At 68.5% G+C, this 108673-nt stretch carries 98 protein-coding genes and 1 tRNA gene (1 of these 99 only partly in view); 76 read left to right on the forward strand and 23 right to left on the reverse strand.

The genetic code is table 11. The annotated features are described in order from the left end of the window. Positions 1 to 293 carry the 3' portion of an Rv2175c family DNA-binding protein gene (locus LQ566_RS12520; protein WP_231092141.1) on the forward strand. 13 nt of this gene lie to the left of the window's left edge, so 293 of the gene's 306 nt are visible here — the last part of the coding sequence; its start codon lies beyond the left edge, outside the window; it ends in the stop codon at positions 291 to 293. 21 nt (positions 294 to 314) lie between these two features. Here LQ566_RS12520 and LQ566_RS12525 read toward each other — a convergent pair whose 3' ends face one another. Beyond that, positions 315 to 1388 carry a polyprenyl synthetase family protein gene (locus LQ566_RS12525; RefSeq protein WP_231092042.1) on the reverse strand — a complete coding sequence of 358 codons (1074 nt, stop codon included), beginning with the start codon at positions 1386 to 1388 and terminating at the stop codon, positions 315 to 317. A gap of 93 nt (positions 1389 to 1481) precedes the next feature. Here LQ566_RS12525 and LQ566_RS12530 point away from each other — a divergent pair, with 93 nt between their 5' ends. The 10 genes from LQ566_RS12530 (at position 1482) to LQ566_RS12575 (ending at position 12725) form a co-directional block, all read left to right on the forward strand. Next, positions 1482 to 1892: a DUF3040 domain-containing protein gene (locus LQ566_RS12530; RefSeq protein WP_231092043.1), complete on the forward strand. Its 411-nt coding sequence runs from the start codon at positions 1482 to 1484 to the stop codon at positions 1890 to 1892. Between the two features lie 400 nt (positions 1893 to 2292). Then, on the forward strand, positions 2293 to 2724 hold the full coding sequence (mraZ, locus tag LQ566_RS12535) for a division/cell wall cluster transcriptional repressor MraZ (protein ID WP_231092044.1): 432 nt from the start codon (positions 2293 to 2295) through the stop codon (positions 2722 to 2724). A 100-nt stretch (positions 2725 to 2824) separates the two neighbouring features. After that, positions 2825 to 3778: a 16S rRNA (cytosine(1402)-N(4))-methyltransferase RsmH gene (gene rsmH, locus LQ566_RS12540; protein ID WP_231092045.1), complete on the forward strand. Its 954-nt coding sequence runs from the start codon at positions 2825 to 2827 to the stop codon at positions 3776 to 3778. Continuing rightward, positions 3775 to 4434, forward strand: a complete 660-nt coding sequence (gene ftsL, locus LQ566_RS12545) for a cell division protein FtsL (protein ID WP_231092046.1) — start codon at positions 3775 to 3777, stop codon at positions 4432 to 4434. The genes rsmH and ftsL overlap by 4 nt, the downstream gene beginning before the upstream one ends. A gap of 39 nt (positions 4435 to 4473) precedes the next feature. Further along, positions 4474 to 6282: a peptidoglycan D,D-transpeptidase FtsI family protein gene (locus tag LQ566_RS12550; protein WP_231092047.1), complete on the forward strand. Its 1809-nt coding sequence runs from the start codon at positions 4474 to 4476 to the stop codon at positions 6280 to 6282. Positions 6283 to 6312: 30 nt separating this feature from the next. After that, positions 6313 to 7725 carry a UDP-N-acetylmuramoyl-tripeptide--D-alanyl-D-alanine ligase gene (locus tag LQ566_RS12555; RefSeq protein ID WP_231092048.1) on the forward strand — a complete coding sequence of 471 codons (1413 nt, stop codon included), beginning with the start codon at positions 6313 to 6315 and terminating at the stop codon, positions 7723 to 7725. Then, positions 7722 to 8855 (forward strand): phospho-N-acetylmuramoyl-pentapeptide-transferase, encoded by a 1134-nt coding sequence (locus tag LQ566_RS12560; protein WP_231092049.1) that lies wholly within the window; start codon positions 7722 to 7724, stop codon positions 8853 to 8855. The genes LQ566_RS12555 and LQ566_RS12560 overlap by 4 nt, the downstream gene beginning before the upstream one ends. Then, the gene (murD, locus tag LQ566_RS12565; protein WP_231092050.1) at positions 8852 to 10354 is read left to right on the forward strand and encodes a UDP-N-acetylmuramoyl-L-alanine--D-glutamate ligase; all 1503 of its coding nucleotides are present in this window, start codon (positions 8852 to 8854) and stop codon (positions 10352 to 10354) included. The genes LQ566_RS12560 and murD overlap by 4 nt, the downstream gene beginning before the upstream one ends. Positions 10355 to 10374: 20 nt before the next feature. Beyond that, positions 10375 to 11610, forward strand: coding sequence for a peptidoglycan glycosyltransferase FtsW (locus LQ566_RS12570; protein ID WP_231092051.1), 1236 nt, complete (start codon positions 10375 to 10377; stop codon positions 11608 to 11610). A gap of 41 nt (positions 11611 to 11651) precedes the next feature. Then, the gene (locus LQ566_RS12575; RefSeq protein ID WP_231092052.1) at positions 11652 to 12725 is read left to right on the forward strand and encodes a UDP-N-acetylglucosamine--N-acetylmuramyl-(pentapeptide) pyrophosphoryl-undecaprenol N-acetylglucosamine transferase; all 1074 of its coding nucleotides are present in this window, start codon (positions 11652 to 11654) and stop codon (positions 12723 to 12725) included. 1 nt (position 12726) lies between these two features. Here LQ566_RS12575 and LQ566_RS12580 read toward each other — a convergent pair whose 3' ends face one another. Together LQ566_RS12580 and LQ566_RS12585 are read right to left on the reverse strand one after the other, a co-directional pair. Next, positions 12727 to 13080: a GntR family transcriptional regulator gene (locus LQ566_RS12580; RefSeq protein ID WP_231092053.1), complete on the reverse strand. Its 354-nt coding sequence runs from the start codon at positions 13078 to 13080 to the stop codon at positions 12727 to 12729. Beyond that, positions 13077 to 13928, reverse strand: a complete 852-nt coding sequence (locus tag LQ566_RS12585) for a hypothetical protein (protein ID WP_231092054.1) — start codon at positions 13926 to 13928, stop codon at positions 13077 to 13079. The genes LQ566_RS12580 and LQ566_RS12585 overlap by 4 nt, the downstream gene beginning before the upstream one ends. Positions 13929 to 14046: 118 nt before the next feature. Between LQ566_RS12585 and murC the strand changes: the two genes are divergently transcribed. From murC to LQ566_RS12665, 16 genes are all read left to right on the forward strand, one after another. Continuing rightward, positions 14047 to 15447 (forward strand): UDP-N-acetylmuramate--L-alanine ligase, encoded by a 1401-nt coding sequence (gene murC / locus LQ566_RS12590; protein ID WP_231092055.1) that lies wholly within the window; start codon positions 14047 to 14049, stop codon positions 15445 to 15447. Positions 15448 to 15449: 2 nt separating this feature from the next. After that, positions 15450 to 16676: an FtsQ-type POTRA domain-containing protein gene (locus LQ566_RS17690; protein WP_231092056.1), complete on the forward strand. Its 1227-nt coding sequence runs from the start codon at positions 15450 to 15452 to the stop codon at positions 16674 to 16676. Positions 16677 to 16848: 172 nt separating this feature from the next. Beyond that, positions 16849 to 18009 (forward strand): cell division protein FtsZ, encoded by a 1161-nt coding sequence (gene ftsZ, locus LQ566_RS12600; protein WP_231092057.1) that lies wholly within the window; start codon positions 16849 to 16851, stop codon positions 18007 to 18009. Then, a complete protein-coding gene (locus LQ566_RS12605) occupies positions 18006 to 18692 on the forward strand; it encodes a YggS family pyridoxal phosphate-dependent enzyme (protein WP_231092058.1) in 687 nt (228 codons plus the stop codon). Before ftsZ ends, LQ566_RS12605 begins: the two co-directional genes overlap by 4 nt. 35 nt (positions 18693 to 18727) lie before the next feature. After that, positions 18728 to 19210: a cell division protein SepF gene (locus LQ566_RS12610; RefSeq protein ID WP_231092059.1), complete on the forward strand. Its 483-nt coding sequence runs from the start codon at positions 18728 to 18730 to the stop codon at positions 19208 to 19210. A 7-nt stretch (positions 19211 to 19217) separates the two neighbouring features. Continuing rightward, positions 19218 to 19532, forward strand: coding sequence for a YggT family protein (locus LQ566_RS12615; protein WP_231092060.1), 315 nt, complete (start codon positions 19218 to 19220; stop codon positions 19530 to 19532). Positions 19533 to 19623: 91 nt separating this feature from the next. Next, on the forward strand, positions 19624 to 20256 hold the full coding sequence (locus LQ566_RS12620; protein ID WP_231092061.1) for a DivIVA domain-containing protein: 633 nt from the start codon (positions 19624 to 19626) through the stop codon (positions 20254 to 20256). A gap of 10 nt (positions 20257 to 20266) precedes the next feature. Next, the gene (gene lspA / locus LQ566_RS17695) at positions 20267 to 21094 is read left to right on the forward strand and encodes a signal peptidase II (RefSeq protein WP_308070943.1); all 828 of its coding nucleotides are present in this window, start codon (positions 20267 to 20269) and stop codon (positions 21092 to 21094) included. Between the two features lie 2 nt (positions 21095 to 21096). After that, on the forward strand, positions 21097 to 22017 hold the full coding sequence (locus LQ566_RS12630) for an RluA family pseudouridine synthase (protein WP_231092142.1): 921 nt from the start codon (positions 21097 to 21099) through the stop codon (positions 22015 to 22017). Between the two features lie 65 nt (positions 22018 to 22082). Further along, a complete protein-coding gene (locus LQ566_RS12635; RefSeq protein WP_231092062.1) occupies positions 22083 to 22661 on the forward strand; it encodes an RNA polymerase sigma factor in 579 nt (192 codons plus the stop codon). Further along, complete coding sequence (locus LQ566_RS12640) at positions 22658 to 23761, forward strand: hypothetical protein (RefSeq protein WP_231092063.1); 1104 nt, start codon at positions 22658 to 22660, stop codon at positions 23759 to 23761. Before LQ566_RS12635 ends, LQ566_RS12640 begins: the two co-directional genes overlap by 4 nt. 107 nt (positions 23762 to 23868) lie before the next feature. Continuing rightward, positions 23869 to 27339, forward strand: a complete 3471-nt coding sequence (gene dnaE, locus LQ566_RS12645) for a DNA polymerase III subunit alpha (RefSeq protein WP_231092143.1) — start codon at positions 23869 to 23871, stop codon at positions 27337 to 27339. A 7-nt stretch (positions 27340 to 27346) separates the two neighbouring features. Then, entirely contained in the window at positions 27347 to 28717 is a 1371-nt protein-coding gene (locus LQ566_RS12650) for a hypothetical protein (protein ID WP_231092064.1), read from the forward strand. Next, complete coding sequence (gene hisD, locus LQ566_RS12655; RefSeq protein WP_231092144.1) at positions 28714 to 30018, forward strand: histidinol dehydrogenase; 1305 nt, start codon at positions 28714 to 28716, stop codon at positions 30016 to 30018. The genes LQ566_RS12650 and hisD overlap by 4 nt, the downstream gene beginning before the upstream one ends. Positions 30019 to 30098: 80 nt before the next feature. Further along, entirely contained in the window at positions 30099 to 30569 is a 471-nt protein-coding gene (gene nrdR / locus LQ566_RS12660; RefSeq protein WP_231092065.1) for a transcriptional regulator NrdR, read from the forward strand. A gap of 50 nt (positions 30570 to 30619) precedes the next feature. After that, positions 30620 to 31642: a quinone-dependent dihydroorotate dehydrogenase gene (locus LQ566_RS12665; RefSeq protein ID WP_231092066.1), complete on the forward strand. Its 1023-nt coding sequence runs from the start codon at positions 30620 to 30622 to the stop codon at positions 31640 to 31642. Between the two features lie 53 nt (positions 31643 to 31695). Here the strand turns inward: LQ566_RS12665 and LQ566_RS12670 are convergent, their stop codons facing one another. Then, the gene (locus LQ566_RS12670; protein WP_231092067.1) at positions 31696 to 32259 is read right to left on the reverse strand and encodes a DUF3043 domain-containing protein; all 564 of its coding nucleotides are present in this window, start codon (positions 32257 to 32259) and stop codon (positions 31696 to 31698) included. A gap of 45 nt (positions 32260 to 32304) precedes the next feature. Here LQ566_RS12670 and LQ566_RS12675 point away from each other — a divergent pair, with 45 nt between their 5' ends. From LQ566_RS12675 to LQ566_RS12695, 5 genes are all read left to right on the forward strand, one after another. Further along, entirely contained in the window at positions 32305 to 33723 is a 1419-nt protein-coding gene (locus LQ566_RS12675) for a dipeptidase (protein ID WP_231092068.1), read from the forward strand. 72 nt (positions 33724 to 33795) lie between these two features. Then, a complete protein-coding gene (erpA, locus tag LQ566_RS12680; RefSeq protein ID WP_231092069.1) occupies positions 33796 to 34155 on the forward strand; it encodes an iron-sulfur cluster insertion protein ErpA in 360 nt (119 codons plus the stop codon). 276 nt (positions 34156 to 34431) lie between these two features. Further along, a complete protein-coding gene (ctaC, locus tag LQ566_RS12685; protein WP_231092070.1) occupies positions 34432 to 35343 on the forward strand; it encodes an aa3-type cytochrome oxidase subunit II in 912 nt (303 codons plus the stop codon). 52 nt (positions 35344 to 35395) lie between these two features. Further along, positions 35396 to 37084, forward strand: a complete 1689-nt coding sequence (gene ctaD / locus LQ566_RS12690; protein ID WP_231092145.1) for an aa3-type cytochrome oxidase subunit I — start codon at positions 35396 to 35398, stop codon at positions 37082 to 37084. A gap of 1 nt (position 37085) precedes the next feature. Then, on the forward strand, positions 37086 to 37502 hold the full coding sequence (locus LQ566_RS12695) for a cytochrome c oxidase subunit 4 (RefSeq protein ID WP_231092071.1): 417 nt from the start codon (positions 37086 to 37088) through the stop codon (positions 37500 to 37502). A 62-nt stretch (positions 37503 to 37564) separates the two neighbouring features. On the opposite strand, the gene LQ566_RS12700 is transcribed toward LQ566_RS12695, so the two are convergent. From LQ566_RS12700 to LQ566_RS12710, 3 genes are read right to left on the reverse strand one after another with little or no spacing between them, the layout of a single operon-like run. Then, entirely contained in the window at positions 37565 to 38278 is a 714-nt protein-coding gene (locus tag LQ566_RS12700) for an SOS response-associated peptidase (RefSeq protein WP_231092072.1), read from the reverse strand. 48 nt (positions 38279 to 38326) lie between these two features. Continuing rightward, positions 38327 to 39352: an App1 family protein phosphatidate phosphatase gene (locus LQ566_RS12705; RefSeq protein WP_231092073.1), complete on the reverse strand. Its 1026-nt coding sequence runs from the start codon at positions 39350 to 39352 to the stop codon at positions 38327 to 38329. 50 nt (positions 39353 to 39402) lie between these two features. Then, positions 39403 to 40068 (reverse strand): DedA family protein, encoded by a 666-nt coding sequence (locus LQ566_RS12710; protein ID WP_231092074.1) that lies wholly within the window; start codon positions 40066 to 40068, stop codon positions 39403 to 39405. Between the two features lie 68 nt (positions 40069 to 40136). On the opposite strand from LQ566_RS12710, the gene LQ566_RS12715 reads away from it, so the two are divergent. Together LQ566_RS12715 and leuS are read left to right on the forward strand one after the other, a co-directional pair. Further along, a complete protein-coding gene (locus LQ566_RS12715) occupies positions 40137 to 41375 on the forward strand; it encodes an anthranilate synthase component I family protein (RefSeq protein WP_231092075.1) in 1239 nt (412 codons plus the stop codon). Between the two features lie 82 nt (positions 41376 to 41457). Then, entirely contained in the window at positions 41458 to 44013 is a 2556-nt protein-coding gene (gene leuS / locus LQ566_RS12720) for a leucine--tRNA ligase (protein WP_231092076.1), read from the forward strand. 60 nt (positions 44014 to 44073) lie between these two features. On the opposite strand, the gene LQ566_RS12725 is transcribed toward leuS, so the two are convergent. Both LQ566_RS12725 and LQ566_RS12730 read right to left on the reverse strand, forming a co-directional pair. After that, the gene (locus LQ566_RS12725; RefSeq protein ID WP_231092077.1) at positions 44074 to 44772 is read right to left on the reverse strand and encodes a response regulator; all 699 of its coding nucleotides are present in this window, start codon (positions 44770 to 44772) and stop codon (positions 44074 to 44076) included. Next, on the reverse strand, positions 44772 to 47102 hold the full coding sequence (locus LQ566_RS12730) for a sensor histidine kinase (protein WP_231092078.1): 2331 nt from the start codon (positions 47100 to 47102) through the stop codon (positions 44772 to 44774). Before LQ566_RS12730 ends, LQ566_RS12725 begins: the two co-directional genes overlap by 1 nt. Positions 47103 to 47823: 721 nt before the next feature. Between LQ566_RS12730 and LQ566_RS12735 the strand changes: the two genes are divergently transcribed. The 7 genes from LQ566_RS12735 to araA all read left to right on the forward strand — a co-directional run bounded on the left by LQ566_RS12735 (position 47824) and on the right by araA (position 56933). Further along, positions 47824 to 48441, forward strand: coding sequence for a ComEA family DNA-binding protein (locus tag LQ566_RS12735; protein WP_231092079.1), 618 nt, complete (start codon positions 47824 to 47826; stop codon positions 48439 to 48441). Continuing rightward, entirely contained in the window at positions 48438 to 50753 is a 2316-nt protein-coding gene (locus LQ566_RS12740; RefSeq protein ID WP_231092080.1) for a ComEC/Rec2 family competence protein, read from the forward strand. Before LQ566_RS12735 ends, LQ566_RS12740 begins: the two co-directional genes overlap by 4 nt. A gap of 62 nt (positions 50754 to 50815) precedes the next feature. Further along, positions 50816 to 51862, forward strand: coding sequence for a DNA polymerase III subunit delta (holA, locus tag LQ566_RS12745; RefSeq protein WP_231092081.1), 1047 nt, complete (start codon positions 50816 to 50818; stop codon positions 51860 to 51862). 113 nt (positions 51863 to 51975) lie between these two features. Continuing rightward, a complete protein-coding gene (locus LQ566_RS12750) occupies positions 51976 to 52983 on the forward strand; it encodes a LacI family DNA-binding transcriptional regulator (protein ID WP_231092082.1) in 1008 nt (335 codons plus the stop codon). 93 nt (positions 52984 to 53076) lie between these two features. Beyond that, positions 53077 to 53796: an L-ribulose-5-phosphate 4-epimerase gene (locus LQ566_RS12755; protein WP_231092083.1), complete on the forward strand. Its 720-nt coding sequence runs from the start codon at positions 53077 to 53079 to the stop codon at positions 53794 to 53796. A gap of 10 nt (positions 53797 to 53806) precedes the next feature. Further along, positions 53807 to 55393, forward strand: coding sequence for a xylulokinase (locus LQ566_RS12760; protein ID WP_231092084.1), 1587 nt, complete (start codon positions 53807 to 53809; stop codon positions 55391 to 55393). 16 nt (positions 55394 to 55409) lie between these two features. Then, positions 55410 to 56933: an L-arabinose isomerase gene (araA, locus tag LQ566_RS12765; RefSeq protein WP_231092085.1), complete on the forward strand. Its 1524-nt coding sequence runs from the start codon at positions 55410 to 55412 to the stop codon at positions 56931 to 56933. 122 nt (positions 56934 to 57055) lie between these two features. Here araA and rpsT read toward each other — a convergent pair whose 3' ends face one another. Then, the gene (gene rpsT / locus LQ566_RS12770; protein WP_231092086.1) at positions 57056 to 57316 is read right to left on the reverse strand and encodes a 30S ribosomal protein S20; all 261 of its coding nucleotides are present in this window, start codon (positions 57314 to 57316) and stop codon (positions 57056 to 57058) included. A 231-nt stretch (positions 57317 to 57547) separates the two neighbouring features. Between rpsT and LQ566_RS12775 the strand changes: the two genes are divergently transcribed. Both LQ566_RS12775 and LQ566_RS12780 read left to right on the forward strand, forming a co-directional pair. Continuing rightward, on the forward strand, positions 57548 to 58900 hold the full coding sequence (locus tag LQ566_RS12775) for a GH1 family beta-glucosidase (protein ID WP_231092087.1): 1353 nt from the start codon (positions 57548 to 57550) through the stop codon (positions 58898 to 58900). Then, a complete protein-coding gene (locus tag LQ566_RS12780) occupies positions 58897 to 60141 on the forward strand; it encodes an MFS transporter (protein WP_231092088.1) in 1245 nt (414 codons plus the stop codon). The genes LQ566_RS12775 and LQ566_RS12780 overlap by 4 nt, the downstream gene beginning before the upstream one ends. Here the strand turns inward: LQ566_RS12780 and LQ566_RS12785 are convergent. Beyond that, complete coding sequence (locus LQ566_RS12785; protein ID WP_231092089.1) at positions 60120 to 60851, reverse strand: alpha/beta fold hydrolase; 732 nt, start codon at positions 60849 to 60851, stop codon at positions 60120 to 60122. The genes LQ566_RS12780 and LQ566_RS12785 overlap by 22 nt on opposite strands. Positions 60852 to 61080: 229 nt before the next feature. Here LQ566_RS12785 and LQ566_RS12790 point away from each other — a divergent pair, with 229 nt between their 5' ends. The 6 genes from LQ566_RS12790 (at position 61081) to LQ566_RS12815 (ending at position 73982) form a co-directional block, all read left to right on the forward strand. Further along, on the forward strand, positions 61081 to 68730 hold the full coding sequence (locus LQ566_RS12790) for an SdrD B-like domain-containing protein (protein ID WP_231092090.1): 7650 nt from the start codon (positions 61081 to 61083) through the stop codon (positions 68728 to 68730). Between the two features lie 55 nt (positions 68731 to 68785). Next, complete coding sequence (locus LQ566_RS12795; RefSeq protein WP_231092091.1) at positions 68786 to 69529, forward strand: hypothetical protein; 744 nt, start codon at positions 68786 to 68788, stop codon at positions 69527 to 69529. A 32-nt stretch (positions 69530 to 69561) separates the two neighbouring features. Next, positions 69562 to 71409 carry a translation elongation factor 4 gene (gene lepA, locus LQ566_RS12800; protein WP_231092092.1) on the forward strand — a complete coding sequence of 616 codons (1848 nt, stop codon included), beginning with the start codon at positions 69562 to 69564 and terminating at the stop codon, positions 71407 to 71409. 135 nt (positions 71410 to 71544) lie between these two features. Next, a complete protein-coding gene (locus LQ566_RS12805) occupies positions 71545 to 72198 on the forward strand; it encodes a DUF1990 domain-containing protein (RefSeq protein ID WP_231092093.1) in 654 nt (217 codons plus the stop codon). After that, positions 72198 to 73418, forward strand: coding sequence for a radical SAM family heme chaperone HemW (hemW, locus tag LQ566_RS12810; RefSeq protein ID WP_231092094.1), 1221 nt, complete (start codon positions 72198 to 72200; stop codon positions 73416 to 73418). The genes LQ566_RS12805 and hemW overlap by 1 nt, the downstream gene beginning before the upstream one ends. A gap of 156 nt (positions 73419 to 73574) precedes the next feature. Continuing rightward, positions 73575 to 73982, forward strand: coding sequence for an ankyrin repeat domain-containing protein (locus LQ566_RS12815; protein WP_231092095.1), 408 nt, complete (start codon positions 73575 to 73577; stop codon positions 73980 to 73982). Between the two features lie 13 nt (positions 73983 to 73995). On the opposite strand, the gene LQ566_RS12820 is transcribed toward LQ566_RS12815, so the two are convergent. Then, a complete protein-coding gene (locus LQ566_RS12820) occupies positions 73996 to 75414 on the reverse strand; it encodes a carboxylesterase/lipase family protein (protein WP_231092096.1) in 1419 nt (472 codons plus the stop codon). Between the two features lie 127 nt (positions 75415 to 75541). Here LQ566_RS12820 and hrcA point away from each other — a divergent pair, with 127 nt between their 5' ends. The 9 genes from hrcA (at position 75542) to leuA (ending at position 84748) form a co-directional block, all read left to right on the forward strand. Beyond that, positions 75542 to 76570 carry a heat-inducible transcriptional repressor HrcA gene (hrcA, locus tag LQ566_RS12825; protein WP_231092097.1) on the forward strand — a complete coding sequence of 343 codons (1029 nt, stop codon included), beginning with the start codon at positions 75542 to 75544 and terminating at the stop codon, positions 76568 to 76570. 34 nt (positions 76571 to 76604) lie between these two features. Beyond that, a complete protein-coding gene (dnaJ, locus tag LQ566_RS12830; protein ID WP_231092098.1) occupies positions 76605 to 77717 on the forward strand; it encodes a molecular chaperone DnaJ in 1113 nt (370 codons plus the stop codon). After that, on the forward strand, positions 77717 to 78445 hold the full coding sequence (locus LQ566_RS12835) for a 16S rRNA (uracil(1498)-N(3))-methyltransferase (protein WP_231092099.1): 729 nt from the start codon (positions 77717 to 77719) through the stop codon (positions 78443 to 78445). Before dnaJ ends, LQ566_RS12835 begins: the two co-directional genes overlap by 1 nt. A 22-nt stretch (positions 78446 to 78467) precedes the next feature. Continuing rightward, positions 78468 to 78815, forward strand: coding sequence for an HIT domain-containing protein (locus LQ566_RS12840; protein ID WP_231092100.1), 348 nt, complete (start codon positions 78468 to 78470; stop codon positions 78813 to 78815). Between the two features lie 43 nt (positions 78816 to 78858). Beyond that, positions 78859 to 79881: a PhoH family protein gene (locus tag LQ566_RS12845; RefSeq protein WP_231092146.1), complete on the forward strand. Its 1023-nt coding sequence runs from the start codon at positions 78859 to 78861 to the stop codon at positions 79879 to 79881. A 1-nt stretch (position 79882) separates the two neighbouring features. Further along, a complete protein-coding gene (gene ybeY / locus LQ566_RS12850; protein WP_231092101.1) occupies positions 79883 to 80344 on the forward strand; it encodes an rRNA maturation RNase YbeY in 462 nt (153 codons plus the stop codon). After that, positions 80341 to 81651, forward strand: a complete 1311-nt coding sequence (locus tag LQ566_RS12855) for a hemolysin family protein (protein WP_231092102.1) — start codon at positions 80341 to 80343, stop codon at positions 81649 to 81651. The genes ybeY and LQ566_RS12855 overlap by 4 nt, the downstream gene beginning before the upstream one ends. Further along, complete coding sequence (gene era / locus LQ566_RS12860) at positions 81651 to 82535, forward strand: GTPase Era (protein WP_231092147.1); 885 nt, start codon at positions 81651 to 81653, stop codon at positions 82533 to 82535. Before LQ566_RS12855 ends, era begins: the two co-directional genes overlap by 1 nt. A 458-nt stretch (positions 82536 to 82993) precedes the next feature. Then, positions 82994 to 84748 carry a 2-isopropylmalate synthase gene (gene leuA / locus LQ566_RS12865; protein ID WP_231092103.1) on the forward strand — a complete coding sequence of 585 codons (1755 nt, stop codon included), beginning with the start codon at positions 82994 to 82996 and terminating at the stop codon, positions 84746 to 84748. Between the two features lie 50 nt (positions 84749 to 84798). Here the strand turns inward: leuA and LQ566_RS12870 are convergent, their stop codons facing one another. Beyond that, positions 84799 to 85485 (reverse strand): trimeric intracellular cation channel family protein, encoded by a 687-nt coding sequence (locus LQ566_RS12870; protein ID WP_231092104.1) that lies wholly within the window; start codon positions 85483 to 85485, stop codon positions 84799 to 84801. A gap of 79 nt (positions 85486 to 85564) precedes the next feature. Between LQ566_RS12870 and LQ566_RS12875 the strand changes: the two genes are divergently transcribed. The 3 genes from LQ566_RS12875 to LQ566_RS12885 are packed head-to-tail and all read left to right on the forward strand — an operon-like array spanning position 85565 to position 88575. Continuing rightward, positions 85565 to 86986: an RNB domain-containing ribonuclease gene (locus LQ566_RS12875; protein WP_231092105.1), complete on the forward strand. Its 1422-nt coding sequence runs from the start codon at positions 85565 to 85567 to the stop codon at positions 86984 to 86986. Positions 86987 to 87043: 57 nt separating this feature from the next. Continuing rightward, complete coding sequence (gene recO / locus LQ566_RS12880) at positions 87044 to 87769, forward strand: DNA repair protein RecO (RefSeq protein ID WP_231092106.1); 726 nt, start codon at positions 87044 to 87046, stop codon at positions 87767 to 87769. Beyond that, the gene (locus LQ566_RS12885) at positions 87766 to 88575 is read left to right on the forward strand and encodes an isoprenyl transferase (RefSeq protein WP_231092107.1); all 810 of its coding nucleotides are present in this window, start codon (positions 87766 to 87768) and stop codon (positions 88573 to 88575) included. The genes recO and LQ566_RS12885 overlap by 4 nt, the downstream gene beginning before the upstream one ends. 25 nt (positions 88576 to 88600) lie before the next feature. Here LQ566_RS12885 and LQ566_RS12890 read toward each other — a convergent pair whose 3' ends face one another. From LQ566_RS12890 to LQ566_RS12905, 4 genes are all read right to left on the reverse strand, one after another. Then, the gene (locus tag LQ566_RS12890; protein ID WP_231092108.1) at positions 88601 to 89545 is read right to left on the reverse strand and encodes a PIG-L deacetylase family protein; all 945 of its coding nucleotides are present in this window, start codon (positions 89543 to 89545) and stop codon (positions 88601 to 88603) included. A gap of 198 nt (positions 89546 to 89743) precedes the next feature. Continuing rightward, positions 89744 to 90649 carry a DMT family transporter gene (locus LQ566_RS12895; protein ID WP_231092109.1) on the reverse strand — a complete coding sequence of 302 codons (906 nt, stop codon included), beginning with the start codon at positions 90647 to 90649 and terminating at the stop codon, positions 89744 to 89746. Between the two features lie 82 nt (positions 90650 to 90731). Further along, entirely contained in the window at positions 90732 to 91310 is a 579-nt protein-coding gene (locus LQ566_RS12900) for a P-loop NTPase family protein (protein WP_231092110.1), read from the reverse strand. Beyond that, positions 91307 to 91807, reverse strand: a complete 501-nt coding sequence (locus LQ566_RS12905) for a glutathione peroxidase (protein ID WP_269143144.1) — start codon at positions 91805 to 91807, stop codon at positions 91307 to 91309. Before LQ566_RS12905 ends, LQ566_RS12900 begins: the two co-directional genes overlap by 4 nt. 77 nt (positions 91808 to 91884) lie before the next feature. On the opposite strand from LQ566_RS12905, the gene dusB reads away from it, so the two are divergent. The 6 genes from dusB to LQ566_RS12935 all read left to right on the forward strand — a co-directional run bounded on the left by dusB (position 91885) and on the right by LQ566_RS12935 (position 97828). After that, the gene (dusB, locus tag LQ566_RS12910) at positions 91885 to 93057 is read left to right on the forward strand and encodes a tRNA dihydrouridine synthase DusB (protein WP_231092149.1); all 1173 of its coding nucleotides are present in this window, start codon (positions 91885 to 91887) and stop codon (positions 93055 to 93057) included. Beyond that, positions 93047 to 94387 (forward strand): deoxyguanosinetriphosphate triphosphohydrolase, encoded by a 1341-nt coding sequence (locus LQ566_RS12915; RefSeq protein ID WP_231092111.1) that lies wholly within the window; start codon positions 93047 to 93049, stop codon positions 94385 to 94387. The genes dusB and LQ566_RS12915 overlap by 11 nt, the downstream gene beginning before the upstream one ends. Then, positions 94387 to 96255 carry a DNA primase gene (gene dnaG, locus LQ566_RS12920; RefSeq protein ID WP_231092112.1) on the forward strand — a complete coding sequence of 623 codons (1869 nt, stop codon included), beginning with the start codon at positions 94387 to 94389 and terminating at the stop codon, positions 96253 to 96255. Before LQ566_RS12915 ends, dnaG begins: the two co-directional genes overlap by 1 nt. A 32-nt stretch (positions 96256 to 96287) precedes the next feature. Beyond that, the gene (locus LQ566_RS12925) at positions 96288 to 97064 is read left to right on the forward strand and encodes an ATP-binding cassette domain-containing protein (protein WP_231092113.1); all 777 of its coding nucleotides are present in this window, start codon (positions 96288 to 96290) and stop codon (positions 97062 to 97064) included. 88 nt (positions 97065 to 97152) lie between these two features. Further along, positions 97153 to 97225 (forward strand) — tRNA-Asn (locus LQ566_RS12930). Between the two features lie 90 nt (positions 97226 to 97315). Further along, on the forward strand, positions 97316 to 97828 hold the full coding sequence (locus LQ566_RS12935; protein ID WP_231092114.1) for a GNAT family N-acetyltransferase: 513 nt from the start codon (positions 97316 to 97318) through the stop codon (positions 97826 to 97828). A gap of 10 nt (positions 97829 to 97838) precedes the next feature. Here the strand turns inward: LQ566_RS12935 and LQ566_RS12940 are convergent, their stop codons facing one another. Then, positions 97839 to 99059, reverse strand: coding sequence for an MFS transporter (locus LQ566_RS12940; RefSeq protein WP_231092115.1), 1221 nt, complete (start codon positions 99057 to 99059; stop codon positions 97839 to 97841). A gap of 52 nt (positions 99060 to 99111) precedes the next feature. Between LQ566_RS12940 and LQ566_RS12945 the strand changes: the two genes are divergently transcribed. Then, a complete protein-coding gene (locus LQ566_RS12945; RefSeq protein ID WP_231092116.1) occupies positions 99112 to 99795 on the forward strand; it encodes a FadR/GntR family transcriptional regulator in 684 nt (227 codons plus the stop codon). A 46-nt stretch (positions 99796 to 99841) separates the two neighbouring features. On the opposite strand, the gene LQ566_RS12950 is transcribed toward LQ566_RS12945, so the two are convergent. Then, positions 99842 to 100585, reverse strand: coding sequence for a siderophore-interacting protein (locus LQ566_RS12950; RefSeq protein WP_231092117.1), 744 nt, complete (start codon positions 100583 to 100585; stop codon positions 99842 to 99844). A 177-nt stretch (positions 100586 to 100762) separates the two neighbouring features. After that, a complete protein-coding gene (locus LQ566_RS12955) occupies positions 100763 to 101170 on the reverse strand; it encodes an Imm70 family immunity protein (protein WP_231092118.1) in 408 nt (135 codons plus the stop codon). A gap of 92 nt (positions 101171 to 101262) precedes the next feature. Here LQ566_RS12955 and LQ566_RS12960 point away from each other — a divergent pair, with 92 nt between their 5' ends. Both LQ566_RS12960 and LQ566_RS12965 read left to right on the forward strand, forming a co-directional pair. After that, a complete protein-coding gene (locus LQ566_RS12960) occupies positions 101263 to 101559 on the forward strand; it encodes a DUF1905 domain-containing protein (RefSeq protein ID WP_231092119.1) in 297 nt (98 codons plus the stop codon). Between the two features lie 71 nt (positions 101560 to 101630). Next, positions 101631 to 102680, forward strand: a complete 1050-nt coding sequence (locus LQ566_RS12965; RefSeq protein WP_231092120.1) for an endonuclease/exonuclease/phosphatase family protein — start codon at positions 101631 to 101633, stop codon at positions 102678 to 102680. Between the two features lie 57 nt (positions 102681 to 102737). Here the strand turns inward: LQ566_RS12965 and LQ566_RS12970 are convergent, their stop codons facing one another. Continuing rightward, positions 102738 to 103040 (reverse strand): MerR family transcriptional regulator, encoded by a 303-nt coding sequence (locus LQ566_RS12970; RefSeq protein ID WP_231092121.1) that lies wholly within the window; start codon positions 103038 to 103040, stop codon positions 102738 to 102740. 116 nt (positions 103041 to 103156) lie between these two features. Between LQ566_RS12970 and LQ566_RS12975 the strand changes: the two genes are divergently transcribed. Together LQ566_RS12975 and LQ566_RS12980 are read left to right on the forward strand one after the other, a co-directional pair. Then, positions 103157 to 103603, forward strand: a complete 447-nt coding sequence (locus LQ566_RS12975) for an Hsp20/alpha crystallin family protein (RefSeq protein WP_231092122.1) — start codon at positions 103157 to 103159, stop codon at positions 103601 to 103603. Between the two features lie 2 nt (positions 103604 to 103605). After that, positions 103606 to 103821, forward strand: a complete 216-nt coding sequence (locus LQ566_RS12980) for a DUF2795 domain-containing protein (protein WP_231092123.1) — start codon at positions 103606 to 103608, stop codon at positions 103819 to 103821. A 57-nt stretch (positions 103822 to 103878) separates the two neighbouring features. Here LQ566_RS12980 and LQ566_RS12985 read toward each other — a convergent pair whose 3' ends face one another. After that, on the reverse strand, positions 103879 to 104391 hold the full coding sequence (locus LQ566_RS12985; RefSeq protein ID WP_231092124.1) for a DUF2231 domain-containing protein: 513 nt from the start codon (positions 104389 to 104391) through the stop codon (positions 103879 to 103881). Between the two features lie 261 nt (positions 104392 to 104652). Here LQ566_RS12985 and LQ566_RS12990 point away from each other — a divergent pair, with 261 nt between their 5' ends. Continuing rightward, a complete protein-coding gene (locus LQ566_RS12990; RefSeq protein WP_231092125.1) occupies positions 104653 to 105984 on the forward strand; it encodes a cytochrome P450 in 1332 nt (443 codons plus the stop codon). Beyond that, positions 105981 to 107156: an alcohol dehydrogenase catalytic domain-containing protein gene (locus tag LQ566_RS12995; protein ID WP_231092126.1), complete on the forward strand. Its 1176-nt coding sequence runs from the start codon at positions 105981 to 105983 to the stop codon at positions 107154 to 107156. Before LQ566_RS12990 ends, LQ566_RS12995 begins: the two co-directional genes overlap by 4 nt. A gap of 9 nt (positions 107157 to 107165) precedes the next feature. Here LQ566_RS12995 and LQ566_RS13000 read toward each other — a convergent pair whose 3' ends face one another. Continuing rightward, entirely contained in the window at positions 107166 to 107609 is a 444-nt protein-coding gene (locus LQ566_RS13000; protein WP_231092127.1) for a rhodanese-like domain-containing protein, read from the reverse strand. A 92-nt stretch (positions 107610 to 107701) separates the two neighbouring features. Here LQ566_RS13000 and LQ566_RS13005 point away from each other — a divergent pair, with 92 nt between their 5' ends. Then, positions 107702 to 108163: an Lrp/AsnC family transcriptional regulator gene (locus LQ566_RS13005; RefSeq protein WP_231092128.1), complete on the forward strand. Its 462-nt coding sequence runs from the start codon at positions 107702 to 107704 to the stop codon at positions 108161 to 108163. 64 nt (positions 108164 to 108227) lie between these two features. Beyond that, positions 108228 to 108673: hypothetical protein (locus tag LQ566_RS13010; protein ID WP_372459803.1), on the forward strand; the 446-nt coding region annotated here is incomplete at its 3' end.

Consider the following 108673-nt stretch of genomic DNA (forward strand, 5'->3'; position numbering starts at 1 on the left):
TGGAGGCGCTCGACGAACCCCTGGGCCGCGTCCGCCGCCTCATCGACGAGCACTCGCTCGTGGGCAGCAAGCGCAACGGAGTGTTCCAGGTCCCGTCGATCTTCCTCGTCGAGGGCCGTCCCCTCTCCTCGCTGCGCGGGACGATCATCGTGCTGAGCGACGCGGGCTTCTCCGACGACGAGATCATCGATTGGCTCCTCGCCGAGGAGCCCACCATCGGCGACGCCCCGATCAACTCCCTGCTCGCCGGCCGCAAGAGCGAGGTGCGCCGGGTCGCGGCCGCCCTCGCCTGACCCGCTGACGCGGCCGCCGTCTCAGGATGTGCGAGCGGTGGCCGCCAGCGCGAGCGCGCGCAGATCCGCCACCGCGTCCGCCGCCAGCACGCCGGAATCCAGAGCCGAATCCGCTTGCGTGGTGAAGGCCGTGATGCGCTCCTCGACACGATCCAGCGCACCGGTGGCGATGATCGCGCCCTGGAGGCGGGCGACATCGCCCTCATCGAGATCGACGCGGCCGAGATCTGCGTCGAGCGAGGCGCGAGCGGCCGGGTCCATCTGCTCGCGCGCGTAGGCGATCAGCAGCGTGCGCTTGCCCTCCCGGAGGTCGTCGCCGCTCGGCTTGCCGGTGAGCTCGGTGTCGCCGAACACGCCCAGCACGTCATCGCGCAACTGGAAGGCCAGCCCGATCGGCATCCCGTAAGCCCGCAACGCCGCGAGCTGATCGTCGCGTGCGCCGCCGATGCAGGCGCCGATCACGAGCGGCTGTAGGACGCTGTAGCGCGCCGACTTCAGTGAGGCGACCTCCAGAGCGCGCTGCGCATGTTCGTCGTCCGGCTGGACGATCCATGCGGATTCCTGTGCGATGTCCAGGAACTGGCCGAGGGTCACGTCCCGCCGCATCCGCGCGTACTCTTCGCGAGCGGGTCGAGGTGAGGGATGAACGTCCAGCGCGTGCTCGAACAGGTCGTTGCTCCACGCCACCAGCAGGTCACCGAGCAGCAGAGCGGCCGAGCGTCCGAAGGCGGCTGCGTCGCCGGTCCATCCGCGACCGAGGTGCATCGCCTGCAGGGCCCGGTGGGCGGCCGGGCGACCCCGGCGCGTGTCGGAGTTGTCGATGATGTCGTCGTGCACGAGCGCGGCCGCTTGGAAGATCTCGAGCGATGCTGCCGCGTCGATGATGCTCTCGGCGCCGATGGCGGGGGAGACGGCCCGCCACCCGGTCTCGCAGAAGCGTGCTCGCAACCGCTTTCCACCGGCCAGGGAAGAGGAGGCGGCGTCGATGACGAGGGCCGCCTCGGGGCTGTCCGCCAGCGCGTCTTCGCGCCGCTCCTCGAGGAAGCTCAGCAGACGCTGGGAAACGGCCTCGGGAACGGAGTGCGAAGAGGTCACCCACCTAGCCTAGTTCCGGCGGACGGGCTTAGACTGGGGAGTCAGGCGAAGCAAACATCCGGCCCGCCTTCAGGACGACGCAAGGGGGGCACCATGCCACTCTCCGAACAGGAGCAACGACTGCTCGACGAGATGGAGCGCAATCTGCTCCACAACGACGCTGACGTGGTCAGCGCCGACTCCGCTGGTCGTCCGTTCACGTACCGCAATCTGGTCTTCGGCGCACTGCTCGTCGTTGCCGGACTGGGTGCGCTGATCGCGGGCGTCTCGCTGTTTCGCGACCTCGCCGTCATCGGCATCATCATCGGCGTCGTCGGTGTCGCCCTGATGTTCGTGGGGATCATGGTGGCAGGACGACGCGGCGAGGCGACGCTGGAGTTCGACGAGGAGGAGCTTCGTCGAGAGCCCTCCCGCCCCGCCGGACCGCGCTCGTCCGGGGGCAACGCCGGGTTCATGGACCGTATGAACGAGCGCTGGGATCGTCGTCAGGATCCCGACGACTAAACACGCCGCACATCTTCGGGCGCCGACCTTCGGGTCGGCGCCCTTTTTCGTGCCCCGCGCCGGCGCTCCACTTCGCTCCCCGGTGGTCCTCCACTTCGCTCCCCGGTGGTCCTCCACTTCGCTCCCCACGTCTCCTGGCGGGATGAACAGCGCGTAGTCTCGCGGCCCTGACCCTGCCGCGCGCTCGCAGCGCAGGCTCGTCGTTGCGGGACGACACGACTTCTCTCCCATTCCGCCACCGCACCCCTCCCCATCCCTCCACCGCGTCAGGCCGCGGAATTCCGGGGATCTCTCAGGAGAAATCCGGCGTGATCCGTCGAAACTTCTAGGGAAGTGGAGGGAAGTGGAGTATTGTGGAGCCAACTTCTGACGGGCCGGACGACAGAGGGGGTGACGGCCGATGTTGCTGGGTACGCACACACCAAAGCTCGACGACAAAGGGCGCATCATCCTGCCCGCCAAGTTCCGCGAGGATCTGGCGGGCGGCGTCGTCATCACCCGCGGTCAGGAGCGATGCCTCTACGTGTTCTCCACCGCGGAGTTCGAGTCGGTGCACGAGCGGATCCGGCAAGCCCCGCTCAGTAACAAGCAGGCTCGCGACTTCATGCGCATGTTCCTCTCCGGGGCCAGCGCGGAGATGCCCGACAGCCAGAACCGCATCACGATTCCGCAGAGTCTGCGCACCTACGCGGGACTGGAGAAGGAACTCGTGGTCACCGGAGTCGGCGCGCACGCCGAGATCTGGAACGCCCAGGCCTGGAACGACTTCGTCGAGGCCAACGAAGAGAGCTACGCCGACATGGAGCAGGAGGTGATTCCGGGATTGTTCTGAGCCTGAGTTCCGACTCCCAGCTGACTCGCCCTGACGCCACTTCCCCGGTGGCAGGTCGGGTCGGAGGGGAATCAGAGCCCAGGCCCCACCCGAAGAGATCATGAGCATCGAAGACATCCACATCCCCGTCCTCCTCGAACGCTGTGTCGAGCTGCTGGCTCCCGCGCTCGCGCACCCCGGCGCCGTCCTCGTCGATGCCACCACCGGCATGGGGGGCCACTCGTCTGCGCTGCTCGGGCGTTTCCCGGAGGTGGAGCTGGTGGGCCTGGACCGGGACACCGACGCCCTGCGGATCGCGGGGGAGCGGCTGGCACCGCACGCCTCTCGCGTCCACCTCGTTCACACCGTCTACGACGGCATCACGGACGCCGTGCACGACAGCGGGTTCGACCACGCCGACGGCATCCTCTTCGACCTCGGCGTCTCCTCCCTGCAGCTCGACGAGGCCGAGCGAGGGTTCGCATACTCCAAGGACGCTCCGCTGGACATGCGGATGGATCAGACCGCGGGGCGCACGGCCGCCGACATCATCGCGACCTACAGCGAGGGGGAGCTGCGGCGGATCTTCGAGGTCTACGGCGAGGAGAAGCTGGCCGGCCGATACGCGCGGTTCATCATCGCCGCGCGGCAGGAGGCTCCGATCGAGACGTCCGGCCGGCTGGTGGAGATCCTCACTGCCGCGACCCCGGCGGCCGCGCAGCGAGCCGGGCACCCCGCCAAGCGCGTCTTCCAGGCCCTGCGAGTCGAGGTCAACAGCGAGCTGTCCGTCCTGAGCGCGGCCATCCCGGCTGCGCTGGAGCTGCTGCCGGTGGGCGGCCGGCTCGTCGTCATGTCCTACCAGTCGCTGGAGGACCGCATCATCAAGCGCGCGTTCGCCACCGCCACGGCGTCGACGGCCCCGCGGGGGCTGCCGGTCGAACTGGAAGAGCACGCTCCGCGTTTTCGCACTCTCACGAAGGGCGCCGAGATGGCCTCGGACGACGAGCGCGAGCGCAATCCTCGAGCCACACCGGTGCGCCTGCGTGCCGTCGAACGAATTCGGGAGTCCGCATGAGCGCCTCGTCCGCCCTGCCCGAAGAACCACACATCCAGCCCCGCCCGGGGCGGGGGACCGGCTCCCCTCGCAGGCACCTCCGTCCGGTCGATGCACCCGCACGTCGCCGTCGCCCGCAGACCGTCTACGGCCTCACCGCCATCATCGGGGTGGTCCTGATCGTCGCCGCACAGCTGTTCTTCTCCATCGCGTCGACGCAGACCACGCACCACATCGTCGACCTCACCGAGCAGCAGCGCTCGCTGACCGTTGAGGCGCAGGCTCTGTTCGACCAGGTGGCGGGCCTGAGCTCTCCGCAGTACCTGGCGGCGAACGCGACGTCGGCCGGCATGATCAGCGCCGGCTCGCCCATCTTTCTGCGCCTGAGCGATGCCGCCGTGCTCGGAACGGCGTCCGCCGAGACGGCATCGACGATCGATGCGAAGGGGCGGGCAGCGGTGGGTAACGACCTCATCAAGGACACGCCGCTGGTCATGGACCCCTCCGCGACCCTCACCGGGAAGACTGCCCCTGTGACGGCACCGGAAGCATCCACCGAGGGCGCCGGCGGCGCCGCCGCCGACACGACGTCCACCGAATCCGTCGCTGCGGAGACGGAGCTGCCGCAGCAGCCGCCCGCCATCAGCGAGGGACTCCCCACGCCCGAGACCCACTGACGCCACCCATACGTCATCGACGCGAACAGACGAGGCAGCATGACTCCCAAGGACACCCGAATCCGTCGGCGACGCACGGTGGCGGTGTTCGGCACCGTGGGCGTGCTCATGGTGGCCTTCTCCGTGCGACTGGTCGACATCCAGGTGGTGAACGCTTCGGAGTACGTCGCGGAGTCGAAGCTGAAGACGCAGCAGTCGAAGCCGATCGCCGGCACGCGTGGTGAGATCGTGGATGCGAACGGCGCCGTCCTCGCGGTGAGTAACGTCACGTACGACGCGGTGATCGATCCGCTCAACCTCAACACCGTGTTCCGGCTGGCCAAGGACGGCACCAAGATCCCGCTGAAGGAGGAGTGGCCGGCGGTCTCCGAGAAGATCGCCGCCATCATCGGTCGCACGGGTGACGAGGTTCGCACCACTGTGGCGAACAACTTCGCGGACAATCCGAACAGCCGGTACGCCCTGCTGACCACGGGCTTGTCGACCGCTCAGATGGAGCAGCTCAAGGCGCTCGCGATTCCCTATCTGGCTATGCCGTCCCATGAATCCCGCACATACCCCGACGGAGCCGTGGCGGGGAGCGTCATCGGCTTCACGGGAACGGATCCGGAGAAGGGCACCGTCTTCCCGCAGGCCGGTGTCGAGTCCATGGAGAACGCCTGCCTGACCCCGACGGCGGGATCCCAGACGTTCCAGATGGGCGGCAACGGGGAGATCATCCCGGGATCGATGACCGAGACGCCCGCGGTCAACGGCGGCACCGTGCAGCTCACGATCGACCGGGATCTGAACTGGTACTTGCAGCAGATGATCGCCGAAGAGGCGCAGAACAAGGGCGCGAAGAGCGGCACGGTGACCGTGGTGGAAGTCGCCACGGGCAAGATCCGTGCCGCAGCGGAGTGGCCCACCGTCGATCCGAACAACATCGACGGCTCCGACCCCAACGACTGGTACGGCCACATCTTCAAGGACCTGTTCGAGCCCGGCTCCACTTTCAAGGCCGCCACGGCCGCGATGCTGCTGGAGTCCGGCGCCGCCACCCCGATGTCGACGGTTTCCGCGTCTGGGTGGGAGGAATTCCCGAATGGCGCGCGCGTGGGTGACTCCTTCTCCCACGACACCTACAACTACACGCTCGCGGGCGCACTCATCGATTCCTCGAACGTGGCGCTGTCCAAGTTCGGCGATCTCATGACCCCCGAGGCGCGCCACGATTTCCTCGCGAAGTTCGGCGTCGGATCCAAGACCGCCGTCAATTTCGACGGAGAGCAGGCCGGTGTGCTCCACCCGGCCGATCAGTGGGACAACCAGACGCACTACGCCACGACATTCGGTCAGGCGTTCCAGGTGACCGCGCCCCAGGTGGCGAGCTTCTACCAGATGATCGCCAACGACGGCGTGAAGAAGCCCCTGCAGCTGGTCGAGAGCTGCACGGCGGCCGACGGCACCGTCACCACGCCGAAGGTTCCGGCGGATGAGCGCCTGCTCAGCGAGCAGAACGCCGCGCAGCTCAGCACGATGATCGAGAACGTCGCCGAGCAGGGCGGCGTGGCCGATCTCATCAAGATCCCCGGCTACCGCATCGCTGCCAAGACGGGAACCGCCCAGACGTACGACGAGGCGACCCAGGCCTACAAGTCCGACCTCTACGACGTGTCGGTGGTCGGCTATGCCCCCGCCGATGACCCGAAGTATGTGGTCATCGTCACGCTCAAGGAGCCCACGACGGTAAGATCGTCTACGGCCGCTGCGCCCGCATTCCAGAAGGCGATGACCCAGGTTCTCAAGCACTACCGGGTCATGCCGTCTCAGACGCCGTTCACCGATCTTCTCCCCAAGTTCGGCTGAGCCGCTCCGCCACTCGGAGACCTCTTTCACATGATCGCACTCACGCTCGCGGAGATCGGCCACGCCATCGGCGCCGTCCTCCACCTTCACGGTGAGCACACCGCAGCCACCGTCGTCTCGGGAGCGGTAGACACCGACTCCCGGCTCATCACGGCGGGCGGCATCTTCGTCGCGAAGCCCGGTGAGCAGACCGACGGACACCACTTCGTGGGTGCCGCACTCGACAACGGGGCCGCCGTCGCCATCGTCGACCACGTCGTGGATGTCGAGATCACCCAGCTGGTCGTGGCGGACGTGGTCGCCGCGCTCGCCGACCTGGCGCGCGAGGTGGTCTCCCGTGTGCGCGCACACGGCGATCTGCGCATTGTCGGGATCACCGGATCCAACGGGAAGACCACCACGAAGAACCTCCTGGCGCGCATCCTCGAGGAGGAGGGCGAGACGGTGGCGCCGGTCGCCTCCTTCAACAACGAGGTGGGCGCGCCGCTCACGATGCTCCGCGTCCGAGAGAGCACCCGATTTCTGGTGAGCGAGTTCGGCGCGTCCGGTCCGGGGGAGATCGCCCGCCTGGCAGGTCTGGTCAACCCGGACGTCGGTGTCGTGCTGATGGTCGGCATGGCGCACGCCGGTGGCTTCGGCGGTATCGAGCGCACCGTCTACGAGAAGGGCCGTCTCATCGCTGCCGTGCGCGCGGGCGGCACCGCGGTGCTGAACATCGATGATGCTCGCGTCGCCACGATGGCCGAGATCGCCGCAGAGAACGACGAGCGCGTCGTGTGGTTCGGACACGGGGCCGGAGCAGACCTTCGCGCCTCCGACGTGGAGGTCACTGCGAACGGCACGGGCTTCACCGTCACTGTGGACGGCGAATCGCACCGCGCTCACCTCCAGGTACTCGGCGCTCATCACGTCATGAACGCGATCGCCGCGATCGCCGCAGCACGCGAGCTCGGCGTCACGGTCCCCGACGCCATCGCGCGGCTGGAGACGGTCAGTATCGCGGAGAGATGGCGTATGCAGCCGCTGGGCAGTGATCGCGTGCGCATCATCAACGACGCGTACAACGCGAGCCCTGATTCGATGGCGGCGGCGCTGCGCACCCTCGCGCAGATCACCGAGCCCGGACAGCGCAAGGTCGCGGTGCTCGGCGCGATGAGCGAGCTGGGCGAGTTCGCCGGCGACGCCCATGACGAGGTGGCACTGCTGGCCGTCCGGTTGCGTTTCGAGCGCATCGTCGTGGTGGGCCGTGATGCCCGTCGCCTCTACCTCTCCGCGATCGCGGAGGGATCCTGGGACGGCGAAGCGGTGTTCTTCGAGACTGCCGACGAAGCGTACGACTACCTCATGGGCGAGTTGCGCGACGGGGACCGTGTCCTGGTGAAGTCCTCCAACTCCGCGGGACTGCGTTTCCTGGGCGACCGCATGGGAGAATCGTTCTCGTGAGGTCACTGCTCTCTGCCGCCGCCATTTCCATGGCGTTCACGCTGCTGCTGACACCGGTGTTCCTCAAGTGGTACGAGCGCTGGGGCTGGGGCCAGGTCATCCGCACGCCGGAGGCCATGAACAACCCGCAGCACGCCGCGAAGCGCGGAACGATGTCGATGGGCGGGCTCATCTTCATCCTCGGTACCTTGGTGGGTTACTTCGTCGGCAGCTACGCGGGTGACTTCCCGCCCACGCCGTCGAGTCTGCTGGTGCTCTGGATGATGGTGGGCTTCGGAGCGGTCGGCTTCATCGACGACTACCTGAAGGTGAAGCGCCAGAACAGTCTCGGACTGTCCGGATGGCGAAAGATCGCGGCGCAGCTGCTCGTCGCGGTGGTCTTCGCCGTCGGCGCCTTGAACTTCCCGAACGATCGCGGTGTCACGCCCGGATCCAGTGCGGTCTCGCTGTTTCGTGATCTGCCGCTGCTGGATCCTTTCTCGCTCGGCTCCTGGCTTCCCGTGCTCGGGATCGGCGTGGCGCTCGGCTGGATCATCTACCTGCTGTGGATCTCCGTCATCGGCATCGCGATGTCGAACTCCGCCAACCTCGCCGACGGCCTCGACGGGCTCGCCGCGGGGTCGGGGATCTTCGTGGTGGGCGCGTACAGCCTGATCGCGTTCTGGCAGGCCCGTCAGAGCTGCATCGCCGAACTGGATCCCGCGTCGTACGGTGGCTGCTACAACACCCGTGATCCGATGGAACTGGCGATCGTCTCGGCCGCCTTCATCGGCGCGCTGGCCGGCTTCCTGTGGTGGAACGCCCCCAAGGCGAAGGTTTTCATGGGCGACACCGGCTCGATGGCGATCGGCGGCGTCGTCGCCGCGATGGCCGTCCTCACGCACACCGAGCTGCTGTCGATCCTGATCGCGGGCGTCTACGTGCTCGCGTCCGGCTCGGTGATCCTGCAGCGCGTGTACTTCAAGCTCACCCGGGGTAAGCGCCTCTTCCTCAACAGCCCCTTCCATCACCATCTCGAGTTCCGCGGGTGGCCGGAGGCCACCATCGTGGTGCGGATGTGGATCATCGCGGGCGTGCTCGCGGTCTCGGGCATCGGTCTCTTCTACGTCGAATGGTTGTCTCGCACATGAGTCGTCTGGATTCCCTCACCAGCTGGTACGCGGACTGGAAGGGACTCCGGGTGGCGGTGCTGGGCCTGTCCGACACCGGCTTCTCCGTCGCCGACACCCTCACCGAACTCGGCGCCGAGGTCCTGGTCGTCACTGAGGCGGCCGCCGAGGAATACGCGCGCCTGGTCCCGGTGATCGGCGCCCGTCTGCACGTCGGCCCTCTCGACGCCCCGCCGGCGGAGCTCCTCGACTTCGCGCCCGAGGTCGTGATCGCCTCGCCGGGCTTCCCCCCGCACCACCCCGTGATCCGCTGGACGCAGGAGAGGGGTGTCGCGCTGTGGGGCGACATCGAGCTGGCCTGGCGGGTACGCGACAAGGTCACACGCGAGGGCGGCGTGCCCGCCGACTGGGTGTTCATCACCGGCACCAACGGCAAGACCACGACGACGCGGATGACGGCGACGATGCTCGTTGCCGGCGGTCTGCGTGCAGCGCCCTGCGGCAATATCGGCACCCCCATCCTGGACGCCGTCCGCGACCCCGCCGGCTTCGACGTCCTGGTCGTGGAGCTCTCCAGTCACCAGCTCTGGTACCTGGGCCTCACGGAGGGGGTCGGTGCCCCGGTGCCGCACGCCTCCGTCTGCCTCAACCTCGCCGATGACCACCTGCAGTGGCACGGTTCGTTCGAGGCGTATCGCGAGGCCAAGGCGGTCGTGTATCGCAACACGCGCGTGGCGTGCGTCTACAACAAGGCCGATGTCGTCACCCGCGAGATGGTCGAGGATGCGGACGTCGTCGAGGGCGCACGCGCGATCGGCTTCGATCTCGGCGTTCCCGGTCTCAGCGACCTCGGTGTCGTCGACGGTCTTCTGGTCGATCGTGCCTTCACGGATGACCGCCGCCACGCGGCGCTCGAGCTCGCGACCGTGGCCGAGCTGGCGGACCACGACCTCGGAGCCCCGCACATCGTCGCCAATGCGCTCGCTGCAGCGGCACTGGCACGCTCGCTGGGGGTAACGCCGGAGCAGGTGCACGACGCCCTGCTGTCATTCCGGCTGGACCCCCATCGCATCGAGGTGGTCGCGCGCGTCGCCGGAGTGACCTGGGTCGACGATTCCAAGGCCACCAACCCCCATGCGGCGTCCTCCTCCCTCGCGGCATACCCGGGCGCGGTGTGGGTGCTGGGCGGGCTGCTCAAGGGTGTGGACATCAGCGAGCTGGTCGCGCTCCGGGGCCCCGCCGCGGCCGCTGCCGTGGTGATCGGTGCGGATCGGTCGGAGATCATGGCGGCGTTCGCACGACACGCGCCCGACGTGCCGGTTTTCGAAGTGGACGAGACCGACACTGAGATGGTCATGCCGCGCGCGGTGGAACTGGCTGCGGGGGTGGTCGAGGAGGGCGGGACCGTTCTGCTCGCTCCCGCAGCGGCCAGCTTCGATCAGTTCCGCGGCTACGACGATCGCGGCGCGAAGTTCGCCGAGGCGGTCCGCAACCGCTTCGGGATCACCGACGGCCAGTAGACAAAGACCAGGAGGAGCGCATGGCGACCACACGGCTGCCGCAGTCGCCCTCCCCGGACGGGCCGCGCGGTCTCGCCGCGCGAGTGAGGCTCGGACGGATCTTCCAGCCGGTGGCCACCGAGTTCGTGCTCATCGCCGCCGTGTCGCTGTTCCTGGCGGTGTTCGGCTGGGTGATGGTGCTGTCGGCCACCAGCGCCGGCAGTGGTGAGTCGCCGTTCGACACCGCGTTCAAGCAGGGGCTGTTCGCTGCGGTCGGCATCCCGCTGATGTTCGTGCTCAGTCGCTTTCCCGTGGTCTTCTGGAAGCGCATGGCCTGGCCCATCATCATCGCGGCCGTCGCATTCCAGATGCTGATCTTCACGCCGCTCGGCATCCATCAGGACGGGAACACGAACTGGGTCGACCTGAAGTTCGTGCAGGCACAGCCCTCGGAGTTCCTGAAGCTCGCGACGGCACTCTGGCTCGGCTTCATCCTGGAACGCAAGCAGGCGCTGCTGAACCGCTGGACCCATTTCGCCATTCCGCTGGTCCCGGTGGTCGTACTCGTGCTGGCCAGCGTGCTCGGCGGCGAGGACCTGGGCACCGCCATGATCATCATGATGGTGGTGCTCGGCGCGCTCTACTTCGCCGGCGTGAAGCTGCGGATCCTGATCGTTCCGGTGCTCCTCGCCGTGGCAGGCATCGTTGCGCTGTCCATCATCAAGCCGGACCGCATCGACCGCATCACCGCCTTCCTCGACCCGACCTGCGGCGTGGACAATCCCCGCTGCTACCAGCAAGAGCATGGCCTGTGGGCACTGGCAAACGGCGGTTTCTTCGGCGTGGGACTCGGAAACTCGACCGAGAAGTACGGCTGGCTGCCGGCCAAGGCGAACGACTTCATCTTCGCGATCGTGGGGGAGGAGCTCGGGCTGCTCGGCTGTGTGGTGGTGCTCCTGTTGTTCGGCATCCTGACCTTCGCGGTGATCAGCATGATCCGCCGCACCGAGGACATGTTCATCCGCATCGTCTCGGGCGGGATCATCGTCTGGATCACCGGACAGGCGCTTGTGAACATCGCCGTTGTCCTGCGCCTCGCCCCCGCTCTGGGCGTACCGCTGCCGTTCCTCTCACAGGGCGGCACCTCGCTGCTGTCCGTGCTGATCGCGTGCGGTGTGCTGCTGAGCTTCGCTCGCACCCTGCCGGTGCGAGGAGCGGCCTCGGGCGCGGCGAAGCGCGCACGCGCATCCCGCACCCCTGTCCAGCGTCTGGACTGACGGCGCACGCGACGATCAGCCGGTCGTGGGAGGATCGGAGTATGACGACGTACCTCCTGGCCGGCGGCGGAACCGCCGGACACGTGAACCCGCTGCTCGCCGTTGCCGATGGCCTGCGCGCACGCGACCCGGAGGCTCACGTGCTGGTTCTCGGGACCAGAGAGGGGCTGGAATCCCGGCTCGTCCCGGAGCGCGGCTACGAGCTGCTGTTCGTCGACAAGGTCCCGTTCCCACGTCGTCCGAACGGTGCCGCCGTGAAGTTCCCCGCCCGTTTCCGTCGCGCGGTGGCCCAGGTTCGCACCCACATCCGTGAGCACGGTGTCGATGTCGTCGTGGGTTTCGGCGGATACGCGGCGGCGCCGGCATATGTGGCGGCCCGGCGCGCCGGCGTGCCTTTCATCGTTCACGAGGCGAACGCCAAGCCGGGACTGGCGAACGTGCTGGGCGCGCGCCGCGCGTCCGGCGTCGGCGTGGCGTTCGAGGGAACGCCGTTGAAGAGGGGTGCGCTGGTCGGCATGCCGCTGCGCCGCGAGGTGGTGGAGCTGGATCGGGCCGCCGCCCGCGCTCAGGCCGCGGAGTACTTCGGTCTCGATGCCGCCAAGCCGACGCTTCTGGTATTCGGCGGGTCCCTCGGCGCGCTCCAGCTCAACACCGCGATCGAGGGCGCGTGGCAGGCGGTCCTGGATGCCGGATGGCAGTTGCTGCACGCGACCGGCGAGGGGAAGGCAGTCACGGACCCTCAGGCGCCGGGGTACGTCGTGTTTCCCTACCTCGATCGCATGGACCTCGCCTTCGCGCTGGCCGACTTCATCGTCTCGCGCTCCGGCGCGGCGACGGTGAGTGAAGTAAGTGCCCTCGGAATTCCTGCTGCGTACGTGCCGTACGCCGTCGGAAACGGTGAACAGCGGCTGAACGCAGCATCGGCCGTCTCCGCGGGCGCGGCCATCCTGATCGAGAACGCCGAGTTCACCGCGGAGGCGGTCCGCTCGCGCATCGTGCCGCTGCTTCAGGATGATGCTGCGCGCGCTCGCATGGTGGCGGCCGCGGAGATGGTCGGCACGCGAACAGGCACCGAGAACGTGATCGAGTTGATCGACGCCGCCCTGGCTCCCTGATTCAGACGTGCAGAGCGCGCTTGACCAGCTCGAGCGCCTCCGCCGGGTCCAGACGCAACGCCCGAATCTGCGATGCGAACCCCGCGGCCGCATCCTGGGCCCGCTGCATCCGGACATCCCCCTGAGCCCGCACGAACGTGCCGTTGCGGCCGCGGGTCTCGATCAGTCCCGCTGCTTCGAGCTCGCGGTATGCGCGCGCGACGGTGCCGGGTGCGATCTCCAGGTCAGCGGCCAGCCGGCGAACCGTGGGCAGCTTGTCTCCCGCGGGAAGCTCACCGGTGGCGATGGCGTCGATGATCTGCACGCGCAGCTGCTCGAACGGCGGTGTACCCGCGGCGGGGTCGATGGTGATCATGCGGATGACTCTCCTCTTGCGGCTGGGGCGGGGGTGGACTGATCGATGCGCATGGCATAGGCGGCGATGACGAAGTTCACGCCGGCCGCGCTGAAGGCCAGGCATACGGGCACGGCTTCCGGGCCGAGGGCGCCGGCCAGCGGCACGGCGACGACGGCCCCGATGGCCGTGATGACGACTCCGGCCTGCACCTGGCGCAGCATGAACAGGGTCTGGGTGCGAAGCGCGCGGTCCCAGGCGAGCTCGCTCCGGTCCTGAAGTGGCTGAGGCCGCGAGAGTACGGCGCGCTCCAGCAGCCGGAAGCCGAACAAGATGGCTGCCAGCGCTGCCAAGATCACTCCGACGGCCCAGATCAGCGCGGACGCGGAGGTCAGGCTCACCGCGATCGTGGCGGCGACGGCCGCGACGACCACCACCCACAGCAGACGGTCGGGGAAAGCGGCGTAGGGGGCCGGTACCGCGTCTTCGATGCCGAGCGATCGCGTGGGCGCCACCCGACTTCCGCCCGGGGCCGGGCGAAAAGTCCGGTGGAGGGCGGAGTGGATCGCCGTGGCGATGGCGACCGCAGGATAGATGAGCAGCAACAGCGCCCAGCCCGCGAACACGTCTGTCCCCAGATGCCAGGCGATGCTCACCGCGCTGACGAGGCAGACGGCGATGGCGGCCATCGCCCAGAGAGTGCTTGTGCGGAGCTGGCGGACCACCGCTGCGAAGGCTGCGGGAGCCAGTCGCGGCAGGTCACGTCGGTCCCCGAAGCGCTGTACCGAGCGCGGAGCTGCGCCCAGCGTCACAAGCAATGCGACCAGCGCTGCGGCACCGCAGGTGACGACGAATCCTGTCAGCTCCATCGGACCTCCTTGTGTCAATACAAAGCTAAACGGATCCGGCGCTCTGTGTCAACACAAACTGTTGGTGGGTGTGCCGTTCGGCCCCGGTGGGGAGGGCCGAATCTAGACTGGAGCGGAAATGATTCGACCCGACTTGAGCCTTCCCATCCCGGATGACATCCGTGCCGCGCACTTCATCGGCATCGGCGGATCCGGCATGAGTGGATTGGCACGCATGTTCCTCGCCCGTGGTATCCGTGTCTCGGGCTCCGACCGCGCCGACAGCCCCGGCCTTCGTGCCCTGGAGGACGCGGGAGCCACGGTCTACGTCGGGCACGACGCCGCGAACCTCGCCGAGGATGTCGACACCGTGGTGCACACCGGGGCGATCTGGCCGGAGAACCCGGAGTTCCTGCTGGGCAAGGAGCGCGGGCTCCACGTGATCCACCGCTCCCAGGCCCTGCACTGGCTCATCGGGGGGCGCCGGCTGGTGTCGATCGCCGGCGCACACGGGAAGACCACCTCGACCGGCATGGTGGTGACGGCGCTGCAGGCACTGGGGGAGGATCCCGCGTTCGTAAACGGCGGCGTGATCGCGCAGCTGGGCGTCTCCAGCGGGAGCGGCGCGGACGAGCTCTTCGTGATCGAGGCCGACGAATCCGACGGCACCTTCCTGCTCTACGACACCTCTGTTGCGCTCATCACCAATGTCGACCCCGATCACCTGGACCACTACGGCTCCCGGGCGGCGTTCGACGACGCCTTCGTGCGATTCGCCGACGAGGCCCGCGAGGCCGTGGTGATCTCCTCCGACGATCCGGGCGCCGTCGCCGTCCGCGCGCGCGTGCGTCATCCCCGGGTGCTGAGCTTCGGGTTCGCCGACGACGCGGACTTCCGCATCACCGACGTGGACACCACGCGGGGCGTGGCCTTCTCGATCACCCACTGTGAGGAGACGGTGTCGATCCGCCTCGCCGTCACCGGCGCGCACAACGCCGTCAACGCCACGGGAGCCGTGGCGGTGCTCGTCGCTCTCGGCCATGACTTCACCGCCGCCGCGCGCGCGATGGAGGGCTTCCAGGGCACGGCGCGACGCTTCGAGCTTCACGACACCGTCCGCGGCGTCCGCGTCTTCGACGACTACGCCCACCATCCGACCGAGGTCGATGCAGCGCTGACGGGTGCCCGCACGGTCGTCGGCTCAGGACGTGTCATCGCGCTGCACCAGCCGCACACGTACAGCCGGACGCAGCTCATGTTCGCGGAGTTCGCCGAGGTGCTCGAGAACCGCGCCGACCTGACCGTGGTGCTGGACGTCTACGGCGCGCGTGAGGACCCGGTCCCCGGGGTCACCGGTGAGCTTGTGAGCGGCGCCTTCGCCGACCCCGCACGCGTGCACTACGAACCGGACTGGCAGGGCGCTGCGGACTACATCGGCGAGATCGCCCGCGAGGGCGACATCGTCGTGACCCTCGGCTGCGGAAACGTCAATCTGATCATTCCGCAGGTGCTGAACGCGCTCGGACGGAACGCGGACTAAGCGTGCGCCGACCGCAGCAGCCGCCGAGACCGCCGCGTCGCGAGCCGGAGCGTCCCGCGACGCCGGACATCGACGAGGTTTCCCCGGCGGCTGCGCGGTCGCGGGCCGACGCGTCCGTGAGCCCGGACGAGGTGGACACCGCCGTCGACTACGAGGACGTGCGCGCGTGGGTGAGTCTGGACGATGCTGCCCCCATTCCCGTGGGCGCGCCGTCGACGGCGGCGGATGAGCATCAGACGCAGGAGCTCGACGACCTGCGCGACCCTGCGGGCGACGACGAGTTCGCCGGATTCGGCACCGGTGCTGCGCGGCGCTTCGGCCATGCGCCCGTGATCGATCTCGACGCCGCTCGCCCAGAGCCGGTGGAGAACGAGGGAGCAGACGCTGCGGATCGGCCTCGTAGCCGGTTCGGACGCGGTCGCGCACAGCGGGAAGCCGCGGACGACTCGCCCGATGAGCAGGCGATCGGGCGCTGGCGGGACGTCTGGCGTGCCACGCGTGCCCGTCGCCGTGCGCTGCGCACCGAGATGCGTCGTTTCACGGTGCGCAGCAGGCGCCGCCGACTGGCCTGGATCGTCTCGATCGCGACGCTCGTGGTCGTGGCGGGCGGCTCCTATGCCGCTGCATACAGTCCGTTGTTCGCCATCGAGAAGGTGACCGTCGTCGGGGCCAGCGCGCTCGATCCCACGGCGCTCGAGCAGTCGCTGCAGTCCCAGCTCGGCCGCCCGCTGGCTGCGATCGACGCCAGCGAGGTGAAGGCGGCGCTGGTGGGGTTCCCGATGGTGGAGACCTATTCCATCGAAGCCCGCCCCCCGCACGAGATGGTGCTGCGCATCGTGGAGCGCACACCGGTGGGCGTCATCGCCTCCGACGCGGGATTCACCCTGGTGGACGCTGCAGGCGTCGCGCTGTCGACCACCCCGGAGGTGCCGCCGGGACAGCCCGTGATCTCCGCAGCCGGCGGGGCTGGCTCGGAGGCCTTCGTCGCGGCGGGTCTCATCATCCGTTCACTTCCCGAGACCATCCGCCCGGCGGTCACGGCGGTCTCCGCGACCACCGCGCAGGATGTCACTCTCACTCTCGCCGGCTCCGGGGTGACCGTGATCTGGGGTGGCAGCGACCGCTCGGCAGAGAAGGCGCGCGTGCTGACGGCCACGATGACGGCGAGCCCTCCCGGTCAGGTGTCGACGTACGACGTCTCGTCGCCGAGCGCCGTCGTCGTCCGCTGACGTCCGAACCCCGCGTGTCGCGGCCGTTCTGGCCGACACGCGGCGTGGCATGAGGGCAACAGCGGTTCCAGGCGCATACCGTCAGGACTGGTAAATGTATACCCAGCAATACTTTAACCTTCTACCTGAGGGTGAAGGTTTACCAGAGGGTTCACACGACACGGAGGCCGGCATGAGCCAGAACCAGAACTACCTCGCCGTGATCAAGGTCGTCGGCGTCGGCGGTGGTGGCGTCAACGCCGTCAACCGCATGATCGACCTCGGCCTGCGCGGCGTGGAGTTCATCGCGGTCAACACGGACGCCCAGGCGCTGCTGATGAGCGACGCGGACGTCAAGCTGGACGTGGGGCGCGAGCTCACCCGCGGCCTCGGCGCGGGAGCGGACCCCGAGGTGGGCCGTCGTGCCGCCGAAGACCACTCGGACGAGATCGAGGAGGCGCTGCGCGGCGCCGACATGGTGTTCGTCACGGCCGGTGAGGGTGGCGGTACCGGTACCGGTGGCGCCCCCGTCGTCGCGAAGATCGCGAAGTCGATCGGCGCCCTGACCGTCGGTGTCGTCACGAAGCCGTTCTCCTTCGAGGGCCGACGTCGTCAGCAGCAGGCCGAGCAGGGTGTCGCGCGGCTGAAGGAGGAGGTGGACACCCTCATCGTGGTGCCCAATGACCGCCTCCTGGAGATCAGCGATCGCGGCATCTCGATGATCGAGGCTTTCGCTACGGCTGACCAGGCGCTCCTGGCCGGTGTGCAGGGCATCACCGACCTCATCACCACGCCCGGTCTCATCAACGTCGACTTCGCCGACGTCAAGAGCGTCATGCAGGGCGCTGGTTCCGCCCTCATGGGAATCGGATCCGCGCGCGGTGCCGACCGTGCGATCAAGGCTGCGGAGCTCGCCGTCGAGTCGCCCCTGCTGGAGGCGTCGATCGAGGGTGCCCACGGCGTGCTGCTGTCGATCCAGGGTGGTTCCAACCTCGGCATCTTCGAAATCAACGATGCCGCTCAGCTGGTGAAGGAAGCCGCGCACCCCGAGGCCAACATCATCTTCGGAACGGTCATCGACGACACCCTCGGCGACGAGGTGCGCGTCACGGTGATCGCCGCCGGTTTCGATGCCGGTGAGCCCACGCCTCGCCTCGAGCTGCCCACGGTCGCCCAGCGTCCCGCCGCAGAGGAGGAGAAGGCCCCCGCCGAGGAGGAGAAGAAGGCTCCGGCCGAGTCGGCGGCACCCGCGGGCGCCACCCCGGCACCCGCCACTCCCGTGCTGCCGGACCTCGGCGGATTCGACTCCGCGTTCGATGACAACGACATCGACATTCCCGACTTCCTCAAGTGAGTACGCTGCAGTCACGCCTCGCGGACGTCGATCGCCAGATCGACGCCGCGATCCGTGACGCCGGGCGACAGCCCTCTGAGGTCACACGGATCGTCGTGACGAAGTTCCATCCGGCCTCGCTCGTGCGCGAGCTGGCCGAGCTGGGCGTCCGCGACGTCGGTGAGAACCGGCAGCAGGAGCTCACCGCGAAGCGGGCCGAGCTGGCGGACCTCGGTGATCTGCGATGGCATTTCATCGGGCAGGCGCAGACCAACAAGGCGCGACAGGTCCGCGCGGCGTCGTCCGTCGTCCACTCGGTCGATCGCATCCGCCTCGCTGATGCACTGCATGCCGCCGCTCCCGCGGACGGAGACGTCCTGGACGTCCTGGTGCAGGTGAACCTCACCGACGACGCGGGCCGTGGCGGGGTGGCCCCGCAAGAGCTGGACGCCCTGGCGGAGCATGTGCTGGGGCTGGACTCGTTGCGCCTGCGCGGCATCATGGCGGTTGCCCCGCTGGATGAGCCGCCCGCGTCGGCGTTCCGTCGCCTCGCTGGATACGCCGAGCGCGTCCGGGCTCTCGCGCCGGAGGCACGTTGGATCTCCGCCGGGATGAGTCACGACTTCGCCGAGGCGATCGCCTGCGGCGCGACACACCTGCGGATCGGTTCCGCAATCACGGGCGAGCGACCCGCCCGGGGATAACCTGCAACAAGACGAGCACAATCACGGAGGACGCGATGTCGAACCCGCTCAAGAAGACGATGGTCTACCTCGGTCTTGCCGACGAGGAAGAAGTCTACGAGGAGCCCGCAGCGGAGGCGCCCGTGCGCCAGCGTCCGCGTGAGGTGGCCCGGGAGGAAATCGTGGAAGAGTCAGGCGTCACCGCACCCGTCACTCCGCTGCGCCGTCCGGCCGTGGTGCGTCAGCCCGCGGCGGGTCCGGTCAGTGAGATCCTGACCGTGCACCCCAAGGCCTACAAGGATGTCCAGGGCATCGCCGAGAGCTTCCGTGACGGCGTGCCGGTCATCATGAACCTCTCGCAGATGTCGGACGCGGAGGCGCGTCGCCTCATCGACTTCGCCAGCGGCCTCGCCAGTGGTCTGTACGGTCGCATCGAGCGGGTGACCAACAAGGTCTTCCTGCTCTCGCCGGAGAACATCGCGATCTCGGGCGACGGCGGCATCGCACACGCCGACGCCGACGCCTTCTCGCAGTCCTGAGCTCGTAGTGGGTTTCGCGGTCTCTCTCATCGCGAAGATCATCGTCTTCGCGCTGAATCTGTACCTGCTGGCGTTGCTCGCGCGCATGGTGCTGGATCTCATTCCGGCCTTCAACAGGGAATGGCGTCCGCAGGGCTTCGGCCTCGTGCTGGCGGAGATCGTCTACACCATCACCGATCCGCCGCTGAAGTTCTTCCGGCGTTTCATCCCACCCCTGCGTCTCGGACCGGTCGCGATCGACCTGTCTTTCACCGTGACCTTCATCCTCTGCCTGGTGCTGATCACCTTCGTCGGCGTGCTCGGGGATGTCTTGGCCGGTTGACGGGTGGGGGAGCTATGCTGAAATCTCGGAGCGAGCGTCCCATGGAATCGCACCTGGACCTTGACCTTCCTGAAGTGAAAGAGGAGCCATCATGGCATTGACCCCGGATGACGTCGTCACCAAGCAGTTCCAGCACGTCCGGTTCAAGGAGGGCTTCGACCCGGACGAGGTCGACGACTTCCTCGACGAGATCGTCGTCGAGTGGCGCAAGACCATCGAGGAGAACACCGAGCTGAAGGCGAAGCTCGCCAAGTACGAGTCCGGTGAACTCGCTGCTGCCGCTCCGGCCGAGGCCGCTCCTGTCGCCGCTGCTCCCGCTGCCGAGGAGCCTGCACCTGTCGTCGAGCCCGCTCCCGAGCCGGAGCCCGTCGAGGCACCTGCTGCCGCCGGCCAGCCCGCTGCTGCCAGCGCAGGCATCATCGAACTTGCACAGCGCCTGCACGACGAGCACGTCGCCGAGGGCAAGGCCCAGCGCGACCAGCTCATCTCCGACGCTCAGGCTCAGGCTGCGAAGATCATTGCGGACGCCGAGGAGAAGAGCCGTCAGGAGATTGCACGCCTCAACGAGGAGAGCAAGACCCTCGAGGGCCGTATCACGGAGCTCCGCGGCTTCGAGCGCGACTACCGTTCGAACCTGCGCAAGTACATCGAAGGCCAGCTGAAGGACCTCGACACCTCCGGCAGCGCATCCGGCACCACGCCGGTGTCCGCCGTCGGCCTCTGATCCTGAACGGATGACCGTCAGGAAGCCACTTCCTCGGGCGGCGGCCAGTGCGATCATCGCGATCATCGCGGTGGTGGCGCTGGCCGCCGACCAGTTCACCAAGCACCTCGTCCTGCAGAACCTGCAGGAAGGGGTGTGGGTCAACGTCATCGGCGAGTTCCTCCGCTTCACGCTGACCTTCAACCCCGGTGCCGCGTTCTCGATGGGCGAGGGCGTCACCTGGATCTTCTCGCTGGCCCTGGCCGGCGTCGCCATCGCGATCATCGTGCTGATGTTCACGCGCGTGAAGTCCCGGCTCTGGGCCGTGGTTCTCGGCGCTCTGCTGGGCGGCGTGCTCGGCAATCTCACCGACCGCCTGTTCCGCGCACCCGGATTCCTCGTCGGACACGTGGTCGACTTCATCAACACGCCATGGATGATGCCCGCCATCTACAACGTGGCGGACATGTTCATCGTGACCAGCATGATCTCGATCGCGATCATCGTGCTCGTCGGCGTTCGCATGGACGGCACGCGCGAAGCGAAGCCCGATGCCGCTGAAGCGAGCGTGCAGGCCACGGGGAGCGGACTGGTGCTCGGGGCGATCGACGACGAGGATCGCTATGAGAGTCGACGCGAGCGCCGTGACCGCTTGGCCGCGCAGTCGACGTCGGAAGGGACCACGAAGATGACCGAGAACCGTCGCGAAGAGGCTGAGGCCGAAGCCCTCGCCGAAGAGCAGGCCGCCGTCGCCGAGGAGCTGTCGGACGTCGACGCCCAGGACGCCGACGCCGCGGACACCGCTACCGAGAGCGCCCCCGGGAACCCGGACACCCTTCCGGCGCGTCACGACGCGTGAGCGTGGAGTCACGCTCGTTCGTCATCGACGGCGACGCGGACGGATCGCGCGTCGACGCCGTGCTGGCGCGACTCATCGACGTGTCCCGCACATTCGCTGCGGAGATCGCGGAGTCCGGTGGCGTGTTCGTGGACGGCCGCCCCGTAGGCAAGTCCGACCGCGTGGGGGCGGGTGCCCGTCTCGATGTGGCGTGGGAGCCCAAGCGCGACCTGGAGGTCGTGCCCACAGCGGTCCCCGAGCTGGGGATCATCCACGACGATGACGACATCGTCGTCGTGGACAAGCCCGCGGGCGTGGCCGCCCATCCCTCGTTGGGGTGGGACGGCCCCACGGTCGTGGGCGCGCTCGCCGCCGCCGGCTTCCGCATCGCGACCTCCGGAGCACCGGAGCGCCAGGGGGTCGTGCATCGCCTCGATGCCGGAACCAGCGGGCTCATGGTGGTCGCGAAGTCCGAACGTGCGTACACCCTGCTCAAACGCGCGTTCAAGGATCGCACCGTCGAGAAGGTCTACCACGCCATCGCGCAGGGCTACCTCGATCCGCTGGCAGGAACCATCGATGCTCCGATCGGACGGCATCCCGCACACTCGTGGAAGTTCGCCGTGCGTCCCGAGGGGAAAGACTCCGTCACGCACTACGAGACCCTCGAGGCCTTCGTCGGCGCTTCGCTGCTGGAGATCCACCTGGAGACCGGGCGCACGCACCAGATCCGGGTTCACATGGCGGCGATGAAGCACCCCCTGGTCGGCGATCCGCTCTACGGCGGGGATCCGAAGCTCGCCGCGCGGCTCGGCCTCGGCCGGCAGTGGCTGCATGCACATCGCCTGGCGTTCGAGCATCCGGGAACCGGTGACTGGGTCACCTTCGAGTCGCCCTATCCCGCCGATTTGCAGCACGCGCTGGACATTCTCGCCTCGACGTAGTTGGTGTGCGACACGCCCGGGAATCTGTGTATGAACCATCGCGGTCCTGCGAGTGAAGCACTGGTGTGAGCACAGACAGTGACATCATCCGGAGATCCCGCGACGACGCGCGGGCCTTCGCCGAGCTGTACGACCGGCATGCACGGCCGATCACGGGTTTCGCGATCCGGCGGGTGGGCGAACATGCGGCGGACGACATCGTCAATGAGACGTTCCTCACCGCCTTTCGCCGGCTGAGCGCCTATGACCTGCGTCAGGAGAGCGCCCTGCCGTGGCTGTTCGGCATCGCGTCCAACATGGTGCGCCGGCATCGTGCCCAAGAGGCGCGCCATTGGCGTGTGCTGGCGCAGCTTCCCGCCTGGCGAGAGGAGCCGGGCGACGACACCGAGGGATCGGATAGGGCGCTGGACGCTCGCCGGGAACTCGCTCGGCTGGCGCCCGCGATCGGGTCGTTGTCGAGGCGTGATCGCGAAGCACTTCTGCTGTACGCGACCGGCGAGCTGACGTACGACGAGATCGCTCGGGCACTCGGTGTGCCCCTCGGCACGATCCGCTCCCGGCTGAACCGGGTCAGACGTCACATCGCCGCACATGGCGTTCCGCGCGCCGCGTTGGTCAGCACAGAATCGGAGGGCACGGAATGAACGACATCCTGGACGACCTGCGGCGGATCCTGCCGTCGGATGAAGCCGACGAGCAGCGTCTTCGGCGCAACAGAGCGGTGCTCCTTCAGGAGCTCACCCGGCGCCCGGCGCCGCGCGGGCGGTTGGCGCTACGCGTGGGTCTGGTTGCCACCGCCACGGCCGCCGTCGCCGGAACGGTGACCGTGCTCGCGCTGAACCCGGCACCCGCTCCCGCGCCGATGGCTGTGACCGAATCGGCGCCTGTGCCGATATCGTCTCCGACGCCGACCGATCCGCCGGCACAGCCGACGGCGACGCCCGCGCCGACGACGCAGCCCGCACCCGCACCGCCCACGGTGACGGGCGTGCTGGCGCAGGCCGCGCAGGCCGCTGCGTCGTCGGCAGTGCCGACTTCGGGATTTCGCCGTGTCGAGGTCACCGAGACCGCGCTGACGCAGGAGGGTCACACCGAAGACGGCACGAGTCTCGGTGATCTGGCGGATCCGGAGTACGTCGATGTCGCGACTCTCGACACGATGAGATGGAATCTGTATCTGCCGATGGAAGGCGATGGCACCTGGATCAGGCAGGTGGCGGGCACACCGACACGAGAGGCCCTGTGGGGGCGTGAAGATCGCGCGACCCCGGTGCCCGACTTCTCGAACTCTATCGGGCAGGCGTCCAGCTACCTGCCCAACTGGGCGTACTACGTGCTGCGGCCCTCGCGCTTCGCGGATCTTCCGCGCGACCCGCAGGCGCTGCTGGACCTAATCACCCAGGAACGCGGCGACGATGCGGGGTGGGTGATCCTGCACACGCTCTGCATGGGGTACGCGCCGGCTGATCTCCAGGCGGCGTTGTTCGAAGCTGCACGGCTCTTGCCGGATGCCGAACTGCTGGAATCCTCCGCAGGGACGGCCGTCATCGAGTGGCGCGAGCCGACCCCTGAGCCGGGCAAGCGGTTCCGGCTGACCATCGACACCGAGACAGGGCAAGTCGTCGCCTCCGACTGGTGGTGGGGGCGGGCGTCGTTGCTGCTCGGCACGCCTGACGACATTCCCGACCTCCATCGTGAGCTGAGCGGGACGTTCGTGGACTCGGCGCCCGATACCGCCTACTGACGCGCGGTGAGCCGCCCGCCGCCGGCTCGCATGTCCGCGGCGGCCGGTAGGCTCGGAGGGTGACAAGCGACTCCTTCGTGCACCTCCACGTCCACAGCGAATACTCCATGCTGGACGGGGCGGCGCGCCTCGGGGCGATGGTCGCGGAGGCCGAGAAACAGGGCATGCCGGCCATCGCCGTGACCGATCACGGCAACACCTTCGGAGCCTTCGAGTTCTACAAGACCGCGAAGGCCGGCGGCGTGAAGCCGATCATCGGCATCGAGGCGTACGTCACCCCCGGCACCCACCGCAGCGACAAGACGCGAATCCGGTGGGGTACGGCCGAGCAGCAGTCCGATGATGTCTCCGGATCCGGTGCCTATACGCACATGACGATCTGGGCCGAGAACAACACCGGTATGCACAACCTGTTCCGGTTGAGCTCGCTCTCCAGCATCGAGGGCTACTACTTCAAGCCCCGCATGGACCGTGAGCTGCTGAACACCTACCATGAGGGCCTCATCGCCACGACCGGCTGTCCGTCGGGGGAGATCCAGACGCGTCTGCGACTGGGGCAGTACAACGAGGCGCGGGCGGCCGCCGCGGAGTTCCAGGACATCTTCGGCAAGGAGAACTACTTCGCCGAGATCATGGATCACGGCCTGGACATCGAGCGCCGGATCATGGGCGATCTGCTGAAGATCGCGAAGGACCTCAACATCCCGCTCGTCGGCACCAACGACCTTCACTACACGCACCGGCACGATGCGGATGCTCACGCCGCTCTGCTGTGCGTGCAGTCCGGCTCCACTCTGGACGATCCGAAGCGGTTCAAGTTCGACGGAGACGGCTACTACCTGAAGTCCGCGGCCGAGATGCGCGATCTGTTCCGCGATCACCCGGAGGCCGTCGAAAGCACGCTGCTGATCGCGGAGCGCTGCAACGTGGAGTTCGACACCGAGGCGAACTACATGCCTCGATTCCCGGTTCCCGAAGGGGAGACGGAGGAGAGCTGGTTCATCAAGGAGGTCGAGAAGGGACTGCACTACCGCTACCCGGACGGCATCCCGGATGACGTGCGCAAGCAGGCCGACTACGAGGTGGGCATCATCACCCAGATGAAGTTCCCCGGCTACTTCCTTGTGGTCGCCGACTTCATCAACTGGGCCAAGGACAACGGCATCCGGGTGGGTCCCGGTCGTGGCTCCGGTGCAGGCTCCATGGCTGCCTATGCGATGCGGATCACAGACCTCGACCCGCTGCCGCACGGCCTCATCTTCGAGCGCTTCCTGAACCCCGATCGCGTGTCGATGCCCGACTTCGACGTCGACTTCGACGACCGTCGCCGCACCGAGGTGATCAACTACGTCACCGAGAAGTACGGCGATGCGCGCGTCGCGCAGATCGTCACCTACGGCACGATCAAGGCCAAGCAGGCCCTCAAGGACGCCGGCCGCGTGCTCGGCTTCCCCTTCAGCATGGGGGAGAAGCTCACCAAGGCGATGCCCCCGGCGGTGATGGGAAAGGACATGCCGCTGACCGGCATGTACGACCCGGAGCACCCGCGCTACAAGGAGGCGAGCGAGTTCCGCGCGGTCGTGGACAGCGACCCCGAGGCCAAGACGGTGTTCGACACCGCACTGGGCATCGAGAACCTCAAGCGACAGTGGGGTGTGCACGCTGCCGGTGTGATCATGTCCTCGGACCCCCTGATCGACATCATCCCCATCATGAAGCGCGAGCAGGATGGCCAGATCGTCACCCAGTTCGACTACCCGGCGTGCGAATCGCTCGGCTTGATCAAGATGGACTTCCTGGGGCTGCGAAACCTCACGATCATCTCCGATGCGCTGGACAACATCACCGCGAACCGGGGGGAGACGCTCGATCTCGAACACCTCCCGCTCGACGACAAGGCGTCCTACGACCTGCTGGCCCGCGGTGACACACTCGGTGTCTTCCAGCTCGATGGCGGGCCCATGCGCTCACTGCTCCGGCTCATGAAGCCGGACAACTTCGAAGACGTCTCCGCCGTCATCGCGCTGTATCGTCCGGGGCCGATGGGCGCCAACTCGCACACCAACTACGCCCTGCGCAAGAACGGTCTGCAGCCGGTCACCCCGATCCACCCGGAGCTCGAGGAGCCGCTGAAGGACATCCTGGACATCAGCTACGGTCTGATCATCTACCAGGAGCAGGTCATGGCCATCGCCCAGCGCGTGGCGGGCTTCTCTCTCGGGCAGGCAGACATCCTCCGCCGGGCGATGGGTAAGAAGAAGAAGTCGGAGCTGGACAAGCAGTACGAGGGCTTCCACGACGGCATGGTGGAGCGCGGCTTCGGCGAGGGCGCCATCAAGGCGCTCTGGGACATCCTGCTCCCGTTCTCGGACTACGCCTTCAACAAAGCCCACTCCGCCGCCTACGGCCTGGTCTCGTACTGGACGGCATACCTCAAAGCCCACTATCCCGCCGAGTACATGGCGGCGCTGCTCACCAGCGTCGGCGACTCCAAGGACAAGATGGCCCTGTATCTCAACGAGTGCCGCCGGATGGGCATCAAGGTGCTGCCACCGGATGTCTCGCAGTCCATCAAGTACTTCGCCGCCGTCGGTGAGGACATCCGCTTCGGCCTCGGAGCGGTGCGCAACGTCGGCTCCAACGTGGTGGATGGAATCGTCGAGGCCCGCGCCGACGGTCCGTACCTCTCATTCCACGACTTCCTCAAGCGCGTTCCCGCCCATGCAGCCAACAAGCGCACCGTGGAATCGCTGATCAAGGCAGGCGCTTTCGACTCGATGGGCTATACCCGCCGCGCCCTGATGGAGATCCACGAGGACGCGGTCGATGCTGCGGTGGCCGACAAACGCAAGGCCGCCACCGGGGCGATCGGCTTCGACTTCGACAGCCTGCTGGGCGAGGACGAGACCTCCACCACCTCCTACGTCCCGGAGCGACCGGAGTGGACGAAGAAGGACAAGCTGGCGTTCGAGCGCGAGATGCTCGGCCTCTACGTCTCCGATCACCCGCTGGCGGGATTGGAGATGGCCCTCGCCAAGCACGCGTCCATCGGGATCGAGACGCTGCTCAGCAGCGAGGACATCAACGACGGCGATCAGGTCACCGTGGCGGGACTCGTCACCAGCGTGCAGCACCGTGTGGCCAAGGCCAGCGGCAACCCCTACGGCATGATCACGGTCGAGGACTTCTCCGGTGAGATCACGGTCATGTTCATGGGGAAGACCTACCTGGAGTTCCAGCACGCGCTCCAAGCCGACTCGATCCTCGCGGTCCGTGGCCGGGTCTCCCGGCGCGACGACGGTATGAACATCCACGCACAATCCGCCATGACACCGGACGTCGGCTCCCTCGATGCCAGCTCAGAGCTCACCCTGGTGCTCTCGGAAGCACGCGCGACGGAGCGGGCGATGATGGAACTCGCCGACATCCTGCGCCGAAACGCGGGGGACACGGACGTGATCCTGAAGATGCACCGCGGACGCAGCGCCAAGGTCTTCGATCTGCCGTACTCCGTCGGCCTCACGGCAGAACTGTTCGGCGAGCTCAAATCGCTGCTCGGCCCGCAGTGCCTGGGGTGAGAAGACGGTGACTGATTCCTCAGGCGGAGAGTTCCGCAACCCCTATGCACCCCTGCCGCCGTCACCGCCGGGTGGCGTGCCCGCGCCGGTCGACATGGACGGCGCGCGTCCCGCGGCGAACCCGGCTCCGCCGCAGCGGGTGAGAGCGCGGCGCCGAGCTGCAGGACAGGCGCGAGATGCCCAGCGGTCGCGATCTCTCCCCTCAGAGCGCTCGACGGCTGGACCGGGCTCTGCGGCCTCCGCCGCTCCCACCTCAGCCACGGCGGCACCGACGGCGCCTTCGTCCGCTGATGCGCGCCCGTCCGGCGACCCGTGGCAGAGTCTGGTCGATCTCAGCGCTGTCGTCGCCGCACCGCCGCGCCAGCCGCTCCGGGTCGGCACCTTCACGCTGCGTGAGGTGCTCGTGGTCGTCCTGGGTCTCGCGCAACTCGCAGCCGGGTTCGTCTCGGTCTCGCCCGGGCCCTATCATCCGGTGATCGCTCTCGGCGTGCTCTGGGTGATGATCATCGCCCTGCCGGCCGGCGCCGTCGTCCTCACCGTCGTGCGTCGCTGCTGGGCGCCGCAGGTGCGGGTCGGCATGTTCAGCGTCGACGCATTCATCGCGGCCGCATCCGTCAGCGCGCTGCTGGGGTGGCTCAACGTGATGACGCTGGGCCCCGTGGCCTGGTTCGGATGTCTGCTGGCCGTCGGGTTCGTGGCGATCGGGCTGGCCGGTTCGCTGATCCCGGGGCTGCGCGAAGACTTCACGACCAGGCCGGCCGCCCTCGCCCATCCGTCCGATCGGCCGCTGCGCCCGCGAGCTGGGGAGAGAGCCGTCGCCGGCACCGACGCGATCCTCGTCAGCGCGGGGGACGCCGCGCGTGGCGTGGTGCCTTCGGTTCGTGCGGTCACCATGTTCCCCGCTGCCGGTCCGTTTCGGCATCCGGTCCCACGTGTGATCGGAAGCGGAATGGACGAGGCCTCTCTCACGTCCCCACGAATCGACGATGGCCACGGCATCGCCGCGGCCTTCGGCTCCGCGTCGGCCGATGACGGTCACCGGACGGGTGCCGCTCCCGTGGCGGATAGCATGGGGGAGGCCGCCCCGGCCCCCGGCTCCCCGATGGACGCGCCCGCAGTCGCGGGAGGTGTCGACGCGAAGACGGAGTCTGAGGGCGACCGGGCAGGAAGCGGTTCCGAATCTCCGGCGCACCGGGGCTTCTGGATCCTCGTCCCCGAGGAGCGCATCGCGGTCGATCCGTTGGGTCGTCCGATGTTCCCCGTGGGACCGTCCGCATGGACGCTCGCCCTTGAAGACCGCGGGGACCGCCTGCTGGTCCGCTCTGCGGACGGGCGCGTGGGACTCCTCACCGACCTGACCGGAGTGATCAGAAACTGATGCGCACCATCGACCTGCGCGGGCAGCAGCTCTCGCCCGCAGAACTTCTCGCCGTGGTCCCCCGGGGCGCCGACGCGCATGCGAACGCGCAGGTTGTCGCGGCGGAGATCGTCGCAGACGTACGCGCGCGTGGTGAGGAAGCCCTCCGCGAGCAGGCGGCGCGCTTCGACGGAGTCGAAGGTCACGCCATCCGCGTGCCGCGTGAGCAGCTGGATGAGGCGCTCGCGAGCGTCGATCCCGCCGTGCGGGCAGCACTGGAGGAGTCCATCCGCCGGGTGCGTCTGGCCTCTGCGGCGCAGGTTCCCGCGCCGCAGGTGACCGAGATCGCTGACGGTGCCCGCGTCACGCAGCGCTGGCAGCCGGTCAACCGCGTGGGCGTCTACGTCCCGGGCGGTAAGGCTGCGCTGTCCTCGAGCGTCGTCATGAACGTCGTCCCCGCTCAGGTGGCAGGTGTGACCTCCATCGCGCTGGCATCGCCACCGCAGCGCGAGCACGGGGGCCGTGTCCACCCGACCATCCTGGCTGCGGCGGCGCTCCTCGGCATCGAGGAGGTCTATGCGGTGGGCGGCGCGGGTGCCATCGGCGCCCTCGCCCACGGCGTCTCCGCGCTCGGCCTGAACCCGGTGGACGTGGTGACCGGACCGGGAAACAACTTCGTGGCCGCCGCCAAGCGCGTGGTCTCCGGCACGGTGGGCATCGACGCCGAAGCCGGCGCCACGGAAATCCTCGTCGTGGCCGACGACACCGCCGACGCCGCGCTCGTTGCCGCCGACCTGGTCAGCCAGGCCGAGCACGACGAGCAGGCAGGCGCGGTGCTCGTCACCGACTCTCCGGCGCTCGCCGACGCCGTCGTCGCTGCGGTCGACGCGCGGGTGGGAAGCACCAAGCACGCGGAGCGCGTTCGAGCCGCACTGGCCGGTCCGCAGTCCGCGATCGTGCTGGTCGACTCGCCCGAGGCCGCGTGCGCCGTCAGCAACGCCTACGGCCCGGAGCACCTGGAGCTTCACATCCGTGACGCCGCCGCCGCGGCCGCCGGATACACCAACGCGGGCGCGCTCTTCATCGGACCCTCGTCGCCGGTGAGCCTGGGCGACTACCTCGCCGGCTCGAACCACGTCCTGCCGACCGCCGGCTCCTCCCGCTTCGCCGCGGGCCTCGGCGCGCACACGTTCCTGCGACCGCAGCAGATCATCGAGTACTCCCGCGAGGCGCTGGAAGCGGTGCACTCCGACATCGTGGCCATGGCAAACGCCGAGGACCTGCCGGCGCACGGCGAGGCGGTCACCGCACGCTTCGCCTGACACGCGGATCCTGGCAGTTCGGTGCGCGCCGTCCCGGGTGGGACGGCGCGCACCCGCGTGTGCCGTATTCTGTGGAAGCCATGCATTGCCCGTTCTGCCGCCATTCCGATTCCCGCGTGATCGATTCGCGTACCAGCGATGACGGTCTCTCGATCCGTCGTCGTCGTCAGTGTCCCGAGTGCGGAGGACGATTCTCCACGCTGGAGACCGCGAGCCTCGGCGTGATCAAGCGCTCCGGCGCGATCGAGCCGTTCAGCCGTGACAAGGTCGTCTCCGGTGTCCGCAAGGCCTGCCAGGGCCGCCCCGTCACCGACGCCGACCTCGCACTGCTCGCCCAGCGGGTGGAGGAGGCCGTGCGCCAGACCGGCCAGAGCCAGATCGACGCGAACGAGATCGGTCTCGCCATCCTGCAGCCGCTGCGCGAGCTCGACGAGGTGGCGTACCTCCGCTTCGCCAGCGTCTACCAGGCCTTCGAGTCCCTCGAGGATTTCGAGGCCGCGATCACGGATCTGCGCGCGGACCACGCGCGGCCGGTGCGCGCGGCCGACTGACGCATCACCGTGGCGGATGCGCATCCGCGTCGCCGGTAATCTGGAAGGCGATGTATGCCTTCGCCTTCCGCGTGTTCTTCTCGAAGCTCGATCCCGAGACGGCGCACCATCTCGTCAATCCGGTCATCCGCCTGATCGGTCTGCCGCCGTTCTCCTGGATCGCCCGTGCTCTCACCCGTCCCGCGGCGTCGACACGTACCAAGGCCCTCGGGCTGTGGTTCCCCTCGCCGTTCGGTATCGCCGCCGGCTTCGACAAGGATGTCCGGATGGTGCGCGGGCTGGCTGCCCTCGGATTCGGGCACGTCGAGGTGGGAACCGTCACGGCCATCGCCCAGGAGGGCAACCCGCGTCCGCGCCTGTTCCGCCTGATCCCGGACCGGGCCATCGTGAACCGCATGGGCTTCAACAACCACGGAGCTGCGGCCGCGGCGCACCAGCTCGAGAAGCTCCGCCGGCGCACCCCCGACATCGTGATCGGCGCCAACATCGGCAAGAGCCGAGTGGTGGACGTCGACGATGCCACCGCCGACTACGTCCGCAGCGCGAGTCTCGTCGCCCCGCACGCCGACTACCTCGCGGTCAATGTGTCGTCACCGAACACACCGGGCCTTCGCGGTCTGCAGGCTGTCGAGACACTCGCGCCGCTGCTGCAGGCGGTGCGCGAGGCGGCTGGCGACACGCCCGTGCTCGTCAAGATCGCGCCCGATCTCACCGACGACGAGATCACGGGGATCGCCCGCCTCGCGGTGCGCGAAGGGCTGGCCGGAATCATCGCCACGAACACCACGATCTCGCGTGAGGGCCTGCGCACCGATGCCGCGGTCGTCGAGGCAGCCGGTGCGGGTGGATTGTCCGGCGCTCCGCTTAAGGCTCGCTCGCTGGAGGTGCTGCGCACGGTGCGTTCGGCTGTCCCCGAGGACTTCTGCGTGATCTCCGTCGGCGGCGTCGAGACCGGTGCGGATGTCCGCGAGCGGCTGGCGGCCGGCGCCACCCTCGTGCAGGGCTACAGCGCGTTCATCTACGAGGGCCCGTTCTGGGGCCGCAAGCTCAACCGGGCCCTCGCCGCTCACTGAGGGAAGACGGAGGGCCCCGATCCACGCGGATCGGGGCCCTCCGTTCAGTTTGCTCACGCGGGGTACTGGCCGCGCTTCACCTGAGGCTTCGGCAGACGGATGAAACGCATCTGCATGGATCGCATCGCCGAGTACCAGCCGAGACCGCGCTCGAGACGGTCCGCACCGTACTTCGCCGCGAGCTTCTTCTTGACATTGCGAGCGAGGATCAGCATGTCGCCGATCATGAGCAGCACGTAGACGAAGAGGACCATGAAGGCGATGTAGTAGACCTCGGTCACCGGGATCATCGACGTCAGCAGCACGAGGATCATGATCGGCATCACGAACTCGCCGAGGTGGAAGCCGGCGTCGACGTAATCGCGGGCCCAGCGCTTCTGGGGACCCTTGTCGCGGGCAGGCAGATACTTCTCCTCGCCGTTGGCCATGCCGTCACGGGCGCGGTTGCGCTGCTCGTTGAGGCGGGCGCGTGCTGCGGCCTTGGCCTCCTTGGTGTCGGGCGCGAGGGGACGGCGGCGCGCGGCCTCCTGCTCGGCGCGGGAGGGCGTCGCACGCCCCTTGCCGACGGCGGGCGTCGCTGCCTCGTCAGGGGTGGGGGTTTCGGCTTTCTGCGCCACGGATGACCTCTCGTCGTCGTCGGGAACCCTTCTAAGATTACCCGCATGACCTCTGAGCAGCATCCGCACCCCGAAACGCTGTCCGACTCCGATTCCGCCATCCTCGCCGCGGCACGCGCCGGTGTGCCTGCAGCGCTCGCCGACCTCGGCGGCCTGGTTCGGATCCCGTCCATCGCCTGGCCCGCCTTCGATCAGACGCAGTTGCAGCGCAGCGCTGCCGCCGTCGCCGAACTCGCCGAAGGCACGGGAGTGTTCGATTCGGTTCGCGTGACGACGGCGGCGATTCCCGGAACCGACGAGCACGGGCAGCCCGCGGTGCTCGCCACCCGCGCCGCCCGCAACGGCAAGCCCACCATCCTCCTCTACGCGCACCACGACGTGCAGCCTCCGGGAGATGAGGCGCTGTGGGACACCCCGCCGTTCGAGCCCACCGTGCGTGACGGGCGCCTCTACGGTCGCGGCGCAGCCGACGACAAGGCCGGCATCATGGCTCACATCGCCGCCATCCGTGCGCTGGTGGAATCGGCGGGAGCGGACTTCGATCTCGGTATCGCGATGTTCATCGAGGGCGAGGAGGAGTACGGATCACGATCGTTCGCGCAGTTCCTGCAGGACAACGCCGATGCTCTGCGCGCGGACGTGATCGTCGTCGCCGACTCCGGCAACTGGGACTCGCACACCCCGGCGCTCACCGTTTCGCTGCGTGGCAACGCGCGTTTCACCCTGACGGTGCGCACCCTGGAGCACGCCTCGCATTCCGGGATGTTCGGGGGAGCGGTGCCCGACGCCATGCTCGCCACGATCAAGCTGCTCGGCACGCTCTGGGACGAGAACGGCGCGGTCGCGGTCGAGGGCCTCACGGTGCGCGACGCAGAGACGCCGGACTACTCCGAGGAGACGTTGCGCGATGAGGCCGGGCTGCTCCCGGGCGTCTCACCCATCGGCGACGGCACGATCCTCAGCCGCATCTGGAACAAGCCGTCCGTCACCGTCACAGGCATCGACTTCACCTCGGTGGCCAACGCCTCCAACACCATCTCACCAGAGGTGACCGTGGTGATCTCCTCCCGTGTGGCACCGGGGCAGCGGGCCCAGGATGCCTACGCCGCCCTGGAGGCGCACCTGCGCGCCCACGCTCCGTTCGGCGCCGAGCTCACCTTCAGCGACGTCGACTGTGGGGACGGGTTCCTCGTCGACACCAGCGGCTACGCCGTCGACATCGCGCGAGGCGCGATGCACGACGGATACGGCCGGGCCCCGGTCGACTTCGGTGTGGGCGGCTCGATTCCCTTCATCGCCGACCTCGTGCGTGACTTCCCCGAAGCGCAGATCCTGGTGACCGGTGTGGAGGACCCGCACGCCCGTGCGCACAGCCCGAACGAGTCGCTGCACCTGGAGACGTTCGCCAACGCGATCGCCACCGAGGCGCTGCTGCTGAACCGCCTGAACGAACGAACCGCCTGAATCGGCCCGCAGCTGCGGACGCGCCGGTAGAATCGACACAGCCCGAACGCGGCGACACGCTTTGGAGGAACCATGACGGACACCACCCTGGACACGCAGGCGCCGGCGCACGGCGTCACCCTCACCACGGCGGCCTCCGCCAAGGTGAAGAGCCTGCTGGAGCAGGAGGGGCGTGACGATCTTCGTCTGCGCGTCGCCGTCCAGCCCGGCGGATGCTCCGGCCTGATCTACCAGCTCTACTTCGACGAGCGCTACCTCGAGGGCGACGAGACCGTCGACTTCGACGGCGTCGAGGTCATCGTGGACAACATGTCGGTGCCGTACCTGGACGGCGCGGCCATCGACTTCAAGGACACGATCAGCGAGCAGGGCTTCACCATCGACAACCCGAACGCTGCAGGCAGCTGCGCGTGCGGTGACAGCTTCCACTGAATCCGCACCCCCCACGATCGGCGTCGACCCCGCACGGGGCCGGCGCCGATCGTCATTTCGTGCACGGACGCGCGTTATCCGATCGTGACGGGACAGGCGATTCCACGGGCGAAGCGAGCCTCCTCGCGCGACGCGCCGGGGGAGTGCACTCGGATCCGAGCCGAACACGCCGACAGGATGTCGGCAAAACGGCGAACCGCTGGACGGATGGCCTGAACAGCGTGTGAGGTTGCTCTAGACTGAGAGTTGACTGATTAGCGATCCGAAAGGTGCATCGTGCCGTCCAAACGTCACCTCCGCTGGGCCGCCCTCCCCGTCGGGCTGGGCGCAGGCGCCCTCGTTCTTGCCGGCTGCACGCCGCAGGAGCTCAACGGTTTCCTGCCCGGCTTCATGGACGACAGCGGTAATGCGCTGCCTCCTGCCACCAACCACACCGAGATGGTGTCCGGCCTCTGGACCACCTCGTGGATCGTCCTGCTCGTGGTCGGTGCGATCACGTGGGCGCTCATGCTCTTCGCGGCCGTGGCCTACCGTCGCCGCAAGGGCCAGACTGGCCTGCCCGTGCAGATGCGCTACAACATGCCGATCGAGATCTTCTACACGATCGTCCCGTTGATCCTGGTCGTCGGCTTCTTCTTCTTCACCGCACGCGACCAGGCGATCCTGGAGACGCAGTACGAGGACCCCGACGTTTCCGTCATCGCCACGGGCAAGCAGTGGGCCTGGGACTTCGAGTACCAGGGTGACTCGGCCGACGGTTCGGACGACGTCTGGAGCATGGGCGTTCAGGCCCAGCCCGACAAGGACGGCAACGTCAACCAGGACGCGCTTCCCACGCTGTACCTTCCCGTCAACAAGACGGTGAAGATCCAGCTCGAGTCGCGTGATGTGGCCCACTCCTTCTGGATCATCGACTTCCTGTACAAGAAGGACCTCTACATCGGTCGCGACAACTTCTGGTCGTTCACCCCCACGCGTGAGGGGACCTACCAGGGCAAGTGCGCCGAGCTCTGTGGCGAGTACCACTCGATGATGCTGTTCAACGTCAAGGTCGTCAGCGACGCCGAGTACGAGGACTACCTCGCATCCCTGAAGGAGAAGGGCCAGACCGGCTCGATCCAGGACGAGTACGACCGCCTCTCCAACCTCCCCGGCACCGGGGCGCACTCCAGCGAGGAGGAACACTGACATGACGACGACCGTCGAGCCCACGCCGGCTGAGAGCGTCCGTCCCACCACGATGCCGCCTCGTCAGGCAGCACTGATGAGCAGCACCCGGGTGGAGCAGAAGGGCAACATCCTCGTCAAGTGGATCACGTCCACTGACCACAAGACGATCGGGTACATGTACCTCATCGCCTCGGTGATCTTCTTCCTCCTCGGCGGTGTGATGGCCCTCATCATCCGCGCCGAGCTGTTCGCTCCGGGCATGCAGATCGTGCCCACCAAGGAGCAGTACAACCAGCTCTTCACGATGCATGGCACGATCATGCTGCTGATGTTCGCGACGCCGCTGTTCGCGGGCTTCGCGAACGCGATCCTGCCGCTTCAGCTGGGAGCGCCGGATGTGGCCTTCCCGCGTCTGAACGCCTTCGCGCTGTGGCTGTTCCTGTTCGGCTCCATCATCGCGGTCGCCGGATTCCTCACCCCGCAGGGAGCCGCCTCGTTCGGATGGTTCGCCTACCAGCCGCTGGCGAACGCCTCGTTCTCGCCCGGCGCCGGAGGAAACCTCTGGATGGTCGGTCTGGGTATGAGCGGTTTCGGCACGATCCTCGGTGCCGTGAACTTCATCACGACCATCATCACGATGCGTGCCCCGGGCATGACCATGTGGCGCATGTCGATCTTCTCGTGGAACACGCTGGTCACCAGCCTCCTGATCCTGATGGCCTTCCCCGTGCTGGCCGCGGCCATGTTCGCCGCTGCCGCAGACCGCATCCTCGGATCGCACGTCTACGACCCGGCCAACGGCGGCGTCCTGCTCTGGCAGCACCTGTTCTGGTTCTTCGGTCACCCCGAGGTGTACATCATCGCCCTGCCGTTCTTCGGCATCGTCTCGGAGATCTTCCCGGTGTTCAGCCGCAAGCCGATCTTCGGGTACAAGACGCTGATCTACGCGACCATCGCGATCGCTGCGCTCTCGGTGGCCGTGTGGGCTCACCACATGTACGTCACCGGCGCCGTCCTCCTGCCGTTCTTCGCGCTGATGACGATGCTCATCGCGGTGCCGACCGGTGTGAAGATCTTCAACTGGATCGGAACGATGTGGCGCGGATCGATCACCTTCGAGACACCCATGGTGTTCGCCCTCGGCTTCCTGGTCTCCTTCGTCTTCGGTGGTCTCACCGGTGTGATCCTGGCCTCGCCGCCGCTGGACTTCGCGCTCAGTGACTCGTACTTCGTCGTGGCGCACTTCCACTACGTCGTGTTCGGCACCGTCGTGTTCGCCATGTTCGCCGGCTTCTACTTCTGGTGGCCGAAGTGGACCGGACGCATGCTCAATGAGCGTCTCGGCTACGTCCACTTCTGGATGCTGTTCATCGGCTTCCACATGACGTTCCTCATCCAGCACTGGCTGGGCGTCGACGGCATGCCGCGTCGTTACGCCGACTACTCGGAGTTCGACGGCTGGACCTGGCAGAACCAGGTGTCCACCATTGGTGCCGTGATCCTCGGTGCGTCGATGATCCCGTTCTTCCTGAACGTCTGGATCACCGCTCGCAAGGCGCCGAAGGTCACCGTCAACGACCCGTGGGGTTACGGCGGATCGCTCGAGTGGGCCACGTCCTGCCCGCCGCCGCGTCACAACTTCACGTCGATCCCGCGCATCCGTTCGGAGCGACCGGCATTCGATCTGAACCACCCCGAGGCAGCTGAGGGCTTCGTTCCCACGGCAGCCGACGCGGTCACTGCTGGAGAGGCGAAGTAACGTGAAATCCAACGTCAACCTCTGGTACATCCTCGGCGTCTTCTTCCTGGTCGTCGCGGGCACGTACACCGTCTGGAACGTCGTCGACCACGGTGGTGTGGAGTGGGTCGGCACCGTTGCGCTGCTGTTCTCGTTCTTCATGGCCGTGATGGTGGCCTGGTATCTCGGCCGCGTGAACAAGTCCACGGGCGGCGTCCTGCCCGAGGACTCGCTGACCGCTGACATCGATGACGGGGACCCCGAGCTCGGTGAGTTCAGCCCGTGGTCGTGGTGGCCGCTGGTCCTCGCCTTCTCCGCCGCCGTCTTCATGGTCGGCCTCGCGGTCGGGCAGTTCCTTCTGCCGGTCGGCATCGCGATCTTCGCCATCGCCATCGTCGGCTGGGTCTACGAGTACTACCGCGGCTACTTCGCTCGCTGAGCGAACGAGCTGGAACGCATAATGGCCGCCCTTCGGGGCGGCCATTGTGCGTTCGCTGCTGTTCAGGCGGGCAGCGGCAGGATGAGGGAGGGCGAGTCGTTTCGGACGTTGCCGACGGCTGATCCGACCGGACGGATCTCGAACGTGTCCGACAACTCGGGTGCGGCATCATATGCGGCCTGCAGCACGTCCCGCTGGTAGTCGACGGTGGGATCCAGCCAGGCATCGGCGTAGTCGACGTCCAGAACCACGGGCATGCGGTCATGGATGTCGGCGAGCGGACCGGCGGAAGCGCGCGTCAGGATGGTGAAGCTCAGCAGCCAGCGCGTGGGATCGTCATCGGCCTTCGCGGGGTCGCGCCACCACTCGTACAGCCCCGCGAAGAACAGCGGTTCATCGTCTGCGGGGTGAATGTAGTACGGCTGCTTGCCCTCCGGGCCCGTGTGCCACTCGTAGTACCCGCTCGCGGGGATGACGGCGCGGCGGTTCTCGAAGGCGCTGCGGAACATCGGCTTGTCCTCGAGCTCCTCGGATCGCGCGTTGAACGCGCGGGCTCCGACCGAAGGGTCCTTCGCCCAGGAGGGGACGAGACCCCAGCGCGCGCTCTCCAGACGGCGCGTGGGCGGCTCGGTCTTCACCGAATCCAGCACGATCGCTGCCTGCGCCGTGGGAGCGACGTTCCAGGACGGCGCCGGGAGATTCTCGGCCACCAGATCGACTCGGAGGACCGAGACGAGCTCGGATCCGACTTCAGCTACGACGAAACGTCCGCACATGCTCCCAGCCTAGGACCGGGCACCGACGTTGCGGTGTCGCAGCGCGGCTCAGGAAGCGATGCCGTGCTCGCGCAACTGCTGCAGAAGCCCGGCGCCATCGGACGCGCTGATCCACGGGATGGTGGAGTGGTCGTCCACGAGGGTGCGTCCACCGGCCAGCACGGCCTCGGTCGCGGAGAGCCGCCGGATCGCTACTGCTGCAACGTTCTCCGGGTGTTCCTTGGCGAACGCGGTGTAGATCGCGTCGTCGTGCTGCCCGTCATCGCCGATCAGCAGCCACCGGATCTGGGGGAACTCGCGCGCCAGGCGCTCCAGGTTGTCGCGCTTGTGCTGCTGGCCGCTGCGGAACATCCGGTCGTGCGTCGGTCCCCAGTCGGTGAGGAGCATCGATCCGCGCGGGAACAGGTGACGCTTCTGGAACCGTGCGAGCATGGGCGCGATGTTCCAGGCTCCGGTGGAGAGGTAGATCATCGGCGCTCCGGGGTGCGTGCGGACGAGCCGCTCGAGCATCACTGCCATCCCGGGTACCGGCAGGCGCGCGTGCTCGTTCACGACGAAGGAGTTCCACGCAGCCACCAGCGGGCGCGGCAGCGCGGTGACCATGACCGTGTCATCGACGTCGGACACCACACCGAAGTGGGTGTCGGGGGAGACGGTGAACGCCGTGGCATCGACGGGGGCGCCGTCTTCGACGGACATCTGGAACCGCTGCCACCCCGGCTCGAGATCCGCGGGGATGACCACGTCCACCACACCGCCGCGGTCGGTGACGATCTCGTGGCTGACGCCGCCGATCGTGATGCGCACCTGCGCGAAACCCACCGGGATGCCCACGAAGCTGCGCCACCCCCGCACGCTGGCGAACTCGCCGGAGTCGCTCGGACGTTTCTTGGGCAGGATCAGCACTCGGCCGAGGACGCGGACCCATCCGGAACCGCCGTATCCGGGAAACGGGGTGATCGTTGCCCGCAGGCCCCGCTCACGGGCCCGCCGCTCGCGCCAGGCGTGGTAGCGGTACTCGACACGCGCGAAGGGGTGGATCTTCGCGGGCACATCGGATTCGGGGGAGGCCATCACGTCCAGTCTGTCACGTCGTCGGCTCGCGGATCGATGTTCGCGGGGGATCAGTCCTGGCCGGTGGGCCCCGGCGGGTCGTCCTGGAGGTGACGGCGCTCGTTGCGCTCGATCACCTTCTTGGCCACGAACACGACGACGAGGAAGAACGCGATGATGGCGACGAAGATGTAGCCGGCGCCGTGGATGCGATCGCTGAGTCCCTTGTACGTCTCCGTGGCGACGGCCGTGATGGTGACGTAGAGCGCCGACCAGATCGTGCAGGCCGGCAGCGTCCAGGCGAGGAATCGCCGATAGCCGAACCCGCTCATCCCCGCGGTGAGGGGAACCAGCGAATGCAGCACCGGAAGGAAGCGGCTGAGCAGTACCGCAGGGCCGCCGCGACGATTCAGGTAGCGTTCCGCGCGCGTCCAGTTCTTCTCGCCGAGCTTTCGCCCGACCCACGACTGACGGATCTTCGGGCCGAGCCAGTGGCCGAGAGCGTAGCCGACGCTCTCGCCGATCAGGGCCCCGATGATGATCACGACGGTGAGTACGAGCCGCTCCGGGAGGCCCGTGGTGGCGGAGGCCGCGACGATGACGATGGTGTCGCCGGGAACGATCAGTCCGACCAGGACGCTGGTCTCCAGCATGATCGCGACGCCCGCGATGATCGTGCGCAGGACCGGATCAACCGACTGCACCCACTCCAGGATCGCGGAGACGACGTCGTTCACAGAGGAAGCCTAGAACACCGAAGCTGAAGACTCGCAGACGAAAGATCACGAGCGTCTAGGGTGGAGCGGTGACGCACCACTGGATCGATCCCGAGGCCGTGTTCGCCGATCTTGCGCGCGACGGCGGCGACCTCTTCTGGCTCGATGCCGGTCCCGATGCCGTCGCCGGACGGTCCGTCCTGGGGTGGGGAACGGCCGTCGCCTGGGACGAGGTGGCGCGTACACGCATCGTCCCCGGCCCCGCCCCGGATGTCCCGGCCTGGGTCGGCGCGCTGGACTACGAGAGCGGAGCGCGGTGGACGGGTGTCCCCGATGTCACCCCGGAGCACCAGCCGCTGTGGTTGCGCGTGACCGAGGCCGTGGTCTTCGACCACGACACGCGGGTCATGCGCATCCACGGCGATGCCGGCTTCCGCGCGCGCGTGCTGGAGGCCGCGCCGGTCGCGGCGATGCCGGAGGCGGCCGCGACCGGACCGGCGCGAGCGCGCACGACCCCCGGCGAGTACGCCGACCTCGTCGCGCAGTGCCGTGAGTCGATCCGTCTCGGCGACGCCTACCAGCTCTGCCTCACCACTCGGTTCGAGGTCCCCGGACGCCATGACGCCGTCGCGATCCATCGGCGCCTGCGCCGGGCCGCGGCCTCGCATCACGGCGGGTTCCTGCGGGTGGGGCAGACGAGCCTGGTCAGCATCTCTCCGGAGAAGTTCCTCGGGGTGGACGACGGGATCGTCACCACCCGGCCCATCAAGGGCACGCGAGCGCGCAGCGCGGACCCGGACCGTGATGCAGAACTCGCGGCGCAGCTGCACGCGTCGGAGAAGGAACGCGCAGAGAACGTCATGATCGTCGATCTCATGCGCAATGACCTCTCACGCGTCTGCGAGACGGGATCCGTCCGCGTGCGCGGGCTCTGGGAGGTGGAGAGCTATCCGACGGTGCATCAGCTGGTGAGCACGGTCGAGGGGCGTCTGCGCGCTCACCTGACCGTCGGTGAACTGCTGGCGGCGGTGTTCCCCGCGGGTTCCATGACCGGCGCACCGAAGCTGTCGGCGATGACGATCCTCGCGGGCCTGGAGCGCGAACCGCGTGGCTTGTACGCCGGCTGCTTCGGCTGGATCGGCGCGAACGGGTCGTCCGATCTCGCAATGACCATTCGCACCGTGGTGATCGGCCCCGCATCTGCCAGCGTGGGCGCCGGCGGCGGCATCACCTGGGGGTCGATCATCCCCGACGAGGTGGCCGAAGTGGGCATCAAGGCGCGCACGCCGCTGGCGGCTGTCGGCGCCGCGCTGCCCGAGGGCTGGTGAGGGCGGGAGGACCGGCCCGGCGCGGTAACCTGGATGGATGCGCACATCGCGCGAAACCATCCCATTCAGTGAGGTGTCATCCGTGTCCCAGGTCACGCAGTCCGATTCCCCCGACGCCAGCGGCTTCGACCCGCACGCGCTTCAGGCGAAGTGGCAGGCGCTCTGGGACCAGCACGACCCGTTCCGTGCCGGCGGCGACGAGGACACGCGTCCCAAGAAGTACATCCTGGCGATGTTCCCGTACCCCTCCGGCGATCTGCACATGGGCCACGCGGAGAACTACCTGTACTCCGACATCGTCGCCCGCTTCTGGCGTCACCGCGGGCACAACGTCCTGAACCCGATCGGGTGGGACTCGTTCGGCCTGCCGGCGGAGAACGCCGCCATCAAGCGGGGCGCCGACCCGCGGGAGTGGACGTACGCCAACATCGACCAGCAGAGGGCGGCATTCCGCCAGTACGGGATGTCCTTCGACTGGAGCCGTGAGCTGCACACCTCCGATCCGGAGTACTACCACTGGAATCAGTGGATCTTCCAGCAGCTGTTCGACCGGGGCCTCGCGTACCGCAAGGAATCGCCGGTCAACTGGTGCCCCAACGACCAGACCGTGCTCGCCAATGAGCAGGTGGTCGACGGGCGGTGTGAGCGCTGCGGCGCCATCGTGGTCAAGAAGAAGCTGACGCAGTGGTACTTCAAGATCACCGAGTACGCCGACCGCCTGCTCGATGACCTGAACCAGCTCGAGGGGGCATGGCCGAGCAAGGTGCTGCAGATGCAGCGCAACTGGATCGGTCGCTCCACCGGCGCCGACATCGACTTCGAGATCGAGGGACGCGACGAGAAGGTCACCGTCTTCTCGACCCGCCCCGACACCCTGCACGGAGCGACCTTCATGGTGGTCGCCCCCGACTCCGACCTGGCTGCCGAACTGGTGGCGGGCGCCTCCAGCGAAGCGCGGATGCGCTTCCAGGCGTATCTGGAAGAGGTCGGTCGCTCCACCGAGATCGAGCGACAGGCGACCGACCGGGAGAAGACCGGGGTCTTCCTGGAGCGGTACGCCGTCAATCCCGTGAACGGCGAGCGCCTGCCGATCTGGGCCGCCGACTACGTGCTGGCCGACTACGGTCACGGCGCGGTCATGGCCGTACCGGCGCACGATCAGCGCGACCTGGACTTCGCGCGGAAGTTCGGCCTGCCGATCTCCGTCGTCGTCGACACCACCGCATCGGCCACCGGCGTGATCGAGGTGGTCGATCCCGAGGCCGAGGTCGTCGAGCTCGCGTCCATCGATCCCGCACAGACCGGGATCGCCCTCACCGGTGAAGGCCGGATGATCAACTCCGGCTCGCTCAACGGGCTCAGCAAGAAGCACGCGATCGAGCGGGTCACCGCCGAGCTCGAGGCTGCGGGCACGGGTCGTGCGACCACCACCTTCCGCCTGCGTGACTGGCTGATCTCCCGTCAGCGGTTCTGGGGCACGCCGATCCCGATGATCCACACCGAGGACGGACGCATCGTCAAGGTGCCCGCAGACCAGCTCCCGGTGCGCCTGCCGTCTGCGGAGGGCCTGGATCTGAAGCCCAAGGGAACCTCGCCGCTGGGCGCCGCCACCGAGTGGGTGACCACGACCGACCCCGAGACGGGTGAGCCGGCACTGCGTGACCCGGACACGATGGACACCTTCGTGGACAGCTCGTGGTACTTCCTGCGCTTCCTGGACCCGAACAGCGACGTGCAGGCCTTCCCGAGCCTCGCTGCGAGCGCCTGGGCGCCGGTGGACAGCTACATCGGCGGGGTGGAGCACGCCATCCTGCACCTGCTGTACGCGCGCTTCCTCACCAAGGTCTTCTACGACATGGGCCTGATCGATTTCACCGAGCCGTTCTCGCGCCTGATCAACCAGGGCATGGTGCTGCTGGACGGCTCCAAGATGAGCAAGTCCAAGGGAAACCTGGTGCTCTTCAACGAGGAGCTCGGTGAGCACGGCCCGGATGTCGTCCGCACCGCTCTGGCATTCGCCGGTCCGGTGGAGGACGACAAGGACTGGAACGACGTGTCCACGACCGGCGCGTACAAGTTCCTCTCCCGTGCTCTCCGCCTCGCGCACGATGTGTCGAGCCCGGTCGATGTCGCCTTCGCGGGCGGAGACGCCGCGCTGCGCCGCGCGACGCACAAGCTGTGGGCTGAGGTTGCGGGCCTGGTCGACCAGACGAAGTTCAACGTCGTGGTCGCGCGCCTGATGGAGCTCGTCAACATCACCCGCAAGACCGTCGACTCGGGTGCCGGCGCGGCGGATCCGGCTGTTCGCGAGGCCACCGAGGCGGTCGCGCTGGTCCTGGATCTGGTGGCACCGTATGTGGCCGAGGAGATGTGGTCCGTGCTGGGCCATGAGCCCTTCGTCGGTCTCGTCCCGTGGCGCGATGCCGACCCGTCCCTGCTGGTCGAGGACGAGGTCACGGCGGTCGTGCAGATCGACGGCAAGGTTCGGGGAACGCTCTCGGTCTCGGCGAAGATCAGCCCGGAAGAGCTCGAAGCTCTCGCCCGCGCCGATGAGAAGGTGAAGCGCGCCCTGGACGGTCGCGAGATCGTGCGCGCGATCGTGCGGGCCCCCAAGGTGGTGAGCTTCGCCACCAAGTGATGGCGGATCCGCATGGACGAGGCCCCTCCCGGAATCCGGGAGGGGCCTCGTCGTGGGAGATCAGGACGCGGGGGCGTCTGTCGCGCGCTGCTGGTCCGCGGGATCGATGTAGCCGTCGGCCACCGCGACCCGGCCGAGGTCGACCTTCGTGCGCACCGGCACTCCCGCCGCGGTGTACTTGCTCTTCACCCGGTCCAGATACTGACGGGTGGTCTCCCATCCGATGTTCATGGCGGTCGAGACCTCGGCGATGGTCAGCCCCGACGCATAGAGGATGAGCGCGCGCTCCTCCTGGATGCTGAGCTTGGGGCGGTTGGGGTCACCCGCGATCACGGCTGCGAGTTCGGTGGTGATCCACTCCTGTCCGCGCAGCACTGCGCGGATCGCGGCGAGGATGTCCTCTTCGGCGTCACGTTTGCCGACGATTCCGTTGACCCCTGCGCGCACGATGCTGCGCACCAGCGGGGGAGAGGCGAGCGCGGAGAGGACCACGATCTTGAGCCCGGCGCGCAGGAGCGTCTCGACCACCGCGACATCCACCGATGGTTCGCGATCCACCATCAGGTCCAGCACGAGGAGGTGCGGGCGCTCCGCACGCGGGGCTGCCTGAACCCAGGCGACGAACTCCGGGGCGGAGACGGCGCTGAACACGATCTCGAACTCTCCCGTGTCGTTCAGCAGTTGCTCCGTGCGCTTGCGCTGCAGCAGATGGTCCTCCACGATGGCGATCCGCGCCCGTCGTGTCTTGCTGCTCTCCATTACCAACCTCCAGTGCGTGCATCGGCCAGGACGCGGTCGGATTCGCGGGTGACCATTTCTATGAGACCGGTCGAGACGGTCGTGTCCGTCGGCCATGGCGATGGCGACGGAGGAACGGACAGGCCGGAGCCCACGAGTGTGAGCTGCAGACCGTCCTGGGCGGGGAACACGGAGGCGAGGACGCTGCTGCCGCTGGGCGTCGTCGCGAGATTGTGGAGCACCATCGCCGAGAGCAGCCGCGCGGTCGCTTCATCGGCGGTGTCGGTGCTGCCCAGGCGGAGCGAGTAATCGATGCCGCGATCGCGTGCGAACTGCAGGGTCGGCATCATCTCGCGGCCCAGGTGAATCAGTTCGGGGCTGATCTGGACGAGCTGGCGAAGATACCGCTCTTCATCGGCGCACAGGGCGCGCGTCTCCTCGTCCGCGGGGTGACGGGACCCGTCGGCGAGTTCCTGGAGCAGCGTGATGGCGTCATCGAGCCCGGCCGCCATCCAGCGCAGATAGTGGGCCTGCGCGGCCGCGGCGACCTCGGTTGCGAGATTGGCGGTGAAGGTCTCCTGACGAGAGCGCAGCGAACGCGCCCCGATGCGTTCCACGAGGATCTGGAACCGTGCCCAGAGCGCGGCGAACCCGAGCGTGACGCAGCCGGCGACGGCGATGTTCCCCGCTGCCGTCAGATCAGCGGCCGCCACGGTGAGAGCGAGAGCGATGACCACAGCGGCGACTGCGCTCAGTGACGCGACGATGATCCGCAGCGACGGCAGGAGGGCGAAGGTCATGATCAGCGCGCCGGTGGGCGCCAGCGCCTGCCAGTGGACGACCCCGGACGAGCCGAAATCCGTCGCGGCGGCGGAGAGGACGAAGACGGTAAGGGCGGCTGCAACGAGTGCGACGGCCAGCCCGCCTCGATGCGCCCGCAGTCGACGTGCGCGGAAAGCGAGCCAGGCCCCCGCCATCACGGCCAGCATCAGGAAGAGTGCGCCGTACGCGTTGGCGCCGCCGATCGCGGTGAGCAGGACCCCGATGAGCGTGACGCCGAGACCGTACATCTCCGCAGCACGCAGTCGCGAGGCTCCCAGGAACCCGGCGACGTCCGCACTCAGCGACAGCGGCTCGTCGCGGGGTGCCGCGTCCAGAGGCGCCAGCAATGTGATGCGGGTGCCGAGGCCGGTCCCGCTGTGGATCCGGGTGGCGATCCCGGCATCGGACGCTCGTGCTGCGATCGAGTTCGCGAGGCCGCGCTGACGCCCGTGGGCTGCCACCGGATCGAAGCCGACGCCGTCATCGGCGACGGTGAGGACGAACTCACCGTCGTCCACCGCGGTGGTGATGCTCACGTAGTCAGCGCCCGAGTGCTTGGTGGCGTTGGTGACCGCCTCGCGGACGCAGCCCACGAGCGCGGACACGGTGGCGCTGGAGAGGCGCGCCCCGATCTGTTCCAGATCTTCGTCGGTGAGGCCGCCCCGGCGTGTGGGAAGGCCGGGCTGGCCGAACAGGTCGAGCAGGGAGGTGGTCTCCACCATCGGCTGCTCCGCCCGCAGGGCGGTGAGGGAGACGACGTCGCGCGCACACTGCTGGCGCACGCGGGCGAGGTCGGTGATGCCCGCACCGGCGTTGGCGATGGCGCCGAGGGTGTTGATCGCGGTGTCGTGGAGGACACGCGCCTCCTCGGCGATGCGGGCACTGGATTCGCGCGTCAGGACGGCCCGCCGTGTGGCCTCCTCCGCGGCGCGCGCCGCCTCGTCGGCGGTCGTGCCGATGCGCAGAAGCGCCGGCAGCCCGAGGCGCAACGCGATGATGATCGCGGTCTGCGTCACCAGGATCGAGACGGCGAACTGGCGGCTCCAGTCGGGTCGGACCGCGAGCACGACCACCATCGCGGCCGCCGCGTATCCGATGACGACGAGGATGATGCGGCGGTCGCGCACCAGCAGCCCGGCGAAGAACGTGGCGAAGTTGATCTGCCAGCATGCGGCCAGCGTGAGCGGCGCCTCGACACCCGGCGCCACGAGATAGCACCAGATGCCCGTCGATGCCATCCCGACGGGGATGAGCGCGTCTGGCAGCGGACCGCGCAGTGCAGCCAGAGCCGCGAGGGCGAGCACCGACATGCCTGCCATGAGGGGCCATCCGGGCGCGGAACCGGTGAGTGCTGTGACGGCGATCATGATCGCCTGCCAGCCGGCCGCGCTGAGAAGCACCACGCTGCGGATCGAGGTGAGCAACGACTCCGACGCCCACCCGGGCACGCCGATCGACGGTGTGTCGAACACGCGCGCCAACAGGTCGGTTGCCATGACCCGGACGCGCGCGGGACCTGTGGTGATCACGGCGGTGTGCCTCTGACTCGGGGGGAAGTAGAGATCTGGGAGCAACAGCTTATCGCTCCACGGTCATATGAGAGAGGCGAAATCGAAGGGGGTGACGAACGGCGATGGTGCGGGGGAAAGGAGAGCTACCATCGCCGTCCGCCGGCTCGTCAGGTCTGTCGATCCGCTCGCAGGAGACGTCCGGTCGTTGCGTCCCTGCGCGTCGGCGGGCGTGCGGCCGTGTGCGCCGGCGCACCGTCGCGTCTGCGCCGGTCGTGGTGCGTGTCGGATGCCCACGGTCGCCACCTCCCTGGGTGGAGCACGTGCGCGGGAATACCCTGTCGCTCCACCACCAGGAGACTATGGGGCGTCCGTCCCGGGATCCCCGGTCGGCGACCGGAATGACCCCCACATTGGGGTCACTCTGGTGGAAAAGGTTCTCCGGAGACGACGTGACGGATACTCTCGCTGCTGGTCGCCGAGCAGCCGAGTCGGGAAGTCGTGCTGGTCGGTCTCACTGGTGTGTCGGATGCCGGTGAGGTCCGTCGAGAAATCGTCGGGCTCGATCTGCCCTTCGGGGTGGGCGTGCGGCTTGCGCCGGGGGGTGTGGGCCGCACGCCAGAATCCGTCGTCGGTCCGGGAACACTCTGATCGTTCCTCCCCAGGCGTCGCGCGATGCGCACCTCTGCCACGGCGGGACATGCCGGGCTTCTCGGCTCCCACCGCGATCTAGCCTCGCGCCATGACCGACGTTTTCCTGCCTGAAGACTCGCGCCGACGTCGCTGGCGGATCGGCTTCGCCAGTGCTGTCGCCGTCGCTGTTCTCGCTCTGGCGGCGACCGTGGCCACGGGCGTTCTGCAGCAGGCTGGTGCCGCGAGCGACATCCCGGTTCCGAGTGTTTCAGCGACGAACACGGGAACAGAAACAGGGCCGGAGGGCGGGATGCTCACCGTCCATGTCTCCGGTGCCGTTACGGATCCCGGCGTGTACGTCCTGGAGCCGGGCTCCCGGGTCATGGACGCGGTGGCAGCGGCCGGGGGATTCCGTGCGGACGCGGCGCCGAACGGGGTGAATCTCGCCCGGGCGCTGGCCGATGGGGAGCAGATCCTCGTCACGGCCGAGGGTGAGGCGCAGACGACATCCGCCGAGGGAGGTGCGGGCACAGCGGCACTCATCGACCTCAACACGGCATCAGCGGCCGATCTGGAGACTCTTCCTCGCGTCGGCCCCGCGCTCGCGCAGCGCATCCTCGACTGGCGGGCGGAGAACGGCCGCTTCTCGGCGGTGGAAGACCTGCTCGACGTCTCCGGCATCGGGGAGAAGATGTTCGCCGCCATCGAGCCGTTGGTTCGGGTATGAACCGGCACATCCGCGATCATCACCGGCAGGACGTCGGCGCCGAGGCACGCGCGGACGGGCTCTCGCTGCGCCCACGCGACCTGCGGCTGCTCCCGGTGCTCGGCGGGGTCTGGGTCTTCGCGGGCGTGGTGACGGCGAATCCCGAGCTCGCCCTGCCCGTGGCCGTCATCGCGTGGCTGCTCACGGGTGCCGGTGTGGTTCTCGCCGCACGCCGCGGACACGCCCTGCTCCTGCTCATCGCGGCCGCCGTCGCCGTCGCGAGCATGCACGTCGCGCTGCAGGCACCGGCGCGCGCCGCCGTGATGGAGCTCCCCAGCCGAGTGAGCGGCACCCTCACGGTGCTCTCGAAGCCAGCCCCTGCGTGGCAGGGCGCATGGCGAGTGAGCGGGACGTTCGCCGGTGCGGACCTCACGGCTCCCGCGGACCTGCTGTTCAGTGGTGATCGTCCCCCGGACCTGGATCTGGGTGCCGTGGTGTCGGTGAGAGCGCGTGTCGAGGCCCCCGAGCGCGGCGGCCGCGCACTGCTCGCGCTGCGTGCCTCACGGCCGCCCGAGGTGATCACACCGCCGAGCGGCGCGCTCGCGGTGGCCGCGCTGTTGCGTCACGGACTGATCGAAGGCACACGTCTCTTCCCCGGCGACGGCGCGCAGCTCATCCCCGGAATGGCGGTGGGGGACACCAGCGGCGTGAGCGCCGGGCTCGATGAGGCGATGAAGAGGAGCAGCCTGGCGCATCTGCTCGCCGTCTCGGGGTCGAACTGCCTCCTGGTGGTGGGTGCGGGATTCGCGCTCGCGGCTGCTCTGCGGCTGCCGCGAGGCACGCGTGTCTTCGTGGCACTGGGCGCTCTGGCATCGTTCGTCATCCTGGTGACTCCGGAGCCGAGCGTCGTACGCGCCGCGGCGATGTGCGCCGTCTCGATGCTCGCTCTGCTGCTCGGGCGAGCGAAGATCGGGCTGCATGTGCTGAGCGTCGCGGTGATCGTCCTGCTGTGCACCGACCCCTGGCTGGCCACCGAGATCGGCTTCGCGCTCTCGGTGGCGGCGACGGCGGCGCTCCTGGTCCTCGGGCCACCCGCGGCGCGCACCGTCGCCGGCATCCTGCCGATGTGGATGGCCGCCCCGCTGGCCGCACCCCTCGTGGCGCAGCTGGCCTGCGCTCCGATTCTGGTGCTGATCACCCCCCGGGTGTCGTTGTCGGGGGTGCTCGCGAACGTGCTCGCCGCACCGGCGGCACCCGTGGCGACCCTGGCGGGAATGCTCGCCTGCTTTTTCGTCGCGGTGCCTGTGCTGGGCCACGTGCTGATCGCGATCGCGTGGGTGCCGGCGCAATGGGTGGCGAGCACGGCGCGGCTGAGCGCGTCGTTGCCGCAGAGCGTGCTGCCGTGGCAGGAGGGGCTGCTCGGCGCGCTGACGCTCGGTGCGGTGTGTGCGGCGATCGCGGTGCTGCTCGTCCGCGCGGGGCCGCCGGCGCTGCGGCGCGCTGCCGTCGGCGTCGTGCTCGTGAGCGTCGGAATCGGCGCGGGTGCGTGGGTGGTGCGCACCACCGTGACGCCGCTGCTGACGCCGTCGACGTGGTCGGTGGCCATGTGCGATGTCGGGCAGGGCGATGCCACGGTGCTGAGAGCTGCGGGAAGGGTCGCGCTGGTGGACACCGGACCGGATCCCGCTGTACTGGACGCCTGTCTCGACCGGCTCGCGATCGAGCGCGTGGACCTCCTCGTCCTCACCCACTTCGACCTCGACCACGTCGGCGGTGCCGCGACGGTTGTGGGCCGGGCGGATGTCGTGTTGCACGGACCCACGGACGGTCAGGCCGATGCGGCGCTGGTGGACGGCTTTCGCCGGGGCGGGGCACGGGTCGTCGACGCTCGCCGGGGGCTGAGCGGCGAGCTGGGTGATGCACGGTGGCGCGTGCTGTGGCCGAGCTCTGATCGGATCGTCGGCAACCCCGCGAGCGTGGTGCTGGAGGTCACCGGCGACCGGTTTCCCGCGGCGCTGCTGCTCGGGGATCTGGACGCCGAGGCGCAACGCGGGTTGTTGCGCGCCGGTGGGCTCCGATCCACCTATGACATCGTGAAAGTCAGTCATCACGGCAGCGCCGACCAGGAGCCGCGACTCTACGGCGCCCTCCGTCCGCGCCTGGCGCTGATCGGCGTGGGGCGCGCGAACGACTACGGACACCCCCGGGAGGACACCCTCGACATGCTCCGTGCGCTCGGCACCGTGATCGCACGAACGGATGAAGACGGACTGCTCCTGGCCGCGACGACGAATGGCGAGCTGCGAGTGTGGCGCGAGCACGCGCCGCCGTAGCCTCCCGGCGGGAACCGGTGCAGTGGCGGAGTGACGTCGGAGGTCGCCGGTAGGCTCGAACCATGGCACCCACGGCACGTCGAGCACCCGCGAAGAAGGCATCATCGGTCATCCCGCAGGTGTCCTGGCGCGACCCGCAGCCCGCGCCGGTCGTCCTCGTGTCGGGCCCGGAGGAGGTCTGCGCGGAGCGTGCGATCGCGGGGGTGCGCACCTATCTCAAGGCGGAGGATCCGTCGCTGGAGGTGTCGGACGTCCGTGCCGACGACTACGCCGCGGGGACGCTGCTGGCGCTCACCTCGCCATCGCTGTTCGGGGAGCCGCGCCTGATCCGGGTCTCGGGGGTCGAGAAGTGCTCCGACGCATTCCTCGCCGAGGCCATCGCGTATCTCGACAACCCGCAGGAGGGCGCGACGCTCGTGCTGCGTCACACCGGGGCCAGCGTTCGGGGCAAGAAGCTCCTCGATGCGATCCGCGCCGGTTCAGGAGGCGGGATCGAGATCGCCTGCCCTGCTGTCAAACGCGACTCCGACCGGTTCGATTTCGCTGCGGGGGAGTTCAAAGCTGCACGTCGGCGCATCGCCCCGGGAGCTCTGCGAGCACTCGTGAGCGCCTTCGCGGACGACCTCACGGAGCTCGCCGCGGCGTGCCAGCAGCTGATCTCCGACGTCTCCGGCGAGATCACCGACGAAGTGGTGGCGCGCTACTACGGCGGCAGAGTGGAGACGACGGCCTTTACGGTCGCCGACACGGCCATCGCGGGAAAGCACGCCGAAGCCCTTGTCTCGCTCCGTCAGGCCCTGGGCTCCGGCTCCGACCCGGTGCCGATGGTCGCGGCCATCGCCATGAAGCTGCGCACCATGGCGCGGGTGGCCGGTGCCGGCCGGGAGTCCAATCAGGCCATCGCGAATCGGCTGGGCATGAAGGACTGGCAGGTGGATCGGGCGCGACGCGACCTCGCCGGATGGAACCAGACCACGCTCGCCATCGCGATCCAGGCGGCTGCTCGTGCGGATGCCGAGGTGAAGGGTGCATCCCGCGACCCCGTGTTCGCGCTGGAGCGGCTGATCACCGTCATCGCCACGCGTGCCCCCTATGCGTCTCAGGGGTGAGCAGCTTCGCGTGCGCTGCATCACCGATCGGAGGAGGCCACGGTGGCCGTCGGGTATGACGCTCCCGTGGGGCGCGTGAGGCACAGCACCGGATGCGCCCTAGACTCGACCGCGTGAACGACGCGACGGGTGGTGCCAGGCGACGAGTGGGCGTCCGTGATGTCGCTGCGCGCGCCGAGGTGTCGCGCCAGACCGTGTCACGTGTGCTCAACGACAATCCGGAGGTGGCGCCGGAGACGCGCGAACGCGTGCTCGCTGCGATGGCGGAACTCGGCTACCGTGTCAACAACGCAGCCCGCGCCCTGGGAACCCACCGCTCGCACACCATCGGCGTGCTGGCCTCCGATGCCGTGCTCTTCGGTCCGGCTCAGAGCATCGCCGCCATCGAGGCATCGGCGCGCGAAGCCGGCTACTGGGTGAGCGCCGCGTTCGCCGAAGCGGACGACGCCGCATCCGTGACCTCGGCGATCGAGCATCTGCTCGCGCAGGGGGTGGAAGGCATCGTCGTCGTCGCGCCCCACGCCGCAACGCTCGATGCCGTCTCCTCGCTCGACATCGATGTTCCCGTCATCACTCTGCACTCGGCTGGACGCGGCGAGCGGGGTTTGTCCATCGATCAGGTCGCCGGTGCACGACTGGCCGTGGCGGCGCTCGCCGATGCCGGTCACACCCGCATCGGGCACCTGCGCGGTCCGGAGGACTGGCTGGAGGCGCAGTCGCGTGCGGACGGCTACGTCAGCGAGCTCGCCCATCGCGGCCTTCCCGTCGGACCGATCATCACGGGGGACTGGTCGGCCGGCTCCGGGCATGCCGCAGCCCGGAAGATCGTCGCATCCGGGGTGACCGCCGTGTTCGCCGCCAACGATCAGATGGCGCTCGGCCTGCTCGGCGGGCTCCATGAGGCCGGAGTGACGGTCCCGGGCGACATCAGCATCGTGGGCTTCGATGACATCCCCGACGCGGCCTACTACTGGCCGAGGCTCACCACGGTGCACCAGGACTTCTCCGCCATCGCGCGGCGCGCGGTCGGGCTGCTGGTCGGAACCGCCGACGTGCGCGAGCCCGCCGAGCCGGTGAAGCCGGTGCTCGTGGTTCGCGACTCCGTGGCACCACCGGCCTGATCCCACCCGTTCTTGACGGTGCGCAGCGGGTGTGACACACTGCTGTGACCGGTCACATGATGTGATCCGCACACGACGTGACAGTGAGGTACCGTGAGCAGCGCAGAGCCAACCTTCGGCCCCGATATCGATGCAGCCATCCGCACCGTGCGCGAGGACGTGGCGCGCCTCCACGCGGAGCTGGTGCGGTACTCCCTGGTGGTGTGGACCGGAGGGAACGTCTCGGGTCGCGTGCCCGGGGCTGACCTCTTCGTCATCAAGCCGTCCGGCATCAGCTACGACGACCTCACGGCCGAGAACATGATCCTGTGCGACCTCGACGGCAATGCCATTCCCGGTGCTGCGGGGAGCGAGCGTGCACCCTCGAGCGATACCGCGGCGCACGCCTACGTCTATCGCAACATGCCCGAGGTCGGGGGCGTGGTACACACCCATTCCACCTACGCGGTGGCGTGGGCCGCGCGCGGCGAGGAGATCCCGTGCGTGATCACCGCCATGGCGGATGAGTTCGGCGGACCGATCCCCGTGGGGCCGTTCGCGATCATCGGCGACGATTCGATCGGACGCGGGATCGTGGAGACGCTCCGGGGGCACCGCTCGCGTGCCGTGCTCATGCGCAATCACGGTCCGTTCACCATCGGCGTCGATGCCCGGGACGCCGTGAAAGCGGCCGTGATGGTCGAGGATGTGGCCCGCACCGTCCATCTCGCTCGCGAGGCCGGTCCGCTCATCCCCATCGATCCTGAGGCGATCGACGCCCTGTACAACCGCTATCAGAACGTCTACGGACAGAGCACCGACGCGCGTCGGTGAGAGAGCAGCCATGAGCACCGCAGCGTCCGACATCACCAGCGCCCGCACCAGCCTCGGGATCGAGTTGGGCTCGACCCGTATCAAGGCATGCCTGATCGGCTCGGATCCGTCCCAGGTGATCGCCGTGGGTTCCTTCGCCTGGGAGAACGAGCTGGTCGATGGGCTGTGGACCTACAGTGTCGAGGCGGTCTGGCGGGGAATCCAGAGCGCGGTCGCAGGGCTGCTCACGGATGCCGAGGAGCGCCACGGCGTGCGCCCCCGGCAGTTCGGCGGGATCGGGATCTCCGCGATGATGCACGGTTACGTCGCCCTCGACGCGGCCGGCGATCTCCTCGTCCCCTTCCGCACCTGGCGTAACACCAGCACGTCTGCCGCCGCAGCCGAGCTCACCGGACTCTTCGGCGTGAACATTCCTCTCCGCTGGTCCATCGCCCACCTCCACCAGGCGGTGCTTGCGGGGGAGGAGCACCTGCCCGCGCTGGATCGGATCACCACTCTCGCCGGGTACGTGCACGAGCGGCTCACCGGAGAACACGTGCTCGGTGTCGGCGATGCGTCAGGGATGTTCCCGATCGATTCGAGCCGTGTCGACTACGACTCCGAGATGCTCGACGCCTACGATCGGCTGGCCGACGGACGACTGCCACGCCCGACGCGTGATCTGCTTCCGCGCGTCCTTCCCGCGGGTGCACGGGCCGGGACGCTGACCGCGGAGGGCGCCCTGCTGCTGGATCCGCGCGGGGGGCTCGCGGCCGGTACTCTGCTCTGCCCGCCGGAAGGCGACGCCGGCACCGGGATGGTCGCCACAAACTCCGTCGCGCCGCGCACGGGCAACGTCTCGGCCGGCACCAGCATCTTCGCGATGGTGGTGCTGGAGCGGCCGCTGGCGTCCGCGCACCAGGAACTGGATCTCGTCACCACTCCCGCGGGGGACGCCGTGGCGATGGTGCACTGCAACAACGGCGCCAGCGAGCTCGCCGCCTGGGCGAGCCTGTTCGCACGGTTCGCGGCGGCGTCGGGGGACCCCGTCGACGAGGATGCCGTCTTCGAAACACTGTTCCGCGAAGCGCTGGACGGCGCTTCGGACGCCGGCGGCCTGCTGGCATACAACCACCTGGCCGGGGAGCCGATCGTCGGGCTGACCTCGGGGCGCCCGCTGTTCGTGCGCACCCCCGACAGCGCCTTCACCCTCGCCAACTTCATGCGCTCGCAGCTGTATGGCGTGTTCGCCACCCTCGCTGTCGGAATGCAGGTCCTGGACGCCGAGGGCGTCCGGCTGGATCGTATGTTCGCCCACGGCGGGATGTTCCGCACCGCGGGGGTGGCGCAGCGATTCCTCGCCGCGGCCCTCCAAGCTCCGGTGGCCGTCGGTGAGCTGGCGGCGGAGGGCGGCGCGTGGGGGATCGCCGTTCTGGCCTCCTACCTGGGCCACGCCGAGGCGTGCTCGCTTCGCGACTACGTCAACGACGTGGTGTTCGCCGATGCCGACACCCGCGTCACCGAACCCGATGCCGACGACGTCGCCGGTTTCGCCGCCTACCTCGACGGCTATCGTCGTGGCCTCGCGATCGAGGCCGCTGCGGTGGACGCTCTCTGAACTCCGGAAGGACATCATGACACGCACGCCCCTGTCCACCACGCTCGACGCCTACGAGGTGTGGTTCCTCACCGGGAGCCAGCACCTGTACGGCCCCGAGACGCTCGCCCAGGTGGCGGAGCAGTCTCAGCAGATCGCCAGCCTCCTGGATTCGGCCGACGATGTCCCGGTGCGGATCGTCTGGAAGCCCGTGCTCACCGACTCCGCGTCCATCCGTGCCCTGGTGCTCGAGGCGAACGCGGCTGACAACGTCATCGGCCTCATCGCGTGGATGCACACCTTCAGCCCGGCCAAGATGTGGATCGCCGGACTCGACGCACTGCAGAAGCCTCTCGCGCACCTGCACACGCAGGCGAACGTCGAGCTGCCCTGGGCCGACATCGACTTCGACTTCATGAATCTGAACCAGGCAGCACACGGAGACCGCGAGTTCGGCTACATCCAGACCCGCCTCGGTGTGGCGCGCAAGACGGTCGTCGGACACGCCAGCGACGCCCGCGTGCGGTCGGAGATCGCCACCTGGCAGCGCGCCGCCGCGGGGCTCGCGGCTGCGCGCTCGCTCAAGCTGGCGCGCTTCGGCGACAACATGCGTTTCGTCGCCGTCACCGAGGGCGACAAGACCGAGGCCGAACTGCGATTCGGCGTCCAGGTGAACACCTGGGGCGTCAACGACCTCGCGGCGGCCGTGGCGGCCGTGGCGGAGGCCGACATCGACGCGCTCGTCGCCGAGTACGAGGACCTCTATGACGTGGCTCCGGAACTGCGACGTGGTGCCGAGCGCCACCAGTCCCTGCGGGACGGGGCCGCCATCGAGATCGGGCTGCGTTCGTTCCTGGAGGAGGGCGGCTTCGGTGCCTTCACGACCTCGTTCGAAGACCTGGGGGAGCTGCGGCAGCTCCCGGGGCTCGCTGTGCAGCGTCTGATGGCCGAAGGGTACGGCTTCGGTGCTGAGGGCGACTGGAAGACCGCGGTGCTGGTGCGGATCGCGAACGTCATGGGAGCGGGCCTGCCCGGAGGCGCGAGCCTCATGGAGGATTACACCTACGACATGACGCCGGGGGACGAGCTCATTCTCGGTGCGCACATGCTGGAGGTGTCGCCGTCGCTGACCACCGCCCGTCCCACCCTCGAGATCCACCCGCTGGGTATCGGCGGCAAGGACGACCCGGTGCGCCTGGTGTTCACCGCCGACCCCGGCCCGGCGATCGTCGTGGCGATGAGCGACATGCGCGATCGCTTCCGCTTGACCGCCAACGTGGTGGAGAACGTCGAGCCGCGTCAGCCGCTCCCGAACCTCCCGGTGGGACGTGCGGTATGGAAACCGGCACCGGATTTCACCACCAGCGCGGCCGCCTGGCTGACGGCCGGCGCGGCGCACCACACCGTGATGTCCACGGCTGTCGGTCTGGAGGCGTTCCGCGACTTCGCCGACATGGCCGGGGTGGAGCTGCTCGTGATCGACGAGGACACCACGCTGCCCGCTTTCCAGCAGCAGGTGCGCTGGAACCAGGCGTATTACCGTCTCGCGCAAGGGCTCTGACCCGCGAGAAGACGGAGAACGCCCCTCCGAGCTGTGCCGGAGGGGCGTTCTCCATTCTTCATGGCGACGCAGCCCAAAGCAGAATGCCCGCCCCGGAGGGGCGGGCATTCTGCGTGTGAGGCTCAGAGAGCGGCGACCTGCTTGGCGATCGAGGACTTGCGGTTCGCAGCCTGGTTCTCGTGGATGACGCCCTTGCCGACGGCCTTGTCCAGCTTCTTGGACGCGTTCTTCAGCGCGGCCTCGGCAGCAACCTTGTCACCGGCAGCGATCGCCTCGCGCGTGCGGCGCACGGCGGACTTCAGCTCGGTCTTGACGGCCTTGTTGCGCTCGCGGGCCTTCTCGTTGGTCTTGTTGCGCTTGATCTGCGACTTGATGTTTGCCACGTGTGGTCTGACTTTCGTTCCGAATGGGATGAGGTTTGTCGAGCGGCAGAGAGAGGGCTGTCCTCGACGATGTGAGGGCGAACCCACACACAAGTCAAAGGCCGAGTCTATCAGCACATTGCGTATGCTTCCGACCGCGGCGGAGGGAGCCCTTGACGTGACACCGATGGTGCGGAGTATCGTCCGAACAGACACCCGAGTTCACTCGCACAACGCTGTCCGAGGAGATGCATGTCCGACCCGCGCACCACCATCGATCCGCTTCCCGGATTTCCGCCCGGCTTCCGGTGGTCCACCGCCACCAGCGCCTTCCAGATCGAAGGCGCCCGCGACGCGGATGGCCGAGGTCGCAGCATCTGGGACGACTTCGTGGATTCCGGGAGGATCATCGACGGCACCACGGCGCAGGAAGGACCGCAGAGCTATCGCCGCTGGGCCGAGGACGTCGCTCTGCTCCGGGAGCTCGGGGTGGATCGGTACCGGTTCTCGATCTCCTGGGTACGCGTGCAGCCGGACGGCGTGCGAGGCGCCAACGCCCCGGGCCTGGACTACTACTCCCGCGTGGTGGACGATCTGCTCGAGGCCGGGATCACGCCGTTCCCGACCCTGTACCACTGGGATCTCCCGAGCGCGCTGGAAGCGCGAGGCGGCTGGCTGAACCGCGACACCGCGCTGCGGTTCGGGGACTATGCCCGACTCGTCGCTGACCGCCTGTCGGACCGCGTGCGCCACTGGTACACGATCAACGAACCCGCCATGACAACCCTGCAGGGCTACGCCGTCGGTACTCTCGCGCCGGGACGGTCGATGCTGTTCGGAGCGCTCCCGACCGCGCATCACCAGCTTCTCGCCCACGGACTGGCGCTGCGCGTGCTGCGGGCCGCGGGAGCTCACGAGGTCGCCATCGCGAACAACCACACGCACGTGCGCCCGCTGCGCGACAGCGACGAGGACGCGGCGGCGGCTGCCGCGTACGACGTGCTGCACAACCGGCTCTTCGCCGATCCGGTGCTCACCGGGCGATATCCGGACCTCACCGCATGGGGTCTCGCGGAGATGCCGGTGCAGGACGGGGATCTCGAGCTGATCTCGGCGCCGCTGGATGTCTACGGGGTGAACTTCTACAACCCCACGACCGTCACCGCGGACCCTGGTCCGGTGCCCTTCGCGATCGTGCCGACTCCCGATGCGCCCGTGACCGGTTTCGGACCGGAATGGCCGATCGTCCCCGATGCCCTCACCGCCCTTCTCGTGCAGTTGCGAGATCGCTACGGCGCGGCGCTGCCACCGGTCGTCGTCTCCGAGAACGGGGCGTCCTTCCCGGAGCCGGACGAGCCGGCCCCGGTTGATGATCACGACCGGATCGCGTACCTGCAGGGCCACATCGCCGCCGTCGGCGACGCTCTTCGTGCCGGTGTCGTGGTGGATGAGTACACGGTCTGGTCCCTGCTGGACAACTTCGAATGGGCCGACGGATTCACGCAGCGCTTCGGGCTGGTCCACACCGATGTCGCCAGCGGCACCCGCACGCCGAAGGCGTCGTACCGCTGGTACCGAGACCTCATCGCGCGGAGCCGGGCATGACGGCCACGGCGATCCGCACGCCGGTGACCCGTGGCTGGATGGTCTTGTTCGCGGTCGCATGGCTCGCGATCTGGACCGTGCAGCTCACTCCGGTGCAACTGCTGCTGCCGACGCAGCTGGACACTCCCGACGACGCCGACGGATGGATCAGCGGAGTGGTGTCCACCGGCGTCGTGCTGGGTGTGGGTGGCCTGGCCGGGGTCGTGGCCGGGCCGTTGGCCGGAGCGATGTCAGACCGCACCCGCTCGCGCTGGGGCCGGCGTCGCCCGTGGGCGCTCGGCGGAACATGGATCGCCGCCGTGTGCCTGGCCGTCACCGGCTTCGCCGTGGGTCCGGTCGCCGTAGGGGCGGCGTGGACGGGAGTCTCCGTCGGGATTGCGATCGTCTCCGCGGCCCTCACGGCGATGATCGCGGACCAGCTGCCGGAGGCTCAGCGGGGAACCGCGGCCTCGCTCGCCAGCTCCGCCCAGGCGGTGGGGATCATCGTCGGCGTGGGCACGGTAGTGGTGCTCGCTCTCACCGTGGACGTGTCGTATCTGGTGCTGGGCGGCTTCATCGCGATGGTCGGCACGCTCGCCGCCCTCGTGCTCCCCGACCCGCCGGGGCATCCGGCAGCGACGAGCGGCCGCGACAGCGGCGCCCTGCGCTCACTGCGCGACCGCGACTTCGGCTGGATGATCTCCGGCCGCCTCGTGGTCAACATCGGAAACGCGCTGGGGACCACGCTGCTGCTGTTCTTCCTGATGTACGGGCTGGGGCAGGGCGCCGCCGCCGAGGACAACCTGCTCATGGCGATCGTCGTCTACACCGTGTTCGTCGTGCTCGCCTCGTTCGGCTCGGGCTGGTGGTCTGATCGCACCGGCCGACGCCGGATGCCGACCGTGGCGAGTGCGATGATCCAGGCGCTGGCGTCCCTGTTGCTCGCGTTCGTGCCCAGCTGGGAGATGACCCTGGTGGCCGCGGCGCTGCTCGGAGTCGGCTACGGCGCGTTCATGACCACCGGCCTCGCCTTCGCGACCGACCTCCTTCCCGACGAGCGCGCTCACGCCCGCGACCTCGGCATGGTCACGGTATCGGCGGCGCTGGGCCAGCTGCTCGGACCGCTGATCGGGGCGGCACTGGTCGCGCTGGCCGGTGGCTTCTGGCTGCTCTTCCTCGCGGGGGCGGTGCTGTCGGTGCTGGGCGGGCTGATGACAGCGGGGGCGCGAGAGCGGACGCCTCAGACGGCGCGCATGTCCTGATCGATCGTGGCGAGCGCCAGATCGAGCAGCGCGTTGAACACCCGCGGACGCATGGCGGTGACCAGATGCGATGTCCTGGGCACGACGATCAGCTCCGCGTGAGGGACGAGGCGTACGAAGAGCTGCTCGCTCAGGCGGAGCTGATCGAACTGCCCGTTGATGAACCAGGTGGGAATGGTGATGCGGGGCAGGGCGGCCATGAGATCCAGCTGGGCCAGTGAGCGCAGCGCTGCATCTTGCGCGGCGAGCGCGTAGCCACCGGCACCGAAGTCCGCTCGCGTCTCGTCGGGCAGCGTCGCCGCGAGCACCTGACGCGTCAGCCAGGCTCCCTGATCCGGCAGCGAATTGAACCCGCCGGCGAGCAGACGGTAGGTGGCAAGGCCCGCTCCGCGCGGCAGAGCCGTGCACGATGCGCCGATGAAGGCCGTCACCGGGGGAGCGGTCTCGGCGCCGACGTATGCGGTGGTCAGCAGGCCGCCCATCGAATGTCCCACCAGGAGCACGGGACCGTCCTCCGCCGCGCGCTGCACCGCCTCGTCGATCGTCCGCCATGCCTCGCCCAGCGTGAAGGTCTCGGCCATGCGAGTACCGTGGCCGGGGAGGTCGAGCGCCACCGCGGAGACCCCGCGATCCGCCAGGTGCTCCAATTGCGCCCGCCACATCGTGGCCGATGTCCGGATGCCGTGCACCAGAACCACCTGAGTCCCCATGCCGTCAGCGTATCCAGTACCCGCGCACGCGGCCACCCGCGGCACCTCCGCGCGATCACGAATTACTGAGCGAACATGTGGCAAACTCCCAGACACTCCGCTAGGGTCGAATCGTTCCTCGTCGGACGAGCGCCAGCTGACCCCCCGCAGCGCGGTTACCCAACCAGCTCTCGACCGATAGCCCCCACGCTGTGAATCCCGTCGCGGCAGCGTCTGGAAGGACGATTCGGTGTCTCGACTCCGAGTTGCTGGAAACTCACCCGATATCCCCGATCGCAGCCCGTGGTGGGATCTGCGCTCACCATTCGCCCGCGTCGGTGCGGTGCTCGCCACGGCTGGTCTGGTCGCATCCGGTCTGGTTCTCGCCCCAGCCGTCGACGCCGCCCTCGCAGACACCGGCGACGGCACCGTCACCGTCCACGTCGTGCAGGAGGTGAACGCCAACGGGCTCGTCGACTCGACCACCATGGAGCCGCCGCTCATCGGCGTGGACGTCACGCTCACCGACGCGAGTGGCGCCTCGATCACCGTCCAGACGGACGCGAACGGAAACGCGGTGTTCACTCCCGCGACCTCCGCGCTCGTCGGGGGTCAGTACCGGGTGGACGTCGCCAACCCGCACCCGGGGACCTTCTTCCCGAGCTTCGCGGCCAACGGCACCGGCGCATCGGCGCCGGTCACCCCGGCGGACCTGGCGAATTCGGCGAACAAGAAGCTCTCCACTCCGACGGAGTTCGTCGACGTGCGAGGCGGGGCCGGGGCCTTCGTCAATGCCGCGTTCTGGTATCCGCCGTACTACTGCCAGCAGAACGCGGACCTCATCGGCGCGTGTCTGCCGAACAGCACGATCGGGCGCACGACATCGCCCACGGCGCAGAGCCTGTTCACCATGAAGTACAACGCCACGGGCGGTGCTTCGCAGGTCGCTCAGCTTCAGGAGACCGGCTCGCTCTACGGCATCGCCTACAACAACGCCACCAAGCGGGTCTTCTCCAGCGCCGTCGCGCACCGCAGCTCGGCGTACGGCCCCGGCGGTCCCGGTGCCATCTACATCACCGACCCCGCCACCGGTGGCGCGACACTGTGGGCGCAGGTTCCCAACGTGGGGCCGGACTCCCACGATTTCGCGACCCGGCAGGACTACGGCTTCTATGACCAGGTCGGCAAGAAGTCGCTCGGTGAGCTCGAGATCACGAACGACAACAAGTACCTCTTCGTCACGAACCTCGAGGACAAGAAGGTCTACGTCTACGACGGCATGTCCACGGGCCTGAACAACAGCCCGATCGGTTCGTACACCATTCCGAACCCCTGCGCGGTGCCGGGTGACTGGCAGCCGTTCGGAGAGGGCGTCGGCCTGTTCACCGAGTACGTCGGAGGCGTCTGCTCGGCTCAGTCCACGCAGGACCCCGCCGACATGCGGGCGGTCATCTACGAGTTCGACGCCGCGACGGGAGCGTTCGGCGACATCGTCATGGACCAGCCGCTGGACTTCGGACGCGGCGAAGGATACAAGGGCACGGTCTGCACCGGTGCCGCCGTCGCCACCGGTGAGGGGGCGTGGTTCCCGTGGATCGCGGACTTCCCCAACAGCGCGAACCTGGCCACGAACAATGTGAACGGCTGCTATGGCGGCAGCTGGATGTCTTACCCGCAGCCGATCCTCGCCGACATCATCGAGGAGACCAACGGCGATCTCGTCGTGAGCTTCCGTGACCGCTTCAGCGACCAGACGCCGTACAACTCGGAGAACCCCACCCGCACGGGTGGCTGGCAGACGAACGCGGAGCCCGCGTCGGGATCCGACATCCTGCGCGGATGCCGGCTCGAGGATGGAACCTTCGTTCTCGACCCGAACTTCGACCCCGCATCCCAGACGCTCGCGGCAGGCAGCATCTGCACCGACAACAACGTCTCGGGGGCGAACGGCGGCCAGTCGCGGACGTTCCGCGAGTACTACACCGGGGACTACCGCACCGGCTACCACGAAGAGGCCTTCTACTCGGGGCAGGCGCTGTCTCGCGTCGAGACCACGCTCGCATCCGACGCGGTCGATCCGGCAGGGGCCGTGTGGACCGCCGGTGTCGGTCGCATCAACCGGGACGGCACCAACAACGGTGGCGGCCTGGCGCTGCAGCCGGCCACCTCATCGTTCCTCAAGGGTTCCGGTCTCGCCGACCTTGAAGTGCTGTGCGACCAGGCACCTATCCAGATCGGAAACCGCATCTGGATCGACGCCGACGGCGACGGCGTCCAGGACGCCGGTGAAGCGCCGGCGGCCGGCGTGACCGTTCACCTCTACGATGAGGCGGGAACCCTCGTGGGCACCGCCGTCACCGGAGCGAACGGCACCTACCTCTTCGACAACTCGAACGTCACCGGCGGCCTGCAGCCCGGGACGAACTACACGGTGAAGGTTGACAACCCCGCCGACTTCGCGGCGGGTGGTCCGCTGGATGGCTACGTGCCCACGACGCCCAACCAGGGCGATGGCGAGCACGACTCGGACGGAGTCGTCCCGCCGGGCGGCACTTTCCCCGAAGTGACCCTCACGACGGGCGGTCCGGGCGAGAACGACCCGAGCTTCGACTTCGGGTTCATCCAACACTCGCCGAAGGTGGACATCGAGAAGTACGACACCCTGGGTGGTCCGGCGACCGGCGATGCCGACATCGCCGCCGACGCGCGCGGGTACGCCGCTGGGGAGACACGGACCATCCAGTTCGACGTCACCAACAGCGGAACCGACGCACTGCGGGATGTCGCGGTGACCGACCGGACGATCACCGGCGGTGACATCGCCGCGCTCGCCTGCACGTTCCCGGGAGCGACCACGCCGACCGCGGGCGTGCTCGCGAACGGCACCTGGACCGTCACCTGGGCGGAGACCACCGGTGCAACGCCGAGCGCCTCCTGGGCGCCGGGTGCGGCGTTCACGTGCACCGCGACGCTCACGCTGAACGGTGACGCCGAACCGCACGCCAATGCCGCAACCGTGACGGGCACGTCCATCGCCACGGGCGAGACCGTGACCGATCGGGACGACTACCACGCCTTCACCGGCGATGTTCAGCTCGTCAAGTACGACTCCCGGGACGGCTTCGCCCCGGCCGAGTCGGACGGCATTCCGGAGAAGCCACTCGTCGACGGCGCTGAGCGCGATGCGAACAGCGATGCAACGGCTGTCGTCTACGTGGCCTCGCCGGTCACCGGAAACACCGGCGCTCAGCCGGTCTCCTGGGCGGTGACGAACACCGGGAGCACGTGGCTCGGTGACATCACCATCGCCGACGAGACGCTGAACGGCCCCGATCTCTCCGACGTGTCCTGTGACTTCTCGCCTGTCGGCGGTCCGGCCAGCGGCACCACCTGGGCAGGGCCCTGGGAGCCGGGGACGACCTTCTTCTGCACCGGTACGCTGACGCTCGACGCCACGGGGGCGAACTCCTCCCACGCCGATAACGCCAGCGTGACCAGCACGGTGATCGTGCCGCAGCCGAACCCGGACTACAACCCGAACGACCCGGCCTCGAACCCCTTCACGGACGAGCCTTCGGTCGACGGCAATGGCAACCCCGTGCTCTCCGACGTGCACCCCGGTGACGAGGACCCGTTCTATGCGACCACCACGGTTCCCACCATCACCCTGGAGAAGGGCGATGCGACGGACGGCGTGATCGTGAACGATGCGGACACGATGAATGACGGTGAGGCCTACGCGCCGGGTGAGACCCGGGACATCGTCATCACGATGTCCAACACCGGACAGGCGCCGCTGTACAACGTCCTCGTCAGTGACGAGCGCACCGCCGGCGACACCACCATCGAGGCTCTTGAGTGTGTGTTCCCGGGAGACGCCTCGCCGACCGCCGGAGTGCTGACCGGTACCACCTGGGAAGTGCCGTGGGTAGCCAGCTTCGCGGGTGCGTCCCCGAAGCCGTGGGCTCCGGGCGTCACGTTCGACTGCACGGCGACGCTGACCCTGTCGGGCTCGGCGCAGCCGCACACGGACGTCGCTCATGTGTCCACCAACCTGTCGCCCGTCGGTGTTCCCGGCGACCCCGACAACCCGCCGCCGGCCACGCCCAACGGGCCGAGCGCTGAGGACCCGTACAACGCGTTCACCGGTGACATCCAGGTGATCAAGTACGACGGCACCAAGGCTGACCCTGTTGTGGGCTCCGCCGGCACCTGGCAGATCCCGGGCAAGCCGCTCGCCGATGAGGCACAGGATGCGAACGACTGGGCAACCGCGGTGGACTACCCCGCCGGTACGGCTCAGCCCGTCCGCTGGGTCGTCACGAACACCGGAACGACCTGGCTCACCGACGTCACGCTGACGGACACGACCACCACCGCACCCGCGGTGGGTGCGTGGACGTGTGATCTGTCGCCGGTGGGTGGTCCTGCGGACTACTCCTTCGCGACCGCCGGTCCGTGGATGGGCCCGCTGGCTCCGGGTGCCTCGTTCTTCTGTGAGGGTCCGCTGACCCTGGCTGCGAACGAGCGCCACTCCGACTCGGTCGAGGTGGCCGGCACCGTGGTGACCCCGTTGTTCGGCGAGGACGGCCAGCCCGTCATCGGCGACGACGGCGTGCCCGAGTACGTCACCGATGATCAGGGTGCGCCCGTCGCATCCGACGTCACGGTGAACGACGACGACCCCTTCTACGCGACGGCACCGACCGTTTCCGTGGTCAAGGGTGACGGCGCCGACGGTGAGATCGTCAACGACGCGAACAGCATGACCGATGGTCAGGGGTACGCCCCGGCCGGCGAGACGCGCGAGATCGTGTCGATCGCGACGAACCCGTCGCCGCGTGCACTGCACGACGTGGTTCTCACGGATGTGACGACCACGGGTGACGCACCGATCGGCATGGCGTGCGAGTTCCCCGACGGATCGTCCGCTGATGGCAGCTACGACGCGGCGTCGAAGACCTGGACGGTCCGCTGGGAGGCGACTTTCGCGCCCGGTACCACCACCTGGGCCTCCGATGACGTCATCACCTGCACGTCCACCCTCACCCTGAACGGCCAGTCCGCGCCGCACCGCAACGAGGTCACCGTCTCGGCGGTCACCCCCGCGGGAACGACGCTGACGGACGACAACCCGTACAACGCGTTCTCTGGTGACATCCAGGTGATCAAGTACGACGGCACCCAGGCAGACCCGTCGGTCGGGTCCACCGGATCGTGGACGGTTCCGGGCAAGCCGCTGGCTGATGCGGCCCAGGATGCGAACACCGCTCTCACCGCTGTGGACTACCCGAAGGATGCTGCCCAGCCGGTGCGCTGGGTGGTCACCAACACGGGTGCGACCTGGCTGACCGATGTCAACGTGGCGGATGCGACGCTGAACGGTCCGGCCGTGGGTGCGTGGACGTGTGATCTGTCGCCGGTGGGTGGTCCTGCGGACTACTCGTTCACGTCCTCCGGGGCGTGGGTGGGTCCGCTGGCTCCGGGTGCCTCGTTCTTCTGCGAGGGTCCGCTGACGCTCGCGGCGAACACCACTCACGGCGACGAGGTCTCGGTGACCGGTACCGTCGTGCCGCCGGTGCTCGGTGAGGACAGCAAGCCCGTCATCGGCGAGGACGGCCTGCCGGTCTACGAGACCGGAGAGGACGGTCAGCCCGTTCGCAGTGAGGAGATCGTGACGGACGAGGACCAGTTCCACGCCACCACGACCGAGATCACGGTGGTCAAGGGTGACGGCGCGGACGGCGAGATCGTCAACGACGCCGACACCATGCGCGACGGTCAGGCATACTCCCCGGATGGTGAGACTCGTCAGATCGTCTCCGTCGCCGTCAACCCCTCGCAGAACGCGCTTCACGACGTCGTCCTCACCGATGTGACGACGACGGGTGACGCGCCGATCGGCATGGCGTGCGAATTCCCCGACGGTTCGTCCGCTGCGGGTACGTACGACAAGGGGTCGAAGACGTGGACGGTCCGCTGGGAGGCGACATTCGCTCCGGGTACCACGACGTGGGAACCGGGCGATGCCATCACCTGCACCTCCGAGCTCACGCTCGACGGTCAGTCCGCTCCGCACCGTGACGTGGTTCAGGTGGCCGCCGTCACGCCCGCAGGAGAGATCGTCACGCAGGAGAACCCCTACAACGCGTTCTCTGGTGACATCCAGGTGATCAAGTACGACGGCACCCAGGCCGATCCCGAGGTCGGCGGCGCGGGTGACTGGACTGTTCCGGTCAAGCCGCTGGCCGACGCGGCCCAGGACGCCAACACGGCCGGTGACGCCGTCGACTACCCGAAGGATGCTGCTCAGCCGGTTCGGTGGGTCGTGACGAACACGGGTGCGACCTGGCTGACCGATGTCAACGTGGCGGATGCGACGCTGAACGGTCCGGCGGTCGGCACGTGGACGTGTGATCTGTCGCCGGTGGGCGGTCCTGCGGACTACTCCTTCTCGGCCTCTGGGCCGTGGGTGGGTCCGCTGGCTCCGGGTGCCTCGTTCTTCTGCGAGGGTCCGCTGACCCTGGCTGCGAACGAGCGCCACGGTGACGAGGTCTCGGTGACCGGTACCGTCGTGCCGCCGGTGCTCGGTGAGGACGGCAAGCCCGTCATCGGCGAGGACGGCCTGCCGGTCTACGAGACCGGAGAGGACGGCCAGCCCGTTCGCAGCGAGCAGGTCGTGACGGACAAGGACCAGTTCCACGCCACCACGACCGAGGTCACCGTGGTCAAGGGCGATGGTGCCGATGGCGAGATCGTCAACGACGCCGACACGATGCTCGACGGCGCGGTGTACGCGCCCGAGGGCGAGACGCGTCAGATCGTGTCGATCGCCCAGAACCCGTCGCAGAACGCCCTGCACGATGTCGTTCTGACGGACGTCACCACCGCCGGCACTGCGCCGATCGGCATGGCGTGCGAGTTCCCCGACGGCTCGTCCGCCGCGGGCACGTACGACAAGGGGTCGAAGACGTGGACGGTCCGCTGGGAGGCGACATTCGCTCCGGGTACCACGACGTGGGAACCGGGCGATGTCATCACCTGCACCTCCGAGCTCACGCTCGACGGTGCATCGGACCCGCACCGTGACGTGGTCCAGGTGGCCGCCGTCACACCCGCCGGTGAGAAGGTGACGGACGACAACCCGTACAACGCGTTCTCCGGTGACATCCAGGTGATCAAGTACGACGGCAGCGGAGCGGACCCGGAGGTCGGTGAGGACGGAGCCTGGGTGATCCCGAGCAAGCCGCTCGGCGATGCCGGTCAGGACGCCAACACCCCGGACGACGCCGCGAACTTCACGCTGCAGGACGGCAAGAAGTCCACGGGCGCGCAGACCGTGCGCTGGGTGATCACCAACACGGGCAAGACCTGGCTGACCGATCTCGTCATCACGGACGTGACCGACTTCGGCCCTGCCATCGATCCCGAGTCGATCACTTGCGTGTTCCCGGGAGGAACGATCGGAAAGGTCGTCAACGGATCGATCACGTGGTCCGCAGCGGATGGCGCGCTGTTCGCGCCGGGTGCCTCCTTCTTCTGCCAGGGCACCCTGGTGATGGGGGAGAAGGACGCGCACACCGATCACGTCGAGGTGTCGGGCACGATCGTCGTGCCGGCGGTGGATGAGAACGGCAACCCCACGGGCAAGCCGCAGCTCGGACCCGACGGCAAGCCGGTTCCCGCGATGAACCCTGCGACGGGCAAGCCGTGGACGGTCGCTGACGACGACCCGTTCAACGCGGTCACCCCCGGAGGAGTGGTTCCGCCGCTGCCCACCACGGGTGCCGACGTCACGGCGTCGCTCGTCGGCGGTGCGATGGCACTGCTGCTGCTTCTCGGTGGCGCCGTGCTCGTGTCGCGTCGTCGCCGGTCCAGTGCCGTGGATCCGCGATCGTGAGTGCCGAGTGAGCGCAAGACCGAGTCATCGGATCGCCGAGGCCGGGAGGGGCACCATGCCCCTGCCGGCCTCGGCCGTGCCGCGCCCACGCCGTGGACGCGTCGTCGCGGTTGCATTCGCGCTTGCCGCTGCCGCCGTGCTGGCCGCCTGTGCGCCCGGAACGACGGCACCGGAGCCGACGGCGAGCGTCACCGCCGATCAGCCGCGCACGGTGACCTCCGCGGAGGCGGAACTGCTCGCCGCGGTGGGCTTCCAGCTGGGTCGTCGCCCGGTGGTGGGTGTCGCGGGGACCATCGTCGACAGCGGGGGAGCGCTCGCGATCAACGGGTGGCTCGCGCCCGAGGATCATCGCGCATACGCCGCCATCAGTGCGCCCGATGGAGGCGCCTTCCTCACCGTGTGGACCCCGACCGAGATCGCCGCCCAGGACCTGTCCGATCCGGCGGCTTCGCCACCGTTGCCGATTCCGGCTGACGGCTGGGAGAGTACAGCGCTGGACTCCTCGATGTCCACGCTCGCGGCGGGGCAGCAGCTTCTGGTCAGCCTGGCCTCGGACCGCCCCGACAACGCCCAGCTGGTGATGCAGGGGCGGGCGATGTACCTGCGTGAGGACAGCGTGGCCGGCACCCCTGTCACCGTCTTCGCGGGGCCGCTCAGCGAAGGGGCCACGCAGTCGAACCTTCACTACTGGATCACGGCGGACGGAACACTGCTCCGGCTGGAGATGCGCCTGGACGGCGTCAACTGGAGCGTTGTGGACTTCACCGACGAGACCCGCGACATCTTCGCGGGTCTCTGAGCCGGACGCGGACCGGATAGACTCGTCCGGATATGTCACCACGCGCCCTGAAGCCGCTCCAGCCCGCCGCGACGCCGCCGGAGCAGATCCGAAACTTCTGCATCATCGCGCACATCGACCATGGCAAGTCGACGCTCGCCGATCGCATGCTCCAGATCACCGGTTCCGTCTCCGACCGCGACATGCGGGCGCAGTACCTGGACCGGATGGACATCGAGCGCGAACGCGGGATCACCATCAAGAGCCAGGCCGTGCGCATGCCCTGGTCGCTGGACGGCGAGACGTACGCCCTCAACATGATCGATACCCCGGGCCACGTCGACTTCACCTACGAGGTGTCGCGCTCACTCGCCGCGTGCGAGGGAGCGATTCTCCTGGTCGATGCGGCCCAGGGCATCGAAGCCCAGACGCTGGCGAATCTCTACCTGGCGCTGGAGAACGATCTCACGATCATCCCGGTGCTCAACAAGATCGACCTGCCCGCAGCCGATCCGGAGAAGTTCGCCGCTGAGCTCGCCAACCTCATCGGGGGGAAGCCCGAGGACGTCCTGCGTGTATCGGGGAAGACCGGCATGGGCGTGGAGGAACTCCTCGACGCGATCGTCGCGCAGATCCCGGCGCCGGTGGGGGACCCCGATGCCCCGGCACGCGCGATGATCTTCGATTCCGTCTACGACGCATACCGCGGCGTGGTGACCTACGTGCGCATGGTGGACGGCAAGCTGGAGCCGCGTGAGCGCATCCAGATGATGTCCACGCGCGCCAACCACGAGGCCCTCGAGATCGGCGTCTCCAGCCCCGAGCCGGTGCCCACCAAGGGCCTGGGTGTCGGCGAGGTGGGCTATCTCATCACCGGTGTGAAGGACGTGCGGCTGTCCAAGGTCGGCGACACCGTGACGAGCGCACGCAAGCCCGCCGAGACGGCTCTGGCCGGATACACGGACCCCAAGCCGATGGTCTTCTCCGGTCTCTACCCGATCGACGGATCCGACTACCCGGAGCTGCGCGAGGCGCTGGACAAGCTGAAGCTGTCGGATGCGTCACTGGCCTATGAGCCGGAGACGTCCGTGGCACTCGGTTTCGGCTTCCGCTGCGGCTTCCTCGGCCTGCTCCACCTCGAGATCATCACCGAGCGCCTCGCGCGCGAGTTCGGACTGGACCTCATCACCACCGCGCCCAGCGTGATCTACGAGGTGACCACCGACAACAACCAGCACGTCACGGTGACCAACCCGAGCGAGTACCCGGACGGCCGGGTGGCCTCCGTCGCTGAGCCGATGGTGAAGGCCGCGATCCTCACGCCCAAGGACTACGTCGGTACCGTGATGGAGCTGTGCCAGTCCCGCCGGGGCACCCTTCTCGGAATGGACTACCTCTCGGAAGACCGCGTCGAGCTGCGCTACAACGTGCCGCTGGGTGAGATCGTCTTCGATTTCTTCGACCAGCTGAAGAGCCGCACGCAGGGCTACGCGTCGCTGGACTACGAGCCCGCCGGGCAGCAGGAAGCGGACCTCGTGAAGGTCGACATCCTTCTCCAGGGTGAGAAGGTGGACGCCTTCAGCTCGATCGTGCACCGTGACAAGGCTTACGCCTACGGCACGATGATGACCGAGCGGCTTCGCAAGCTGATTCCGCGCCAGCAGTTCGAGGTGCCGATTCAGGCCGCCATCGGTGCGCGCATCATCGCGCGTGAGAACATCCGGGCGATCCGCAAGGACGTGCTCGCCAAGTGCTACGGCGGTGACATCAGCCGTAAGCGCAAGCTGCTCGAGAAGCAGAAGGAGGGCAAGAAGCGCATGAAGATGGTCGGCCGCGTGGAGGTTCCCCAGGAGGCGTTCATCGCCGCGCTCTCCGGTGACGTCGAGGGCAAGGACAAGTAAGCCCGCACCGTGTTGCGAACGCGCGTCCACTGCGGTGGACGCGCGTTCGTCGTCTCCGAAACGGTGCGTCACGTGTGGCGGCGCGCGGCCCGGGTGGATGGCTCCCACCGTCGAGGGCACGTTAGGCTGTACTTCATGCGGCGCGGAACGTTCAGGGACGAGACGGTGGACTATGCCGCCGTCGGAGCGACGCAGGCACCGGATCTGATGCAGTATCCGCCGGAGAAGAGCATCCCCGCCGAGGAGTCGTGGCGCCTCGGCAGCGGGGAGGCGCGATTCCGGTCCGCATCGGAGGACCTGCTGAGCTGGGTGGCGCAGAAGGCGGCCGGAATGCAGCTGGAGGACATCCGCCCGGCTTCCGGACCCGTGTACCAGGGGGTCAGCTTCGATGACGAGGGCCACCCCATCACGCCCAGCCGCACGGAGACCGAACAGCGCTACGACGCGGACGGTACGCCGTACGTCGGTGCGGGCATGACCGTTCGGGCCCATGGGCGCGTCGGGGGGCACAGTGCCGATGGCGAGTATCGCGTGATCTTCGTCGTGGAGGACAAGCGCCGAGTGGGCTTCGGCCTGGGCACCGTGGGGGACTCCGTGGTCAGCGGCGAGGAGTCCTTCATGATCGAGTGGGCCTCCAACGACGAGGTGTGGTTCACGGTCCGTGCCTTCGACAGCCCGCGCGCGTTCCTCTACCGCACCATCCCCGGTCTCACCAAGCGCCGTCGCAAGGCCCTGTTCACGCAGTACCTCCGCGCCATCTCGCCGCTGTATGCGACCACAACGTCCTGATGGGCGGACCCCTTCTCGACGGTGATCCCGTACCGTCGGACGGCTCTTTGCCGCGCGGTACACGCACCTCGACGGATGTCGATTTCGGTGTGTACCTGCACGTCCCCTTCTGCCGTGTCCGGTGCGGCTACTGCGACTTCAACACCTACACCGCCACGGAGTTGCGTGGTGCCCGCCAGGATGCGTATGCCGACACGCTTCTGCAGGAGGTGGCGCTCTCGCGCGACGTCCTGGCACGCGTCGGGGAACTGCGCCCGATCAGCACCGTGTTCTTCGGCGGCGGGACGCCGACCCTCCTTCCCGCCGGTGATCTGGCCCGGATGCTCGACGGGGTGCGTGAGGCTTTCGGCATCCGCGAGGGCGCGGAGATCACCGTGGAGGCCAATCCCGACACGGTCACGGACGAGATGGTCGCCGAACTGCGCGCCGCGGGCGTGAACCGCATGTCGATCGGCATGCAGTCCGCCGTCCCGCACGTGCTCGCAGCTCTCGAACGCACGCATGACCCCGCCAACGTGAGCACCGCCGTGGCTGCGGCGCGGCGCGGCGGCCTCGATGTGAGCGTGGATCTGATCTACGGCGCTCCGGGGGAGTCCCTGGATGACTGGCGCGCGTCGGTCGAGGCTGCGCTCGCGCTGGAACCCGATCACATCTCCGCCTACGCGCTGATCATCGAGGACGGCACGAAGCTCGCCCGCCAGATCCGCCGCGGCGAGGTGCCCGCTCCCGACGACGATCTCCAGGCCGACATGTACGAGCTGGTGGATGCCCGCCTGGCTGCGGCCGGCTACGAGTGGTACGAGATCAGCAACTTCGCCCGCGGGGACGGGCACCGCTCCCGGCACAACCTGGCCTACTGGCAGGGCACGGACTGGTGGGGCTACGGGCCCGGGGCGCACAGCCACATCGCCGGCACGCGGTTCTGGAACGTGAAGCACCCCGCCGCCTATGCGCAGCGGCTCGACGGCGGACTCTCTCCCGCCCACGCCCGCGAGCAGCCCGACGCCGAAGCCGCACGTCTCGAGCGTGTGCTGTTGCAGTCGCGCATCCGCTCCGGTCTTCCGATCACGGAAGTCGCGCCCGAGTTCCGCGCGAACGTCGCCGGTCTCATCGCCGACGGACTGATCGAGCCGGTGGCCGCGCTGCGCGAGCAGCGGGTGGTGCTGACGCGAACCGGCCGGCTCCTCGCCGACGCGGTGGTTCGGGCGCTGACCGAGTAGCCGATAGATCCAGCCCTTCTCGCGCGCCGCCCGTGATGCGCCGAGTCCATGACTGGGCGCCGGATTCATGACGGTTCGGCGGTATTGGTCATGGTTTGGCGGCCCAGTCATGGACTCGGGACGCGCACAGCCGACGGCGCCTGAGAGAATGGGCGGATGGATGAGAACCCCGGAGCGAGCCTCAGCGCTGAAGTGATCGACGGCACGTTCGACCTCGCCCGGGAGGGCCGTGTGGGTCCCCTCGGCGAGATGATCGACGCCGGTGTGCCGATCGACACCCGCAACGCCCGCTCGGACACGCTTCTCATCGTGTCCGCGTACGCGCGACAGGTCGACGTGGTGCGCGAACTCGTGAAGCGCGGTGCGGCACTGGACATCGAGAACACCATGGGACAGACGGCGGTGTCCTGCGCGGTTTTTCGTGGCGATGCCGAGATCCTCCGGGTGCTGCTGGATGCCGGAGCGAACCCGGACGTCGGATTCCGCACGGCGGCTCAGATCGCCGAGCAGTTCGGCCAGGCCGAGATGTCCGCGATCCTCGCGGAGCACGCCGCACGCTCCTGACGCGGGTACTGCGTCAGCGCATCGCGTCCACGACGGCCGCGCGGCGCACCGGTTCCGTCCGTGATGCGGTGTCGAACACCCGCGTGAGCCGATCGGCGCCGTACGCAGGCCACCCGGGGGCGCCGGTGCGCGCGAACGCCACCCACGCGGCGTGCATCTCGTCGGCCAGCGACTGCGGTGCGTCCGTGCCCGACATGCGCTTCGCCTCGTCGTCGTCCAGGGTGTCGAAGACGAACCCCAGCTCCAGCGCATGCGCGGCCCGGAGATCTCGCACCGGACTCTGCCAGGCGAACTCGTACACGTATGTGGGAGCGGTGCGAGCCGCCGCCACACGCAGCATGGGCGCGCGCAGCAGGTACTCCGTCGCGATCTGACCGAACACCTCGCCAACCGAGGCGCGTGGCCACACGCGCCGGCAAGCGGCCACAGCGGCACCGGGAATCCGCAGGGCGAGTCGTGCCAGCAGGAGCTTGCCCGCCGTGATGCTCTCCAGCGCCGCGGGTGGGAACCAGAGACGATACTCGTCGGTGTTCGTGCCGATGAGCACCGGGATGTCGGCATCGACGATGGCCGTCTCCGGCTCGTCAGGCAGATCCTCGGACAGGGCGAGCGCGAAGGCCGGTGCACCCCCGATCGGTGATGACCCCGCCGCCTGCTCCACTCGCGCCGCAACGATCTTGTCGGGTGCGAGCTCCGCGAAGGCGGCGCTGGTGGCCGCGACGCCGAGGCGCTTCGCCAGCGCGCGCGTGACGCGACCCGCCTTCTTCGGCTTCTGCGCGGACAGCGGTCCGGACTGAATGATCGCGCCGGCTGCGAGGCGCCGGGTGTCCGGCATCGACAGGAGCGCGGCGACGATTGCGCCCCCAGCCGATTCGCCCATCAGGGTGATGCGTGCGGGATCTCCTCCGAAGGCGGCGATCTCCTCGTGCACCCACCGCAGCGCCGCGGCGGCGTCGGCGACGCCGAGGTTCAGCGCACTGTCATCGTCGAACACCGAGAATCCTTCGGAGCCCAGGCGATAGTTGATCGAGACGAACACGATCCCGTCGCGGGCGAAGGCCGTGCCGTCGTAGACGGACAGGGCCGCCGTCCCGCGCTCCAGGGCGCCGCCGTGGATCCAGAGGATCACGGGTGCCCCGTCGGCATCCGCCGGGCGCCACACATTGGCGGTGAGGATGTCCTCCCCGGCGATCGCGATCGAGCCCAGCAGTTCCGCGGTCGCTCCCTGGTACGGCGCCTGGGGGGCAGTGGCGCCGAACGCCGTGGCGTCACGCACGCCCTCCCAGGCGGATACGGGCCGGGGAGCGCGGAACCGGTTCGCGCCGAAGGGCGCCTCCGCATAGCTGATGCCCAGATACCTCTCCACATCGCCGGTACGGGCACCGCGAACTGCTCCGGCGCTGATGACTCGGGTGACATCGTCGTCGCTCATTCCGCCATGCTAGTTGCACACGCGCTGCGCTCGTCCGCCGCGATCCGCCGAGTCGGAGCGCGCATCCAGGCGAAGTCGGTAGAATTGGCACTCAGAGCATTCGAGTGCCAGCAGCAGAGGAGGCGACATGGTCACTGAGCGCGGCCTGCGCGTCCTTCGGGCCATCGTCGAGGACTACGTCGACACCAATGAGCCCGTCGGCAGCAAGTCGATCGTCGACCGGCATCATTTCGGCGTCTCCGCCGCCACGATCCGCAATGACATGGCCCTGCTGGAGGAGGAGGAGCTCATCGCGGCTCCGCACACCTCGTCGGGTCGTGTGCCCACGGACAAGGGCTATCGGATGTTCGTCGACCACCTCGCGGAGTTGCGACCCCTCACCGCGGCACAGCGCACGGCCATCACCTCGTTCCTCACCGACCCCGCCGATCTCGACGACCTCCTCGGACGGACGGTGCGCCTGCTCACACAGCTCACCGGTCAGGTGGCGCTGGTGCAGTACCCCTCGTTCGCTCGCGCCACCGTCACGCACGTCGAGATCGTGCGCATTGCGGAGCGTCGCGTGCTCGTGATCGTCGTGACCGACACCGGCCGGGTCTCGCAGCGTGTCGGCGGCATCAGCGAGGACATCGACGAAGCCGACACCGCCGTGCTGCGCGCCCGCCTGAACACCCTCATCACGGGGCACTCGGTCGGTCGTGCCGCGGAGCGGCTGTCCGCCGAGGCGCCGTCGGTCACGGAGCAGCGCTCCGTCTATCATGACGTCGCCGCACTCGTCGCGGAGGAGCTGGAGGAGTTCCGCCAGGATCGTCTGGTGATGGCGGGAGCAGCGACCCTGGCTCGGCGTGAGCAGGACTTCCGCGGCAGCATCCACCCCCTGCTGGAGGCCATCGAGGAACAGGTGACGCTCCTGCGCCTGATGGGGGAGATGACCGCAGGGGAGAACGGCCTCTCGGCCAGCATCGGACGCGAGAACGCGTCCTTCGGACTTGCGGAGGCGGCTGTGGTCGCCAGCGACTACGACGCCTCCGGATCGAGCGCGCGGGTGGGGCTCATGGGCCCCACCCGCATGGACTATTCCAGCAACCTCGCGGCGGTGCGGGCCGTAGCCCGCTACCTCACGCGACTGCTGGACGACGACGAAGCGCGCCGCTGAGGCGCACAGGGGACCGTCCCCGAGAAAGGTGACTGTGGCCGACCACTACGAAGTCCTGGGCGTCTCACGAGAGGCGAGCCCGGAGGAGATCAAGAAGGCGTACCGGCGTCTGGCGCGCGAACTCCACCCCGATGTGAATCCGTCGGCGGACGCCGAGGACAAGTTCAAAGAGGTCACCCACGCCTACGACGTGCTGAGCGATCCGGAGCAGCGTCGGCGTTACGACATGGGCGGCGACGACGCGTTCGGCGGCGGCGGATTCGGCGGGTTCGGCGACATCTTCGAGACCTTCTTCGGCGCGGCGGCCGGCGGCGGCGGACGCGGCGGACGCCCGCGTTCCCGGCGGGAGCGCGGCCAGGATGCGCTGGTGCGGGTGACGCTGGAGCTCGGCGACGTCATCTTCGGCGTGCACCGCGATATCGAGGTGGACACGGCGGTGCTCTGTGAGACCTGTGAGGGTTCGTGCTGCGCGCCCGGCACCTCCCCGCAGACTTGTGACATCTGTCACGGCACCGGACACGTGCAGCGCCAGGTGCGCAGCCTGCTCGGCAACGTTCTGACCACCCAGCCGTGCAACGTGTGCCAGGGTTACGGCACGACGATCCCGAGCCCCTGCGCCACGTGCGCCGGACAGGGACGGGTCCGCTCGCGCCGGACGGTAGGCCTGGACATCCCGGCGGGCGTCGAGACCGGCCTGCGCCTCCAGCTCCCCGGCTCCGGGGAGGTCGGCCCTGCGGGCGGACCCAACGGCGACCTCTACATCGAGGTGACCGTCGCGCCCGACGCGGCCTTCTCCCGCGACGGCGATGATCTGCTCGCCACGCTCGAGGTGTCCATGACGGACGCGATCCTCGGCACCGAGACGCGCATCGAGTCCCTCGACGGTCCCGTCGATCTGGAGATCCGCCCGGGCGTGCAGTCTGGCGATGTCCTCACCATCAAGGAGCGCGGCATCACGCCGCTGCGCGGCAGCCGCCGCGGAGACCTCCGCGTCGGCGTCCAGGTGGTCACCCCGACGCGCCTGGATGCGAAGCAGCGCGCGCTGATCGAGGACTTCGCCGCGCGGACGAAGGCTCCTACGCCGAAGCTGGCGGAGTTCCAGCAGGGTCTGTTCTCCAAGCTCCGCGATCGCTTCCGGTCACACTGATGGCGCTGCACTTCCTCGTCGAGGATCCGGCGGAGCTCGCGGGCGATGACATCGTGCTCACGGGTGCGGAGGCACATCACGCGGCCACGGTTCGCCGCGTGCGCGTCGGGGAGACGGTCACGGTCGGCGACGGTCGCGGCGCGTGGCACACGGGCGAGGTGACCGACCTCGCCCCCAAGCGGGTGGTCGTGCACCTCACCGCGCGCTCCACCGTGCCGGCGGCATCACCGCGGCTCGTGCTCGTGCAGGCCCTCGCGAAGGGGGACCGGGACGAGCGTGCGGTGCAGGCGGCCACCGAGCTGGGCGTCGATGAGATCGTGCCCTGGCAGGCGGCGCGCAGCGTGTCTCGCTGGGACGCGGCCAAAGCCGCCAAGGGTGTCCAGCGCTGGGCGAGCATCGTCCGCGAAGCGGCGAAGCAGGCGCACCGTCCGTGGCTTCCGCTGGTGACGGCGCCCGTGACCACCGGACAGCTCGCGCAGCGCGCAGATGGAGCCCTCCTCGTGGTGCTGGAGCCGAGCGCAGACGAGCCGATGACCAACCTCGACCTGGCCGGCGAGCAGGAGGTCGTGCTCGTGGTCGGGCCCGAAGGCGGCATCGCACCCGAAGAGCTGGACGCACTGCGCGCCGCCGGAGCACGGATCGTGAAGCTCGGGGACACGGTTCTCCGGACCTCCACAGCGGGGCCGGCCGCTCTCGCCGTCGCCGCGGTCTCCCTGGGCCGCTGGTGAGCGTGGCGGATAGACTGACCGCATGAGCGAGCCCTCCGTCTTCACCCGCATCCTGAACCGCGAGATCCCCGCTGAGATCGTCGCGGAGACCGATCGCGTGTTCGCCATTCAGGACATCGCCCCGCAGGCGCCCGTGCACCTGCTTGTGATCCCGAAGACGGCGCAGTACCGCGACGTCACTGAGCTCGCCGCCGCCGATCCCGCCCTGCTCGCGGAGCTGGTCGACGTGGCGAAGGGCCTCGCGGATGAGCGCTGCGGCGGGCAGTTCCGCCTCATCTTCAACACCGGCGCGAATGCCGGACAGACCGTCTTCCACGTGCACGCGCACGTGCTCGGGGGAGACCTGGAGGAGAAGAGCCTCGTTGGCTGACGAAAACACCGCGACCGTACGCATCCTGGCGGATGGGGTCGCCATGGTCCGGCTTCTCGGACCGCAGGACAGACTGCTGCGCATGATCGAGCAGGAGCACCCCTCCGTCGACGTCCACGTGCGCGGCAACGAGATCACGCTGAGCGGTGAGCAGGAGGCGGTGGCTGCGGCCCGTGGCCTGGTCGACGAACTGCTCACCATGACGCGAGACGGCCAGGATCTGGCTCCGTCGGACGTCGCCACCTCGGCACGACTGATGAACGCCGAAGGCGGCCCCCGCCCGTCCGAGGTGCTCTCCGAACCGATCCTCTCGTCGCGCGGGCGCGTCATCCGGCCCAAGACGCTGGGTCAGCGCGACTACGTCGACGCCATCGACGAGAACACCATCGTGTTCGGCATCGGACCCGCCGGAACGGGAAAGACCTATCTGGCCATGGCGAAGGCCGTGCAGGCGCTGCAGCGCAAGGAGGTCGACCGGATCATCCTGACCCGCCCCGCCGTAGAGGCCGGCGAGCGTCTGGGATTCCTGCCCGGCACCCTCACCGACAAGATCGATCCGTACCTGCGTCCGCTCTACGACGCGCTCAACGAGATGATCGACCCGGAGATCCTCCCCAAGCTTATGGCGACGGGAACGATCGAGGTGGCGCCCCTGGCGTACATGCGCGGCCGCACGCTCAACAACTCCTTCGTGGTGCTCGACGAGGCGCAGAACACCACGCCCGAGCAGATGAAGATGTTCCTCACACGTCTCGGCTTCGGCACCAAGATGGTGGTCACCGGTGACATCACGCAGGTCGACCTGCCGGGCGGCACCAGCGGACTCCGCGTGGTCAACCGCGTCCTCGCCGACATCGACGACATCCACTTCGCCCGTCTCACCAGCGACGACGTCGTGCGTCACAGCCTGGTTGGCCGGATCGTCGACGCCTACAGTGCCTACGACGAGAAGCGCACCGCCGCACGCCATGAGCGCGAGCAGGCGGCCGAGTTCGCCAATCGCGCGGAGCGCCGCAGCGGCGCCCGGCCGGCGGGCCCCCGAGACCGACTCCCCAAGCGAGGCTGACATGATCGAGATCAACAACGAGTCCGGAGTCGAGATCGATGAGACGGTGCTCCTGCGCCTCTCGGAGAACAACCTCGCCCAGCTGCACATCAGCCCGGACGCCGACATCGCCATCGTGCTCGTGGACGAGGGTGCCATGGAGGCCCTGCACGTGCAGTGGATGGACGAGCCCGGGCCCACCGACGTGCTGAGCTTCCCGATGGACGAGTTGCGTCCCGGAACCCCGGACCGGCCGACCGACCCCGGCCTGCTCGGAGACATCGTGCTGTGCCCCCAGGTGGCCGAGACGCAGGCCGCGCAGGCGAAGCACTCCCTGATGGATGAGCTCATCCTGCTCACCACGCACGGCACGCTGCACCTGCTCGGCTTCGATCACGCCACCCCGGACGAGGAGCGCGAGATGTTCGGACTGCAGCGCGAGCTCATCGCCGCCTTCCACTCGTCTGAGCGACGACACCGATGACCCCGTTCATCCTCCTGGCACTCGCCGTCGTCCTGGTGGCGGTGGGCGGCCTGATGGCGGCCCTCGACGCGGCCCTGTCGGTCACGAGTCGCTCGGCGCTGATCGAGTGGAGCCACGAGGGGCGCCGCGGCGAGGCTCTGCGGCGCATCGCGGATGACCTCCCCACGCACGCAAACGCCGTGGTGTTCATGCGCATCCTCACCGAGACGGCGGCCGCGGTGCTCGTGACCGCCGCATTCATGCTGCTGTTCGACAACATCTGGTGGGCGATGCTCGCCGCGGCCGTGCTGATGACACTCATCTCGTTCGTGCTGGTCAGCACCTCTCCGCGTAGCGTCGGGCGCCAGCACGCGACCGGGCTGCTTCGCTCGGCTGCAGGGGTGGTGCGCCTGTCGCGCATCATCATCGGTCCGCTCTCTCACGCACTCGTGGCCTTCGGCGATCGGGTCACCCCCGGGGTGACCCGCGGAGCGTCCTTCACCTCGGAGGATCAGCTGCTCAGCATGGTCGATGAGGCGGCGAGCCATGACCTCATCGAAGAGGACGACCGCGAGCTCATCCACTCCGTGTTCGACTTCACCGATCGCTTTGTCCGCGCCCTCATGATCCCGCGCACCGACCTGGTCACGCTGGAGGACGGCGCCACGGCACGCGAGGCGATGGATCTGTTCCTGGAGACCGGCGTCTCGCGTGTGCCCGTCGTGGACGGCGACGAGGTTCTCGGCGTGCTCTACGTCAAGGACCTCGTGCGCGCCGCCTACGGCCAGGACGGCGCCGACGTCTGGGACGCCTCCGCTCGCCCGCTCGCCCGGCGCGCTGTGTTCGTACCGGAGTCCATGAAGGCCGAGACGCTGCTGCAGCAGATGAAGCGCGATGCCATCCATGTGTGCATCGTGGTGGACGAGTACGGCGGCGTGGCGGGCCTCGTCACGCTGGAGGACCTGATCGAGGACCTCGTCGGCGACATCTCGGACGAGTACGACAAGGAGTGGAGCGAGGTCACCGATCTGGGCGACGGTCGCTACCGCGTCAGCGGCCGCTCCCTCCTGGAGGAGGTGGGCGAACTGTTCGACCTTGAGATCGAGGACGACGAGGTCGATTCCATCGGCGGGCTGCTCGCCAAGGAGCTCGGCCGCATCCCGGAGTCCGGGGCGTCGGCCACCGTGCAGGGCGTGACCATCACGGCCGAGCACGGCCGTGGCGGCCCCCGGGACCTTGCCACCTTCATCGTGGAACGCGCAGAAGAACCAGCAACCGAGGCGGAGCCGCGTACACGCGACACCCCCGTGATCAGGAAGGCCGAGTGATGCGCAGCGGTTTCGTCACGTTCGTCGGACGCCCCAATGTCGGAAAGTCGACGCTGACCAACGCCCTCGTCGGCGAGAAGGTCGCCATCACCAGCGCCAAGCCGCAGACCACGCGCCGGGCGATCCGGGGGATCGTCAATCGTCCCGCGGGCCAGCTGGTGATCGTGGACACCCCCGGCATCCACAAGCCGCGGACGCTGCTGGGGCAGCGCCTCAACGACCTGGTGGAGCAGGTGCTCGGCGACGTCGACGTGATCGCGCTGTGCGTGCCGGCGGGGGAGAAGGTCGGCCCCGGCGACCGCCGGATCGCCGCCTCTCTGGACGGCTACGGCCGCGCCAAGAAGGTCGCCATCGTCACCAAGACGGATGATGCATCCAAGGACGAGATCATGGAGCGGCTGATGGAGGTGGACTCGCTGCGCGAGGACTGGGCCGCCGTGATCCCGCTCTCTGCCGTCAGCGGCGACCAGCTGGACGTGCTGTCCGACGAACTGCTCCAGCTGATGCCCGAGGGACCCGCCCTGTATCCCGAGGGCATGACCACCGACGAGGCCATCGAGGACCGGATCGCCGAGATCATCCGCGAATCCGCCCTGGAGGGTGTGCGGGATGAGCTGCCGCACTCGATCGCGGTGACGATCGAGGACATCTCGGAACGCGAGGACTCGGACCTCACCGACGTGTTCGCGAACATCGTGGTCGAGCGCGACAGTCAGAAGGCCATCATCATCGGCCGCAAGGGTTCGCGGTTGAAGGATGTGGGCGCTCGCGCCCGCGCGCAGATCGAGCCGCTGCTGGGCACGCGGGTCTTCCTGTCGCTCCATGTCCGCGTCGCGAAGGAGTGGCAGCGCGACCCGAAGCAGCTGGGTCGGCTCGGATTCTGACGATCCTGGTGCTGTTGTGATCACAACGCACAACAGGATCGCCGAAAATGTTGGTGGGTCGACGTCGCGTCGGCTAGTGTGAAATCACTCCACACGGAGGGCAGATCTGCCGCTTCGCTGTGGGGCGACGAGACGCATATTGCGTGGGGACGCTGGGGGTGTCTCGTCACGCCGGGGCGGAGGATTTCTTCCAAAGCCCCGGCTTCAACTTTTTTCTGGGCACATGCTCTCGCCCTCCGGACAGACGACGACCTCGCCACCGCCTGCGGGTGTTGATCGGCACGGTGCGGGAGTTCTCGCCCACAGAGCGAAGTCTCTCGGGAAACGGGGCGTGTTAGCATGGCTGCATGCGCATGGGTGTGCTCCTTCTTAGCCGCCGCGACGAGACCTTGATCTAGGGCCTTCCTCGTCGCGGAGTCTGGCGTTGGCCCGCACATCTGCAAGAGAGAAGCGAAGCCATGAAGAACACCCAGCAGCCGTCGTCCATGCCGATTCACAAGTACCGTCCGTACAGCGAGATCATCAACGTCGAACTGCCCGATCGCACCTGGCCGTCACGCCAGATCACCGAGGCGCCGCGGTGGTGCGCCGTGGATCTCCGCGACGGCAATCAGGCGCTGATCGATCCGATGAGCCCCGAGCGCAAAAAGGTCATGTTCCTGCTGCTCGTCGAGATGGGCTACAAGGAGATCGAGGTCGGCTTCCCGTCGGCCAGCCAGACCGACTTCGACTTCGTGCGTGAGCTGATCGAGGAGAACCTGATCCCGGACGACGTCGTCATCCAGGTGCTGACGCAGTCACGCGAGCACCTGATCTCCCGCACCTTCGAGGCCATCGCCGGAGCGAAGCAGGCCATCGTCCACCTGTACAACTCGACGAGCATCCTGCAGCGCGACGTGGTGTTCCGCAAGGACAAGCAGGGCATCATCGACATCGCCCTCGAGGGCGCGCGTCTGTGCCGTGAGTACGAGAAGCGCATTCCCGAGACCGAGGTGTTCTACGAGTACTCGCCGGAGAGCTACACCGGGACCGAGCTGGAATTCGCGGTCGACATCTGCAACCAGGTGATCGAAGTCTTCGAGCCGACTCCGGAGCGCAAGGTGATCATCAACCTGCCCGCGACGGTCGAGATGGCAACTCCCAACGTCTACGCCGACTCGATCGAGTGGATGGGACGTCACATCAACCACCGCGAGAACGTGATCATCTCGCTGCACCCGCACAACGACCGGGGCACGGCTGTCGCTGCCGCAGAGCTCGGCTACATGGCCGGTGCTGACCGCATCGAGGGCTGCCTGTTCGGCAACGGAGAGCGCACCGGCAACGTCGACCTGGTGACGCTGGGCATCAACATGTTCACGCAGGGCATCGACCCGCAGATCGACTTCAGCGACATCGATCGCATCAAGCGCACGGTGGAGTACTGCAACCAGCTGCCCGTTCCCGAGCGCAGCCCGTGGGGCGGTGACCTGGTCTTCACCGCGTTCAGCGGGTCTCACCAGGACGCCATCAAGAAGGGCTTCGAGGCCATGGCGGCGACGGCCGCCGAGCGCGGCGTATCGGTGGACGAGCTGGAGTGGGCCGTTCCCTACCTGCCGATCGACCCGAAGGACCTGGGACGCTCCTATGAGGCGGTCATCCGCGTCAACTCCCAGTCGGGCAAGGGCGGGGTCGCGTACCTGCTGAAGACCGACCATGCGCTGGACCTGCCGCGCAAGCTCCAGATCGAGTTCTCCGGTGTGGTGCAGCAGAAGACGGATGAAGAGGGCGGCGAGCTCACCAGCAACCAGATCTGGGAGATATTCTCCGACGAGTACCTGCCGGCGGACGACGCCGAGCAGAAGTGGGGGCGTTTCGAGCTTCTCGCCACCCGCACGGCGAGCGACATGACGGGGGACGTCATCCTCGACGTCACGATGCGCGACGGAGACGAGCGCATCGAGGCCCACGGCGTGGGCAACGGCCCGGTGGCGGCCTTCCTGACCGTGGCGAACGAGGCGGGATTCGACATCACGCTGTACGACTACGTCGAGCACGCGATGAGCGCAGGCGGCGATGCCCAGGCAGCGGCCTATGTCGAGCTCTCCGTGAACGGCGACCGCCTCTGGGGTGTCGGCATTGACGGCGACATCTCCACCGCGTCGCTGAAGGCCATCGTCTCCGCCGTCAACCGTTCGATCCGCACCCGGGAGCTGTCGGCCGCGCTGGTCTGACCCCCTGCGCAGAACGGGCCCCGGCAATCGCCGGGGCCCGTTCTGCGCTGTCAGGGCTTGACGATGCGGATGACCCCCGTCTCGGCCGCCACCTTGCGGCGATGGAGCATCCGCTGCTCGGGCAGGGAGAGGTCGAAGATCACGGCCAGGAGCCGTACCCCGGCGGTCACCGCGATGCCGAGGAAGGCCGCAGGCGCGAACGCCATCCCGAACGCGTTCGCGACGACGATCGCCAGACAGCCCACTCCCGCCGCGACCGCGTAGAGCGAACCGACGTGCATCACTGCGACCGGAAGCCCCATGATGACGTCTCGCAGCACCGATCCGCCGACGGCGGCACAGACGCCGACGAAGATCGCGGGGACGACGGGCAGACCGAGGCCCAGCGCCTTGGTGGTGCCGAACGCCCCGAACATGCCGATGGCGACCGCATCGAGCACGACGATGATGGCGTTGGCGCGATGCAGGAGCCCTGCCAGGAGCATGCCGACAAGCGATGCACCGCTCGCAGCGATCAGGTACCAGTTGCTTTGCAGCGTCGCCGGCGCAACGCCGAGCATGAGATCGCGGATGAGACCGCCGCCCATGCCGACCAGCACGCCGATCAACGCCACGCCCAAGAGGTCCAGACGACGCTGCCCCTGGAAGCCTGCGGCGAACATCGCTCCCTGCAGGCCGCCGAGGCCGACGGCGGTGAGGTCGGCCCACAGCGGGATCATGAACGTATCCTGTGTCACTCCTCCATTCTCGCCTCCGGTGCGCGCCCACGCGGCTGTGCGTCGTCTCGTGTCCGCAAGCGGGGGATAGGTTGGGCGCATGCCGATGCGCCACACGAGACTCTCCGACACCAGCACCGAGATCACGGCAGGCCTGGAACGGATCCGCACCGAACTCGCCCTTCCCGATGCGTTCCCAGAGGCTGTCGAGAAGGAGGCATCGGCGGCGGTTGCAGCGCTCGCCCTGCCGGATGCGGACCTCACCGACATCGAGTTCGTGACGATCGATCCCGAGGGGTCGCGGGATCTGGATCAGGCGCTGCACATCGCGCCGGACGGCGACGGTCACGTCGTGCACTATGCGATCGCCGACCTGCCCGCTGTCGTTGCGCCGGGGGGAGCCGTGGACACGGAGTCACATGTGCGCGGACAGACGCTGTACGCGCCAGACGGGTCGGTTCCGCTTCACCCGCGCATCATCAGCGAGGACGGTGCAAGCCTGCGGGAGGGGCGCGTCCGCTCGGCCTATGTGTGGCAGATGACGCTGGATGCCGACGGCAACACCACGCACACCACGGTGCGCCGGGCACGGGTGCGCAGCAGATCGCAGCTGTCGTACCGGGAGGCGCAGGAGCGCATCGCGGCGAGCGACGGACTGCTCTCCCCGTTGCGGACGGTCGGGGAGCGGCGTCTCGCGCTGGAGACCGCGCGCGGGGGAGCGTCGCTCGACATGCCGGAGGAGGAGATCGTCCATGCGCACGGGTTCTGGCGGATCGAACGGCGCGACCTGCTTCCCGTGGAACAGTGGAACGCGCAGATCTCGCTGATGACCGGGATGGAGGCGGCGAACATCCAGCTGGCTGCCGGCGCGGGCATCATCCGCACGATGCCTCGTCCCGCGGCGGCCGACATCGACCTCTTCCGTGCCCAGGTCGCCGCTCTCGGCCTGGTCTGGGCCGAGGGGCAGACCTATGGCGAGTTCCTGCGCGGACTGGACCGGGACCGGCCCACTACGCTCGCGGTGCTGAGTGCGGCTCGCCGCCTCTTCCGCGGCGCAGGATATCGCGTGATCGACGGTCCGCTCGCGGAGGCCGATGCCGTTCATGCGGCCATCGGCGCCCCGTACGCGCATGCCACCGCGCCCCTTCGCCGGCTGGTCGACCGGTACGCGCTCGCGCACTGCGAGGCTCAGGCGAACGGTGAACCTGTGCCGGCCTGGGCGAGCGCGGGGCTGGCGGAACTGCCCGGGATCATGCAGCGCACCGGACAGCTGGCGGGGCGGCTGGAGCGGGAGTCGCTGGACGTGGTGACCGATGCCATCCTCGCGCCGCTGGTCGGGCACCGCTTCGACGCGATCGTCATCGAGCAGCGCGGCGACAAGCCGGCGCGGATCGAGCTGGTGGCGCCCCCGCTGGAGACCGACGCGCGTGTCGCGGCCCCGGCCGGCACCCGAATCCGGGTGAGGCTCGACAGCTTCGATGCCGAGAAGGGGCAGCCGACCTTCGTCGCGGCGGACGACTGAGCCCACCGCAAACCGTGTCCGCGGCCGCAGTGTCGGTAGTGCGACCGATAATGGATTGTGCCCACCTATCGAGATGAAGCCGTCGTGCTGCGCACCCACAAGCTGGGTGAGGCCGACCGGATCGTCACGATGCTGAGCCGTCGTCACGGCAAGATCCGTGCGGTCGCCAAGGGGGTGCGGCGTACGTCGTCGCGCTTCGGCGCTCGCCTGGAGCCGTTCATGGTGGCCGACGTCCAGCTGTACGCCGGGCGCTCGCTCGATACGGTGCAGCAGGCCGAGTCGATCGGCTCCTACGGCGCCGAGATCGCCGTGCACTACGAGCGCTACACCGCAGCCCACGCGATGGTGGAGGCGGCGGATCGCCTGGGAGACGCCGAGGCCACCGCGCAGCAGTACGTGCTGCTCGTCGGCGGGCTCCGTGCCCTCTCACGCGGCGAGCACTCCCCGCGATCGATCCTGGACTCCTATCTGCTGCGCGCAATGTCCCTGTCGGGGTGGGCACCCGGACTCGACGACTGCGCCCGCTGCGGCGAGCCGGGTCCCCACCAGATGTTCATGGCACAAGCCGGCGGCATGGTGTGCCGCTCGTGCGCTCCGGCAGGGGCCGCACGCGTGGAGCCCGCCACCATCGACCTGCTGCGTGCGCTCATCCGCGGCGACTGGGAGCAGATCGACGTGGCATCGCACCGCGAGCACGCCGCGGCCGCCGGACTCGTGGCGGCGTACACCCAATGGCACCTGGAGCGCGGCATCCGCTCCCTGGCACACGTGGAGACTCCGTGACCCCGAAGCCCTACACGCATCGGGACGCCGTCCCGTTCCGCCCGGTCGACTGGACCGGCGAGTACCCGCCCGCGTACGCCCGGGGGAGCGTTCCCCAGCACGTCGCCGTGGTGATGGACGGCAACGGCCGCTGGGCCAATCGCCGTGGACTCTCGCGCGTGGAGGGCCACAAGGCCGGCGAGGCCGCCCTCCTGGATGTCGTGGCCGGTGCCCTGCAGGCCGGTGTCAAGCATCTGTCGGTCTACGCGTTCTCTACAGAGAACTGGGCCCGCTCGCCCGAAGAGGTTCGCTTCCTGATGGGCTTCAACCGGGAGGTGCTGCATCGCCGGCGCGACCAGCTCAACGAATGGGGCGTGCGCGTGCGGTGGGCCGGGCGGCGGCCGCGGCTGTGGCGCTCGGTGATCTCCGAGCTCGAGTACGCGCAGGAGCTCACCAAGAGCAACACGGCGCTCACCCTCACGATGTGCGTGAACTACGGCGGTCGCGTCGAGATCGCCGACGCGGTGCGCTCGATCGCCGATGACGTCTCGACGGGACGGCTGCGGCCGTCCGCGGTGACGGAGAAGCTGATCGCCAAGCGGCTCTACCAGCCAGACATGCCGGACGTCGACCTGTTCGTGCGCTCGTCCGGCGAACAGCGCACCTCGAACTTCCTGCTGTGGCAGTCGGCCTATGCGGAGATGGTGTTCCTCGACACGCTGTGGCCGGACTTCACCCGCCGCGATCTCTGGCACGCCATCGACATCTACACCGGTCGCGACCGCCGCTTCGGCGGCGCCGTCGACGCTCCCGACACCCCGGCCTGACCCCCGAGGAGCCGTGAGCCTGGGCTCAGGGGAAGGCGAGTTCGGCGTCGGTGTAGAGATACAGACGCTGCAGCGAGGTGCCGAAGGGCTTGAGCGCCAGGCAGGACTCATCCGTGGTGCAGCGCGACACCGGATCGTCCTCGGAGTAGATCCGGAACGCGTCGATCTTCAGGCGCAGGTCCTGACCCTCCACGTTGGCCTCGAGGTCGCGCCCGGGATAGCCGACCGCATACCGCACGGCTCCGGCGTCGTAGCCCATCCCGATCCACGCGGCGCGCACCAGAGAGCCGACCGCCCCATGGTCGGAGTGATCCGGACGACGCGGGTCGTCGCCCACGTGCATGGTGGCCTCGGTGGGAACGAGGGTGATCAGCTGGTGCGGCTGGAAGGCGGCGATGATCTCCTGGACGCTTGCCAGGAGCTGGTCGCGTGTGACGACCGCGCCCGTGTCGACCTGGGTCATCTCGGAGATGGTCCCGGCGTTCATCGATTCCAGCGAGGCGCGTCCCGTGGCCTCGAACCCCGATCCGTTGAGGTTTCCATCCGGCAGACGCAGGAGCGTGATGCTCAGGCGCGCATCGTCGGCAGGAGCGATCACGGTGGCGTGCATGCCGGTAAGGAGCGTGATCTCCCGGGTGGTCCACTCGACACCCGAGACGCCGCGCATCGCATCGTAGGCGTTGCGCAGACCGCGCTCGCGGCCCTCGACGTAGTCCATACCCTTGCCCGCGTCGCCGGCTGTGAGAAAGACGGTGTGTACGCATTCGCCTGAGCGCAGTGCCGTGATCAACTGCGGGTTGGCGAAGAGCAGATCGTCGTCGTAGTGCGCCATGATCGACAGGGTCGTGGGTGCGCCGTCGGGACAGGGGGCGGCAATGGGCGATACGGGCTGCGCCGCTTCAGTGGGGGTCGGGACGTCGACGGGCGTCGGAGCGCTCGTCGGGGCATCGGGGGTGAGAGGCGGGATCACGGGCGCACTCGCCGGGCTCGCGCATCCACCGAGCACCAGGACGACCACGACGGCCGCTGCTGTGAATCCTGCTCGTATCGCTCCACGAATTCGTCCTCTTCCTGACGGGCCGTTCGTCACGTTCCGCTCTCCCCCTGATATCACTGTCAGCATCCTTGCACAGGGCATCGACGGGGATGTGTGCGGGTGGCCGTGTTCCTACCCTACGGCGGAGACGGCGCGACGCGATGTGCGGCGGCTGAAGAGGATGCCCGCCACGATGATCGCGCAGCCGACGGGTTCGTTCCAGGTGATCGCCTCGCCCCGCACGAGCGCACCGAGCGCGACCCCGACGACGGGGGAGAGGTAGGTCACCGTGGAGGCGTTGGTGGCTCCCCACGCCGCGACGACGTTGGTGTTCCACACGTACGCCAGCCCCGTTCCCAGCGCCCCCAGCGCCAGCATGCTCGAGACCACCGGCACGGTGAGCGTGACGGGCGTGAGCGCGGTGAAAGGGGCGACGAGGATCATCACGACGGCGGCGATTCCCACCTGCATGGTCGCCACGGGTACGGCGGGAAGTCCGAGCGGCGTCACGAATCGGCGGAGGTACACGAAGGCAACGCCATAGGACAGGGTGGCGCCGAGGCAGGCCGCCTGCGCAGGCACGGCGTTCTCGCCCGAGAAGCCGTGCCACGGGCCGAGGACGACGATCACGCCCGCGAAGCCCAGCAGCAGACCGACCAGCCGAGGCGGGGTCAGGCGCTCCTCCCGCAGCGCGACGAGGGCCACGAGCATCGTCATCAGCGGCGTCGTCGCGTTGTAGATGCTGGCGAGACCCGAGTCGATGAACTGCCCGGCCCAGGCGTACAGCAGGAACGGGATGACGCACAGCAGCATGGCCACCACGCTCAGGTGAACCCAGGTGCGCGGCTCCCGGGGAAAGCGGGACCGGGCGACGGCGCAGACCACGAGCAGCACGACGGCGCCGATGCAGACCCGTCCGAGGACAACCTGCACGGGGCTCAGCCCCTGAACGGCTTCCGCGATGAAGAGGAAGCTGGAGCCCCAGATCAGCGCCGTGGCGATGAACTGGGCGAGGATGCCGATGCCGCGCGGGGTCATCGCTCCAGTCTCGTCGTGGCGGGTTCGCGACGCTGGCGGAAATCAGCCATCGCGCGGCGGAATTCCGCCGAACCCCTCCGGATCAGAGGGCAGCGAGGAAACGGGTCGTCTCCCGTGGGTGCCCGAAGCGCATGACGCGCAGCCCCGGGAGCTCGGATCGGAGCCGAGGGATGTAGTTCTCCCGCCACTTGCGGTGCGTGCGCGCCTCCCAGCGCAGCAGGTGGTCCTCGTCCGTCAGTGCGTGCCAGAGCGGGGGCTCGACGTTGCCGGTGCCGGGCCAGACCTCGCGGCGTCCGATGCTGCGGGCGATCGTGCGGCGCACGAGGCGAGCACGCGCGATCCGTCGCGGATAGTCGAGCCAGAGCAGCAGCTGGCCCCGCTGCGCCAGGTGCATGCCGACCCCGGAACCCAGGTACTGCAGCTCGCTCACCCACCGGTCGCTGGCGGCGATCGCGGACACGTCGCGCTCGAACTCGGCACGCGGTGTCCAGTTCGGACCCCAGTGGAGCCGGTCGAGTTCGGTGTACGGCAGACCGAGGCGTGTGCTGACGGCGCGGCACAGCGTCGATTTGCCGATGCCCGTGACCCCGCAGACGAGAACGCGATCGTGGGCGGGAAGGGGATCGGTGGGCAGCAGCAGCGGAGCAGGCGCTCCGCTCACCGCGGCAGGTTGGCTTCGATGACCTCGACGATGGCCGGGTCGTCCGGGCGCGTCTGCGGGCGGAAGCGGTGCACATTGCCGGCGGGCGTCAGAACGAACTTCTCGAAGTTCCACAGCACCGGACCGCGCTTGCCCTCCTCATCCTTTGCCTTCTTCAGGGCCTTGTACAAGGGTGCTGCGCCGGGGCCGTTCACCTTGATCTTGTCCTCGATCGGGAAGCTGATCCCCCAGGTGACGGAGCAGTACTCCAGGATCTCCTCCATGCTGCCCGGCTCCTGCCCCAGGAACTGATTGCACGGGAAGCCGAGCACAGTGAACCCCCGGTCGGCGTAGTCCCGCTGGAGCTGCTCGAGCTGCTCGTACTGGGGGGTGAGACCACACTTGGAGGCCACGTTGACGATCATCACGACATCGTCGGCGAACTCGGCCAGAGTGTGCTCGCTGCCATCGGAGGCGAGGAACGGGATCGCGCGCAGATCTGCGGTGGTATCGGTCATTCTCCGAGCCTACGACCGTCTCGGACCCGGGCGGCGCTCCCCGCCCACGACTCTGGAAGAATGGGGGAGTGAACACGATGCTGGCAGAACAGAACACGGCGGGTCCTGCCGCCGCGCCGGCCCTGCGCATCGGACCGATCGAGCTGGATGCTCCTGTGGTCCTCGCGCCCATGGCCGGCATCACCAACACCGCCTTCCGGCGTCTGTGCCGCGAGTACGGGGCGGGGCTCTACGTGAGTGAGATGATCACCTCGCGCGCACTCGTCGAGCGCAACGCCGTGACCATGCGGCTGATCACACACCACGAATCCGAGACACCCCGGTCCATCCAGCTGTACGGCGTCGACCCGAAGACCGTCGCCGAGGCCGTTCGCATCATCGTCGCCGAAGACCGCGCAGACCACATCGACCTGAACTTCGGCTGCCCGGTGCCGAAGGTCACCCGCAAGGGCGGCGGATCCGCGCTGCCGTGGAAGCACACGCTATTCAACGAGATCGTCACCCAGGCCGTTCGCGCCGCCGAGCACCTTCCGCTCACGGTGAAGATGCGCAAGGGCATCGACGACGACCACCTCACCTACCTGGATGCGGGTCGCATGGCGGAGGACGCCGGCGTCGCGGCGATGGCGCTGCATGGTCGCACCGCGAGCCAGATGTACTCCGGGCACGCGGACTGGTCTGCCATCGCGAAGCTGAAGGAGACCGTCACGTCTGTGCCGGTGCTCGGCAACGGCGATATCTGGTCGGCCGAAGACGCCCGGCGCATGATGGCGGAGACGGGCTGCGACGGCGTCGTGGTCGGCCGCGGCTGCCTCGGCCGCCCGTGGCTGTTCGGCGAGCTGGCGGAGGAACTCGGGCACGTCCCGAGCCCGAAGGTCGACGCCACGCTCGGCTTCGTCGCGCGCGCGTTCAAGCGCCATGCCGAACTGCTGGTCGAGTTCTTCGAGGATGAGGGCCGCGGCTGCCGCGACATCCGCAAGCACGTCGCCTGGTACTTCAAGGGGTATCCCGTGGGTGGCGACACCCGCGCCGCCCTCGCCACGGCGTCGAGCCTGCAGGAGATCGATGATCTGCTCGGTACGCTCGACCTGGATGCGCCCTATCCCGGTGCGGGTGCCGAAGGGCAGCGCGGCCGCGCGGGCACCCCCAAGCGCACCGTCCTCCCGGACGGGTGGCTGGAATCGCACGACATCGCGGCGGATCACCGGAGCAACCTGACCGAAGGAGAAGCGGACACCAGTGGCGGCTGAGCAGAAGTCGAGCGCCGGCCGGCGCATTCCCGAGGGATATGTCGCCGCCGACGTCGAGCGGTTCCACGGTGAGACTCACCGATCCGAACGGGACGACTTCGCGCGGGATCGCGCCCGTGTGCTGCATTCTGCCGCGTGGCGGCGCCTGGCGGCCAAGACCCAGGTGCTGAGTCCTGCGAGTCCCGCCGACTTCGCCCGCAACCGTCTCACCCACTCGCTCGAGGTCGCGCAGGTCGGGCGAGAGCTGGCGACGAATCTGCGGCTGAATCCGGACGTGGTCGACACCGCCTGCCTCAGCCATGATCTCGGGCACCCGCCCTTCGGCCACAACGGCGAACGGGCACTGAACGACTGGGCATCGGGGATCGGCGGGTTCGAGGGCAATGCGCAGACGCTGCGCATCCTCATCCGGCTGGAGCCGAAGGTGATGGATGAGGCGGGCCACGCCTACGGGCTGAATCTGACTCGCGCGAGCCTGGACGCCACGTGCAAGTACCCGTGGACCGCCGATGCCCCCGTGCCCGACCCGGGAGGCCGCCTGAAGTTCGGCGTCTACCCCGACGACGAGCCGGTCTTCCGCTGGATGCGGGAGGGAGCACCGGGGCGCGTGCGTTGCATCGAGGCCGAGGTGATGGATCTCTCCGACGACATCGCGTACTCCGTCCATGACTTCGAGGACGCGATCGTCAACGGCTACCTCAATCCGGCGCGGCTGTCCGATCCTGCCGAGCACGAGGCTCTGGTCAGCGCCATCCAGTCGTGGGTGGGCTATGACTTCACCCGTGACGAGCTGGACGATGCCCTCTACCGCCTCACGCGCCTGCCGGTGTGGCTGCGCAGCTTCGATCACTCCCGCGCCTCGCTGGCCCGGCTGAAGAACCTCACCTCCGAGCTGATCGGTCGGTTCGCACGCGCTGCCACCGCCGCCACGCGGGAGGCGTACCCCGTCGAAGTGATGACCCGCTACCACGCCCACGTCGTCGTGCCGCGCATCGTCGAGGCGGAGGTCGCGGTGCTGAAGGGCATCATCGGCGCCACCGTGGTGTCGATCGAGGGTCGCAAGTCCATCTACAAGGAGCAGCGGCGGGTGCTCAAGCGCCTCGCCACCGCCCTCTGGCAAGACGGCGCGCAGGCACTGGATCCGGTGTTCGCCGCCGACTTCCGCAACGCCGCAGACGACGGTGCGCGCAAGCGGATCATCGTGGACCAGGTCGCGAGCCTCACCGATCAGACGGCGCTCGCCTGGCACCGCCGTTACGTCGGAGAGATCGATCCCGCGGACGTCGGCATCTGGTCGCCGGGCTTCGGCGTCGGAGAGCGGCGGCACTGATGGCGGGGCGCATCTCGCAGGCGGACGTCGAGGAGGTGAAGTCCCGCACCAACATCGGCGACATCATCGGCGAGCGCGTGGCGCTGCGCTCTGCCGGCGTCGGGTCGTTGAAGGGGCTGTGCCCGTTCCACGACGAGAAGAGCCCGAGTTTCCATGTGCGTCCCCAGGTCGGCTTCTATCACTGCTTTGGTTGCGGTGCATCGGGTGATGTGTACACGTTCCTGCGCGAGATGGATCATGTGACCTTCACCGAGGCCGTCGAGCGCCTGGCGGCACGTGTGGGCATCACCCTGCACTATGAGGAAGGCGGCGGTCCCGCCCCTGAGACCAGCGGCCGATCCCGGCTGTACGCGGCGAACGCGGCCGCCGCCGAGTACTTCCGCGCGCAGCTGGGGACAGCCGAGGCGGAGACCGGTCGTCGCTTCCTCGGAGCTCGCGGGTTCGATGCCGGAGCCGCCGCCCATTTCGGGGTCGGATACGCGCCCCGTGGCTGGAACGGCCTGCTCGATGCGATGCTGGCGCAGGGCTTCACGCGCGACGAGCTGACCGCGGCGGGACTCGTCTCCTCCGGGCAACGGGGAGTGTACGACCGCTTCCGTGGTCGCGTGATCTGGCCGATCCGCGATGTCACCGGTCAGACGATCGGGTTTGGCGCACGCAAGCTCTACGACGACGATCCGGGTCCGAAGTACCTGAACACCCCGGAGACCGCGATCTACAAGAAGGCCCAGGTGCTCTACGGGCTTGACCTCGCCAAGCGCGACATCTCGCGTGGCGATCCGAAACGCGTTGTCGTGGTGGAGGGGTACACCGACGTGATGGCCGCGCACCTTGCGGGAGTCACCACCGCCGTCGCCACATGTGGCACTGCGTTCGGCACCGATCACATCACCGTGCTGCGTCGCGTCATGGGTGATGAATCCGCCGCCGGCGAGGTCGTCTTCACCTTCGATCCCGACGCGGCCGGCCAGAAGGCTGCGTTGCGCGCGTTCGGTGAGGCGCGCCGCTTCCAGGCCCGCACCTACGTGGCCGTCGCCCCGGACGGACTGGACCCGTGCGATCTGCGCCTGGAGCGCGGCGATGCGGCCGTTCGCGCCCTCATGGACACCAAGGTTCCGATGTTCGAGTTCGTCATCGACCGCAAGCTGGAGGGCTTTGACCTTTCGAGCGTCGAGGGGCGGGTCGCGGGTCTGCGTGCCGCGGCACCCATCCTCGGCGAGATCGCCGACCCCGCTGTCCGTAGCGGGTACGAGCACGTGCTCGCTCGGCGGCTCGGCAGCGATCTCACCGATGTGCACCGTGCGGTGAGCTCGGCCGCTCGCCGGGAGAAGCAGCGGGAGGAGAACGGACCTGCGCGCCCCGCTCCGGCTGTGGCGGATGCCCCGGCCGAGCCGGTGCAGCGGGTGACACTGGCGACGCTCCCGCGGACGGGCGACGTGATGCGCGAGCGTGACGCCCTCATGGCTTTCCTGCAGTACGGGCATCAGATGGACACACCGCTGCTGACGCGGGCGCTGAGTCGTCCGCTCGTGCATCCCGGGCTCGAGGCCGTCCGGGCGGGGATCCTTTCGGTGCCCGATCGGTCACGTCCCGGATGGGCGATGACCGCCATCGAAGCGGTCCGCGAGCCGTATCGCGTACTGGCGGGCGAGATGCTCGCGGCGGAGTTCCCGGCGCGCGATGAACAGTCCGCGCTGGCTGCGGCGAACGATCTCGCACTCGCTCTGGTGGAGCGCCAGTTGCGGGCGGAGAAGGCGGAACTGCTGAGCGCAGTCCAGCGCGTGCCGGCGGATTCCGATGAGGGTCGAGCGTTGCGCGTCCAGCTGCGCGATCTGGACATTGAGACGCGTCGACTGCGCGGCGAGTAGCGTTCGCCTCCGTCGTAGGTCAGGATGGACGCATGGCACGACGTCAGGACGAGTCCGCAGCCATCCGCGCAGATGATCTCAGCATCGGGGGACCCGGGGGTCTGCGCATCGTCGATGGGGTCTCCTTCTCCGTAGCGCCCGCCGGCACTCTCGTGGTCTCGGGGCCCACCGGCTCCGGCAAGTCCACCCTCGCGAGCGTCTTCGCCGGGGAAGCGGCGGACGGGGTGAGCGTGATCGGTGGATCCGGGGAGGTCGCCGGTGTCAACGTTCGTCGTCCGGGCCGCCGCGGCCGCCGGGAATGGGATTTCCGCACCGGCTACCTGCCGCAGGGCGCGGGAACGGCGATGCCGCCGCGTCTCACGGTGGGGGAGCACATCGCGTTTCCCATCACCAGCCGCGACCGCAACGTCAACCACACCGCCCTGTCCGTGCGCATCGCCTCCCTGCTCGATGAGATGCACCTGCCGCTCGGGGCTGCCGACAAGTACCCGTATGAGCTGAGCGCCGGCATGCTCCAGCGGATCGCGTTCGCGCACGCCGTCGTGCTCGATCCGAAGGTGTTCATCGCCGACGAGCCGATGGCGAACCTCGACGTGGAGGTGCGGCACGTGGTCTACGACGCGATCCGGCGTCGCCAGCGCGCCTGGGGGATGGCCTCGCTGCTCGTGACGAACGACCCGGACCTCGCTCGCGAACTCGCTGCAGACACGATGACTCTGCGCGCGGGTTCCGTGGTGGCCGTCGGTGACCACACCACGATCCCGCGACCCCCGTCGACGTCCGCGATTTCGACGATCCCGGCGCGCTGACCCGGCGACACTCCCGGGTCTCTGGCCGTGTTCTGGGGCGACGGATTTGTTTGCTAGAGTTGATCTGTCGCCGCCACGGTGGTGATGATCCTCCATAGCTCAATTGGCAGAGCAATCGGCTGTTAACCGATAGGTTCTTGGTTCGAGTCCAAGTGGGGGAGCAGCAAAACTCCCCGAAGCCCGCGCTTCGGGGAGTTCTTCGTTCGTTCAGCCGATGCTGCGTCACGATGGCCGTGCCGTAGATTCGGTGGATGACCATGACGCTGCGGCTTCCGGGCCCCGGGGACGAGGCGGACTGCCGTCGTCTGCACGAGGAACTTGCGAACGACGGCTTCGAGTTCCTTCAGCACCGTGGCAGCTGGGATGAGATCTGCGCGGCGGTGCGTCGGGAGCACGACGGCATCGATGTCGCGCCCGGCCGGGTGCCGGCGAGCTGGCTGCTGGCGGATGTCGACGGTGAGGTGGTGGGGCGGGTGTCCATCCGTCACCGGCTGAATGACTTTCTGCTGCAAGAGGGTGGGCACGTCGGCTACGCGGTCGGCCTGGCGCATCGGCGCCGGGGGCACGCCACCCGTATCCTCCGGCTCGCTGTCGACGATCTGGCCCGCCGCGGCGTCGAGCGGATTCTGGTGACCTGCGACGACACCAATGTGGCGTCCGCGGGTGTGATCGAGAAATGCGGTGGCGTGCTCGAGGACATCGCGCCGTCGCGCGACGGAGGGGCGAAGCGCCGCTACTGGATCTCCGCCTCCCCGACGAGCTGACCCCGCGGCATCACTCGGCCCCGGTAACCCGAGCGGCGGTCGTCCGTGTCAGCAGGAGCCCGAGCGCGAGTTGTGCCAGTGCCCCGCACGCGAGCAGACCCAGCACGAGGGTCCAGGAACCCGTCGCCTGGTGGATGGCCCCGGCGGCGAGTGGGCCCAGAGTGGCGAGCGTGTACCCCACGGACTGGATGACGCTGGAGGCGCGCGCCGAATCCGCGGCGTTGCGGCCGATGCCGGCGATGAGCACGAGAGCGAACGGGAACGCGCACATGCCGAGGCCGAGGCAGGCCGCCCACACCTCCGGCAGCGCCGTGGGGGCGAAGGTGAGACCGGCGACGCCGACGATGGTGGCGGTGGCGATGAGGGTGAAGCCGACGCGCATCCGGATCGGCGTACGGGTCAGCGGAACGATCAGCACGGTCGCCGGGGCTCCGATCGCCATCATCACGCCGAGCAGGATCCCGGCGCGCTCCGCGGACAGTCCGGCGCTGGTCGCGATGCTCGGCAGCCAGCCCATGAGGATGTAGCTGAGCAGAGACTGCATCGCGAAGAAACCGGCCAGCAGCCACGTGCCGGCGGGGAGGGGGTCTCGGCGGCGGGGTCCGGATGCCGGGGCAAGCGGGGCGCCGGCGTCGGGCCGGGCGGCGGGGCGGCTGAGCGGCATCGCGAACGCCCAGACCGCGACGGCGATCACAGCGGGCGCGGCCCAGACGGCGAGCCCCATCGAGGCGCTCCCGAGGGCGGATGCGATCGGGACGGCGGTGGCGGCGGCCAGAGCGGCCCCGATCGACATCGCGGTGGAGTATGCCGTGGTGATGGGGCCGATGTGGCGGCCGAAGTGCGCTCGGACGACCGCGGGCAGCAGGATGTTGACCACCGCGAGGCCGGATGTCGCGATCACGGTGCCCGCGACCACGACCCACGGCGACGGGATCGCTCGCAGCAGGAGCCCGGCGGTGAGCACGACCATCCCGAGCCCGATCGTGCGCTCGACGCCGAGGCGGGCCGACAAGCGCGCGGTGCTGAGGCCCGCGACGGCGAACACGGCGGTGGGGACGGCGGGCACGATCACGACGGTGACGTCGGTGAGCGCCCCGCTCGCGGTCAGCGCGGTGATGAGCGCGGAGGTACTCGTGATAGCGAGCCGCAGGTTCAGTGCAATCAGCACGAGCGCCACGATCATGAAGACCCATCGGCTCCGGCTGCGAGCGGGATCGGGCGTGCGATTCATATTCATCCAAACATCTAACGTCTAATCATTGAGCCGTACTATCATTGCACGCATGACGCTTTCCCCGGTCCGCCAAAGCTCGCTCAGCGATCAGGTCGTCGAACGACTCCGGGCTGAGATCGTGGAGGGTCGCTGGCCGGTCGGCGAGCGCATCCCTCCGGAGCCGGAACTGATGGAGAGCCTGGGTGTGGCACGAGGGACGCTGCGGGAGGCGCTGCGTGCGCTGCAGTACAGCGGAATGCTGGACATCCGTCGCGGGGACGGCACCTTCGTCAACGCCCGCAGCGAGGTGCCCGGGGCGCTGGCGCGTTCCGGGGGAACCCTGGCGGATGTGCTCGAGGCGCGCGCTGCCATCGAGCCGCAGCTGGCGAGGCTGGCCGCACTGCGCGCCAGCGCGGACGACATCGCCCTGATTGAGACGGCGCTGGCGCGCCGGGCGCGCTCCCACGCGGACGACTGGGCCTCATCAGACGCCTTCTTCCACGAGGCCATCGCCCGCGCTGCGCACAATCCGATCCTGTTTGAGGTGTACGCCGCACTTCTGCCACGGCTGCAGGAGTCGGTTCAGGCGGCGATCAGTCGCTCCGGCTTCCGGGTCGATGATCCCCGGGGTCACGAGGAAGTGCTGGAGGCGATTGTCCAGGGTGACCCGGAAGCCGCCAGCGCCAGCGCGGCGGCGAATCTGGCGGCAACCGAGCGGTGGGATCTCGACGATCGCGCGAGCGGGCAGCGATAGCCCGCGTGCAGAGTCGTTGCGCACGGATGCCGTGGCCGGTTGGTTGTCAGAGCCGACGTTCCCGGCCCATCGCGCGCCCCTCGATCCAGTAGGCCTGCACGTGAACGGACTTCCGGCCGCCTCCGACGCGGTCCTTCACGGCGGCTCGGAGTGCTTTCAGCGAACCGGTCTCCCCGGCGGCCCATACCTGCTTCCCGGGGGAGAGGAGATCTGCCGCAGCGAGCGCGAGCGATGCGGGGCCCGAGCGCGCTGCCCACTGAATCGACGCGCGCGCCGCGGAGGCGAGCGGGATCAGCTCGTCCTCATCGTGCGCCTGCTCCAGGAGCACCGCTGTCTCCAGTTCCGGGGGGATCGAACGCAGGATCGCGTTGATCGCGGGCACGGATGCGGCGTCGCCGATGAGCACCAGCCCGGTGGTGTCCGGCGCGCAGGCGAAGGAGGTTGACCCGAGTGACTGCGCGATGACCTGATCGCCGGCGTCAGCGGAGGATGCCCACGCCGACGCGGGTCCCGCGGGCTCGTGCAGGAGGAAATCCACGTCGATCCTGCCCGCGGCCACATCGGCACCGGCGATGGTGTACGCGCGCTGGAACTCGACACCGGTCACCGGGTCAACGATCCACAGGCGGATCCATGCGCCGGGGGAGTCGGTGGCCTGCTGGAACAGGGTCGGCGCATCGAAGTGCACGCGAAGGAAGTGCGGCGCCAGCCTGGTCGTGCCGCGCACGGTGAGCGCGTGCTCCTTCGCGCCGAGAACGCGGAGAACGGCTCCGTCGAATCCGTGGGGCATCAGCGAGTGTCCTGTCTGCTTCGTGTCGTGTCGCGACATGCCGAGCTCGGCGACTCGACGGGATGCCGAGGCGGAAATCACCCTATCCGGCGAACTTAGGTAAGGCAACCCTAATCAGGAGCGGGAAGCCGTTGTCGCTCACCTACGCCAGCCCGGCAGGCGGTGAGTGCGCCGCGATCAGCGGATACGCAGGGGCTGGGCGGTCGTCGCAGACGTGGCGAGGGCTTCGTCGAAGACACCGATCAGGGATCGGCCGTCGGTGGTGACGTGATAGTCGCGCGCCGTGAGGATGGTTTCGGCGATCTGATCACCCCACGGCGGCACCCGGTCCGGGTGTTCGGCATCCCACACCACCTCAGAGGCCGGGAGGTGCTGGAGGAGCGTGGCTGCCTCGTTGAGTTCAGCACGAGCGCGGGGTGCATCGCCCGCGTCCAGTCCTCCGGATTCGTACAGGCGCGCGAGTAGCGGGAACACCCGCCCCCGCTGTCCGTCTTCGAGGCGCACGGTCACGGTGTCGAAGAAGGAGCCGAGGAAAGCCCCCGTGCCGACGGGATAGGCGATCGGTCCCACGCGAAAGCTGAGCACGCATCCCAGTATGGCTAAACCCGTTGCCTCTGCGACGCCTGCGGCGCATGCTGGTGCGAAGCCGCGCTCGCGGCGACCTGGTGGGAGGCAGCATGAATCATGCGTCGGGGCAGATCGGTCCGCTGGACGTCACATTTCACGCACCGCTCGTGACGAGTCCGAGTGCGGGCGGGTGGACGTACGTCCAGATGGCGGGCTCCGCGGAGTTCTTCGGCACGCGAGGTCTGGTGAAGGTGACCGGCACCGTGGATGGTGTCCCGTTCGAGAGCTCCTTCATGGCGCTCGGGGACGGGACGCACAAGCTGCCGATCGCCGCGGCGCTGCGCGCACAGATCGGCAAGTCCACCGGCGACGAGGTCACCATCCATCTGACGAGCCGCCGACGCTGATCCGGCGGCTGCGCCCGGCCGAAAGGCGCACCGCACAGCATCTGCGCGGCCAGGGCAGGCAGGCTGTGCGGATGAGCGGATCGACACCCGGGCCGGGCGCCCGCTCGTCACGACCACGCGGCGCGGGGCGCTGGCTCGCCATCGCCGGGCCGCTCGTCGTGGCGATCGCCTGCCTCGCCCTCCTCTTCCCGCGGCCGTTCGGGACCGAACGCGCGCTCGGCGTGGCTCAGGTGATCTCCTTCCGCGCGGGCGTCGCGATCGGGCTGCTCGCGCTGGCCTCGGGGGTGGCGACGCTGATCGGGGTGCTGGCTGTCCGCCGGCGCCGCATCGCGCCCGGCGGTGTGGCCACGGTGATCATTCTTCTTGTCGCCGCCATCGGCAATGTGGCCGTGCTCGCCGACCGCGGCTGGCAGGCGGACGACGTGGATGCGGCACGGTCGGCCGATGCGATCACGGTGCTGTCGTGGAACACCCAGGGCGGAGCCACTTCGCCCGCGGAGGTCGCCGGACTGGCGGCCCGCACGCACGCGGACATCGTTGCTCTCCCGGAGACCGACGCCGTCGCCGCTGCGGAGATCGCGCGACTGCTCGCACAGCAGGGTATCCGCGTAAACGCGCAGACCACGGGGGAGTGGATCCCGACCTCGCTGCTGGTCTCCGAGCGCCTGGGGACCTACCGGCACGATCTCGGAGCCGGAAGCACCCCGGGATTGCCGAGTGGCGTGTGGGTACCGCAGGACGGTGCGTCTGCCGGGTCGTCGCCGCCCATCGTGGTGGCGCATCCCATGCCGCCGTTGCCGACGAGAATGCAGGCGTGGCGTGACGGTCTGGACTGGGTCGCCCAGCAATGCCGGACCTACGGGGCTGATGTCGTGATCGCAGGGGATCTCAATGCGACCCTGGACCACCTCCCCGCCATGCCCGGATGCCCCGACGCGGCACGCTCCACCGGAACCGCCGGATGGGGGAGCTGGCCCTCCACCGCTCCGGCATGGTTCGCCGCACCCATCGACCATGTGCTCGCGGGCAGGGCCTGGCGCGCCGTGGCGTTCGAGGTCGTCGACTCCCGGGGTCGCGGGAGCGATCATCGCGCCATCGTGGCGGTGCTGGAGCGCGCGTGACGCACGGGGTGCGACGGTGCTCCGGCCGGAACGGCGAGCGGGTCTACGCGGCGGTGGTCACGCCGGATCCTCACGTCCCGCGCGCTGCGCGTCCAGTTCATCGCGCAGGAGCTGGTTCGCGTCCTCGAGATCGAGCACGCGGCCGATGCCGGCGAGGTTCATGCCTTCGTCACGGAGTCGACCGACGCGCCGCAGTCGCGCGATGTCGTCGTCGCTGTAGCGCCGTGTGCCTCCATCGCTGCGGGCGGGGGTGAGGATTCCGTGTCGCTCGAGGAGTCGCAGGCTCGCCTCGTTCATATCGACGAGCTGGGCGGCGACGGCGATGCCGTAGACCGGTGTCCTGCTGTCGCGACTGGGCATTGTTCCTCCGGCTTGAAATTTCTACGAACGTGTTCTATAAAAAATCTACACCACGAGATGCAGATAACCTGCATCCCCACATCAGCCCAGTCGGGCCGCAGGAAAGGAGAATCACCATGGCACTCACCTTTGACACCCTCAGTCAGCTGGATCGGCTCGCCGCAAGCGTGCTCGAATCTCCCCGCGGGCCGCGGCGCATGCCCGTGGACCTGTACCGCGACGGCGACCGCTACATCCTCCACGCCGACCTGCCGGGCGTCGACCCCGGATCGATCGACGTGGACGTCGACGGCGGGCAGCTCTCCATCCGCGCTCAGCGCACGATGGGATCGCCGGAGGGCGTCCGCTGGTTCTCGCGTGAGCGGGACGCGGGATCGTTCCTGCGCCAGTTCGCCCTCGGCGACGGTGTGGATCTCGACGGCATCAGCGCCTCTTACGACAACGGCGTGCTGTCGGTCATCATCCCGGTCAGCGAACGCGCGCGTGCGCGCCGGATCACCGTGCAGAGTCCACGCCAGCGTCCCGAGATCGGTGTCGCCGTCGGCGCCAGCGAGGAGGGATGATCATGATCCCGTTCACGCTTGACCGGTTCCTTCGCGACATGGAGTACCCGGCCACGAGGGACGATCTGCTTCGGGAGGCCGCCCGCGAGATGCTCGCTGAGCGAGATCGCGATCTGATCCGGAGCCTGCCGGATCGTACGTACAGTGCGGGCTGGCACGTGCGACGCGCCCTCGCACGGCGCACGATCGGTGTTCCTCGCGAACCGGTGCTGGTCTGAGGCGAGACGAGGCGGGGCCCGGGGGACTCCCGGGCCCCGCCTCACGCTGTCGGCAGATCAGCGGAATCCTTCCCGCTGCGTCGACTCGTCGGCCACCCGCACACCGAACCGGTAGGCGAGCATCCCGCCGAGCCATCCGGAGATCCCCACGGTTGCGAGCGCTACCAAGCTCACGAGGAAGGGCACGGCATGCGGGAGGTCAGTGGCCAGCCGGAGCACCAGGCTGATGACGAAGAGCACGACCACGACGAGATTCAGGGACATGTGGGTGATGGCGGTGCGGCGAGCTGCGGTTCCCCGGGCCAGCTGGGACAGATCCAGAAGTCCGACCACGGCCGCGAGTGCGGCCCCAGCGAGTCCGATGATGATCAGCGTGGCAGCCCCGCTCGCGAACGCCGCAGGTTCGCGGGCGAAGAAGGCGATCACATCGAAGATGATGCTCGCGAACCATGCGCCGATGGGCACGGCCACGAACGCAGCGTGGAGCGGGTGACCGTACGGCCCGGCAAGTGCCGTACGGGGAGTCTTGGAGCGCCGATGGGCGTCCGGAGAAACGGGGTTAGCGGTCATGGCCACAGTGGACCTCCGTATCGGGGCTCAACGCAGGGCCTTGACCGCTCCGGGTGCACGCGCTAGAGGCACCTTCGCCGCGTTCGCTCCGGGGCGGCGTGCGCACGATCGGCCGATCTCCCGCGTGTTCCCCGGCCGGGCTCGGCAGCCGTCCGACGGCAGGATGTGCACGACAGCGATCAGCGAGGAGCGCCCTTAGCACGGGGGCGCCCTGCGGGGAACCCCGCATCGCGTCGCCCGGGACCCCGGTAGACCGGACGCATGGATCAGACGAGCCGATCAGAACACACGAGGAACCCCCGGCCCCACATCGACGACGCCTGGGGGCTGCTCGTACACGGCTATCGACTGAGCGAACGGGTCTGGTCGCGGGTGGCCGACGGTGCGCGCGCCGCACCGATGCGGCTGCTGGGCAAGGACGCCGTTCTGGTGCGGGGCGCCGAGGGCGTGGAGCTCTTCTACGATGCCCAACGGATCGCCCGTCATGGTGCGATGCCCGCGCCGGTGCAGGAGATCCTCTTCGGTCACGGCTCCGTGCACAGTTTGGATGGCACCGAGCACCGGCATCGCAAGGCCGCGTTCGTGGATGTCGCGTATGACGAGCAGCAGGTTCACCGGTTCGCGCCGCTCGTCGAGGAGGAGTGGCGCACCGAACTGACCGCGTGGCAGGAGGGCGGTGAACGATCCGCATACGACGCCGCCGTCGGAGCCTTCGGCCGTGCCGTGATGCGGTGGGCGGGGGTGCCGGGGACGCCGGAGGCGCGCACCCGGTGGGCCCGCCGGCTGGCGCAGATCGTCGACGGCTTCGGCACGCCGTATGCACCCGGATTCGTGCTGGCGGCAGCGAACCGGTGGTGGTCCGATCGTCACGCCGCGAAGCTGATCGCGGCGGTTCGCTCCGGCCGCCTGGAGCCACGCGACGACAGCGCGCTGAAGGTCTGGGCGTGGCATCGTGACGCGAACGGCGCACTACTACCGGAACGGCTGGCGGGAGTCGAGCTGCAGAACACCCTTCGCCCGATGGTGGCGGTGGCGCGCTTCGTCGCCTTCGCCGCGCGTGATCTGCACGATCACCCCTCCTGGCGTGCGCGCATCGCCCGGGAGACCCGGGAGCGCGGCACCTTGCTGGGTGGGCCGTTGGCGACAGCGTTCGCGCAGGAGGTGCGCCGGACGGCGCCGTTTGTTCCCATGCTCCCCGGGTGGGCTCTGCAGGACACAGTGCTCGACGGGCAGAACGTGGCCGCCGGGGGCCGAGTCGTGCTCGACATCCGGGGCACCGACTCCGATGGAGCATCCTGGGCTGATCCCGGCGTGTTCCGTCCGGAACGATTCGTCGGGGTGGCTGACTACGAGGCGATCGCGGCCTTCATCCCGCACGGTGGCGCGGACGTGGCGACGGGACATCGGTGCCCTGGTGAGAAGCTCGCGATCGCCGGCCTCACGGCGGCGGTGGCAGCCCTCAGCGACCCGGGCGTGAGGATCTCCGACGACGGCCTCGACGTCAACCTCCGCCGGCTCCCCACCCGCCCCGCGTCCGGCGGCCGCGTGCGGAGGTGTCCGATTCCGCTCCCGCGTGATCGGCAGCAGGTATGAAGGCGCTCACGTGGCAGGGGCGTCGGCACGTCAGCGTCGAGACCGTGCCGGATCCCGTCCTTCAGACCTCCACCGACGCGATCATCCGCGTCACATCCACCGCGATCTGCGGCTCGGATCTGCACCTGTATGAACTGCTGGGCGCATTTCTCGATCCCGGGGACGTGCTCGGCCACGAGACCATGGGATCCGTGGTCGAAGTGGGCGACGAGGTGGCCGACCTTGCCGTCGGCGACCGGGTGGTCGTGCCGTTCACCATCGCGTGCGGTCACTGCTTCTTCTGCCACCGCGGACTGCAATCCCAGTGTGAGACCACGCAGAACCCGCGCTACGGCACGGGGGCCGCGCTCTATGGATACACCAAGCTCTACGGTCAGGTCCCGGGCGGCCAGGCGGAGTACCTGCGCGTACGGTTCGCCGATGCGAACTGCATTCGCATCGGGCAGGATCTGCCCGATGCGCGCTACCTCTTCCTCAGCGACATCCTGCCGACTGCGTGGCAGGGCGTCGCATACGCCGAGGTACCGGCTGGCGGCACACTTCTGGTGATGGGACTCGGGCCGGTGGGGCAACTCACAGCTCGCGTCGGCCTCCATCGGGGCTACCGCGTGGTCGCTGTCGAGCCGGTACCCGAGCGCCGCGCGATGGCCGAGCGTCGCGGGGTGACCACGCTGGAGCCCGGGCCCGACGTCGTGGAGCATGTTCGTGATCTCACCGCGGGACGCGGTGCCGACGGCGTCGTGGACGCCGTCGGCATGGAATCACACGGGTCGGTCGCGGCAGGACTCGCCCAGCGCGGCTCCGCGATGCTGCCGAAGGCGCTGGCGCGCCCGCTCATGTCGCACGCGGGCGTCGACCGACTGGCCTCCCTCTACGCGTCCATCGATGCGGTGCGGCGAGGCGGCACGGTCTCCCTCAGCGGGGTGTATGCGGGAGAGGCCGACCTGCTTCCTATGCGAACCATGTTCGACAAACAGGTCACGCTGCGGATGGGCCAGTGCAACGTGCGGCGATGGACGGCAGCGCTGATGCCGCTCGTAGAGGACCCAGCTGACCCGCTCGGGGTGACCGACCTGGTGACGCACACCGCTGCGCTCGCGGAGGGGCCGCGGCTGTACGAGACCTTCCAGAAGAAGGAAGACGGCTGCATAAAGGTCGTCCTCACGCCCTGACCCTTCCGCTCAGCAGTCGCAGCTGATCGACCCCAGCGGTGCGGTGAGGGGATCGACGGCGGAGGTGAGCGCGCCGCGATCGTCTTCTGCCGGATACCCCTCCCGCACCCAGTACTCGTACCCCCCGATCATCTCGCGAACCTGGTAGCCCAGCCGCGCGAACTCCAGCGCGGCGCGGGTCGATCCGTTGCAGCCGGGGCCCCAGCAGTATGTGACGACGGGGACATCCCGCGGGATCTCGCTCCGCGCGCGGCCGGCGATCTCGGCGGTGGGCATGTGGTGGGCTCCCGTGATCCGCCCCTGTGCCCAGGCCAGGTCGCCGCGCGAATCGACGAGCACGAAAGGAATACCGTCCTGCTGATCGGCGCGGACATCCGAGGGGTCGGTCTCGAAGGCGAGCCGACCGGCGAAATGCGCGACGAGGATGTCGAGGGGAATAGGAGTTGGGGTCATGCCGCCACGGTATTCGGATGGAACCGTACGATCCAGGCCCGTTTCACGGTAGATCGTCGTGGCCGGCGGGAATTTCGTGGCAATCTGCTGATATGGCCGTTGCTTCCCCTTTTGAGCCCGATACCGTCGACACCGCGATCCTCGTCGCCCTCCAGGAGAACGGGCGTCTCAGCGTGGCCGATCTCTCGCGCCGCATCATGATGAGTCACAGCGCCACCGCTGAGCGCCTGCGCCGGCTGGAGGAGAGCGGCGTCATCATGGGCTATGCCGCCACGGTGGACCCGGAGCGGCTCGGCTACTCGATCCTGGCGTTTCTGCGGTTGCGGTATCCGAGCAGCGTCTACGAGCCGCTGCACTCGCTGCTGGCTGAAATCCCCGAGGTGGTCGAGGCGCATCACGTCACCGGTGACGACTGCTTCATCATGAAGGTGCTCGCCACGAACATGAAGCACCTGGAGCAGATCAGCGGGCGCATCGGCACCCTGGGCAACGTCACCACGAGTGTGGCCTATTCGTCTCCGCTGCCCACGCGCACGGTGCTTCCGCCGCGCTGAGACGTCACCGATCCGTCATCCGGGAAGGGGTGACGGCGACCGCTCGATGGCATATCGTGCGGCCATGGCATCGATCCTCCTTCCCGGCCACGTGGTGCGTTTCGTCCCGCGCGATGACGTCGCGCGGGCCCCGGAAGTGCTGCCCGTCGCGCGCCCGCTCGGACGATCGGCGCGGGTGATCCTCGGCGCACTTCTGGTGCTCGCCGCGGTGGTCGCGGCCGGACTCATCAGCGCTCTCTGGACGCAGCCCACCCCGGGTGCCTGGTTCTCGGCGCTGTTCACCGTCATGATCTCGGGGTTGGTGCTCGCGCTGGTGCTGGCGTACATCGGCGCGCTGCGGGACGGGCATGCTCGTGCGGAGGCTGCCCAGCTGTGGTCGCGCGCGCGCAAGCACGTGGCCGAGCACGGCCGGATCGTGGCGCGCGAGGTGTCCACCCAGGAGGACGGACAGGTGGGGTCCTTCACACTCAGCGTGGCAGTGGGGGGGGGGGGGGGGGGGGGGGGGGCCCC

The sequence above is a fragment of the Microbacterium nymphoidis genome (genome assembly GCF_021044885.1).
In the GTDB taxonomy this organism is placed as follows: Bacteria; Actinomycetota; Actinomycetes; order Actinomycetales; family Microbacteriaceae; genus Microbacterium; species Microbacterium nymphoidis.

What these genes read in the sequence shown, in the direction of transcription:
- LQ566_RS12530 (WP_231092043.1), top strand. Translation starts at nt 1,482, where the DNA reads ATGCCACTCTCCGAACAGGAGCAACGACTGCTCGACGAGATGGAGCGC.
- mraZ (WP_231092044.1), top strand. Translation starts at nt 2,293, where the DNA reads ATGTTGCTGGGTACGCACACACCAAAGCTCGACGACAAAGGGCGCATC.
- rsmH (WP_231092045.1), top strand. Translation starts at nt 2,825, where the DNA reads ATGAGCATCGAAGACATCCACATCCCCGTCCTCCTCGAACGCTGTGTC.
- ftsL (WP_231092046.1), top strand. Translation starts at nt 3,775, where the DNA reads ATGAGCGCCTCGTCCGCCCTGCCCGAAGAACCACACATCCAGCCCCGC.
- LQ566_RS12550 (WP_231092047.1), top strand. Translation starts at nt 4,474, where the DNA reads ATGACTCCCAAGGACACCCGAATCCGTCGGCGACGCACGGTGGCGGTG.
- LQ566_RS12555 (WP_231092048.1), top strand. Translation starts at nt 6,313, where the DNA reads ATGATCGCACTCACGCTCGCGGAGATCGGCCACGCCATCGGCGCCGTC.
- murD (WP_231092050.1), top strand. Translation starts at nt 8,852, where the DNA reads ATGAGTCGTCTGGATTCCCTCACCAGCTGGTACGCGGACTGGAAGGGA.
- LQ566_RS12570 (WP_231092051.1), top strand. Translation starts at nt 10,375, where the DNA reads ATGGCGACCACACGGCTGCCGCAGTCGCCCTCCCCGGACGGGCCGCGC.
- LQ566_RS12575 (WP_231092052.1), top strand. Translation starts at nt 11,652, where the DNA reads ATGACGACGTACCTCCTGGCCGGCGGCGGAACCGCCGGACACGTGAAC.
- LQ566_RS12580 (WP_231092053.1), bottom strand. Translation starts at nt 13,080, where the DNA reads ATGATCACCATCGACCCCGCCGCGGGTACACCGCCGTTCGAGCAGCTG.
- LQ566_RS12585 (WP_231092054.1), bottom strand. Translation starts at nt 13,928, where the DNA reads ATGGAGCTGACAGGATTCGTCGTCACCTGCGGTGCCGCAGCGCTGGTC.
- murC (WP_231092055.1), top strand. Translation starts at nt 14,047, where the DNA reads ATGATTCGACCCGACTTGAGCCTTCCCATCCCGGATGACATCCGTGCC.
- ftsZ (WP_231092057.1), top strand. Translation starts at nt 16,849, where the DNA reads ATGAGCCAGAACCAGAACTACCTCGCCGTGATCAAGGTCGTCGGCGTC.
- LQ566_RS12610 (WP_231092059.1), top strand. Translation starts at nt 18,728, where the DNA reads ATGTCGAACCCGCTCAAGAAGACGATGGTCTACCTCGGTCTTGCCGAC.
- LQ566_RS12620 (WP_231092061.1), top strand. Translation starts at nt 19,624, where the DNA reads ATGGCATTGACCCCGGATGACGTCGTCACCAAGCAGTTCCAGCACGTC.
- lspA (WP_308070943.1), top strand. Translation starts at nt 20,267, where the DNA reads ATGACCGTCAGGAAGCCACTTCCTCGGGCGGCGGCCAGTGCGATCATC.
- LQ566_RS12640 (WP_231092063.1), top strand. Translation starts at nt 22,658, where the DNA reads ATGAACGACATCCTGGACGACCTGCGGCGGATCCTGCCGTCGGATGAA.
- dnaE (WP_231092143.1), top strand. Translation starts at nt 23,869, where the DNA reads ATGCTGGACGGGGCGGCGCGCCTCGGGGCGATGGTCGCGGAGGCCGAG.
- nrdR (WP_231092065.1), top strand. Translation starts at nt 30,099, where the DNA reads ATGCATTGCCCGTTCTGCCGCCATTCCGATTCCCGCGTGATCGATTCG.
- LQ566_RS12665 (WP_231092066.1), top strand. Translation starts at nt 30,620, where the DNA reads ATGTATGCCTTCGCCTTCCGCGTGTTCTTCTCGAAGCTCGATCCCGAG.
- LQ566_RS12675 (WP_231092068.1), top strand. Translation starts at nt 32,305, where the DNA reads ATGACCTCTGAGCAGCATCCGCACCCCGAAACGCTGTCCGACTCCGAT.
- erpA (WP_231092069.1), top strand. Translation starts at nt 33,796, where the DNA reads ATGACGGACACCACCCTGGACACGCAGGCGCCGGCGCACGGCGTCACC.
- ctaD (WP_231092145.1), top strand. Translation starts at nt 35,396, where the DNA reads ATGCCGCCTCGTCAGGCAGCACTGATGAGCAGCACCCGGGTGGAGCAG.
- LQ566_RS12700 (WP_231092072.1), bottom strand. Translation starts at nt 38,278, where the DNA reads ATGTGCGGACGTTTCGTCGTAGCTGAAGTCGGATCCGAGCTCGTCTCG.
- LQ566_RS12705 (WP_231092073.1), bottom strand. Translation starts at nt 39,352, where the DNA reads ATGGCCTCCCCCGAATCCGATGTGCCCGCGAAGATCCACCCCTTCGCG.
- LQ566_RS12725 (WP_231092077.1), bottom strand. Translation starts at nt 44,772, where the DNA reads ATGGAGAGCAGCAAGACACGACGGGCGCGGATCGCCATCGTGGAGGAC.
- LQ566_RS12735 (WP_231092079.1), top strand. Translation starts at nt 47,824, where the DNA reads ATGACCGACGTTTTCCTGCCTGAAGACTCGCGCCGACGTCGCTGGCGG.
- LQ566_RS12740 (WP_231092080.1), top strand. Translation starts at nt 48,438, where the DNA reads ATGAACCGGCACATCCGCGATCATCACCGGCAGGACGTCGGCGCCGAG.
- holA (WP_231092081.1), top strand. Translation starts at nt 50,816, where the DNA reads ATGGCACCCACGGCACGTCGAGCACCCGCGAAGAAGGCATCATCGGTC.
- LQ566_RS12760 (WP_231092084.1), top strand. Translation starts at nt 53,807, where the DNA reads ATGAGCACCGCAGCGTCCGACATCACCAGCGCCCGCACCAGCCTCGGG.
- araA (WP_231092085.1), top strand. Translation starts at nt 55,410, where the DNA reads ATGACACGCACGCCCCTGTCCACCACGCTCGACGCCTACGAGGTGTGG.
- LQ566_RS12775 (WP_231092087.1), top strand. Translation starts at nt 57,548, where the DNA reads ATGTCCGACCCGCGCACCACCATCGATCCGCTTCCCGGATTTCCGCCC.
- LQ566_RS12780 (WP_231092088.1), top strand. Translation starts at nt 58,897, where the DNA reads ATGACGGCCACGGCGATCCGCACGCCGGTGACCCGTGGCTGGATGGTC.
- LQ566_RS12785 (WP_231092089.1), bottom strand. Translation starts at nt 60,851, where the DNA reads ATGGGGACTCAGGTGGTTCTGGTGCACGGCATCCGGACATCGGCCACG.
- LQ566_RS12795 (WP_231092091.1), top strand. Translation starts at nt 68,786, where the DNA reads ATGCCCCTGCCGGCCTCGGCCGTGCCGCGCCCACGCCGTGGACGCGTC.
- lepA (WP_231092092.1), top strand. Translation starts at nt 69,562, where the DNA reads ATGTCACCACGCGCCCTGAAGCCGCTCCAGCCCGCCGCGACGCCGCCG.
- LQ566_RS12805 (WP_231092093.1), top strand. Translation starts at nt 71,545, where the DNA reads ATGCGGCGCGGAACGTTCAGGGACGAGACGGTGGACTATGCCGCCGTC.
- hemW (WP_231092094.1), top strand. Translation starts at nt 72,198, where the DNA reads ATGGGCGGACCCCTTCTCGACGGTGATCCCGTACCGTCGGACGGCTCT.
- LQ566_RS12815 (WP_231092095.1), top strand. Translation starts at nt 73,575, where the DNA reads ATGGATGAGAACCCCGGAGCGAGCCTCAGCGCTGAAGTGATCGACGGC.
- LQ566_RS12820 (WP_231092096.1), bottom strand. Translation starts at nt 75,414, where the DNA reads ATGAGCGACGACGATGTCACCCGAGTCATCAGCGCCGGAGCAGTTCGC.
- hrcA (WP_231092097.1), top strand. Translation starts at nt 75,542, where the DNA reads ATGGTCACTGAGCGCGGCCTGCGCGTCCTTCGGGCCATCGTCGAGGAC.
- LQ566_RS12835 (WP_231092099.1), top strand. Translation starts at nt 77,717, where the DNA reads ATGGCGCTGCACTTCCTCGTCGAGGATCCGGCGGAGCTCGCGGGCGAT.
- LQ566_RS12840 (WP_231092100.1), top strand. Translation starts at nt 78,468, where the DNA reads ATGAGCGAGCCCTCCGTCTTCACCCGCATCCTGAACCGCGAGATCCCC.
- LQ566_RS12845 (WP_231092146.1), top strand. Translation starts at nt 78,859, where the DNA reads ATGGTCCGGCTTCTCGGACCGCAGGACAGACTGCTGCGCATGATCGAG.
- ybeY (WP_231092101.1), top strand. Translation starts at nt 79,883, where the DNA reads ATGATCGAGATCAACAACGAGTCCGGAGTCGAGATCGATGAGACGGTG.
- LQ566_RS12855 (WP_231092102.1), top strand. Translation starts at nt 80,341, where the DNA reads ATGACCCCGTTCATCCTCCTGGCACTCGCCGTCGTCCTGGTGGCGGTG.
- era (WP_231092147.1), top strand. Translation starts at nt 81,651, where the DNA reads ATGCGCAGCGGTTTCGTCACGTTCGTCGGACGCCCCAATGTCGGAAAG.
- leuA (WP_231092103.1), top strand. Translation starts at nt 82,994, where the DNA reads ATGAAGAACACCCAGCAGCCGTCGTCCATGCCGATTCACAAGTACCGT.
- LQ566_RS12875 (WP_231092105.1), top strand. Translation starts at nt 85,565, where the DNA reads ATGCCGATGCGCCACACGAGACTCTCCGACACCAGCACCGAGATCACG.
- LQ566_RS12895 (WP_231092109.1), bottom strand. Translation starts at nt 90,649, where the DNA reads ATGACCCCGCGCGGCATCGGCATCCTCGCCCAGTTCATCGCCACGGCG.
- LQ566_RS12905 (WP_269143144.1), bottom strand. Translation starts at nt 91,807, where the DNA reads ATGACCGATACCACCGCAGATCTGCGCGCGATCCCGTTCCTCGCCTCC.
- dusB (WP_231092149.1), top strand. Translation starts at nt 91,885, where the DNA reads ATGCTGGCAGAACAGAACACGGCGGGTCCTGCCGCCGCGCCGGCCCTG.
- dnaG (WP_231092112.1), top strand. Translation starts at nt 94,387, where the DNA reads ATGGCGGGGCGCATCTCGCAGGCGGACGTCGAGGAGGTGAAGTCCCGC.
- LQ566_RS12925 (WP_231092113.1), top strand. Translation starts at nt 96,288, where the DNA reads ATGGCACGACGTCAGGACGAGTCCGCAGCCATCCGCGCAGATGATCTC.
- LQ566_RS12935 (WP_231092114.1), top strand. Translation starts at nt 97,316, where the DNA reads ATGACCATGACGCTGCGGCTTCCGGGCCCCGGGGACGAGGCGGACTGC.
- LQ566_RS12940 (WP_231092115.1), bottom strand. Translation starts at nt 99,059, where the DNA reads ATGAATCGCACGCCCGATCCCGCTCGCAGCCGGAGCCGATGGGTCTTC.
- LQ566_RS12945 (WP_231092116.1), top strand. Translation starts at nt 99,112, where the DNA reads ATGACGCTTTCCCCGGTCCGCCAAAGCTCGCTCAGCGATCAGGTCGTC.
- LQ566_RS12950 (WP_231092117.1), bottom strand. Translation starts at nt 100,585, where the DNA reads ATGCCCCACGGATTCGACGGAGCCGTTCTCCGCGTTCTCGGCGCGAAG.
- LQ566_RS12960 (WP_231092119.1), top strand. Translation starts at nt 101,263, where the DNA reads ATGAATCATGCGTCGGGGCAGATCGGTCCGCTGGACGTCACATTTCAC.
- LQ566_RS12965 (WP_231092120.1), top strand. Translation starts at nt 101,631, where the DNA reads ATGAGCGGATCGACACCCGGGCCGGGCGCCCGCTCGTCACGACCACGC.
- LQ566_RS12970 (WP_231092121.1), bottom strand. Translation starts at nt 103,040, where the DNA reads ATGCCCAGTCGCGACAGCAGGACACCGGTCTACGGCATCGCCGTCGCC.
- LQ566_RS12975 (WP_231092122.1), top strand. Translation starts at nt 103,157, where the DNA reads ATGGCACTCACCTTTGACACCCTCAGTCAGCTGGATCGGCTCGCCGCA.
- LQ566_RS12980 (WP_231092123.1), top strand. Translation starts at nt 103,606, where the DNA reads ATGATCCCGTTCACGCTTGACCGGTTCCTTCGCGACATGGAGTACCCG.
- LQ566_RS12985 (WP_231092124.1), bottom strand. Translation starts at nt 104,391, where the DNA reads ATGACCGCTAACCCCGTTTCTCCGGACGCCCATCGGCGCTCCAAGACT.
- LQ566_RS12990 (WP_231092125.1), top strand. Translation starts at nt 104,653, where the DNA reads ATGGATCAGACGAGCCGATCAGAACACACGAGGAACCCCCGGCCCCAC.
- LQ566_RS12995 (WP_231092126.1), top strand. Translation starts at nt 105,981, where the DNA reads ATGAAGGCGCTCACGTGGCAGGGGCGTCGGCACGTCAGCGTCGAGACC.
- LQ566_RS13000 (WP_231092127.1), bottom strand. Translation starts at nt 107,609, where the DNA reads ATGACCCCAACTCCTATTCCCCTCGACATCCTCGTCGCGCATTTCGCC.
- LQ566_RS13005 (WP_231092128.1), top strand. Translation starts at nt 107,702, where the DNA reads ATGGCCGTTGCTTCCCCTTTTGAGCCCGATACCGTCGACACCGCGATC.